General features: G+C 56.2%; 102 protein-coding genes (2 of these 102 cut by a window edge). 64 read left to right on the top strand and 38 right to left on the bottom strand.

Features of this window, described 5'->3' with window-relative positions; translation table 11 throughout:
- Positions 1–88, top strand: the 3' portion of a protein-coding gene (locus RMR16_RS21505; protein WP_320197649.1) for a hypothetical protein. 98 nt of this gene lie to the left of the window's left edge; the window shows 88 of its 186 coding nt (coding positions 99–186); the start codon falls outside the window, past its left edge; it ends in the stop codon at positions 86–88.
- A 218-nt stretch (positions 89–306) separates the two neighbouring features.
- On the opposite strand, the gene RMR16_RS21500 is transcribed toward RMR16_RS21505, so the two are convergent.
- The 3 genes from RMR16_RS21500 to RMR16_RS21490 form a co-directional block, all read right to left on the bottom strand.
- Positions 307–1,494: a Gfo/Idh/MocA family protein gene (locus RMR16_RS21500; RefSeq protein WP_320197648.1), complete on the bottom strand. Its 1,188-nt coding sequence runs from the start codon at positions 1,492–1,494 to the stop codon at positions 307–309.
- A 69-nt stretch (positions 1,495–1,563) separates the two neighbouring features.
- On the bottom strand, positions 1,564–2,616 hold the full coding sequence (locus RMR16_RS21495) for a sugar phosphate isomerase/epimerase family protein (RefSeq protein ID WP_320197647.1): 1,053 nt from the start codon (positions 2,614–2,616) through the stop codon (positions 1,564–1,566).
- A gap of 101 nt (positions 2,617–2,717) precedes the next feature.
- Positions 2,718–3,782, bottom strand: coding sequence for an NAD(P)-dependent alcohol dehydrogenase (locus tag RMR16_RS21490; protein ID WP_320197646.1), 1,065 nt, complete (start codon positions 3,780–3,782; stop codon positions 2,718–2,720).
- Positions 3,783–3,915: 133 nt separating this feature from the next.
- Here RMR16_RS21490 and RMR16_RS21485 point away from each other — a divergent pair, with 133 nt between their 5' ends.
- From RMR16_RS21485 to RMR16_RS21460, 6 genes are all read left to right on the top strand, one after another.
- Complete coding sequence (locus RMR16_RS21485) at positions 3,916–4,608, top strand: superoxide dismutase (RefSeq protein WP_320197645.1); 693 nt, start codon at positions 3,916–3,918, stop codon at positions 4,606–4,608.
- Positions 4,609–4,898: 290 nt separating this feature from the next.
- Positions 4,899–6,497, top strand: coding sequence for an ABC transporter substrate-binding protein (locus RMR16_RS21480; RefSeq protein ID WP_320197644.1), 1,599 nt, complete (start codon positions 4,899–4,901; stop codon positions 6,495–6,497).
- 149 nt (positions 6,498–6,646) lie between these two features.
- Positions 6,647–7,651, top strand: a complete 1,005-nt coding sequence (locus RMR16_RS21475; protein ID WP_320197643.1) for an ABC transporter permease subunit — start codon at positions 6,647–6,649, stop codon at positions 7,649–7,651.
- Between the two features lie 67 nt (positions 7,652–7,718).
- Positions 7,719–8,585, top strand: a complete 867-nt coding sequence (locus tag RMR16_RS21470; protein ID WP_413785940.1) for an ABC transporter permease subunit — start codon at positions 7,719–7,721, stop codon at positions 8,583–8,585.
- 1 nt (position 8,586) lies between these two features.
- A complete protein-coding gene (locus tag RMR16_RS21465) occupies positions 8,587–9,453 on the top strand; it encodes an ABC transporter ATP-binding protein (RefSeq protein WP_320197641.1) in 867 nt (288 codons plus the stop codon).
- Positions 9,450–10,295, top strand: coding sequence for a dipeptide ABC transporter ATP-binding protein (locus RMR16_RS21460; RefSeq protein ID WP_320197640.1), 846 nt, complete (start codon positions 9,450–9,452; stop codon positions 10,293–10,295). Before RMR16_RS21465 ends, RMR16_RS21460 begins: the two co-directional genes overlap by 4 nt.
- A 1,120-nt stretch (positions 10,296–11,415) precedes the next feature.
- Here the strand turns inward: RMR16_RS21460 and RMR16_RS21455 are convergent.
- The gene (locus RMR16_RS21455) at positions 11,416–12,225 is read right to left on the bottom strand and encodes a class I SAM-dependent methyltransferase (protein ID WP_320197639.1); all 810 of its coding nucleotides are present in this window, start codon (positions 12,223–12,225) and stop codon (positions 11,416–11,418) included.
- Between the two features lie 110 nt (positions 12,226–12,335).
- Here RMR16_RS21455 and RMR16_RS21450 point away from each other — a divergent pair, with 110 nt between their 5' ends.
- From RMR16_RS21450 to RMR16_RS21390, 13 genes are all read left to right on the top strand, one after another.
- A complete protein-coding gene (locus tag RMR16_RS21450) occupies positions 12,336–13,469 on the top strand; it encodes an ABC transporter substrate-binding protein (RefSeq protein WP_320197638.1) in 1,134 nt (377 codons plus the stop codon).
- Between the two features lie 96 nt (positions 13,470–13,565).
- A complete protein-coding gene (locus RMR16_RS21445; RefSeq protein ID WP_320197637.1) occupies positions 13,566–14,702 on the top strand; it encodes an ABC transporter substrate-binding protein in 1,137 nt (378 codons plus the stop codon).
- The gene (locus RMR16_RS21440) at positions 14,703–15,770 is read left to right on the top strand and encodes a FecCD family ABC transporter permease (RefSeq protein ID WP_320197636.1); all 1,068 of its coding nucleotides are present in this window, start codon (positions 14,703–14,705) and stop codon (positions 15,768–15,770) included. It begins immediately after the preceding gene.
- A complete protein-coding gene (locus tag RMR16_RS21435) occupies positions 15,764–16,516 on the top strand; it encodes an ABC transporter ATP-binding protein (RefSeq protein ID WP_320197635.1) in 753 nt (250 codons plus the stop codon). The genes RMR16_RS21440 and RMR16_RS21435 overlap by 7 nt, the downstream gene beginning before the upstream one ends.
- 303 nt (positions 16,517–16,819) lie before the next feature.
- Positions 16,820–18,301: an NAD(P)/FAD-dependent oxidoreductase gene (locus RMR16_RS21430; RefSeq protein WP_320197634.1), complete on the top strand. Its 1,482-nt coding sequence runs from the start codon at positions 16,820–16,822 to the stop codon at positions 18,299–18,301.
- Positions 18,288–18,935 carry a 2-hydroxychromene-2-carboxylate isomerase gene (locus RMR16_RS21425; RefSeq protein ID WP_320197633.1) on the top strand — a complete coding sequence of 216 codons (648 nt, stop codon included), beginning with the start codon at positions 18,288–18,290 and terminating at the stop codon, positions 18,933–18,935. Before RMR16_RS21430 ends, RMR16_RS21425 begins: the two co-directional genes overlap by 14 nt.
- Positions 18,932–19,933 carry a dipeptidase gene (locus tag RMR16_RS21420; protein ID WP_320197632.1) on the top strand — a complete coding sequence of 334 codons (1,002 nt, stop codon included), beginning with the start codon at positions 18,932–18,934 and terminating at the stop codon, positions 19,931–19,933. The genes RMR16_RS21425 and RMR16_RS21420 overlap by 4 nt, the downstream gene beginning before the upstream one ends.
- A 72-nt stretch (positions 19,934–20,005) precedes the next feature.
- Positions 20,006–21,088 (top strand): ABC transporter substrate-binding protein, encoded by a 1,083-nt coding sequence (locus RMR16_RS21415; protein WP_320197631.1) that lies wholly within the window; start codon positions 20,006–20,008, stop codon positions 21,086–21,088.
- Positions 21,089–21,111: 23 nt separating this feature from the next.
- The gene (locus RMR16_RS21410; RefSeq protein ID WP_320197630.1) at positions 21,112–22,179 is read left to right on the top strand and encodes an ABC transporter ATP-binding protein; all 1,068 of its coding nucleotides are present in this window, start codon (positions 21,112–21,114) and stop codon (positions 22,177–22,179) included.
- On the top strand, positions 22,176–23,063 hold the full coding sequence (locus RMR16_RS21405) for an ABC transporter permease (protein ID WP_320197629.1): 888 nt from the start codon (positions 22,176–22,178) through the stop codon (positions 23,061–23,063). Before RMR16_RS21410 ends, RMR16_RS21405 begins: the two co-directional genes overlap by 4 nt.
- 8 nt (positions 23,064–23,071) lie before the next feature.
- The gene (locus tag RMR16_RS21400) at positions 23,072–23,866 is read left to right on the top strand and encodes an ABC transporter permease (RefSeq protein ID WP_320197628.1); all 795 of its coding nucleotides are present in this window, start codon (positions 23,072–23,074) and stop codon (positions 23,864–23,866) included.
- 279 nt (positions 23,867–24,145) lie between these two features.
- Positions 24,146–25,282: a PLP-dependent cysteine synthase family protein gene (locus RMR16_RS21395; protein WP_320197995.1), complete on the top strand. Its 1,137-nt coding sequence runs from the start codon at positions 24,146–24,148 to the stop codon at positions 25,280–25,282.
- Complete coding sequence (locus tag RMR16_RS21390) at positions 25,263–26,201, top strand: LysR family transcriptional regulator (protein WP_320197627.1); 939 nt, start codon at positions 25,263–25,265, stop codon at positions 26,199–26,201. The genes RMR16_RS21395 and RMR16_RS21390 overlap by 20 nt, the downstream gene beginning before the upstream one ends.
- 32 nt (positions 26,202–26,233) lie before the next feature.
- Here the strand turns inward: RMR16_RS21390 and RMR16_RS21385 are convergent, their stop codons facing one another.
- From RMR16_RS21385 to RMR16_RS21360, 6 genes are all read right to left on the bottom strand, one after another.
- Positions 26,234–27,310, bottom strand: coding sequence for an ABC transporter ATP-binding protein (locus tag RMR16_RS21385; RefSeq protein ID WP_320197626.1), 1,077 nt, complete (start codon positions 27,308–27,310; stop codon positions 26,234–26,236).
- Positions 27,311–27,434: 124 nt separating this feature from the next.
- Positions 27,435–28,502, bottom strand: a complete 1,068-nt coding sequence (locus RMR16_RS21380) for a Gfo/Idh/MocA family protein (protein ID WP_320197625.1) — start codon at positions 28,500–28,502, stop codon at positions 27,435–27,437.
- Positions 28,495–29,508 carry a Gfo/Idh/MocA family protein gene (locus tag RMR16_RS21375; RefSeq protein WP_320197624.1) on the bottom strand — a complete coding sequence of 338 codons (1,014 nt, stop codon included), beginning with the start codon at positions 29,506–29,508 and terminating at the stop codon, positions 28,495–28,497. The genes RMR16_RS21380 and RMR16_RS21375 overlap by 8 nt, the downstream gene beginning before the upstream one ends.
- Before the next feature lie 18 nt (positions 29,509–29,526).
- The gene (locus tag RMR16_RS21370) at positions 29,527–30,402 is read right to left on the bottom strand and encodes a carbohydrate ABC transporter permease (protein WP_320197623.1); all 876 of its coding nucleotides are present in this window, start codon (positions 30,400–30,402) and stop codon (positions 29,527–29,529) included.
- On the bottom strand, positions 30,395–31,348 hold the full coding sequence (locus tag RMR16_RS21365) for a carbohydrate ABC transporter permease (protein WP_320197622.1): 954 nt from the start codon (positions 31,346–31,348) through the stop codon (positions 30,395–30,397). The genes RMR16_RS21370 and RMR16_RS21365 overlap by 8 nt, the downstream gene beginning before the upstream one ends.
- A gap of 6 nt (positions 31,349–31,354) precedes the next feature.
- Entirely contained in the window at positions 31,355–32,644 is a 1,290-nt protein-coding gene (locus tag RMR16_RS21360; protein ID WP_320197621.1) for an ABC transporter substrate-binding protein, read from the bottom strand.
- Between the two features lie 120 nt (positions 32,645–32,764).
- Here RMR16_RS21360 and RMR16_RS21355 point away from each other — a divergent pair, with 120 nt between their 5' ends.
- Positions 32,765–33,469 (top strand): TetR/AcrR family transcriptional regulator, encoded by a 705-nt coding sequence (locus RMR16_RS21355; protein ID WP_320197620.1) that lies wholly within the window; start codon positions 32,765–32,767, stop codon positions 33,467–33,469.
- A gap of 14 nt (positions 33,470–33,483) precedes the next feature.
- On the opposite strand, the gene RMR16_RS21350 is transcribed toward RMR16_RS21355, so the two are convergent.
- A complete protein-coding gene (locus tag RMR16_RS21350) occupies positions 33,484–33,717 on the bottom strand; it encodes a hypothetical protein (protein ID WP_432355202.1) in 234 nt (77 codons plus the stop codon).
- On the opposite strand from RMR16_RS21350, the gene RMR16_RS21345 reads away from it, so the two are divergent.
- The 4 genes from RMR16_RS21345 to RMR16_RS21330 are packed head-to-tail and all read left to right on the top strand — an operon-like array spanning position 33,716 to position 37,049.
- Positions 33,716–34,858 (top strand): Gfo/Idh/MocA family protein, encoded by a 1,143-nt coding sequence (locus RMR16_RS21345; protein ID WP_320197619.1) that lies wholly within the window; start codon positions 33,716–33,718, stop codon positions 34,856–34,858. The two genes, RMR16_RS21350 and RMR16_RS21345, sit on opposite strands and share 2 nt — an antisense overlap.
- Before the next feature lie 10 nt (positions 34,859–34,868).
- Positions 34,869–36,032, top strand: a complete 1,164-nt coding sequence (locus RMR16_RS21340; protein WP_320197618.1) for a dihydrodipicolinate synthase family protein — start codon at positions 34,869–34,871, stop codon at positions 36,030–36,032.
- Between the two features lies 1 nt (position 36,033).
- Positions 36,034–36,231 carry a hypothetical protein gene (locus RMR16_RS21335; protein ID WP_320197617.1) on the top strand — a complete coding sequence of 66 codons (198 nt, stop codon included), beginning with the start codon at positions 36,034–36,036 and terminating at the stop codon, positions 36,229–36,231.
- On the top strand, positions 36,228–37,049 hold the full coding sequence (locus RMR16_RS21330) for a sugar phosphate isomerase/epimerase family protein (RefSeq protein ID WP_320197616.1): 822 nt from the start codon (positions 36,228–36,230) through the stop codon (positions 37,047–37,049). The genes RMR16_RS21335 and RMR16_RS21330 overlap by 4 nt, the downstream gene beginning before the upstream one ends.
- Here RMR16_RS21330 and RMR16_RS21325 read toward each other — a convergent pair.
- The 4 genes from RMR16_RS21325 to araD form a co-directional block, all read right to left on the bottom strand.
- Positions 37,046–38,254: a low temperature requirement protein A gene (locus RMR16_RS21325; protein WP_320197615.1), complete on the bottom strand. Its 1,209-nt coding sequence runs from the start codon at positions 38,252–38,254 to the stop codon at positions 37,046–37,048. The two genes, RMR16_RS21330 and RMR16_RS21325, sit on opposite strands and share 4 nt — an antisense overlap.
- Before the next feature lie 39 nt (positions 38,255–38,293).
- The gene (locus RMR16_RS21320; protein ID WP_320197614.1) at positions 38,294–38,590 is read right to left on the bottom strand and encodes a hypothetical protein; all 297 of its coding nucleotides are present in this window, start codon (positions 38,588–38,590) and stop codon (positions 38,294–38,296) included.
- Positions 38,591–38,732: 142 nt separating this feature from the next.
- Positions 38,733–39,458: a ribonuclease activity regulator RraA gene (locus tag RMR16_RS21315; RefSeq protein ID WP_320197613.1), complete on the bottom strand. Its 726-nt coding sequence runs from the start codon at positions 39,456–39,458 to the stop codon at positions 38,733–38,735.
- A gap of 14 nt (positions 39,459–39,472) precedes the next feature.
- A complete protein-coding gene (gene araD, locus RMR16_RS21310) occupies positions 39,473–41,209 on the bottom strand; it encodes an L-arabinonate dehydratase (protein WP_320197612.1) in 1,737 nt (578 codons plus the stop codon).
- Between the two features lie 167 nt (positions 41,210–41,376).
- Here araD and RMR16_RS21305 point away from each other — a divergent pair, with 167 nt between their 5' ends.
- Both RMR16_RS21305 and RMR16_RS21300 read left to right on the top strand, forming a co-directional pair.
- On the top strand, positions 41,377–42,069 hold the full coding sequence (locus RMR16_RS21305; RefSeq protein ID WP_320197611.1) for a GntR family transcriptional regulator: 693 nt from the start codon (positions 41,377–41,379) through the stop codon (positions 42,067–42,069).
- A gap of 213 nt (positions 42,070–42,282) precedes the next feature.
- Positions 42,283–43,176: a helix-turn-helix domain-containing protein gene (locus RMR16_RS21300; RefSeq protein ID WP_320197994.1), complete on the top strand. Its 894-nt coding sequence runs from the start codon at positions 42,283–42,285 to the stop codon at positions 43,174–43,176.
- Positions 43,177–43,218: 42 nt separating this feature from the next.
- On the opposite strand, the gene RMR16_RS21295 is transcribed toward RMR16_RS21300, so the two are convergent.
- Complete coding sequence (locus RMR16_RS21295; RefSeq protein WP_320197610.1) at positions 43,219–45,348, bottom strand: TonB-dependent siderophore receptor; 2,130 nt, start codon at positions 45,346–45,348, stop codon at positions 43,219–43,221.
- 233 nt (positions 45,349–45,581) lie between these two features.
- Between RMR16_RS21295 and RMR16_RS21290 the strand changes: the two genes are divergently transcribed.
- The 5 genes from RMR16_RS21290 to RMR16_RS21270 all read left to right on the top strand — a co-directional run bounded on the left by RMR16_RS21290 (position 45,582) and on the right by RMR16_RS21270 (position 50,674).
- Positions 45,582–46,589 (top strand): iron-siderophore ABC transporter substrate-binding protein, encoded by a 1,008-nt coding sequence (locus RMR16_RS21290; RefSeq protein ID WP_413785922.1) that lies wholly within the window; start codon positions 45,582–45,584, stop codon positions 46,587–46,589.
- Positions 46,589–47,632 (top strand): FecCD family ABC transporter permease, encoded by a 1,044-nt coding sequence (locus tag RMR16_RS21285; RefSeq protein ID WP_320197609.1) that lies wholly within the window; start codon positions 46,589–46,591, stop codon positions 47,630–47,632. Before RMR16_RS21290 ends, RMR16_RS21285 begins: the two co-directional genes overlap by 1 nt.
- Complete coding sequence (locus RMR16_RS21280; RefSeq protein ID WP_320197608.1) at positions 47,629–48,669, top strand: FecCD family ABC transporter permease; 1,041 nt, start codon at positions 47,629–47,631, stop codon at positions 48,667–48,669. Before RMR16_RS21285 ends, RMR16_RS21280 begins: the two co-directional genes overlap by 4 nt.
- Positions 48,666–49,508 (top strand): ABC transporter ATP-binding protein, encoded by an 843-nt coding sequence (locus tag RMR16_RS21275; protein ID WP_320197607.1) that lies wholly within the window; start codon positions 48,666–48,668, stop codon positions 49,506–49,508. The genes RMR16_RS21280 and RMR16_RS21275 overlap by 4 nt, the downstream gene beginning before the upstream one ends.
- A 119-nt stretch (positions 49,509–49,627) precedes the next feature.
- Positions 49,628–50,674, top strand: coding sequence for a LacI family DNA-binding transcriptional regulator (locus RMR16_RS21270; RefSeq protein ID WP_320197606.1), 1,047 nt, complete (start codon positions 49,628–49,630; stop codon positions 50,672–50,674).
- Positions 50,675–50,686: 12 nt separating this feature from the next.
- Here RMR16_RS21270 and RMR16_RS21265 read toward each other — a convergent pair whose 3' ends face one another.
- Genes RMR16_RS21265 through RMR16_RS21240 form a run of 6 tightly spaced genes read right to left on the bottom strand, consistent with a single transcriptional unit; the run spans position 50,687 to position 58,831 of the window.
- On the bottom strand, positions 50,687–51,745 hold the full coding sequence (locus RMR16_RS21265) for a carbohydrate ABC transporter permease (RefSeq protein WP_320197605.1): 1,059 nt from the start codon (positions 51,743–51,745) through the stop codon (positions 50,687–50,689).
- A gap of 2 nt (positions 51,746–51,747) precedes the next feature.
- Positions 51,748–52,743, bottom strand: coding sequence for a carbohydrate ABC transporter permease (locus RMR16_RS21260; RefSeq protein WP_320197604.1), 996 nt, complete (start codon positions 52,741–52,743; stop codon positions 51,748–51,750).
- Between the two features lies 1 nt (position 52,744).
- Positions 52,745–53,851, bottom strand: a complete 1,107-nt coding sequence (locus RMR16_RS21255) for an ABC transporter ATP-binding protein (protein ID WP_320197603.1) — start codon at positions 53,849–53,851, stop codon at positions 52,745–52,747.
- Positions 53,851–55,203, bottom strand: a complete 1,353-nt coding sequence (locus RMR16_RS21250; protein ID WP_320197602.1) for a glycoside hydrolase family 28 protein — start codon at positions 55,201–55,203, stop codon at positions 53,851–53,853. Before RMR16_RS21250 ends, RMR16_RS21255 begins: the two co-directional genes overlap by 1 nt.
- The gene (locus tag RMR16_RS21245; protein WP_320197601.1) at positions 55,200–56,294 is read right to left on the bottom strand and encodes a glycoside hydrolase family 88/105 protein; all 1,095 of its coding nucleotides are present in this window, start codon (positions 56,292–56,294) and stop codon (positions 55,200–55,202) included. The genes RMR16_RS21250 and RMR16_RS21245 overlap by 4 nt, the downstream gene beginning before the upstream one ends.
- A 14-nt stretch (positions 56,295–56,308) precedes the next feature.
- A complete protein-coding gene (locus RMR16_RS21240) occupies positions 56,309–58,831 on the bottom strand; it encodes a hypothetical protein (protein ID WP_320197600.1) in 2,523 nt (840 codons plus the stop codon).
- Positions 58,832–59,024: 193 nt separating this feature from the next.
- Here RMR16_RS21240 and RMR16_RS21235 point away from each other — a divergent pair, with 193 nt between their 5' ends.
- From RMR16_RS21235 to queE, 5 genes are all read left to right on the top strand, one after another.
- Positions 59,025–60,305 carry an ABC transporter substrate-binding protein gene (locus tag RMR16_RS21235; RefSeq protein ID WP_320197599.1) on the top strand — a complete coding sequence of 427 codons (1,281 nt, stop codon included), beginning with the start codon at positions 59,025–59,027 and terminating at the stop codon, positions 60,303–60,305.
- 273 nt (positions 60,306–60,578) lie between these two features.
- Positions 60,579–62,555 carry an acid phosphatase gene (locus RMR16_RS21230; protein WP_320197598.1) on the top strand — a complete coding sequence of 659 codons (1,977 nt, stop codon included), beginning with the start codon at positions 60,579–60,581 and terminating at the stop codon, positions 62,553–62,555.
- A gap of 202 nt (positions 62,556–62,757) precedes the next feature.
- Entirely contained in the window at positions 62,758–63,468 is a 711-nt protein-coding gene (gene queC, locus RMR16_RS21225) for a 7-cyano-7-deazaguanine synthase QueC (RefSeq protein ID WP_320197597.1), read from the top strand.
- Positions 63,468–63,836: a 6-carboxytetrahydropterin synthase QueD gene (gene queD, locus RMR16_RS21220; protein WP_320197596.1), complete on the top strand. Its 369-nt coding sequence runs from the start codon at positions 63,468–63,470 to the stop codon at positions 63,834–63,836. The genes queC and queD overlap by 1 nt, the downstream gene beginning before the upstream one ends.
- Positions 63,833–64,570: a 7-carboxy-7-deazaguanine synthase QueE gene (gene queE / locus RMR16_RS21215; protein WP_320197595.1), complete on the top strand. Its 738-nt coding sequence runs from the start codon at positions 63,833–63,835 to the stop codon at positions 64,568–64,570. Before queD ends, queE begins: the two co-directional genes overlap by 4 nt.
- A gap of 107 nt (positions 64,571–64,677) precedes the next feature.
- On the opposite strand, the gene RMR16_RS21210 is transcribed toward queE, so the two are convergent.
- Together RMR16_RS21210 and RMR16_RS21205 are read right to left on the bottom strand one after the other, a co-directional pair.
- Positions 64,678–64,902: a sulfurtransferase TusA family protein gene (locus RMR16_RS21210; protein WP_320197992.1), complete on the bottom strand. Its 225-nt coding sequence runs from the start codon at positions 64,900–64,902 to the stop codon at positions 64,678–64,680.
- A gap of 5 nt (positions 64,903–64,907) precedes the next feature.
- The gene (locus RMR16_RS21205; RefSeq protein WP_320197594.1) at positions 64,908–66,209 is read right to left on the bottom strand and encodes a murein L,D-transpeptidase family protein; all 1,302 of its coding nucleotides are present in this window, start codon (positions 66,207–66,209) and stop codon (positions 64,908–64,910) included.
- 241 nt (positions 66,210–66,450) lie between these two features.
- Between RMR16_RS21205 and RMR16_RS21200 the strand changes: the two genes are divergently transcribed.
- Positions 66,451–67,911, top strand: coding sequence for a phospholipase D-like domain-containing protein (locus RMR16_RS21200; protein ID WP_320197593.1), 1,461 nt, complete (start codon positions 66,451–66,453; stop codon positions 67,909–67,911).
- A gap of 47 nt (positions 67,912–67,958) precedes the next feature.
- Complete coding sequence (locus RMR16_RS21195) at positions 67,959–68,768, top strand: endonuclease/exonuclease/phosphatase family protein (RefSeq protein WP_320197592.1); 810 nt, start codon at positions 67,959–67,961, stop codon at positions 68,766–68,768.
- 60 nt (positions 68,769–68,828) lie between these two features.
- Here the strand turns inward: RMR16_RS21195 and RMR16_RS21190 are convergent, their stop codons facing one another.
- From RMR16_RS21190 to RMR16_RS21165, 6 genes are all read right to left on the bottom strand, one after another.
- Positions 68,829–69,962, bottom strand: coding sequence for a Gfo/Idh/MocA family protein (locus RMR16_RS21190; protein ID WP_320197591.1), 1,134 nt, complete (start codon positions 69,960–69,962; stop codon positions 68,829–68,831).
- 25 nt (positions 69,963–69,987) lie between these two features.
- Complete coding sequence (locus tag RMR16_RS21185) at positions 69,988–70,749, bottom strand: sugar phosphate isomerase/epimerase family protein (RefSeq protein WP_320197590.1); 762 nt, start codon at positions 70,747–70,749, stop codon at positions 69,988–69,990.
- A 47-nt stretch (positions 70,750–70,796) separates the two neighbouring features.
- On the bottom strand, positions 70,797–71,885 hold the full coding sequence (locus tag RMR16_RS21180; RefSeq protein WP_320197589.1) for an ABC transporter ATP-binding protein: 1,089 nt from the start codon (positions 71,883–71,885) through the stop codon (positions 70,797–70,799).
- 5 nt (positions 71,886–71,890) lie between these two features.
- A complete protein-coding gene (locus tag RMR16_RS21175; protein ID WP_320197588.1) occupies positions 71,891–72,832 on the bottom strand; it encodes a carbohydrate ABC transporter permease in 942 nt (313 codons plus the stop codon).
- Positions 72,825–73,727, bottom strand: a complete 903-nt coding sequence (locus tag RMR16_RS21170; RefSeq protein ID WP_320197587.1) for a carbohydrate ABC transporter permease — start codon at positions 73,725–73,727, stop codon at positions 72,825–72,827. The genes RMR16_RS21175 and RMR16_RS21170 overlap by 8 nt, the downstream gene beginning before the upstream one ends.
- A gap of 165 nt (positions 73,728–73,892) precedes the next feature.
- A complete protein-coding gene (locus RMR16_RS21165) occupies positions 73,893–75,128 on the bottom strand; it encodes an ABC transporter substrate-binding protein (RefSeq protein ID WP_320197586.1) in 1,236 nt (411 codons plus the stop codon).
- A 903-nt stretch (positions 75,129–76,031) separates the two neighbouring features.
- Here RMR16_RS21165 and RMR16_RS21160 point away from each other — a divergent pair.
- The 9 genes from RMR16_RS21160 (at position 76,032) to RMR16_RS21120 (ending at position 84,326) form a co-directional block, all read left to right on the top strand.
- Complete coding sequence (locus RMR16_RS21160) at positions 76,032–76,346, top strand: STAS domain-containing protein (protein WP_320197585.1); 315 nt, start codon at positions 76,032–76,034, stop codon at positions 76,344–76,346.
- Complete coding sequence (locus RMR16_RS21155) at positions 76,343–76,711, top strand: response regulator (protein WP_320197584.1); 369 nt, start codon at positions 76,343–76,345, stop codon at positions 76,709–76,711. The genes RMR16_RS21160 and RMR16_RS21155 overlap by 4 nt, the downstream gene beginning before the upstream one ends.
- Positions 76,708–78,699, top strand: a complete 1,992-nt coding sequence (locus tag RMR16_RS21150) for a chemotaxis protein CheA (protein ID WP_320197583.1) — start codon at positions 76,708–76,710, stop codon at positions 78,697–78,699. Before RMR16_RS21155 ends, RMR16_RS21150 begins: the two co-directional genes overlap by 4 nt.
- Positions 78,696–79,241 (top strand): chemotaxis protein CheW, encoded by a 546-nt coding sequence (locus tag RMR16_RS21145; RefSeq protein ID WP_320197582.1) that lies wholly within the window; start codon positions 78,696–78,698, stop codon positions 79,239–79,241. The genes RMR16_RS21150 and RMR16_RS21145 overlap by 4 nt, the downstream gene beginning before the upstream one ends.
- Position 79,242: 1 nt before the next feature.
- Positions 79,243–81,057, top strand: a complete 1,815-nt coding sequence (locus RMR16_RS21140) for a methyl-accepting chemotaxis protein (protein WP_320197581.1) — start codon at positions 79,243–79,245, stop codon at positions 81,055–81,057.
- 3 nt (positions 81,058–81,060) lie between these two features.
- Positions 81,061–81,555 (top strand): chemotaxis protein CheW, encoded by a 495-nt coding sequence (locus tag RMR16_RS21135; RefSeq protein WP_320197580.1) that lies wholly within the window; start codon positions 81,061–81,063, stop codon positions 81,553–81,555.
- The gene (locus RMR16_RS21130) at positions 81,555–82,418 is read left to right on the top strand and encodes a CheR family methyltransferase (protein ID WP_320197579.1); all 864 of its coding nucleotides are present in this window, start codon (positions 81,555–81,557) and stop codon (positions 82,416–82,418) included. Before RMR16_RS21135 ends, RMR16_RS21130 begins: the two co-directional genes overlap by 1 nt.
- A 9-nt stretch (positions 82,419–82,427) precedes the next feature.
- Positions 82,428–83,516 (top strand): protein-glutamate methylesterase/protein-glutamine glutaminase, encoded by a 1,089-nt coding sequence (locus tag RMR16_RS21125; RefSeq protein ID WP_320197578.1) that lies wholly within the window; start codon positions 82,428–82,430, stop codon positions 83,514–83,516.
- A gap of 117 nt (positions 83,517–83,633) precedes the next feature.
- Positions 83,634–84,326: a ParA family protein gene (locus RMR16_RS21120; RefSeq protein WP_320197577.1), complete on the top strand. Its 693-nt coding sequence runs from the start codon at positions 83,634–83,636 to the stop codon at positions 84,324–84,326.
- Between the two features lie 3 nt (positions 84,327–84,329).
- Here the strand turns inward: RMR16_RS21120 and RMR16_RS21115 are convergent, their stop codons facing one another.
- On the bottom strand, positions 84,330–85,760 hold the full coding sequence (locus RMR16_RS21115) for a mannose-1-phosphate guanylyltransferase/mannose-6-phosphate isomerase (RefSeq protein WP_320197991.1): 1,431 nt from the start codon (positions 85,758–85,760) through the stop codon (positions 84,330–84,332).
- Positions 85,761–86,088: 328 nt separating this feature from the next.
- Between RMR16_RS21115 and RMR16_RS21110 the strand changes: the two genes are divergently transcribed.
- The 3 genes from RMR16_RS21110 to RMR16_RS21100 all read left to right on the top strand — a co-directional run bounded on the left by RMR16_RS21110 (position 86,089) and on the right by RMR16_RS21100 (position 91,481).
- Complete coding sequence (locus RMR16_RS21110) at positions 86,089–88,377, top strand: NADP-dependent malic enzyme (protein ID WP_320197576.1); 2,289 nt, start codon at positions 86,089–86,091, stop codon at positions 88,375–88,377.
- A gap of 180 nt (positions 88,378–88,557) precedes the next feature.
- The gene (locus RMR16_RS21105) at positions 88,558–90,129 is read left to right on the top strand and encodes a glycosyltransferase family 39 protein (RefSeq protein WP_320197575.1); all 1,572 of its coding nucleotides are present in this window, start codon (positions 88,558–88,560) and stop codon (positions 90,127–90,129) included.
- Between the two features lie 98 nt (positions 90,130–90,227).
- Entirely contained in the window at positions 90,228–91,481 is a 1,254-nt protein-coding gene (locus RMR16_RS21100; protein ID WP_320197574.1) for an NAD(P)/FAD-dependent oxidoreductase, read from the top strand.
- A gap of 56 nt (positions 91,482–91,537) precedes the next feature.
- On the opposite strand, the gene RMR16_RS21095 is transcribed toward RMR16_RS21100, so the two are convergent.
- From RMR16_RS21095 to RMR16_RS21085, 3 genes are all read right to left on the bottom strand, one after another.
- Complete coding sequence (locus RMR16_RS21095) at positions 91,538–92,485, bottom strand: substrate-binding domain-containing protein (RefSeq protein ID WP_320197573.1); 948 nt, start codon at positions 92,483–92,485, stop codon at positions 91,538–91,540.
- A gap of 67 nt (positions 92,486–92,552) precedes the next feature.
- Positions 92,553–93,560: an ABC transporter permease gene (locus RMR16_RS21090; protein ID WP_320197572.1), complete on the bottom strand. Its 1,008-nt coding sequence runs from the start codon at positions 93,558–93,560 to the stop codon at positions 92,553–92,555.
- A gap of 49 nt (positions 93,561–93,609) precedes the next feature.
- Positions 93,610–95,136: a sugar ABC transporter ATP-binding protein gene (locus RMR16_RS21085; RefSeq protein WP_320197571.1), complete on the bottom strand. Its 1,527-nt coding sequence runs from the start codon at positions 95,134–95,136 to the stop codon at positions 93,610–93,612.
- Between the two features lie 160 nt (positions 95,137–95,296).
- Between RMR16_RS21085 and RMR16_RS21080 the strand changes: the two genes are divergently transcribed.
- Positions 95,297–96,328, top strand: a complete 1,032-nt coding sequence (locus tag RMR16_RS21080) for a LacI family DNA-binding transcriptional regulator (protein WP_320197570.1) — start codon at positions 95,297–95,299, stop codon at positions 96,326–96,328.
- 12 nt (positions 96,329–96,340) lie between these two features.
- Here RMR16_RS21080 and RMR16_RS21075 read toward each other — a convergent pair whose 3' ends face one another.
- Complete coding sequence (locus tag RMR16_RS21075; RefSeq protein WP_320197569.1) at positions 96,341–96,610, bottom strand: DUF6074 family protein; 270 nt, start codon at positions 96,608–96,610, stop codon at positions 96,341–96,343.
- Between the two features lie 342 nt (positions 96,611–96,952).
- Between RMR16_RS21075 and RMR16_RS21070 the strand changes: the two genes are divergently transcribed.
- Complete coding sequence (locus RMR16_RS21070; protein WP_413785921.1) at positions 96,953–97,288, top strand: exopolysaccharide production repressor protein; 336 nt, start codon at positions 96,953–96,955, stop codon at positions 97,286–97,288.
- A gap of 119 nt (positions 97,289–97,407) precedes the next feature.
- Positions 97,408–98,403: a glycosyltransferase family 2 protein gene (locus RMR16_RS21065; RefSeq protein ID WP_320197568.1), complete on the top strand. Its 996-nt coding sequence runs from the start codon at positions 97,408–97,410 to the stop codon at positions 98,401–98,403.
- Positions 98,404–98,424: 21 nt separating this feature from the next.
- Here the strand turns inward: RMR16_RS21065 and RMR16_RS21060 are convergent, their stop codons facing one another.
- Together RMR16_RS21060 and RMR16_RS21055 are read right to left on the bottom strand one after the other, a co-directional pair.
- Positions 98,425–99,381: a polysaccharide pyruvyl transferase family protein gene (locus RMR16_RS21060; protein ID WP_320197567.1), complete on the bottom strand. Its 957-nt coding sequence runs from the start codon at positions 99,379–99,381 to the stop codon at positions 98,425–98,427.
- A 40-nt stretch (positions 99,382–99,421) separates the two neighbouring features.
- A complete protein-coding gene (locus tag RMR16_RS21055; RefSeq protein WP_320197566.1) occupies positions 99,422–100,387 on the bottom strand; it encodes a glycosyltransferase family 2 protein in 966 nt (321 codons plus the stop codon).
- A 117-nt stretch (positions 100,388–100,504) separates the two neighbouring features.
- Between RMR16_RS21055 and RMR16_RS21050 the strand changes: the two genes are divergently transcribed.
- The 10 genes from RMR16_RS21050 to RMR16_RS21005 all read left to right on the top strand — a co-directional run bounded on the left by RMR16_RS21050 (position 100,505) and on the right by RMR16_RS21005 (position 112,907).
- A complete protein-coding gene (locus RMR16_RS21050; RefSeq protein ID WP_320197565.1) occupies positions 100,505–101,989 on the top strand; it encodes a lipopolysaccharide biosynthesis protein in 1,485 nt (494 codons plus the stop codon).
- A gap of 360 nt (positions 101,990–102,349) precedes the next feature.
- Positions 102,350–103,498: an acyltransferase family protein gene (locus RMR16_RS21045; RefSeq protein ID WP_320197564.1), complete on the top strand. Its 1,149-nt coding sequence runs from the start codon at positions 102,350–102,352 to the stop codon at positions 103,496–103,498.
- Between the two features lie 4 nt (positions 103,499–103,502).
- On the top strand, positions 103,503–104,294 hold the full coding sequence (locus RMR16_RS21040; RefSeq protein ID WP_320197563.1) for a glycoside hydrolase family 16 protein: 792 nt from the start codon (positions 103,503–103,505) through the stop codon (positions 104,292–104,294).
- A gap of 31 nt (positions 104,295–104,325) precedes the next feature.
- The gene (locus tag RMR16_RS21035) at positions 104,326–105,507 is read left to right on the top strand and encodes a glycosyltransferase (RefSeq protein ID WP_320197562.1); all 1,182 of its coding nucleotides are present in this window, start codon (positions 104,326–104,328) and stop codon (positions 105,505–105,507) included.
- Positions 105,508–105,520: 13 nt separating this feature from the next.
- Positions 105,521–106,537: a glycosyltransferase family 2 protein gene (locus tag RMR16_RS21030; protein ID WP_320197561.1), complete on the top strand. Its 1,017-nt coding sequence runs from the start codon at positions 105,521–105,523 to the stop codon at positions 106,535–106,537.
- Positions 106,534–107,478 carry a glycosyltransferase gene (locus RMR16_RS21025; protein ID WP_320197560.1) on the top strand — a complete coding sequence of 315 codons (945 nt, stop codon included), beginning with the start codon at positions 106,534–106,536 and terminating at the stop codon, positions 107,476–107,478. The genes RMR16_RS21030 and RMR16_RS21025 overlap by 4 nt, the downstream gene beginning before the upstream one ends.
- Positions 107,475–108,470 carry a glycosyltransferase family 2 protein gene (locus RMR16_RS21020; protein ID WP_413785920.1) on the top strand — a complete coding sequence of 332 codons (996 nt, stop codon included), beginning with the start codon at positions 107,475–107,477 and terminating at the stop codon, positions 108,468–108,470. Before RMR16_RS21025 ends, RMR16_RS21020 begins: the two co-directional genes overlap by 4 nt.
- Positions 108,471–108,514: 44 nt before the next feature.
- Positions 108,515–109,420: a UTP--glucose-1-phosphate uridylyltransferase gene (locus RMR16_RS21015; RefSeq protein WP_320197559.1), complete on the top strand. Its 906-nt coding sequence runs from the start codon at positions 108,515–108,517 to the stop codon at positions 109,418–109,420.
- 77 nt (positions 109,421–109,497) lie between these two features.
- On the top strand, positions 109,498–111,846 hold the full coding sequence (locus RMR16_RS21010; RefSeq protein ID WP_320197558.1) for a polysaccharide biosynthesis tyrosine autokinase: 2,349 nt from the start codon (positions 109,498–109,500) through the stop codon (positions 111,844–111,846).
- A 116-nt stretch (positions 111,847–111,962) separates the two neighbouring features.
- Positions 111,963–112,907 (top strand): 2-hydroxyacid dehydrogenase, encoded by a 945-nt coding sequence (locus RMR16_RS21005; RefSeq protein ID WP_320197557.1) that lies wholly within the window; start codon positions 111,963–111,965, stop codon positions 112,905–112,907.
- Positions 112,908–112,910: 3 nt separating this feature from the next.
- On the opposite strand, the gene RMR16_RS21000 is transcribed toward RMR16_RS21005, so the two are convergent.
- Positions 112,911–115,343 carry the 3' portion of a PAS domain-containing protein gene (locus tag RMR16_RS21000; protein WP_320197556.1) on the bottom strand. Its footprint extends 504 nt past the window's final position, so only the last 2,433 of its 2,937 coding nucleotides appear in the window; its start codon lies off the right edge, out of view; it ends in the stop codon at positions 112,911–112,913.

Raw genomic sequence — 115,343 nt, 5'->3', positions numbered from 1 at the left:
ATCAAAACCAACAAAAGACGAGTCGGAACAACACGACCGTGATCAGCAACACGAACTGTTCTTCTGGTCGCTGTATCCGGTGATTTAGGGTAGATTTTTGCGAGTTTGGCAAATACCTTTCGCCAAACTCCGTCACCCCGGACCCGATCCGGGGTCCAGTGCAATCAAGTCCTTGATTGCGGAAGACTCTTTTGCCACGCCGACGCGCGGCTGCTGGATACCGGCTCAAGGCCGGTATGACGGAAAAGTAGGTCTACGGAAACAAGCTGACCGAAGCGCACACCGCGCCCCGGTCTCCGTCATACATCACAACTTCACCCAACCACCATTTTGCTTCGATGAAGCAACGCAGGCTTCCACAAAAGCCACGCCCTTCACGCCATCATCGATCGTCGGGTAAATCACCGCTTTGTCGACAGTGGTGCCTGTGCGCCGTGCATCGATGGCATTGGCGGCCTCCGTATAGATCGTCGCAAAGGCTTCGAGATAGCCCTCCGGGTGGCCGGATGGGATGCGGCTGACACGGGCCGCAGACGCTCCAGCCCCTGCACCACCACGGGTGATCAGTTGCTTCGGTTCGCCAAGCTTCGTGAACCACAGATAGTTGGGATCAGCCTGCGTCCACTCGATACCGGCCTTGGTGCCATAGACACGCACTTTGAGACCGTTCTCGTGGCCCACAGCCACCTGGCTGCACCACAGCAGGCCCTTGGCAGGCGCTGTGCCGCCTGTTGCCTTGAAGCGCAGCATCACATGGGCGTTGTCGTCCAGACGACGTCCTTCCACGAAGGTGTGAACATCCGCCGCCAGTTCATCGGCTTCAAGCCCGGAAATGAAGCAGCCGAGATTATAGGCATGTGTGCCGATATCGCCGGTCGATCCACCGGCACCGGATTGCGCCGGGTCGGTGCGCCATACGGCCTGTTTCGCGCCAGTCTGCTCCACGGGTTCTGCCAGCCAGTCCTGCGGATATTCCATCTGCACCAGCCTGATATCGCCAAGCGCACCGGTTTCCACCAATTCCCGCGCATGACGCACCATGGGATAGCCGGTGTAATTATGCGTCAGCACGAACAGCGCATCCGCCTTGTCGGCCACCGCTTTCAGCTTTTTGGCGTCCTCCAGATTGGAGGTCAGCGGCTTGTCGCAGATTACATGGATGCCGCGTTCCAAAAAGGCCTTCGCCGCCGGGTAATGCACATGGTTTGGCGTGACGATCGCAACGGCTTCGATGCCATCAGGCCGCGCAGCTTCCTTCTCTGCCATCTCCTCGAAGGAGCCGTAGCAGCGGTCTTCGTCCAGCCCAAGCTCCAGCCCGGAGGCCTTAGATTTTTCTGGTGTCGAGGACAAGGCTCCGGCCACCAGTTCAAAACGGTTGTCCAGCCGTGCCGCCATGCGGTGCACGCCGCCGATGAATGCGCCAGCACCACCGCCCACCATGCCAAGGCGAATCCGTTTGTTCGCCTTGTCGGTCGTCTTTCCTTCAATTGCCATGAAATATCCTCAACATTTTTTGCGCATTCCCGAACGGAAAACCGCTGCACACTTTTCCTGGAAATGCTTTTAAAGCCCTAACATGCGGCGGTTGGCCGCGTCGTCGGTGCCACTCGATGCAAAATCATCGAAGGCCTTTTCCGTCACGCGGATGATATGCGCCTTGACGAATTCCGAGCCTTCAGCAGCACCGTCTTCCGGGTGTTTCAGCGCGCATTCCCACTCCACCACGGCCCAGCCGTCAAAATCATTGGCCGCCATTTTGGAGAACACGGCACCGAAATCCACCTGCCCATCGCCCAGCGAGCGGAAACGGCCAGCACGGTTGACCCAGCCCTGATACCCGCCATACACGCCCTGTCGGCCAGTCGGATTGAACTCCGCATCCTTGACGTGGAACATCTTGATGCGGTCTTTGTAGATGTCGATATTGTCGAGATAATCCAGGCATTGCAGCACGTAATGCGACGGATCATAGAGCATATTGGCGCGTTTGTGGTTCTTCACGCGCTCCAGGAACATCTCGAACGTCACGCCATCGTGCAGATCTTCACCGGGGTGAATTTCGTAGCAGACGTCCACGCCATGCTCATCGGCAAAATCGAGGATTGGCGTCCAGCGCTTCGCAAGTTCGTCAAACGCCGCTTCCACCAGACCGGCGGGGCGCTGTGGCCAGGGGTAGATAAACGGCCATGCCAAGGCACCGGAAAACGTTGCATGGGCATTGATGCCGAGATTGCGCGACGCCTTCAGCGCCAGCTTCACCTGCTCCACGGCCCAAGCCTGACGTGCCTTGGGGTTGCCGCGCACTTCAGGCGCTGCGAAACCGTCAAAGGCTTCGTCATAAGCCGGGTGCACCGCCACAAGCTGGCCTTGCAGATGGGTGGAAAGCTCGGTGATCTCAACGCCGTTCTGGCGCGCCACACCGGCAAACTCGTCGCAATAATCCTTCGATTCCGCCGCTTTTTTCAGGTCGATCAACTGTCCGGCCCAGGTTGGAACCTGCACACCCAGATAACCCTTTTCCGCCGCCCACTTGGTAATGCCATCCCACGTATTGAACGGCGCAGCATCACCTGCAAACTGACCGAGAAAAAGTCCCGGTCCTTTGATCGTCTTCATGAATTTGATCCTCCTGCATCGATACAGTTGAGCGGTTACAACCTCCCCCGATCAACGGTGCCCAAGCTAACCGCTCATAATTTTCGTGCAACCCTCAATAATCAGCCCGGCAAAATAATTTGCATTTTCACCTCTCCCGCAGGCGCGGAAGCAGCCGTATCGAAGGCCTTGATACTGTCGTTGAAATCAAACGTGCGGGTAATCAGCGGCGCGACGTCGATGGCGCCGGAAGCCAGCATGTCGACGCAGCGGCCAAACACGTTGGCGTAACGGAAAACATGCTCGACACGGGCTTCGCGAATTTGCGCCGCCACCACATCATAGGCCACAAGTTTCGTTGGCATACCCACTAGAACCACCGTTCCTGCCGGTCGCAACGGCTCGAATACCTTGGTAATCGCCGCTTCCGCGCCCGAGCATTCGAAAATCACGTCGGCACCCCAGCCGGCAGTGGTTTTCAAAACCTCCTCGGCCAGATTTTGCTCCCGCACGTTCACGGTCTCAACCGGCCCCAGCTTGCGCGCCATATCCAGCTTGACGGGATCGACATCGGACACGATCACCCGTGCGCAACCGGCAGCCAGCGCCGCCAGCACCGTGACCAGACCAATCGGACCAGCCCCGATAACGACGGCAATATCGCCCGGCTGAACACGCGCCTGCGTCGCCGCCTGCACGCCCACCGCCAATGGCTCGACCATCGCACCGGCTGCAAAAGAAACATTATCCGGCAGTTTGAATGTGTAAGCAGCCGGATGAACAACCGATGCCCGCAGCACGCCATGCACCGGCGGCGTCGCCCAGAAGCGCACGGCGGGATCGAGATTGTAGTGGCCGATGCGGCTGGCGCGGCTGATCGGATCGGGAATGCCCGGCTCCATGCAAACGCGGTCACCCACCGCCAGATTTTTAACCTCGGAGCCAATTTCCGTCACGGTGCCGGATGCCTCATGACCGAGGATCATCGGTTCGCGCACCACGAAATTGCCGATGGCGCCGTGGGTGTAATAATGCACATCGCTACCGCAGATGCCGACGGTGTGGATGGCGATCCGCACATCATTCGGCCCGACCTGCTCTTCCAGCGAAAACTCGCGCAAGGACAATTTGCCCTTTTCTTCCAGAACGAGCGCACGCTCCTCACCCAATGTCTGTTGGCGTTGCATTCGGTCCTCCTCGACTTCAATACTGCATCGTTGCGATAACAAAATCGGGAAGTGGTTGAATAAGCAAGGTCGAAAAGAAACTTTTCGTCACTCAACCGGTTTGCATGTGGAACTTCATGTAGGAGACCGAACAATGTTACTGACACGACGCGCCATCATGGCGGCAACCGCAGCAACGGCAGCAGCATCAGCCCTGTCCGCGCCCTCCATTGCCAGTGCAGCAATTCCCTTCAAACAACCCGCTCTGCCCTTTGCGGAAGACGCTCTTGCCCCGCATATTTCCGCGAAAACCGTGGGCCTGCATTACGGCAAACACCACAAGGCCTATTTCGACAAGCTGAACACGCTGGCCAAAGGCACGCCTTACGCAGACATGGAGCTTGAACAGATCGTCAAAAGCTCGGCCGGCAAAACCGCCGACAAGAAGATTTTCAACAATGCTGCCCAGGCCTGGAATCACGTCGTCTATTGGGATCAGTTCGTTCCCGGCGGCCCCAAACGCCCGGAAGGCAAGGGTGCGGAAGAATTCAACGCGGCGTTCGGCGACTACAGCAAATTCATCGAAAAAGCCGTCGCTACATCGGACGAGGTGTTCGGCACCGGCTGGGTCTGGTTGACCCGTGATGACAATAACAAACTTGCCCTTGTGGGTTACGAAGACGCCAACAACCCCGTCGCCGTTGGCAGGCCGGCCTATCTTGCCATCGACATCTGGGAACACGCCTATTACGTCGACTACGAGAACCGCAAGCCGGAACACATCAAGACTGTTCTTGAAAATCTCGTGAACTGGCGTGTTGTTGGTGATAAAATCGCACAGGCCTGAACCAGTACTACACTTTATCGTTGCAGCGCCCTGATATGTCAGGGCGTTTTCGTTTATGGTGCACAAAGCGTGCCATAAGTCGATATCATCTCATTTCGCGATCTTCACAAATATAAGATTCTAACATCGACGCCTAAATTAGTATCAAAATCGAAAAAGTTGAATAATTGATCAAAAATCGTCGGGATCGTTTCAGATGCCCGCTTGAGTATGTAAAGAGTTTCTTATAACCACGTTCCATCGGTATTCGCGGAACAAGCGAGCCGGATACAAAAATTGGGAGCTCAATAATGAGATATAAACTTGGCCTAATCGCTGCCGCCCTGCTTTCGGCGACGTGCTTTGCACCGGCAGCAAGCGCAAAAACCTTCGTATATTGCTCTGAAGGTTCCCCGGAAGGTTTCGACCCCGGCCTTTACACCGCAGGCACCACATTCGATGCCTCCGCTCACACAGTTTACAGCCGCCTGCTGGAATTTGAAAAAGGCACCACCAAGCCCGTTCCTGGCCTGGCAGAAAGCTGGGAAGTTTCCGAGAACGGCACTGTCTACACGTTCAAGCTTCGCAAGGGCGTAAAGTTCCAGACCACTGAATTCTTCACACCAACACGCGAGCTGAACGCCGACGACGTCGTTTTGTCGATCGATCGCCAGATCAAGAAAGAAAATCCCTGGCACCAGTACGTTCCTGGCACGTCCTGGGAATATGCCGCTGGCATGGGCTTTCCTGAGCTGATCAAGTCTGTTGAAAAAGTCGACGATTTGACGGTCAAGTTCACGCTGAACCGCCCTGAAGCACCGTTCCTTGCCAACCTTGCAATGCCGTTCGCTTCGATCATTTCGAAGGAATACACGGACAAGCTGGCCGCTGAAGGCAAGCAGGCGCAGTTGAACCAGCAGCCGGTCGGCACAGGTCCATTCGCCTTCGTTGCTTACCAGCCGGATGCCGTCATCCGCTACAAGGCCAACAAGGACTATTGGGGCGGCGCGCCGAAGATCGACGATCTCGTCTTCGCAATCACCTCCGATGCAGCCGTTCGTTACCAGAAGCTCAAGGCTGGCGAATGCCACCTGATGCCATTCCCGAACGCTGCCGATGTTCAGTCCATGAAGTCTGATCCAAGCCTGAAGGTTCTGGAACAGGAAGGCCTGAACGTTGCCTACCTCGCCTACAACACCACACAGGCTCCTTTCGACAAGCCTGAAGTGCGCAAGGCTCTCAACAAGGCCATCAACAAGAAGGCCATCGTTGATTCCGTGTTCCAGGGCATGGCAACACCTGCCAAGAACCCACTGCCGCCAACCATGTGGTCCTACAACGACAAGGTCGAAGACGACACATACGATCTTGACACTGCCAAGAAGATGCTGACCGACGCTGGCGTAAAAGACCTTTCCATGAAGGTCTGGGCCATGCCGGTCTCGCGTCCCTACATGCTCAACGCCCGCCGTGCCGCTGAAATCCTTCAGGCCGATTTCGCAAAGATCGGCGTAAAGGTTGAAATCGTGTCTTACGAATGGGCCGAATATCTCGACCGTTCCAAGGCAAAGGACCGTGACGGCGCCGTCTTCCTCGGCTGGACCGGCGACAATGGTGATCCGGACAACTTCCTTGATACGCTTCTCGGCTGTGAAGCCGTTGGCGGCAACAACCGCGCTCAGTGGTGCAACAAGGAGTTCAACGATCTGGTGAAGAAGGCAAAGGTCACGACAGACCAGGCCGAACGCACCAAGCTCTATGAGCAGGCACAGGTTGTCTTCAAGAAAGAAGCACCTTGGGCCACCATCGACCACTCGCTTGCCGTTGTTCCAATGCGCAAGGAAGTCTCCGGCTTCGTTCAGAGCCCGCTTGGCGACTTTACGTTTGAAACCGTAGACATCTCCGAGTAAAATTATCGCATCGAAAAATGCCGCGTGTCTTGTCTCAAGGCGCGCGGCACTTGCGTTATAAGAACACTCACTAAACAACCAAGAAGCAGACCGAAAAGGTCGCTACTGCCAGCGCATAGGTTCCAGGCGGAACAGATCGAAGGTTTTTCATGATTGGCTTTCTCGTGCGGCGCATAGCCGTGCTTATCCCCACGTTCATCGGGGTTTCCATTATCGCGTTCCTGTTCATACGGCTTTTGCCGGGTGATCCGGTTGCCCTTCTGTCGGGTGAACGTGTCATGTCGCCAGAGCGGCACGCGCAGATCAGCGCGGCCCTCGGCATGGACCGGCCTATGGTCATCCAGTATCTGGATTATCTCAAAGGCGTTCTGACCGGCGATTTTGGCACATCCATCGTCTCCAAGGCGCCGATTCTCACCCAGTTCAAGGCGCTGTTCCCCGCAACGGTGGAGTTGTCCTTCTGCGCCATGCTGCTGGCCATCGCCATCGGCATTCCCGCAGGCATCATCGCCGCCATCAAGCGCGGGTCGTTCTTCGACCAGTCTTTGATGGGTGTCGCCCTTGTCGGTTACTCCATGCCGATCTTCTGGTGGGGCTTGCTGCTCATCATCCTGTTCTCCGGCATCCTGCAATGGACACCGGTGTCTGGCCGCATCTCGCTGATGTACTATTTCCCGCCTGTTACCGGCTTTATGCTGATCGACTCGTTGCTTTCAGGGCAAAAGGGCGCGTTCAGCTCGGCGCTGAGCCATCTGATCCTGCCATCCATCGTGCTGGCCACCATTCCGCTGGCCGTCATCGCCCGCCAGACACGCTCGGCAATGCTGGAAGTGCTGTCGGAAGATTACGTCCGCACCGCGCGCGCCAAGGGTCTTGCGCCGTTCCGCGTCATCGGCATTCATGCGCTGCGCAATGCGATGATCCCGGTCATCACCACCATTGGCCTCCAGATCGGCGTCATGCTGGCGGGTGCCATCCTCACCGAAACGATCTTTTCATGGCCGGGCATCGGCAAATGGATGGTCGATTCCGTCTTCCGCCGCGATTACCCTGTCATTCAGGGCGGTCTCCTGCTGATTGCGGGCATCATCATGGTCGTCAACCTCATCGTTGACCTCCTGTATGGCCTGATCAATCCGCGCATCAGGCATTAAAGAAGAGGACCGTTTCATGGCCGATACCGCCATTACCAAGACAGCCGAACCGGCGTCCTCTTTCGCCATGCGCAAGCAGATGTTGAAGGAATTCTGGTTCTATTTCTCCGAAAACAAAGGTGCCGTCATCGGCCTTTATGTTTTTGCCGCACTGGTGTTCGTTGCCGTTTTTGCATCGATCATTGCACCACACTCGCCGTTCCAGCAGTACAGTGATGCCGCTCTCCTGCCACCCGCATGGATGCAGGGCGGACGCCTGACTTACCTTCTGGGCACCGATGCCGTTGGTCGCGATATTCTGTCGCGCCTGATTTATGGCGCGCAATATTCGCTTTTTATCGGCGTGTTCGTCACTACCCTGTCGCTCTCGACCGGCATCATCATCGGCGTTATCGCCGGTTATTACCGCGGCTGGATCGACACGGTCATCATGCGCCTGATGGATATCATTCTGGCGTTTCCGTCCCTGCTTCTGGCTTTGGTTCTGGTCGCCATTCTTGGCCCCAGTCTCACCAATGGCATGATTGCAATTGCGCTGGTGCTCCAGCCGCATTTCGTGCGCCTGACACGCGCCGCCGTCATGGCCGAAAAAAGCAAGGATTATGTCACCGCCTCGCGTCTGGCCGGCGCAGGCCCATTCCGGCTGATGTTCCGCACCATTCTGCCAAACTGCACCGCACCTTTGATCGTTCAGGCCACCTTGTCGTTTTCGAACGCCATTCTGGATGCGGCGGCCCTTGGCTTCCTCGGCATGGGAGCACAGCCACCGGCACCGGAATGGGGCACGATGCTTGCCGAAGCGCGTGAGTTCATTCTGCGCGCATGGTGGGTCGTCACCTTCCCCGGCATCGCCATCCTCATCACCGTTCTCGCCATCAATCTGGTGGGCGATGGTCTGCGTGATGCACTTGACCCGAAACTGAAGAGGTCCTGATATGGCACTTCTGCAAATCGATAATCTCACCGTCGAATTCGAAACCGCAAACGGCTGGTTCCGCGCCGTGGACGGCGTTTCGGTCTCCGTCAATCCGCGTGAAGTTCTCGCCATCGTCGGCGAATCCGGCTCCGGAAAATCGGTGTCGATGCTGGCCGTCATGGGCCTTCTGCCATGGACAGCCCGCATCACCGCCGACCGCATGTTGTTTCAGGGCAAAGACATCCAGAAACTCGGCGCATCCGAGCGTCGCAAGCTCATCGGCAAGGACATTGCCATGATCTTTCAGGAGCCTGTGGCCAGCCTCAACCCGTGCTTCACCGTTGGTTTCCAGATCGAGGAAGTCCTGCGCATCCACATGGGCATGGACAAGAAGACACGCCACGCGCGCGCCATCGAATTGTTCAAGCTCGTCGGCCTGCCAGACCCGGAAGAACGCCTGAAGCACTTCCCGCACCAGATGTCGGGTGGCCAGTGCCAGCGCGTCATGATCGCCATCGCGATTGCCTGCAATCCGAAGCTTCTCATTGCCGATGAGCCAACAACCGCGCTCGACGTGACGATCCAGAAACAGATCCTCGATCTGTTGATGAAGCTTCAGGCCGAAAACGGCATGGGCCTCATCATGATCACCCACGATATGGGCGTGGTGGCAGAAACCGCCGACCGCGTGATTGTGCAGTACAAGGGCAAGAAAATGGAGGAAGCCGATGTGCTGTCCCTGTTTGAAAACCCCAAAAGCAACTACACCAAGGCTCTGCTGGCAGCCCTTCCCGAAAACGCAACGGGCGATCGCCTGACCACCGTGTCGCAGTTCTTCGATGGCACGCCAGCGCCTGCGCCCACCTCTGCGGGAGAAACAGCATGACCGACAGCAAAACCATGCTCGAAATCCGCAACATGAAGCGTGATTATTACCTTCCCGGCGGCTTTATGAAAAAGGCCAAGACCATTCATGCGGTCAAGGGCGTGTCTTTCGCGCTCGAAACCGGCAAGACCCTGGCCATCGTCGGCGAAAGCGGCTGCGGCAAGTCCACGCTGGCCCGCATGTTGACCTTCATCGATGAGCCGACCTCCGGTGATCTTCTGATCGACGGCCAGAAGGTTGATACCCGCCCCGGCCATCTGACGGCAGACATGCGCCAGAAGGTGCAGATCGTTTTCCAGAACCCCTATGGTTCGCTCAACCCGCGCCAGAAAATTGGCGACGTTCTGGGTGAATCGCTGATCATCAACACCACCATGTCCGCAGCCGAGCGCCGCGAAAAAGCCAATGACATGCTGGTGCGAGTGGGCCTGGGTCCGGAACACTATAACCGCTACCCGCACATGTTCTCCGGCGGCCAGCGCCAGCGCATCGCCATCGCGCGTGCCCTCATGCTCAACCCGAAACTGCTGGTATTGGACGAGCCGGTCTCCGCGCTCGATCTTTCCGTGCAGGCCCAGGTGCTGAACCTCCTCGCCGACCTGCAAGACGAGTTCGGCCTCACCTACGTCTTCATCAGCCACGACCTGTCCGTGGTCAAATACATCGCTGACGAAGTCATGGTGATGTATTTCGGTGAAGCCGTGGAATACGGCACCCGCGACGAGGTCTTCTCCAACCCGCAACACCCCTACACCCGCTCGCTCTTCGCCGCGACGCCGAAGTCGGACGTGGATTCCATCCGCGCCCGCGTGGCGGCAAAGGCTTTGGCGAAAGCCGGTTGAGATGTGATAAAAGCCCGGTTTCGACCGGGCTTTTTTGTTGGTGCTCATTGTTCTTGAGAACTGATCTCTGAGGAACAGACACCCACACTCCGCCACGCTGGACCCGATCCGGCATCCAGTGCCGCGCGTCTGCGCGGCAAAGACTCTTGCCTCTGCGGTTTCGGCTACTCACAGCCCGTTCCACCCGTTCCAACGTCATCCTCGGGACAAGCCGGAGGATGACGTTGGAATGCTCGGATAGGTGCGGAGTTTCGGCCAAACCTGATCCGCAAAAATATCAAAAATTTATTTTCGCAACTTTCTCCACACCCCAAAAACCTCCCGCATAATGCTCCCACTTCCGTCGCCCGGATGTTTCGCGAGACATCAAAGGCGTTGGAGGCTGCTGGCTTGCCGCAGACGTGTGGCCAGCCATCAGGACTGCCATGTCAGGGTAAGCCCGGTGGAACCTGATTTCCTCGACGCGAAAGGCCCCTGAAAGGCTTTCGGAAAGTCCGAGGCGAAACGGCTCGATCGGACACTGCCTGTCACGCTCAGACCGGTTTCCGCAAGATCCGGTCTGGGCAAGACATGGAACTGAATGAACGAAATGCCAGAGGCCACGCAAATGCGGAGCCAGTGAACTACACCATACCAGAGACATTTCCGCATTTGCGTGTGTTCTCCGGGTTGAGGTTGACGCAAAGCACGGGCGCATGGCGCCGCGTGAACGGCGAAGCGTGGGTATAAGCGGACCGGGGTTTTTGACAGGATTGGATTTAGGTGGAAGGGAGTAACCCTCATCCATCATCGTGAGCTTGTCGAAGGAGAGGTGCCCCGTAGGGGCCTCGAAGGACGGGGGTTACGGGCTGAGTGCGTGGCCGGATGCTTCGAGGGCGCTGCGCGCCGCCTCAGCATGAGGGCGGAGGGTGTGGCTAAGGGCGCAACGGCAGCATACCTCATCCTGAGGCGGGAGCAAAGCGACCCTCGAAGGACGAGGGATGCGGGACGCTTGCGCCAACCAACGGATGCTTCGTGGCGTTGGCATTTGGCCAAAGCACCGCTCCTTCGACAAGCCCAAGATGATGCATGAGGGCGGAGCAAGCGGCGAGGAGCGCAACAATAGAGGACGGAGTTCGACTTACCGCGGCTTCACCGCACAAATCGCATATCTATGCTGCACGCCCCGCGCAGCAGCCTTCACCACATTCCAGTTCTTCGCCTGCGTTTTGTGAATATCCCGAAGGTCCGTGTCGACCACGATCTGTTCGAACCCCGTCGTACGCAGCAACTCCGCCACGGCATCTGCACGCGCGCCTTGCGAAAAATAAACCCGCGAAAGAATGCTGTTGTGCACACCGGAAAGGTCGGCAGGCATATGCACCGTATCGGGCTTTAGAAACCCGCGTTTCTGCAACCAGTTCGCCAGCCCCTTCAGGAGTTTTTCCGCAAAGCTGACATTGACGAAATCGCCATCGACAATCAGCAGCCTGCCGCCGGGTTTCAGAACCCGCAGCCATTCCGCAAATGCCGCCTTGGGATCAACCAGCGTCCAGACCAGATGGCGATTGATGATCACGTCGTAGGCCGCGTTCGGCTCCATCGTGTTTTCGGCGTCGCCCATGCGAAAGGAAATCGTGCGATTGCGGCTTTTTGCTTTTGCTTTTGCGCGCTCCAGCATCGGCTCTGCCCAGTCCAGACCGGTGACGCGATATCCGAGATCATCCATCAGATGCGAGATGACGCCGGTGCCACTGGCCAGATCAAGGGCGCTTTTTCCATCACCCTTGCCGAGATGTTTGATGACGAGGCGATGCCATGCCGCGCGCTCTTCTTCCGAAAAAATCTCATGACCGGGAGACAGGTCGAACGTGGTGGCGCGTGCAGACCAATAGGCCTTGATCTCATCGCGAAGACCAAAGTTATTCCCGTAATTGTGTACGCCACTCATAATGTCCAACCTTCACGACTGCCAGTTTCGAAACGCTCTAAAAGATAAAACTTGACTTATATACTCATGAAACCTTAAAGCGCCAATAGTTTTACTGGAGAACGATGTTAATGCGAATTACAGGCAAATCCGCCATTCTTGCAATGGGTCTTCTTGTTTCCACAGTCATGCCCGCCTTCGCCGAAAAGGTGACGATCAAGGATGTGACGGGTCGAGACGTTGAGGTCAACGTGCCTGTGAAGCACGTCATTCTGGGCGAAGGCCGCCAGATTTATTTCCTGGCCGCACTCGACAAGAACAACCCGTTCGAACACGTCGTTGGCTGGCGCGATGATCTGCCCAAGGCAGACCCGGAATCCTACGAGGCCTACCTCGCAAAGTATCCAAACATTGCCAAGCTGCCGACATTCGGCGGCATGAAGGACGGCACGTTCGATATCGAACAGGCCGTTGCCTTGAAGCCAGACGTTATTCTGATGAACATCGATGCCAAGACCGCGACGGAAGAAGCCGGTTACATCGAAAAGCTCGGCAAGGTCGGCATTCCACTCGTTTACGTCGACTTCCGTGAAAAGCCGATGGAAAACACCGAACCTAGCATGCGCGTCATGGGCAAGCTGATGGGCAAGGAAGCTGTCGCCGAAGACTTCATCAAGTTCCGCTCCGACAGCATCAAACGCGTAACGGATGTTCTGGCAAAAGAAAATCCAAAGAAGCCTGTTGTTTTTGTTGAACGCGCAGGCGGGTACTCCGACGATTGCTGCATGTCTTTCGGCAACGAAAACTTCGGCAAGATGGTTGAGATCGCTGGCGGCATCAACATGGCCAAGGGCATCATTCCCGGCACATTCGGCACCGTCAATCCGGAGCAGGTTATCGCCTCAAACCCGGACCAGATCATCGTCACCGGCGGCAAGTGGGACGCCTATGTTCCCGGCGGCAACTGGGTTGGCGTTGGTTACGGTGCAGACCTGACGGAAGCCCGCCGCAAGCTGGCAAACCTCACCAAGCGCCCTGCCTTCACCGGCGTCAAGGCGGTGGAAGACGGCAATGTTCACGCCATCTGGCACCAGTTCTACAACAACCCGTACCAGTTCGTGGCCATTCAGGAAATTGCCAAGTGGCTGCACCCGGAGCTGTTCAAGGACCTCGATCCTGAAGCGACATTCAAGGAACTGCACGCACGCTTCCTGCCGCTGGATTACAAGCCCGGTTACTTCGTGTCCCTGAAGGACGCAAAGTAAAAGACAAAGACGGCGCAGGGAGGCGCTGATCGGACATCAGGCGAAGCCGAAAAACACGGCTTCGCCACTTCTGTTTCAAGACCGAAAGGACCGCCCATGCCCATCAACACGTTCGCGCGCATCGCCGCTTTCGCACTCGCGCTGATCGCGACGCCTGCACTTTCCGCCGAGATTATCGATTCCGCCGGACGCAAGGTTGAGATTGAAACTCCGGCCAAACGCGTCATCGTGGGCGAAGCCCGGCAGATTCATGTGATCGCCGCGCTGGAAGGCGAAAAGACCTTCGACACCATTGTCGGCTGGCGCGACGACCTCGTTAAAAAAGACCCGGACACCTACGCCGCTTACATCGACCGTTTTCCGCAGATCGCCAAACTGCCGCTGTTCGGCTATATTCCACAGGGCGATTTCAGCCTTGAATCGGCGATTGCGCTGTCTCCAGACGTCATCACCCTCAATCTGGAAGTGGAAAAAACCGCCAAGGAAAGCGGCTTTGAGGAAAAGGCTGCCGCAGCCGGAATCAAGGTCGTTTATCTCGATTTCCGTCTGAACCCGGACAAGAACAGCGAAAACTCCATTCGCACCCTTGGCCAGATTTTCGGTGCCGAAAAACGGGCGGAAGAGTTCATTGCCTACCGCCGCGCCCAGATTGCGTTGGTCACGGACAAGCTGGCCTCCATCAAGGACGTGAAGCGTCCCAAGGTCTTCATCGAACGGGCACCGGGTATTTCCGGTGAAAACAATTGCTGCCGCACATTCGGCCCGGTCAATTTCGGTGCGATGGTGGAACAGGCGGGCGGCCACAACATTGCCTCTGACGTTTTCAAAACCACCTTTGGTGATCTGAACCCCGAACAGCTCGTCGTGTCTGACCCGGACCATGTGATCGTGACCGGCTCCAACTGGGCTGCGGAATCGGACATCAACCAGTTCGTGCCTGTCGGTCGCGGCGCGGATATGACGCTGGCGCGTGAGCGGTTAGCGAAGCTGATGACACGCACGCCCTTCCCTGGCTTAAAAGCGGTCAAGAACGGCGATGTTCATGCCGTGTGGCACCAGTTCTATGGCGCACCTTATGAGTTCTTCCCCATCCAACAATTTGCCAAGTGGTTCCATCCAGAGCTGTTTGCGGATATGGACCCCGAAAAGAATTTTGAGGACTTCCACCAAAGGTTCCTGCCTGTGACGTACAAGCCGGGATATTTCGCCTCACTTGAAAAAGGTTCGAATTAAATGGCTTCGCTGAGTGAGACGCACATCGAAAAGACAGGGGGCGATCAATATCGCGCTCTGGCTGGTCGACGCATCCTGATCCTGATCGGCCTTGTGCTGGCGCTTTGCCTCAGCCTCGCCACCGACATGGCGCTTGGCCCGGCACGGTATACGCTGTCGGAAGTCGTCGGCGCGATCTTCGATCCGGCTGCCGTCGGCAACCAGCTTCGTGTCGTCATCTGGGATATTCGTATGCCCATCGCACTGATGGCAGTCACGGTTGGCGCGTCGCTTTCTGTCGCGGGTGCGCAGATGCAGACCATTTTGTCCAACCCGTTGGCCAGCCCGTTTACATTGGGTATTTCCGCAGCGGCAAGTTTCGGTGCAGCACTGGCGCTGGTTGGCGGTGTTGCGATTTTTCCGGGTGCCGTGGAATATATGGTGCCGATCAACGCCTTTCTGATGGCCATGGTGGCGGCCATGTTCATTCACTTTGCGTCGACCATGCGCGGTGTCTCTGTCGAAACGATCGTGCTTCTGGGCATCGCCCTTGTTTTCACCTTCAACGCCGCGCTTTCGCTGCTGGAATATCTGGCCTCGGAACAGGCGCTTGCCGCCGTGGTGTTCTGGACCATGGGCAGCCTGACCAAAGCGACGTGGATGAAGGTCTACGTCACCGCTGCAATTCTGGTTGTGACCGTGCCGATGTTCATGAAAAACGCATGGGCCTTGACCGCACTTCGTTTAGGCGATGACAAGGCTGCCAGCATGGGCGTGAATGTGCGCCGCCTGCGCCTGCACACCATGCTGACTGTCAGCCTGCTCGCCGCGATCCCCGTGTCTTTCGTCGGCACCATCGGCTTCGTCGGCCTCGTCGGCCCCCACATCGCCCGTATGGTGGTGGGTGAAGATCAGCGCTTCTTCCTGCCCGGCTCTGTCATCTGCGGTGCGTTGCTGCTGTCCGTCACGTCGGTTGTCAGCAAGATATTGATCCCCGGCGCCATTTTGCCGATTGGCGTTATTACCGCTCTTGTCGGTGTACCGTTCTTTTTCGTCCTCATATTCTCCAACAGGAGGCGCGCATGGTAGCCCTTGCTCTTGCAGAGGTTGGCGCAAAATATGGCCGCACCACCGTGTTGTCCAATGTCACCATGGAGACATTGAAGGCCGGCAGCATAACGGCAGTGATCGGCCCGAATGCGGCCGGAAAATCCACCCTGTTCAAGCGCATCGCCGGGCTGATCAAAGGCCCCGGCCTCGTGACGCTGTCGCAGACGGAACAGAGCGCCCGCACCATCTGCTACATGCCGCAGGACACCGGCGCGAACGCGGTTCTGACGGTTTACGAATCCATTCTTCTCTCTGCAAAACAGGGCGGCGGATGGAAGGTGCATGATGATGAGCTGGCAGAAATCGACGCGATTTTAAAAGCGCTCAACATCCACAGCCTCGCATTCCGCGGCCTTGGAGAGCTTTCCGGTGGACAACGGCAGCTGGTGTCGCTGGCGCAAGCGCTGGTGCGCAAGCCCGAAGTTCTGTTGATGGATGAGCCGACATCGGCGCTGGACCTTCACCGGCAGGTGGAAGTTCTGGACTTCGTTTCGGACCTTGCCCGCCGCAACGGCATGATCGTGCTGATTGCCCTGCATGACCTCAATCACGCCCTGCGATATTGCGAAAACACCCTCGTAATCGCCAACGGCGAAATGGCCGTGAGCGGCAAGACGGCAGATGTGATTACGCCGGACATGCTGCGCGATATCTACAAAGTCACTGCTCGTATCGAAAAATGTTCACGCGGACAGCCGTTCATTCTTGTGGACGGAACGGCCTAGGCTTTCAAATTGAGTGGGCTGTGGATTGAAGGCGGGTTTCCAATGAAACCCGCTTTTTTTGTGGGATTGACCCGTTAAAACACGAGAAAGTTGAGTATAGCTCTTCATATCCGGCGACATAATTGCATTTTTCTCATCACGGATGCATTCTAACAAAATGACGGATTTGAGCACGGAAGACCAATATGCCGCATATTTGCGCAATATTATTCTTTGCTAATTTTCTCATCAATCAACGTTTACATTTCGAATAAGCTATCATAGCATTGCCATAATGCATTTTCCGAATAATGAGGCTTACGGGTGAATTCCGCTCAAAACCACCGCCCGGCATCTCTTGAGGCGCTCGAACAGCGGCTTCAACTCGATCTTTTGTGGCTGAACCTGCCGCCAAAGGCGTGGGTGCCGCAGCGCAATGTCGACGGGAAGAGTGTGCTTGATGTTGCCGTGATCGGCGCCGGGCTTTGTGGACTGGTGACGTTGGCAGCGTTGAAGAAACTCGGCATTGAGAATGCCTGCGCATTCGACCGCGCACCGCAAGGCCGCGAAGGCCCATGGGTGACGTTTGCGCGCATGGAAACGCTGCGCACCCGCAAGGAGGCCGCAGGTCCGGCCCTTGGTATTCCATCATTGACCTTTCGCGCATGGTTTGAGGCACAGTTTGGTGCGCAGGCCTATCTGGATATGGATCTGATACCCCGTCCGCTGTGGATGGATTATCTCATCTGGTACAGACGTGTTCTTGCGCTTGATGTTGCCAATGACACGGCCCTTCAGCGGATTGATGTGCGTGATGACGGCTTGATTTCGCTGTCGCTGCGCAGTGGCGATAACGACGGCCAAGTTCTGGCACGGCGCGTGGTGCTGGCAACCGGACTTGATGGTCTGGGTGCACCAAACATGCCGGCCGTGGCCAGCCGCGTACCCTCGCATTTCGTGCGCCACGGCGCAGACCTCATCGATATGGCAGCGGTGAGAGGCAAGCGTGTTTCCATCGTCGGTGCCGGTGCATCCGCCATGGACAATGCTGCGGCTGCCCTGGAAGCCGGTGCAGCCCGCGTCGATATTTTCGTGCGCCGTGCGGATATTCCCCGTATCGACAAGTTCACCGGCGTCGGCAGCCAAGGCATGACGCAAGGTTATCTCGGTCTGCCGGACGCGGACAAATGGACGTATATGGTTGCAGGCGAGAGGGCGCAGATACCGCCGCCGCGCCACAGTGTGTTGCGGGTTTCGAAACACGCCAACGCGTTCTTTCATCTGGAAAGCCCGGTGGACGACCTTGTTTGCAGCGGCGACCACGTCAACGTCGTGACGCCCAAGGGACGATACGCCACCGACCTCGTCATCTTCGCCACCGGCTTTTCCGTGGATTTCGCAAAGCGCCCAGAATTTTCGGTACTCGCAGATAAAATCCTGCTGTGGCGCGACGCCTATACGCCACCGCCCGGCTGGGAGCATGAGGGCATTGGCGCCATGCCCTATCTCGGCCCGTCGTTCGAATTTACGCCAAAACTGGGCCTCGACGCAAAAACGACGGAGGCGATCTCCCGCATTGCCTGTTTCGCTTACCCCGCCGTACCGTCACACGGCAAAATCACCAGCGGCATTCCGTCGATCAGCGATGGCGCCGTGCGTCTTTCCACCGGTCTTGCCCGCTCGCTTTTCGTGGAAGACAGCGCTTACCACCTCGACCGTTTCCAGACCTTCGATACGCCTGAACTGTTTGGCGATGAATGGAACGATGCCGACCAGACTGAGGAGATGACCCATGCCAACGGATAATGCATTGCCACCGCTTCAGATTTTTTATGGCATTTCTTCGCCATGGGCTTATTTCGGCGCGAAAAGAGCTGTTGCCGTTGCGCGGGATAACGGCGTGAAAATCCGGCTTCGGCCCATTCGCATCATCGAGGCCAATGGTGGCATTCCGTTGCGGCAGCGGCCTGATCCGCGCCAGCTTTATCACGAAATCGAGCTGCGCCGCTGGCGGGACTATCTAGGTATTCCGCTTAATCTGAAGCCTAGATTTTATCCCTGCCGGACCATCGAGCCGGCGGCACAGGCGGTCATCGCGCTACAAAATGTGGGCTGTGATGCCATCGCCTTTTCCTTTGCCGTACAGCAGGCGCTGTGGGCAGAAGACCGGGACATTGCCGATATCGACACGTTGCGCGAGATTGCCAAAGTGACAGCAGGCACGGCCGCTGCAAAACTTGTTGTCGAACAGCAGCCCGACACGATCGTGGGTGAGTGGCAGGATAATCTGGCGGAAGCGGAACGGCTGGGCATGTTCGGCACGCCGAACTACGTGGTTGGCAACGAGGTCTTCTGGGGGCAGGATCGCCTCGATTTCGTTGACCGCGCTCTGAAGCTTCAAAAAAAGAACTGCGAAACCCTGAAGGAACTTGCCCAATGACCGACGCGAAACAATTGCACGACAACGCGATTATCGTGGATGGTTTGCAGACCTGCCAGTGGAGCCGCGAGATTTTCGAGGAAATGCGCGCAGGCGGGCTCACTGCCGTGAACGTGTCGTCTCTGCTGTGGGAAAATTTCCGCGAGGGCATTGCCTATGTGTCGGAATGGAAACGTTTTCTGCGAGACAATGACGACATTCTGCGCCCGGTTCGCAGCGTTGCCGATATTCATGCCGCCAAGGCCGAGGGAAAGACCGGCATCATCATTGGCTGGCAAAACACCTCGCCGCTGGAGGACAGGCTGGATTACGTCGAGATTTTCAAGGATCTCGGCGTCGGCATCATGCAACTGACCTACAACACCCAGAATTATTCCGGTGCGGGATATCTGGAAGAGGTGGACAGCGGCCTGACCGGTTTCGGCAAGGAAGTTCTGTCCGAAATGAACCGTGTGGGCGTGTTGTGCGATCTGAGCCATGTGGGGGACAAGACCTCTGCCGATGTGATCGCCCAATCGAAATCGCCGGTTTGCATTTCGCATATTCTGCCGCGTGCGCTGCGCGATGTGAAACGCAACAAGCCGGACGATCTGTTTCTGGCCTGCGCCGAAAAAGGCGGCCTGATTGGCGTCAGCCTGTTTGCCCCCGGCCTTGCCGCAGGCAATGATGCGACGGTGGACGATTATCTCGATGCCATGTCTTATATCATCGACCTCGTGGGCGAAGACCATGTCGGGATCGGCACCGACTTTTCGCTGGATCGACCGCGCCCCGGCCCCTGGCTGTTGTGGGCCAACAAGGACAAGGGCACGGCCCGCAAGCTGACCGAATTTGGCGATGTCAAAATCAACAAGCCCAAGGGCATTGAGCGCATCACCGACATGCCGAACCTGACCGCGCGCATGGTGGCGCGGGGCTGGAGCGAGGAACTGGTGGCGAAATTGCTCGGCAAGAACTGGTTGCGCGTGCTGGACAAGGCATGGACGCCAACCGCCTGAAGTTGCAGTATTGTTTTCGATAAACCATAGATATGGGCGAGATATCGTCACAAACGGAGCTGGAGAGCGGACATGACGAGAGATGGGCAGACCGGAATTTCAAGGACATTCATTCGCGCTGGCGCGCTTGTGGCCGCTTTTGCGGCATTGATGGGCACGGCATCGGCTCAGGATGCGGCGACGAAGGGAACCGTCAATATTGTCGGTTTCTCTGGCGTATTTGCCGATAACTATCAGAAATTCATCATCAATGCGTTCAAGGAAAAATATCCGGGCATCGACGTCACCTACCAGCAGAGCAAGAACTCGGCGGAAACGCTGGCCCTCTTGACGCTTCAGCGCGCAGAACCGAAGATCGATGTGGCGTTGATCGACGTGTCCGTTGCGATCAAGGCTGGCAAGGAAGGCATTTTTGCCAAGCTGGATGCGGCCAAAGTGCCGAATATTGCCGATGCACCCGCATGGGCGCACATCGAAGGTGACAAGGCCATTGCCTTCTCGCAGGACAATCTGGCGATCCTCTACAACACGGATGCGGTGAAAGAACCACCGACAAGCTGGAACGACCTGACCGACCCGAAATACAAGGGCAAGATTGCCGCAAAGCTGGGTGATACACGCGGCGTGATTCTGCTGCCGATCCTCGCAAAGCTGCAAGGCGCCGACTACAAGAACACCATCGATCCCGGCATTGAAAAGCTGAAGGAAATCGCCCCCAACGTGTCCACCTGGGAACCGGCACCGGATTGCTACGCCGTGGTGCAGAGCGGCGAAGTCGATCTTTCGATTTGCTGGAACGGTCGCGCCCAATATCTGCATGATACGCAGGGCGGCAAGATCGCCGTGGCGGCACCCAAGGAAGGCTCTATCGGCCAGACCAACACGATCGGTCTTGTGGAAGGCTCCAAGAATGCCGAGGCAGCGCAGCTTTTCGTGAATTACGCGTTGAGTGCAGAGGCGCAGGCAACTTTCGCCGAAAAGAGCTTCTACGGCCCTGTTAACACCAAGGTCACGCTGCCGGACGCCGTTGCCGCGCGTATCTATGGCTCGAAAGAAGCGCAGGCTGCGCAGTCCTCGTTAGACTGGAACTTCATCGCTGAAAAATACTCGGCATGGATTCAGCGCATCAACCGCGAAGTCATCGCACTCAACTGATCTTGATAGGAAAACTGGACGCCATGGCTGATCATCACGTCATCATCGACAATCTCGTGAAGACCTATCCGGGCGCCCAGAAGCCTTCTGTGGATCACGTCAGCTTCTCCCTGCCACGCGGTGAGATGCTGGCGCTGCTCGGCCCTTCCGGTTGCGGCAAAACGACGATCCTGCGGATGATCGCAGGGCTGATCGACATCACATCCGGTGCCATTCGTCTGGATGGAACGGATGTCTCGTCCATTCCGGTTTACAAGCGCAATCTGGGCATGGTGTTTCAGGCCTATGCGTTGTTTCCGCATATGAGCGTCGCGCAAAACATCTCCTTTGGCCTCGAAATGCGCAAGGTGGGGCGTGCGGAACGCGAAGAGCGGGTCAAAAAAGCGATCGACCTTGTTAAACTGACCGGACTTGGCGAACGCAAGGTCAGCCAGCTTTCCGGTGGGCAGCAACAGCGTGCGGCCATTGCCCGCTCACTGGTGATCGAGCCGAAGCTGTTGCTGCTGGATGAACCTCTGTCCAATCTCGATGCTAAACTCCGTGACGAGATGCGCGATGAAATTCGCGACATTCAGGCCCGCACCGGCGTGACGGCGATTTTCGTCACCCATGATCAGGACGAGGCGCTGTCGATGGCCGACCGGTTGGCCGTGATGTCTGCCGGCAGGCTGGAACAGATCGGCACGCCGCGTGAAATTTTCGACCGCCCGCAAACCGAATTCGTGGCCTCCTTTATCGGTGCCGGAACGCTGTTTGAGGGCAAGGTTGTCGAGCCGGGGCTGGCGCTGGTGGATGATTTGCAGACCTTGCGGTTTGTTGGCGACGTGCCGGTCGGCTCGCGAATAAAGCTGATGATCCGCCCTCACCGCCTGCGCCTCGCGCAAAACGAGGGCGGGCCCAACACGTTCAAAGGCACCGTCGAACACATCGTTTATCGCGGCCAGATTCTGACACTCAACGTGCGGTGCGGCGGGCGGCTTTTGCAGGCCGATTTGCCGACCCATGCGGGTTCGCTGCCGGACAAGGGCAGTGAGGTCGTGCTTGCCGTGGCGCCGCAAGACCTGACGTTGATCGGTGAGGTTTCACCATGAGCGCAGCCGCGCCAACAGCCAACGGCAGCACTCAAACCTCTGGTGCACCGAAAGGCATTTTGCTGCTGTTGCTGGTGCCGGGGTTGCTGGCTCTCATTATCACCTTCGTTCTGCCGCTGATCTGGCTGTTCCGCGCCTCCTTCGCCACCTCCACCATGAGCGCGTTGAGCGGCGGGAACTGGACATTGCAGTCTTACAGCACCGTGGTGTTTGACCCGTTTTATTGGCGTATTGCCGGCAACACACTTGTTCTGGGTTTCAACGTGGCGATCTTCGCCGTCATTCTTTCCTATCCCATTGCGCTGTTTCTGGCGCGCACCCAAAGCCGGTGGCGGGGTGTGTTGACGGCGCTGGCGGTCGCGCCGCTGCTGACCTCGTCTGTGGTGCGCACCTATGGCTGGATGGTAATTCTGGGTGATAAGGGCGTCATCAACAGCACCTTGCAATCGCTCAACATCACCGACAGCGTTATTCGCCTGACCAATAACAGCTTCGGCGCCACAGTTGCTCTGGTCGAAATCCTGATGCCTTACGCCATTCTCGCCATGCTGAGCGGTTTCGGACGATTGAACGTGCAGCTTGAAGAGGCGGCGGCCATGCTGGGAGCAAACCGGTTCAAGGTGTTCACCCGCATCGTTTTGCCGCTGAGCCTGCCCGGCGTTTTGACGGCAGCGCTGCTTGTTTTCGTGCTGGCGATTTCCGCTTTCGTCACGCCGCGGCTGATGGGCGGCGGGCGCGTTTTCGTGTTGGGAACGGAAGTCTTCAACGAGGCGACGGTAACCCTGAACTGGCCTTTGGCCGCGGCGCTTTCCGTCATGCTGCTGGCCTTGTTCAGCAGCATCATCGTGGTTTACCAGCGCGCTCTGCGCGCTCTGGAGGCATGAGGCGGACGATGCACAACAGCAATCTCCTCGGTCGCATTGCCTGGAACACGCTCATCGCGTTGCTCTATCTGTTTCTGCTGGCACCGATCATCATCGTGTTCATCATATCCTTCGATACGCGGCAATATCTGGCCTTTCCGCCGGAAAGCCTGTCTTTCGGCTCCTATGTGAAGGTGTTCGAGAATGCGAAGTTCATCTCCGCGTTTTGGCGAAGCCTGATGATAGGCCTCATTGTCGGCTCCACGGCCGTCGTCTCGGGTATGCTTTTGTCGTTTTCGCTGGTGCGGTACAAATTTCGCGGCAAAGACGCCGTCAATTTCCTGATCCTCGCACCGTTTCTCGTGCCGCACATCGTGCTTGCCGTTGGTATCATGCTGGTGATTGCGCCGATTGGCCTGCTGGATAGTTACCCCGGCATCGTGCTTGCGCATCTTGGCATTACCATTCCCTACACGGTGCGGACCATCAACATGAGCCTGATGGCGGTCGATACGCGTGTGGAAGAGGCCGCACTGGTTCACGGCGCTTCGCCTTTGATGGTGTTCTGGCGCATAACATTGCCGCTGGTGCGGCCCGGCCTGATTGCCGGTGCGGTGATCGCCTTCCTGATTTCGTTCGATGAAGCGACGATCTCACTGTTCATCGTCTCGGTAAAAGCCTCGACACTGCCGACTGAAATCTACCATTATCTGGAATATTCGACCGATCCGCAGATCGCGGCGCTGTCCGTTATTCTGATCCTGATTTCCATCGCCGTGGTGGTGGCGGTGGAGAAACTGATTGGTCTGCGCAAGGCGTTCTGAGCGGATCTTCAAACCACCGGTGGGGTGACGGATTTCGCCCTGGCCGCCCCGCTGGTGCTAGGCCAAGCGTCACCAAAGACGTTCCTATTGTCCTGCATATCGACAATGGGTTTTTCCGCTTGGCGACCGATACTTTCTAAGATAGGACAAATTTATGGAAAGATATTCCATAAAGCCATTCAGCGAGAGGCAAAACGTTATGACCGGCATCCCTCTATCCACACAGCAAACGCACAGTGCCGCAACGCTCTGTGAACGGGTGGGATGATCGCGATGAGCATGATGTCCGAATGCCTCTCCATCCCGCCAATCACCCCCCTGCCCGCTTGCGAAGACCGTGAATGGGCCCGCCGCGCCATTGGCATTCTTCAGGGCGATGGCCGCCGTTCTGCCGATACGCACCTCGTCAAACCCGTGTTCAAAGGTCTGCGCGGTATTTCGATCTATCTGAAAGACGAATCCACACACCCGACGGGCAGCCTCAAGCACCGGCTGGCGCGTTCGCTGTTTCTGTACGGCATCTGCAACGGCAAGATTGCGCAGGGCACGACGCTGGTGGAAGCCTCATCCGGCTCCACGGCTGTCAGCGAAGCCTATTTTGCGCATCTTCTCGATCTGCCCTTCATTGCCGTGATGCCGCATTCCACCAGCCGCCAGAAGGTGGAAGCCATTGAGCGGTTTGGCGGGAAATGCCATTTCGTCGACAAGCCTTCCGAAGTCTATACCGTTGCCGAAAGGCTGGCTGCCGAGGCGGACGGGCATTATCTCGACCAGTTCACCTACGCCGAAAGAGCGACGGACTGGCGCGGCAACAACAACATTGCCGAATCCATTTTCGAGCAGATGAAAAGCGAAGAACACCCGGAGCCGGAATGGGTGGTGATGAATGCAGGCACCGGTGGCACCTCTGCCACCATTGGCCGCTACATTCGCTACCGCAATCTTTCCACCCGCCTTTGTGTGGTGGATGTGGAGCATTCGGCCTTCTACGCATCCTATATGTCCGGCGACCGCAATGTGACCTGCCCGACGCCCTCCCGAATCGAAGGTGTGGGCCGCCCCCGCGTCGAGCCATCCTTCATTCCCGGCGTTATCGACCACATGATCAAGATACCGGATGCGGCCTCCATCGCGGCAATGCATGTTCTGTCCGACCGCCTGTTTCGCCGTGTTGGCGGCTCTACCGGCACCAACTTCTTCGGAACCTGCTGGATTGCAGCTGCGATGCTGAAGGAAGGCAAGCAAGGATCGCTGGTTTCGCTGATTTGCGATAGCGGCGACCGTTATGCGGCCACCTATTATAACCCCGAATGGCTGGCGAAAAACGATATCGACATAACGCCCCACCGGGAGATGCTGGAAACGTTCATCGATAGCGGCGACTTCAGGGGTTTCGATGCAACCCGATTATCTTGATACGCGACAACTGGAAGCTTTTATTGCGGTGATGTCCATCGGCAGCATGACCGGCGCTGCCAAGGCTCTGGGCAAATCGCAGCCTGTTATCACGCGATTGATCCAAGAGCTGGAGCAGGAACTTGGATTTTCAATCCTGCACAGAAACGGCCCGCGCATTGCACCAACGGAACAGGGCGTTGCCTTTTTCGCGCAGGCGGAACTGTTTCTGGGCGGGCTGAGAACCATCAGCCAAAGAGCCCGGCAAATCGAAAAGGCGCAAGCCCGCCCTATCGAAATTGCCGCCATTCCAGCCCTTGCCGCCAGCATTGTGCCGCTGGCATTGTGTGATCTTCCACAAGAACAGTTCCCGCATCACGTCCACCTGCACAGCGCCGCATCGGAAAATGTCGTGCAGGCCGTTGTTGCCAGAACCGCAGATGTGGGCGTTGCCAGCCTTCCGCTCGACAATCCCGGCATCGACGTTCACTGGATTGGCGAGGTGCCGTGTGTTGCGGTTGTTGCCGATGATGATCCGCTGGCGCACAACGACATGCTCCGCGCTTCCGATCTTCAGGGGCGCAGGCTCATCGCCTCCGCAAATCCATACCGGTTGCGGATGCGCATTGACAAGGCAATGAAAGAACATGCGATTGAACCCTGCGGCGTGATCGACAGCAATGCGACCTATGTTTCGCTGTCATTGGCCAGAAAAGGCCTGGGCGTCGCCATCGTGGAATCCACCACCATTGCTGGCCTGCCCATCGATGGGCTGAAGGTTCTTCCGCTGGAATTTCATATTCCGTTTTACTGGGGCGTCATCACGGCCATCGGTGTACCACTACCGACCACCGTGCAAATGCTGATAGCCGCGATAGAGCGGCGGGCGTTTGACCTGCCCCAATTTAGAAAGCATGTGAATCTGCCGAGTTCCTACTAACTCTTAAAGCGGATTCCACCACCAAGATCTGGTCAAACCCGGCGACCGTCCTCTCCGAAAATATGCGCATTGGCGAGATTGAACGCGAGCGGGATTTTATCGCCGATGCGCATGGGTTTCTGGCCGTCCAGGATCACCGTCACCGCCTGACCATCTGCCGTGTTGGTATAGATCACGGTCGATCCGCCCAGATGTTCGACAAGCTGGATATTGCCATCGCCCAAGCTGGCCGATTGGTCCTGCGGCTGAATATGTTCGGGGCGAATGCCGAAGGTCAGCACTTCGCCGTCCTTCGCGTCCAGGGAACGATCAAGAACGATTTGCCCGCCTGCGACTTCAATCGTGCGGCGGGAACTGTCCGACGCCGATAGTTTTGCGTCGAGAAAGTTCATTTTCGGTGAGCCGATGAAGCCCGCCACGAACTGGTTGGCAGGGTGGTTATAGAGATCCAGCGGACGCCCGACCTGCATGATGCGGCCTTCGCGCAAAACCACGATCTTGTCGGCCATGGTCATGGCTTCCACCTGATCATGCGTCACATAGATCATGGTGCTGCCAAGCGTCTGGTGCAGTTTGGCGATTTCCACGCGCATCTGCACGCGCAGTTCGGCATCGAGGTTGGACAGCGGTTCATCGAACAGGAAGATTTTCGGTTCGCGCACAATCGCACGGCCAATGGCAACGCGCTGGCGTTGGCCGCCGGAAAGCGCTTTGGGCTTGCGCTGGAGAAGCGGATTGATTTGCAGAACATCGGCGGCTTTTTTAACCCGCGCCTCGATTTCCGGCTTTTTATACCCGGCGGTTTCCAGACCGAAAGCGAGGTTTTTGTAGACGCTCATATGTGGGTAAAGCGCGTAGGACTGAAACACCATGGCGATGCCGCGTTTGGAGGCGGCGGTTTCATTGACCCGCTCTCCATCGATACGCAGGTCGCCTGACGATATTTCTTCCAGCCCGGCAATCATCCGCAAAAGCGTCGATTTTCCGCAGCCGGATGGGCCGACGAAAACGGTGAATTCACCCGGCTCGATCTCCAGATCAATGCCGTGGACAACCGGAAATGCGCCGAAACGCTTGACGATCTTTTCCAGAGTGATGCTGCTTGCCATATCGTTCCTCCCGCCTGTTATCGAGAGCATTTCCGCCTTTCTCCGAAACGCGAAAATGCTCTATCTCTTTGTTTTAACGCATTGTCCGGACGCAAAACCGCTTCGCACTTTTGCTGGAAATGCGCTAAGGCCGCCAGCTTATGTATTTTGGATGGCCCTGGCTGATGGGCAGGGCGACATCCGTATTGGTATCGTTCGAGTGATAAATCGCCGCCAGAAGCTCCAGTGAACTGCGTGCATCCGTCGTCGTAACCGGCGGTTTCTCACCCTTTTCCAACGTGTGGTAAAAGGCCTCCATCTGACCGTTGAATCGGCGGCCAACCGGGGGCATGTCCTTCAGCAGCGCATCGATCTTGCTGCCAATCTCCTCATTGGCAGGGATGATTTTCCAGGGACCGTCCCCCGGTGCATAGGGCGCATTGTTGCTCTCAAAGGTCACATTCTCAAACGCCAACCGCAAACGGCTGATTTCCTCCAGCGAACCGAGCGTTGTCGTCAACGAGACGAACGCGCCGTTTTTCATCAACAGGCTGGCTGAAACGCAATCTTCCACCTCGATGGGATTTACGCGGGTGGCCGTACGCGCAAACACGCGGTCTATCGGCCCCATGAGATAGGTGAGCATATCGTGCAGGTGGATGGCGTGGGTCATCAACACCCCGCCAAGCTCCGTGGCCCACCGGCCACGCCATGGATTATCGTAATACGTCGCGCCCCGGTTCCACAGGGTTTCAGCCGTGCCGATATAGGGTTTTCCGGCCAGACCACTTTCAATGATGCGGCGGGCCTGCTGAACGCCAGCACCATAACGGTACTGATAAATCGGCATCAACACGCCTTTGGAGACCTGTTCAGCGGCAACCACCTGGTCCAGTTCGGCAAGCGAGCCGGTCAGGGGTTTTTCGCACACCACATGTTTTCCCGTGGCCAGAGCTTGAAGCGTGAGCTTCGTGTGAATGGCAGGCGGGGTGCAGATATCGATGATGTCGATATCCGGCATGGCCATCAATTCGTCAGAGGACTGGGTGCGACCGGCGACGTTGAATTCATCCGCCACCGCGTTGAGCCTGATCTCATCCAGATCACACAGAACGGCAACCTCGTATTTATCCGGATGTGCCGCATATCCTTCCAGAATATGGTTTCTTCCAATGCCGCAGCCGATGATGCCGATCTTGTAACGCTTAGCCATGGGTGCCGCCCTCCGCGATGTGCTGAGCGCTCAATGCAAGCTCCATAGCCGCAAAACAGCGGGCCTGCGGCATGGCCGTTTCGGTTCTATTGCGAATATCGTCAAGAAGTTGCGGCCCGTAGGGCAAGGCTACATCCGAACAATCGATGTACTGAACACCGGTTTTGTCCGTCAGGAACAGGTGATTTCCACCGGCGCGTCCAGCCACATCGACGTTCTTGCGAATTTCGATTGTGCCTTGCGTGCCGGTGATGAACAGCCGCCCGTCACCCCAGCTCGGCAAGCCCTCCGGCGTAAACCAGTCAACCCGGATAAAACCGTCCGCATCCTTCGTGGACAGATGAATATCGCCACTATCCTGCAAGCCCGGCCATTGCGGATTTGCGCGGTTGGCGACGGTCGCGGAGCGGATATCCGCAGTATTCGCATTGGTGAAAAACAGAAACTGTTCGCACTGGTGCGAGGCGATATCGACTAGAATGCCGCCGTAACGCTGGCGCTCGAAAAACCACTCTGGCCGTGTGGAGGCACGCAGGCGGTGCGGCCCGAAACCGGCGGTCGACACCACCTTGCCGATGGCACCCGCCGCAATCAGTTCGCCCGCCTTGACGGTGGCGCGATTTTCGAAATGTTCGGAATACAGCACGGATAAGATGCGGCCCGTTTCCGCCTGAACTTTTTTCACCTCTTCCAGCTGGGACAGGGTGACCATGCCGGGTTTGTCCACCATCACATCCTTGCCCGCACGCATGGCATCGATTGCGATACCGGCCCGTTCATCGGGAATAGCGGCGCTGATGATGAGATCGATCGAAGGATCGTCGATCAGTGCGCGCTTGTCATCCACGCGGGCAACGCCCGGATATTTCCCGGCATAGTCACGCGCCAGATCATCCTCGATGGCATGAAAGCCAACGAGTTCAGCACCTGCATTCAAAAGGCAATTTGTCTGTCCATAGATGTGATTGTGATTGATACCGATTGTCGCAAATCGAACGGGTTTCATCATATATGCCTTGGTGTTTCAGCGTTTCATGCCCGTCGTGGCAATGCCTTCGATAAGGAGGCGCTGGAAGAAGAGGAAGAAAATGAAGACGGGGACCAGCGACAGGTTGGACATGGCAAACAGCGCCGTCCAATCCGAACTGCCGGTGCTGTCCACAAAGGAGCGCAGGCCAAGTTGCACGGTGTAGGTGTTGATATCATTGAGGTAAATCAGCGGTCCGAAGAAATCATCCCACGTCCAGATGAAGGAAAAGATGGCCGCAGTTGCCAGCACCGGCGAAGACAAGGGCAGCATGATTTTCCAGTAGATGCGGAAGGGGCTGCACCCATCCATGACCGCCGCCTCATCCAGTTCACGCGGAATACCCCGGAAGAACTGCACCATCAGGAAGATGAAGAAGGCATCTGTGGCCAGATATTTCGGCACGATCAACGGCAGTGATGTGTTGACCCAGCCCATTTCCAGAAACAGGATATATTGCGGGATCAGCACCACATGGTAGGGCAGCATCAGCGTGCCCAGCATCAGCGCGAACCAGAAATTGCGACCGCCGAAACGAAGGCGTGCGAAAGCAAAAGCTGCTAACGAACAGCCGACGACGTTGCCTATCGTCGCCAGAACCGCGATGAAAAACGAGTTCCAGAAAAACTGCCCGAAGGACACCTGAAGGCCGGTCCAGCCACGAACATACCCTCCCAGATCAATCGCTGACGGGATGAGAGAGGACGAGCCGAACAGCTCTTCCTGCGGGCGGAAAGACCCCGATATCATCCACAGGATCGGATACATCATGCCAATCGAAGCTGCGATCAGGACCGCATGAAGCAGGACCGACTTCCAGAGCGGACGCTGGACAGCCTGACCGGGACGAAGTGCACTTGCAGCATCAGTCATCGTAATGCACCCAATAACGTGCGCTGAGGAAGGAAAATGCCGTGAAGACAGAAATGATCACAACCAAGATCCAGGCCAGCGCCGAAGCATAACCCATGCGGAAGAAGCCGAATGCTTCCTGGTAAAGATAGAGCGTGTAAAACAGCGTCGAATTGATCGGCCCGCCGGACCCTTCGGAGATGATGAAGGCAGGCGTGAAGGCCTTGAAGGCTTCGATGGTCTGGATAACCGCGTTGAAGAAGATCACGGGTGTGAGCAACGGCAGGGTAATGCGCAGAAACTGCCGGGCTTTGCCCGCACCATCCATTTCGGCGGCTTCATACATATCCTGCGGAATTTGACGAAGACCGGCGAGGAAGATGATCATCGGAGAGCCGAACTGCCAGACGGACAGCAGAACCAGCGTGTAGATGGAATAGTTGGGGTTTGAAATCCAGCTTGGTCCTTCATACCCAAACGCCTGCCACAGCACCATGTTGACCAGCCCGTCAGAGGCGAAAAGCTGACGCCACAAGACGGCAATCGCAACACTGGAACCGAGCAGGGAAGGCAGATAAAAGATGGCGCGGTAAAGCGTTAGTCCCTTGATGCCGCGATTGAACGCCATCGCCACCATGAGCGCGAACATCAGCTTCAACGGCACGGACAAAAGGACGTAGGTGAAGGTCACCTTCATGGCTGCAGCAAATTTGGGGTCTGCCGTTGCGATGCGGACATAGTTGGATGCACCGACCCAATCTGGCGATTGCAGCAGATCATAATTTGTGAAGGACAGATAAAGCGAGGCAAGTGCCGGGCCGAGCGTCAGCCCGAAAAAGCCAACGAGCCAAGGCAGCAGAAAAACATAGGCGTGAAAATTGCGGTCGAAAATCTTGCGCAACCTGCCCTGTTTCGGAAGAGCCGCAGAGCGGCCCTCCCTTTGTATCGTATCGGATCGAAACGCCATGGGTCGTTACTTCCGCTTGATGACGGTTTCCGCTTCCTTCACAAGACGCTCACCGCCCTGTTCCGGTGTTACCCGGCCAAAAGCGACTTCTTCCGCGGTCTGTTTCAGAACGAATGCGAACTCGCCGGCACCTGGAGGCGGAGCGGGTGGCAGAGGACCAACGCCGGGCGTGACCTCGGCGATATATTCCACCATGGCCTTGCTGACATCGTTGAGTTTGGGGCTCAGCTGGTTGCGCATGGCTTCCGACGCCGGAACACCGCGCTCGACACCGAGGATATCCACGCCTTCAGGAACCGCAACGAGGAAGTTGATGAAATCCACCGCCGCATCAATACCGGCACTGCCCTTGGCAACACTCATCAACATGGATGGCTTCAGGTAATGACCCGATGGCGAATCCTTGGAGACTTTCGGATATGAGGTGATCGAAAGCTTGGCCTTGTTGACCGCCTGATAACCGACAAACTGGTTGGAGTGTGCAAAGGCTGTTGCCGCCTTGCCTGTTGTCAGGGCGTTGCTTTCGATGTTGAGCTGGTCGAGCGCCTGAATGTCGGCTGGAACGCAGGCACCAGCGCCGCGCATATCCGCCCACATCTTAAACCACTCGCCCGCATCCTTGGCATTATAACCAAGTCCGCCCTCTTCACTGAACAGCGATTTTTTGCTCTGGCGCAGCCAGTTTTCAAAGCTGGGTTCGACACCGCTGGCATCCGCCGTTGCGAAATAACCGGGCTTTGATTTCTTCTTGCCGAACTCGACGGCGTTTTTGGCAAACTCTTCCCATGTCTGGCCAGCAGACGGCGCCTTGACGCCCGCCTTTTCCCAGGCTGCCGCATCGTAAAAGACCGCACTGGAGTTCACACCCAGATTGATGCCGTAAAGCTTGCCATCCACACGACCAGAATCGATGTTCGGCGTGCCGAAATCGTCAATCTTCAGACCTTTTCCAAGGTAATCATCCAGCGGAGCAAGAGCGCCGCGCCGCGCATATTCGAAGATATAACGGTAATCCATCTGGATCAGGTCTGGCGCGTTGCGACCGGCAACCTGCGTTGCCAGACGGGGCCAGTAATCCGACCAACCGGCAAATTCACCGGCAATATCAAGGTTCGGCTTTACCTGCTTATAGGCTGCGATGACCTTGTTGGTGCGGTCTGCGCGCTCCTGCGAGCCCCACCACAAAAGACGCAAACGCGCCGCCTGTGCAAAAGCGGGGCCTCCACCCACTGTTGCAAGCGAAAGTGCAGCGAGACCTGCGGACAAAACCGCACGTCTTTGAAGCATCATGGACATTGGCAACTCCTCCCTAATTGACTGCCAAATTGAATGATGTGGCAAACAATGCTTGCCGTTTTATAACTATCTGGTTACATGGGAACACTGATAACGAACATTGTCAAGCGGCCATTGAAGATGGATGAGACGACCAAAACTCTTTTGGAAGAGACGGACGGTGGCACCGGCAAACCGGCCGGATCGACGCGCAAAAAACCTGCCGTCCAGTCTCGCAATCCCGAACGCACCCGCGCCGCCATTCTGGAAGCAGCCCGTCGCGAGGTGGCGGCAAAAGGTCTTGCCGGCGCGCGTATCGATGTGGTGGCAAGACGCGCCGGCACCAACAAGCGGATGATCTACCACTATTTCGGTGACAAGGACGCGCTCTATCTGGCCGTGCTGGAAGATGCCTACAGGCACATCCGCAATGCCGAGCACCGGTTGGACCTGACCCGCAAGCCACCCGTCGAGGGACTGCGGGAACTTGCCCTGTTCACCTGGCACTATTTTCTGGATCACCCGGAATTTTTAAGTATTCTGGCGACAGAAAACCTTAATCAAGCCAGATACTTGCGCCAATCCTCCAGCATACCGGAAATGCACTCCAACTTCATTTCCGAGTTGAAGGACGTGTTGCGCCGTGGCGAGGAGACCGGAGACTTTCGTGCGGGACTGGACCCAATCGACGTTTATCTGACGATTGCCTCGCTCGGCTTTTTCTATCTGTCGAACAAATTTACGCTGTCGACCATTTTCCAGCGCGATCTCGCCGCCCCCGCCGAACTGGAACGCTGGGGCCAGCACATCGTCAATACGGTTATTGCTGCACTGCGGCCATTCTGAGCAACCGTTCCAAATTACCCAACAAGAACAATTGCCAGCGCCTTCGCATATGCGAAATCCAGAATATTTATCGATCTGATAATGGCGTTGGCACAGCCGCGCATGGAAATCCCCGCGCAAATTTTCACAGCAAATTCCGCTTGACATGAAGCAGATTTCGCGACCACAAATAACCAAATGGTTACAAGTTTGACATGTGACAAGAACGCGCCTTGACGGGAGTGAGGCGCTTTTGGAGGAAGTTTCATGAAACGTATCGGCGTCATCATGCACGGCATCACGGGCCGCATGGGATATAATCAGCACCTCGTGCGTTCCGTTCTCGCCATCCGCGATCAGGGTGGCGTGACCTTGAAAAGCGGTGAGAAGGTCATGCTCGACCCGATCCTTGTTGGTCGCAACGCCGAAAAAATCGAAGAGATTGCCAAAAAGCACAATGTTGCCCGCTGGACGACGGACATAGACGCTGCACTGGCCAACCCGGACGATACGCTGTTTTTCGATGCCGGAACGACGCAAATGCGCGGCAGCCTGCTGACCAAGGCGATCAAGGCGGGCAAGAACGTCTATTGCGAAAAGCCGATTTCCGACAATACGCAAGAAGCCATCGCCGTTGCAAAGCTGGCGGAAAGCGCTGGCATCAAACACGGCGTTGTGCAGGACAAGCTGTTTCTGCCGGGCCTGCGCAAGCTGGCCATGCTGCGCGACAGCGGCTTTTTCGGGAAGATTCTTTCGGTGCGCGGCGAGTTCGGATATTGGGTCTTCGAAGGTGACTGGCAACCGGCGCAGCGCCCATCATGGAACTACCGCCAAAAAGACGGCGGCGGCATTATTCTCGATATGCTGTGCCATTGGCGTTATGTGCTGGACAATCTGTTTGGCGAAGTCAAAGCGGTCAGTTGCCTTGGTGCAACCCATATTCCGCAGCGTTTTGATGAGCAGGGCAATGCTTATGTGGCCGATGCCGACGATGCCGCTTATGCCACGTTCGAGCTTGAAGGCGGCGTGATCGCGCACATCAATTCATCCTGGGCCGTGCGTGTTCGCCGGGACGATCTGGTGACATTTCAGGTGGATGGCACCCATGGTTCTGCGGTGGCGGGCCTGACCAAATGCTGGACACAGCACCGCACCAACACACCAAAGCCGGTCTGGAACCCCGACCAGCCACAGACCATCGATTTCTACAGGACATGGCAGGAAGTGCCGGACAACGTTGTTTACGACAACGGGTTCAAGGCGCAGTGGGAAATGTTCGTGCGCCATTTGGTGGACAACGACCCGTGGCCTTATGGCCTGATGGAAGGCGTCAAGGGCGTACAGCTTGCCGAACTCGGCCTGCAATCCTGGAAGGAGCGCCGCTGGCTCGACGTTCCGGCGATTGTCTGAGGAGACGGCAATGACCGCACTGAAATTGCCGAAAGACGACCGCTCCATCGAGCTTTACCTCCTGAGCGGCACGCCCATTGCGCTGGAAAAACGCAGCGCAGCGGATTTCAATCGCGTGGCCTATGCGGCAGCGCATGTGGTGGCTGATCCGTTTGCGGACAATGATCCGTGGCTGACACCCGCCATCGACTGGGACGCCACGCTTCGTTTCCGCCACCGCCTGTGGGATCTGGGCCTTGGCGTGGCAGAAGCCATGGACACCGCCCAGCGTGGTATGGGACTTGGCTGGCCACAGGCGCAGGAGCTGATTTCCCGCGCATTAAAAGAAGCCGCAACCCGCAAGGACGCGCTGATTGCCTGCGGTGTCGGCACGGACCGCCTGATCGGCAGCAATTACAGCCTCGACCAGATCGTCGATGCCTATCACGAGCAGCTTGATTTCGTGCAGGGCGAAGGCGGGCAAGTAATTTTGATGGCGAGCCGCGCGCTTGCCGCGAGTGCCAAGTCACCAGATGATTATCTGGAGACCTATGCAAAGGTACTGTCCCACGCCAACGAGAAAGTCGTCATTCACTGGCTGGGTGAGATGTTCGATCCCGCGCTGGAAGGCTATTGGGGTTCCAGCGACCACATGGCTGCGATGGACACCTGCCTTGAGATGATCGCGGCCAATGCCAACAAGATCGACGGCATCAAGATTTCGCTTCTGTCCAAGGAAAAAGAAATCGCCATGCGTCGCCGCCTGCCACCGGGGGTGCGGATGTATACGGGCGATGATTTCAATTATGCGGAATTGATTGCCGGTGATGAGCATGGGCATTCCGACGCGCTGCTCGGCATTTTCGATGCCATCGCGCCTGCCGCCTCCAAGGCGCTAGCCAGCCTGAAAAGCGGTGCAAACAACGAGTTTTTCGACATTCTTGAGCCGACCGTTGCTCTGTCACGCCACATCTTCAAAGCGCCGACCCGATTTTATAAAACCGGCGTGGTGTTCCTTGCCTATCTGAACGGATTGCAGGACCATTTCACGATGATCGGCGGGCAGGAAAGCACCCGCTCGACGCTGCATTTTGCCGAGCTTTTCCGGCTGGCGGACAAGGCCAACGTGCTGGCTGACCCCGATGATGCAACGCACCGGATGAAGGCGCTTCTCAGCGTTCGGGGTGTGCATTGAGATGTCTGGCGCTCCCCTATTAAGGGTCAAGGACGTCGCAATTTTCGAGCGCCGTCTGACCATGCGGATGCCGTTTCGCTTCGGCGCGGCGACCGTGACGGAGGCCGGGCAGGTTTTCGTCTCGCTGGTGGCGGAAGACGGCCAGGGTGCTGCGCAAGCAATATTCCAAGCATTTCAAAACGGGGAGGTTTCCGCATGAGCGTTGAGGGTCTTTCGGTCAATTTCGCCACGATCAAACAGGGTGGATCATTCGGCACACTGGTGGATGCCTGCCTTGCCCATGGCATCACCACCATTTCTCCATGGCGGGAACAGGTACACGGCGTTGGCCTGGAGGAAGCGGCGCGCATCGTTTCCCAAAACGGAATTCGCCTCAGCGGGCATTGCCGGGGCGGCTTTTTTCCGGCCGCGGATGCACAAGGACGGCAGGCCGCGATTGAGGACAATAAACGCGCTGTCGATGAAGCCGCAGCCATGAATGCCGATTGCCTTGTGCTGGTCGTGGGTGGATTGCCAGCCGGTTCGAAAGACATCGTAGGTGCGCGGCAGATGGTGGAAGATGGCATGGCGGCGCTTTTGCCCTATGCCAGACAGGCGGGAATTCCACTCGCCATCGAACCGCTTCATCCGTTTTATGCCGCCGACCGCGCCTGCTTCAACACGCTGAAACAATCCCTCGACCTGTGCGACACACTCGGCGCAGGAACGGGTGTGGCGATTGATGTGTACCATGTGTGGTGGGATCCGGACCTGAAAGAACAGGTCGCCCGCGCTGGTCGAAACGGCCAGATATTGGCGCATCACATCTGCGACTGGCTGGTGCCCACCACCGATCCGCTGAACGATCGCGGCATGATGGGTGATGGCGTGATCGATCTGAAAGGCTTTCGCCGCATGATCGAAAAGGCCGGTTTTTCAGGCCCGCAGGAAGTGGAGATATTCTCGCACAACTGGAATTCACGCCCCATCGATGAGGTGCTGTCCACTGTGGTCGAGCGGTTCAAAACCGTCTGCTAAGACACAGACGGCGAATGTTTTCTGAGCGCGACGTACTCCCACACGGCAACGAGAAGGAGGATGCTGGCGCTGGCAATCTGGAGAATATAGAGCGGCATTCCCGGTAAAAACAGCAGCACGGCAAGCACAGCAATGCCGACGAAATGGGAAATGGGCCGGACAAAAGAAGAGGCGATCTTTACTCCGATATTGCCCGCTAGAAACAGCATCGGCCCGCCGACGATTGCCAGCGCTTCTCGCAATGTCGAGTCTTCATGGCTGTGTGAGAGGCTGAAATCCTCTCCCACAGCCGTCAATATGATGCCCGCGACGATGGGCAAATGGCCATAGTTGAAAAGGTTCTGGGCGATCTTTTCCGGCTCGGCCGTCCCTTCCGCTTTCTCGGATACTTTTTCCTGTCCGTGATGAAAATAGATCCACCACATCAAAACCGTGCTGGCGAAGGCCGAGCAGAACACCACGAAAGTCAGGCTGGAATTCATATGGTCTGTCGCGGTGCGGCCCGTGGTGAGGATGGTCTCACCAAGGCAGATGATGACGAACAGGGCGCACCGTTCTGCCAGATGTTCTCCCGACAAATGCAGCCGTTCGTTCTTTCCGGTTTTGAAGCCGGGGAAATAATATTTTACCAGCGGCCCGGCATATTCGATACCGATTGCGACAGCCCAAAAACCGAGCTGCCATTCCAGCGTGGACGACATGCCGCCAGCCAGCCAGAAGATGCTGGAGAAGGCCAGCCATAGGCCCATGCGTGAAAATGTCAGCGAATTTTCGTGGTCTACGCCTTTAAAAACGTAGAGCGCAAATAGCGAACGCACCAACTGCATCCCGCTGTAAATCAACGCAAAAACAAGCCCATGCCCTTCGAAAGCTTTCGGCAGCGCAATGGCCAGAAGCACACCGGTAAACATCATGAAAAACAGGAACAGCCGGACGGGACCAGCCTCGGTGTTCAAAAGATTGGTAAGCCAGGTGATGTGAACCCACAGCCACCAGAGGGCCAAAATAAGAATGGCCGCTTCCACCAGCGCCGTGGAACCGAAGTTTTCCGCCAGGGTGTGGGACAGTTGAATGAGCGCAAAAACAAAAACGAGGTCGAAAAAGAGCTCGGGGAATGTGGCCTTACCCGCTTCGGCATCATCCTGCCGGATGAGACGCCATTTCGGGTCGCTTTTTGCACCCGACGTCGCCGTGGTTTTCTTCATAGTTGTTATGTCCCCTCGCAACAGGTCAAGTGTAACACACTATCGGGCTGCGATTTGGGAACGGGCTGCTTCTCTTTCCAAAGCCTGTCGGCGACCGAAAATTTCGATGCCGTTTGACGTATCAGACAGAAAACGGGCGCCGACGACGCGAACGCGCTTTCCGCTCACATCGACGATGTATCCATCATCCGGCTGTGCGGATTTGAGTGGAAGGCTTTCGGTTTCAACCGTATTGTGGCTGATATCGAGACTGCTGACCTCGATATCCTGACCGATGGCGGGTGTGACCAGGCATAAAACAGCGCTTAACGCGGCACCAACGGCAACCCGTCCCATCGACAATCTCCTGAATGCATTGAGCTTTTGTGGCGCTTCAACACCAGAAGATGGGGTTTGGTTCCGCAGGATTTATGAATGCGATAAACCGCGACCGAAAAGTCGCGGTTTATCCGTTGTCAAAGAGGGATCGGTGAGAGGATTAGCGTCCCTTTGCCTTCCGCCATTCGGCAAATTCCTGCCGGGGTGCATCTGACGTGGCGGGGTAAAGACCGATGATGGTTGCGCCGCCGAGCACTTTTTCTGTCACGAAATCCTCGTAGGCTGTCATCTCAACGACCTCGTCGGCGATCTCATCGGCAATGCTGGCCGGTATGACGATGACGCCTTCATCATCCCCCACAACAACATCGCCCGGCCAGACGGCAACATCACCGCAGCCGATTGGCACATTGATATCGATGGCTTGATTGAGCGTCAGATTGGTGGGGGCGGATGGGCGGTTGTGGTAGGCGCGAATATCGAGATCGGCAATTTCGGGGCTATCGCGAAAACCGCCATCCGTGACAACGCCCAGAACGCCGCGCACCATCAACCGGGTGATGAGAATGGAGCCCGCCGAGGCGGCGCGGGCGTCCTTGCGGCTGTCCATAACCAGTACGTGGCCCGCAGGGCAGCGCTCCACGGCGGCGCGTTGCGGGTGCTCCGGATTCTGGAAAACGCTGAGCGGGTTCAAATCCTCACGGGCGGGAATGTAACGCAGCGTGAAGGCCTGCCCGACCATGTTTTTCTTTTTCGCCGACAATGGGCGGACATCCTGAATGAACTGGCTGCGTAGCCCGCGTTTATAAAGTGCAGTCGCAATCGTCGGTGTGGCGACGCCCATCAGTTTCTGGCGGGTTTCATCGCTCAATACGTAATCGGTCATTGGTCTTCCTCTTGTCAGTAAATATCGGGCTCGGCGGCGGTTGGACCAAAGCCGGTTTCCAGAAAATCGAAATCTGCGCCTGTATCGGCCTGCGCCACATGGCGGGCGAACATCCAGCCATAACCACGGCCGATTTTGTCGGCAGGTCTGACCCATTCGGCGCGACGACGTTCAAGCTCTTCTTCATCCACCAGCATATCGATGGTGCGGGCTTGAAGATCGAGCTTGATGATATCGCCATTGCGCAACAGCGCTAAAGGGCCGCCGACATGGGACTCCGGCGAAACGTGCAGAATGCACGCGCCGTAACTCGTGCCGCTCATGCGCGCATCGGAAAGCCGCAGCATATCGCGATGGCCTTGTTTCAATAGCGCTTTGGGGATGGGCAACATGCCCCATTCCGGCATACCCGGCCCACCCTGCGGCCCTGCCCCTCGCAGAACCATGACGTGATCCGCGGTGATATCGAGGTTCTCGTCATCCACCGCCGCTTTCATATCCGGGTAATTGTCGAACACGAGTGCCGGGCCCTGATGTTTGTGAAACCGTGGCTCACAGGCTGCAGGTTTGATGACGGCACCATTGGGTGCGAGATTGCCTTTCAAAACGGCAAGCGACCCCTCAGGATAAACGGGGTTATCCAAAGAGCGGATAACGTCATCGTTGAAACATTCAGCGCCTTTCAGAGTTTCGCCCAGCGGTAGGCCAGAAACAGTCAGGGCTGATAGATCAAGGATGTTTCCGAGCTTCGCCATCAGCGCACGCAGGCCACCGGCGTAATAAAAATCCTCCATCAGATAGGTCTTGCCGGTGGGGCGAATGTTGGCGAGGACGGGCGTGCTGCGACCGGCGCGATCCAGATGGTCCAACGTCAGATCGACACCGGCGCGGCGCGCCATGGCCAGCAGATGCACGACCGCGTTGGTGGAACAGCCCGTTGCCATGGCAACCGCCACCGCATTGTTGACGGACGCTTCGGTGACAATCTGGTTCGGTGTCAGGTCTTCCCAGACCATCTCCACGATGCGCCGCCCACAGGCAGACGACATGCGGATGTGATTGGCATCCGGTGCCGGGATGGAGCTTGCACCGGGCAACGTCAAACCCAATGCCTCGGCAATGGCCGTCATGGTGCTGGCCGTTCCCATGGTCATACAGTGGCCGTAAGAGCGGGCAATGCCTGCCTCCACCTCCACCCACTCTTGTTCCGTCAACTGACCGGCGCGGCGCTCATCCCAGAACTTCCATGCATCAGAGCCGGAGCCAAGGGGTTTGCCCTGATAATTGCCGCGCAGCATCGGCCCCGCCGGCAGATAGATCATTGGTAGACCCATGCTGATCGCGCCCATCACCAGACCCGGCGTGGTCTTGTCGCAGCCGCCCATCAGCACGGCGCCATCGACGGGATGAGAACGCAAAAGCTCTTCGGCTTCCATGGCCAGCATGTTGCGATAGAGCATGGTGGTTGGCTTCACATAGCTTTCCGAGAGGGAAAGCGCGGGCAATTCCAAGGGAAAACCGCCAGCCTGCAAGATGCCGCGTTTCACATCCTCGACCCGGTGTTTGAAATGGGCGTGGCAGGGATTTGCGTCCGACCATGTGTTGAGAATGGCGATGATGGGTTTGCCCATCCACTCCTCCAGCGCATAGCCCATCTGCATGGTGCGGGATCGATGGCCTGAACTTCTCAGATCATCCGGCGCGAACCAGCGTGCGCTTCGCAGCATATCCGCAGTCTTCTTTTTTTCCATGATTTTGCTCTGACAATTGATGCGGGGAAGTGCCTTCCGACGAGATCCGGCACAGTCCCCTGTCCTCCTCAAGACGATAATGCATTGAAGCACTAAAACATCAGTGCATCAATGCCAAAAGTGTGATCTAGTGAACTTCGATAACAAGAGCTTCGTGGAACCGTGTCATGGCAGCCATCATCAGAGATACGCAGTTGGACCGCTCAAGGCAGGTCGCGCTTCAGATTTACGAGATTTTGCACCGACGCATTTTGAACGTCGAACTCGTGCCGGGCACGATATTGTCCCGCGCCTCACTGCAACTGGAATTCGGCGTCAGCCAGACGCCGGTGCGAGATGCTCTTATGCGTTTGCAGGAAGAAGGCGTTGTGGATGTCTATCCGCAATACGCAACGGTTGTTGCCAAGATCGATATCCGCCACGCGCAGCAGGCGCAGTTTCTGCGGCTGTCTCTGGAGCTGGAAGCCGTGAGCAAGCTGACGAAAGAAAGCCCTTCCCAAACGGCGTCGGAGCTTTCTGACATCCTCGCAAAGCAGACGTCTTTCGCGTCACCGGAATCCTACGACCTTTTCGATGCGACGGACCGGGACTTTCACCGCAAACTTTATGAGCGCGCCGGTATTCTCGACCTCTGGACCAATGTGCGCAGGCAAAGCGTCCACCTCGACCGTTTGCGCCGTTTGAACCTGCCGATGCCGGGGAAAATGCAGACCGTGCTTGATGACCATCAGGCAATCATCGACGGTATCGCCTCCAAAAATCCCGCGCAGGCCACGCAAGCTTTGCGAAAACACCTGTCTGGAACGCTCTCGATCACCGACCTGATCAGCGAAAAATTTCCTGATTACGTCAGGGGATAACAGGCATTTCGCATTCCAATCTTGCAAAAGCGGCTCGATCATTCGATTACGCTCAAATGCCCGGCTTGCCATAAGATATAAACATGATAATTATCATCATAATATAATATCGCGCATGATGGTTGCTGTAATAGAAACTATCCGACCAGCGCGATACCGCAGACGCCTGGCGCCTGTATGCAATCTTCAACCCAATGGGACTGTTTGACGACTTTGGCCTACCTCCACGAGATGACATGTTTTACGGACGGTATTCGAGCCATTGCGCCCGCCAAATGGCGTTGCCTGGACGGGCTGATCAGCGTGTATTGGGATGCGGAGGGGCACGCGGGCGCAACAGGATATTATCTCTCGCCCGATCCGCGCATCGTCATATTCTTCAACGACGTATCGTCACATATTCGCATGTCGAACCGCGACAGCGGCTTTATACATCATTATCGCCCTATGAAACGGGCGATTTATGTGCCTGCCGGCGTTCCGCTCTGGACCAGCTTTGCATCGTTTCACCGCTTCTCTCACCTCGATATTCATTTGCACAAAGATCGGCTGCTGAAATATCTGTCGCCGTCCGTCGGAACATCGGTCGCTCTTTCAGCGCTGCGCCGCCCGGTGGAAATTCAGGATGCGGGCGCGATCGAAGCGTTGGCCGGCTTGCTGGTCGATGAGGTTTCAAACCCGTCCAAACACGCCATCTATGCCGAAAGCCTCGTTGGCAGCATCGTCACCGGTCTGCTGGATATCGACGGCGAAGCGGTTGAACAGACCAATGCCCGCCTGACGCAAGCGCAGATGAACAGGCTGATCTCCGTGGTAAAGGCCCGGGCCGATTACCGGATGACAGTTGGTGAGATGGCCGATACGGTTGGTCTATCCGAGAGCTGGTTTGCCAATGTGTTCAAGCAGACCACGGGCAAAACCCCGTTGCAATGGCAACTTGGCAAACGCATTGACCTTGCGCAGAACATGTTGACGGACAGCGATCTCAGCGTCGCCGCCATTGCCGCACAGCTCGGTTTTTCAGATCAGGCCCACCTTACCAAGACCTTTCGGCAAGTCGCGGGTGAAACACCTGCCGCATGGCGTCGTATTCAGCGAACGAAGTGACGAAAACGCTCCACCCGTATGAATGCAGGTGGAGCGTTTGTATTACCAGGTCTGGCGTAGCGTCGCGTAGACCGCACGGCCCGGATTATAATATTGCCCGCCAGAATCTTGGCTGGCGATATGCTTCTCGTCGAACAGATTGCTGGCGTTGAGTTGCAGCGTCGTGTTTTCTTTGATTTTGTATGTGAATGCCGCATCGAACACGATCGCGCTTTGCGAGGCGATCGTATTCTGGATGTTCGTGAAGTAGCTGTCGGTGTAGCGAGCACCAACGCCGAAGGTCATGTCGCCGCGCGCGCCTTCACCGTCCAGTGTATAAGTCGCCCACACCGAAGCCAGATGTTTCGGAACACGCATGAGACGGTTGCCATCATTTGCGCCGCCCGGCTCTTCAATTTTGGAATCGATGTAGCTGTAGGCTGCGATCAGGTTGATGTTGTCAGTGACCTCCGCCTTGGCTTCGAGTTCCAGGCCACGATGGCGAACCTTCTCGACCGAAGCGGGTAAGTAGGTAACGCTATCATATACGGTAATATTTCCCTTCGTCAGATCGTAGACAGACGCAGTGAACAAGGCAGGGAAAGCCTCTGGCCGATACTTTACGCCAACCTCATACTGCTTACCCGTGGTCGGCTCGGTTCCAACGCCGGGAGGGGCTGCGGACTCAGCGTAGCTGGCATAAGCCGCGAGTTCCTCGGTAAGCTTATAGCTCACACCAAGCTTCTTGGTGAATTCGCTATGATCGCCTGTGCTTGTGGCGTTCGTCGTTGCGAAAAGGTCAGTCTCGCTGAGATCAAGCCAGTCATTGCGCAGGCCGAGGCTAACCGTCAACCTGTCGGAAAAGGTTAGGTCCTGCTGCAAATAAACTGACTTCGTCTTCTGATCGTTTTTCGATCCATAGGTCGGCGCTGTCGAGGCAGGGCCACCCGAATAAACCGGGTTCACCCAATTTATGGGGGGAGCGCTGGGATCATACAATCCGTAATTCTTAGATTCGAAATTGCTGTATTCGATACCGGCAAGCGTGCGGCTTTCCACGTTATCGAAATTCGTTTCGTAAATCAGGTTGGCATCGATGATGAACTGTTCGGTCGCCTTGTCGCTACCGAAGAAGTATCGATCCGCCAGATTTGATCCATCTGTGCGCGTATTGGAAAGATAAGCGCTACCGAACGCGTCGTTCGACTTATTATAGCGGGCATTGGAACCGAAACTCAGCCCATTGCCAAAATCATGATCGAACATCAGGCTATAGGTATTGCGGTTCGTGTTGCTAAAATAATAGCCCGGTTCGCCGAAGAATTTGTCTCTATCGAAGTCCGTACCGAGCGGTTGGCCACCGCTGCCTGGCACACCATCCTTGTTGAGATGGTCAAAGACGAATGAGAGACTTGTCGCATCCGTCGGGCGCCATGTCAGTCCGCCCATGATGAACTTCTCATTATCCTTGGAATAATCGTACTCGGCGTCCGCACCTTGCAGCTTCCCAGTCAAGCGATAGGAAAGAGTATCGTCTTCGGTGATGTTGTCACCGAAATCGAGGCCGACTTCCTTGTGATTGAATGATCCGCCGGTGACATAGGCTTCACCAAAGCGCTCGCTCTTTGGCAACTTCGTCACGTAATTCACCGAGCCGCCGGGTTCGGCTGCACCAAAGCCGGCAGAACCGGCGCCCTTCAGCACCTCGATGCGCTCGAAAGCGTAGGGTTCTTCTCGAATCCCAGCAAAGGTTCTGCCGATGCCCAATCCATCGCGATACGTATAAGGCGTGAAGCCGCGGATATCGAAGAAGTCGTAACGGTCATCCGAACCGTAGAAATCAGTGACGACGCCAGCCGTATATTGCACCACCTGTTCGACGCTGCTGGCTCCGCGCTCCTCGATTTCCTTTGAAGTGATGACGGAAACCGATGCCGGTGCCGTCAGGATTTCACTCGGCATCTTTCCGGCGCCCGTCGTCTGCCGCGCAACAATCGATTTTGCGTCATCATCGCCACCCGCACCCTGAACCGTAATCGTCTCAAGAACCGTGCTTGCGCCCTGATTTCCTGCATCTTGCGCCAGCAGCCGGATTGGCGTCAAAGCGACGAGCGCTGTGCATCCCAGTAATATTGCGTTCCGGTAACGGCGTCGCGATTGCCCATGGGTGCTGCTTGTCGTCTTGATTGTCATGATCAAATTCCAGAAGTCACGTTGCGGTCGGTGGCAATTTCGGTAGAAACACCGATGCCCTATGTTTTGCCTGATAACTTGAGTAAGCTTATCCGGTATTGTAAAATCCCACGGTTTTGTACGAAACCACGGAAACTTCGCCGCTCTTCGTGACGAGCGATCACATCAGTCTTGACCTTGAGTGGTGAAGCTGAGACGTGAAGTCAACTTTTAACGTCGAGAGAGTGTCGCCAATGCTGCGCTTCGTCCGCGCTTTTGCGCCAATGATGACTACGGTTCTATCGCTTTTTGCATTCAGCTGCGCATGGGCTGGCCAAACCACCACCTACCCCATCGTCATCAAGCACGCCTTGGGAACGACAACGATTGCGAAGAAGCCCGAGCGGGTTGCGACCGTGGCATGGGCCAACCACGAAGTTCCATTGGCGCTTGGCATCGTACCGGTTGGTTTTGCCGCTGCCAATTTTGGCGATGACGATGGTGATGGCCTATTGCCATGGGTGGCGGAAAAGCTGAAGGCGCTTGGCGCTGAAAAGCCGGTGCTTTTCGATGAGGGCGATGGCATCGATTTCGAGGCCGTTGCAGCCACGCAACCGGATGTGATCCTTGCCGCCTATTCGGGGCTGAGCCAAGCCGACTATGACACGTTAAGCCAGATTGCCCCTGTCATCGCTTACCCGCAGTCCTCCTGGGCAACCGATTGGCGCGAGATGATCCGTTTCAACAGCGCGGGACTTGGCATGAGCGAGGAAGGCGAGGCTCTGATCAAGCGCATCGACGGTGAGATTGCCGAGGTGGTGGCCGGATATCCTCAGCTGAAAAACAAGTCGGCCATGTTCGTCACGCATCTGGACGCGACCAATCTCAGCACCGTGAATTTTTACACCGCCAATGACACGCGCGTAAAATTCTTCGCGGATCTGGGTTTGACGTCCCCCAAAAGCGTGCGCGAGGCAACCAAGCCGGGCCAGTTTGCGGTCGGTGTCAGTGCCGAACGGGTGGACGCCTTTGACGACGTCGATATCGTTGTAACCTATGGTGGCCAGCCACTGTTGGATGCCGTGAAGGCCGACCCATTGCTGTCCAAAATGCCCGCAGTTGAACATAATTCCATTGTCATGCTGGGTCGAAACCCGCTTGGTACGGCTGCGAACCCGACGCCGCTTTCGATTTCGTGGGTGTTGAAGGACTATGCCGAACTGCTGGCCAAAGCGGTAGAAAAGTCGACTGGAAAACAATAATGACGTTCAGGCCTCCCAGACAGGGCGCGCCGGTCGCGCTCCCGCGGCGGTCCAACAGCGTCAGGTCGCTCTGGCTTTTCGCTCTGCTGGCCGCCCTTGTTCTTCTCTGTATGCTGTCCGTGGCAATCGGCACGCGGGACGTTGCCTGGGGCGACATTTTGGCCGCATTGAGCGGCAGTGTGGATAATATCGGCCAAGCGGCTGTTACGGTGCGTATTCCGCGCACGGTGCTGGCTGTGGTTGCGGGTGCCGCACTTGGTCTTTCCGGAGCCATCATGCAGGGTGTGACGCGCAATCCGCTGGCAGATCCGGGTATTCTGGGCGTCAACATGGGTGCGTCGCTTGCCGTTGTGCTGGGTGTTGCATGGTTCAACATCGCGTCGGCCAACGCCTATATCTGGACCGCCATTATCGGTGCGGGGTGTTCGGCTGTTTTCGTTTACACCATTGGCTCTCTTGGACGCGGCGGGGCAACGCCACTCAAACTGGCGCTGGCCGGTGCCGCAACCTCCGTCGCTTTTTCCTCCCTGGTCATCGCCGTGGTGCTGCCACGAAACGATATTGCTGGCGGGATTCGCTCATGGCAGATCGGCGGCGTGGGCGGCGCCACCTTCGACCGCATTTCCCATGTTTTGCCGTTTCTCGCCGTTGGTTTCATCATCAGCCTGTTGTCCGCACGAAAGCTGAACTCACTGGCTTTGGGCGATGAACTGGCCGCAGGACTTGGTGAACGTGTTGCGATTGCCCGCGCCTTTGCAGCACTCGGTGCCATTACGCTCTGCGGCGCGACGACGGCAGTGTGTGGACCCATCGGCTTTTTGGGGCTGGTCGTGCCGCATCTGTGCCGCTTGCTGGTGGGGGTCGATCATCGCTGGCTGTTGCCGTTTTCAGCACTAAGCGGGGCGGGATTGTTGCTTGCCGCCGACATCGTCGGGCGCATCGTCTCTCGCCCCGCCGAGCTGGATGTGGGCATCGTCACCGCGCTGATCGGCGCACCGTTTTTCATCTGGGTGGTCAGACGTCAGCGGGTGCGTGAGTTATGACAGCACAGTCCCTTATCATCGCGTCCATCGTTGAAAACCGTGGCATCCATGTGCGCCGTCGCAGGGTGGTTATCGCCAGTCTCGTGGTTGTTCTGGTCGCGATTTTTTCGCTGACGCTGGTGCTGGGGCAGTCTTTCACCCCGCCTGGCGATGTTGTGCGTGTCCTGCTGGGTGAAGATGTTGCGGGGGCGAGTTTCACCGTCGGGCAATTGCGGTTGCCGCGCGCGCTTCTTTCGGTTCTGGCGGGATTAAGCTTTGGTCTTGGTGGCGTTGCCTTCCAGATCATGCTGCGCAATCCCCTCGCCAGCCCCGATATTATCGGCATCAGTTCCGGTGCCAGCGCCGCAGCGGTTTTTGCAATCGTCGTTTTGTCGCTCAAAGGACCCATCGTTTCGGTCTTTGCCGTGGTTGCGGGGCTGGGTGTCGCGCTTTCGGTTTATGCGCTGTCTTCCCGCAACGGCGTTGCCGGAACACGGCTTATTCTCGTCGGCATCGGCGTATCCGCCATGCTGGAAAGCTTGATCGCCTACATTTTATCGACCGCGCCCGCATGGAGCCTGCAAGAAGCCATGCGCTGGCTGACGGGCAGTGTGAACGGCGCGCAGATTTCCCAAGTTCTGCCGCTGCTGCTGGGCCTGCTTGTTTTCGGCGCGCTGCTGCTCAGCCGCGCCCGTGATCTTGAAGCGTTGAGGCTCGGAGATGACACGGCATCAGCCCTTGGCGTGCGGGTTGGCGTGACCCGTGTGGTGGTGATTGTTGCAGCGGTCGGCATGATCGCCTTCGCAACGGCCGTAACCGGGCCAATCGCCTTCGTTGCGTTTCTGTCAGGCCCGATTGCGGCCCGCATTGTTCGCAACAACGGCTCGCTGCTCATTCCCGCAGCCTTGGTCGGGGCGACACTTGTGCTGGCGGGCGACTATATCGGCCAGTTTCTGTTGCCAAGCCGCTACCCGGTCGGCGTGGTCACGGGCGCGCTGGGTGCGCCCTATCTGATTTATCTGATTGTCCGCGTCAACCGGACCGGAGGTTCGCTTTGACCGCTCACTCTCTTATCGCCAGCCAGCTTTCCGCCGGTTACGGCGACCGTGTTATTCTCGAAAATCTCGACCTGGCGGTTCCGACGCGCAAGATAACGGTGATTGTTGGTGCCAATGCCTGCGGCAAATCCACGTTGCTGCGGACCATGTCGCGGCTTCTGGCACCTCGGCATGGGCATGTTCTTCTCGATGGCAAATCCATTCACAGCACGGCACCGCGCAAACTGGCGCGAACGTTGGGTTTGCTTCCGCAATCCCCCATCGCGCCGGAGGGAATAACAGTCGCTGATCTCGTCAGCAGGGGAAGGCATCCGCATCAGGGCATGTTATCCCGTTGGACGAAAAAGGATGATGAGGCCGTTGCGACCGCACTGGAAGCAACCAAAACCTTCGAGCTCGCGGAACGCCCGGTGGACGAGCTTTCCGGCGGGCAACGCCAGCGGGTCTGGATTGCCATGGCGCTGGCGCAGCAAACAGAAATTCTGCTGCTGGATGAGCCAACGACCTTTCTGGATATCAGCCATCAGATCGAGGTTCTGGACCTGTTGACCGACCTCAACCATGGTCGCGGCACCACCATCGTCATGGTGCTGCACGATCTCAATCTTGCGGCGCGTTATGCAGACCATCTGGTTGCGATGGCGGCGGGCCGGTTGCATGTCACTGGCACACCGCAGGAGGTGTTGACCGAACAGAATGTGCGCGATGTTTTTGGCCTTGAAAGCCGCATTATCGCAGACCCCACATCTGGCCGACCGATCATGCTGCCCATTGGTCGACACCGCATGACATCAGAAGCCGAGGACACGACAGAAGTGACTTTCGCGGCGCAGAAATAGATTCCGTTTCTGCAACCGATGCTGTAGCTTGGAACGATAAATCACACAGCATTCTGGAAGTTCACCGCAGTGAATACAACACCATGCCGCCCGCGATACCTTCTACAAGTACGGGCCTTATGACTGTGGACAAAAAACACACACTGAAAGATGTGGCGCAGGCGGCGAACGTGTCCCTCAGCACCGCCTCTCACGCACTGAATGGCACAGCCAAACTGACGGTGGATGTTCGCGAGCGGGTGCTGGAAGCGGCACGCACCCTTGGTTATCTGGAAAATCGCAGGCAGAAAGCAACGATCAGCACCTTGCGCGTCGTGCTGCTGGCCATGACCCAGGATGCCGCGCCGCAGAGCGATCTCAACATGGTCAGTTGGACGATGTTGAACGGGTTCAGGCGCGAATGCGAAAAACGCGGTGTTCGCATCGTTCCTTTCGTCAGCGGCAGCAACAGGATCGATCCCGATGAGGTGCGCGAAGCGGCGGACGCGGGCAGTGTGGATGGCATTGTCGTTTTGAACGATGACAGGCCACAACTGGTTCAGGCACTGGCGGCACAACAACGGCCGGTGGTGCTGATCAACGGCGAAGACCCCGCGATGATTGTCGATACGGTGACAGCGGAAAACCGTTTTGGTGCGCGTCTGGGCATCGAGCAATTGCTCAATCTTGGCCACCGGAAAATATTGCACATTACGTGGAAAGGCCGCACCACGATCCAGCGCCGTTATGATGGGTATCGCGATGCGTTTCTCGGCGCTGGTCTTGCCGCGCCGGTGGATATGATTTTCGAGGCCGAAGGTTACGAGCCCGACAGGGGCGAAGCGGCAATCCACCATTTGCTTCAGGAAAACCCGCCACTGCGCGGTGCAACGGCGATTTTCTGCGCTGCCGATAATCTGGCGCTTGGTTGTCTGAAAGCGCTGTCAGATGCCGGGATCAGCGTGCCGCAGGATATTTCCGTGCTGGGTTTCGATGATATTATGCCAGCGGCCTTCAGCGCGCCGCCGCTGAGCACCATACAATTGCCAGCCGACCGGTTGGGCGGAGCGGCACTTTCGCTTTTGGAGCAACGGCTGATCGCCAATGATCCATCACGGCCAGCCCATCGGCTGGAGCTGGGGTGCCGTCTGGTTCTCAGGGATAGCATCGCGCCACCCCCGAGATAGGATCGCTGAGCTTTACTTCATGCCCGTTCCGGCAATGCCGGTGGTGATGTAGCGCTGAAGGAACAGGAACACCAAGGTAACAGGTGCCAAGCTGAGGAAGGTCATGGCCAGAATATAGTGCCACTGCACCGAGAACTCGCCCTGGAAAGCATTCAGCCCAACCTGAAGGGTGAAGTTTTCACGGCTGCTGAGAACGATCAACGGCCATAGGAAGTCGTTCCACCGCCACAGCACCGAGAAGATTGCCAGAACCGCAAGTGCCGGTGCCGTCAGCGGCAGGATAATACGCCAGAAAATACGGAATTCACTGGCGGCATCCACACGGGCTGCTTCGATCAGCTCATCGGGGATGGTCAGCATGTATTGTCGCAGCAGGAACACACCGGTTGGCGTGGCAACGGTGGGAATGATGACGCCCCAGAGATTATCGACCAGCCCCACCCCGACGATGACCAGATAGGCCGGCACCATGACCACGGTGAGCGGGATCATCAGCGTCGAGATAATCAGCACGAAGATCGCCTTGTCGCCTCGGAACTTGTATTTCGAGAGCGCGAACGCCGCCATGGCGTTGACGATCAGCGTCAGGATGGTTGCCACGACGGTGACGAAAACCGAGTTTTTCAGGAAGGTGAAAAAGCTGAACTTCGTCAGGGGATCGGTGAAGTTCTGCGTTGCCACCGTCAGCCGTTGAACGGGCGTGATTTCTCGGGTGTCGACGTTGATGGGCGGTCCCGGATTGGCCGGATCGACCATCTGCGCGCGCAGGCCAACGCGCCGCACCATCGCCATTTCTTTGGTTTGGCCATCCACCGGCGCATTCCACAGGCTGAGCGGCTTATCGTAGCCCTGCACCTCCACCTGAATGGCAGCCCTTGGCAAAAGGGTCGGCGGGAAACGGGTAATTTCCGCTTCGGGTTTGAGTGAGGACATGGCCGCCCATAAAACCGGGACCAGCACCGCCAGCGTCCCGCCAATCAGCCAGACCCAGGAGAGAATATCGGTGAGGCCGATACGGCCTGGACGGCGCGTTCGCGTCAAAAAACCAACTGCGTTGAGATTGCCGGACATGATCAGGACTCCATCTTTCGAGCAAGGCGCAGTTGCACGAGGGTCAGCACCAGCAGAACTAGCCCCATGAGAACCGATGCGGCAGAGGCCAGACCAAACAGCCGCAGATCGCTGCCGAAGGCCATCTGGTAGATATATTGAACGACGAATGTGTTGGCCGTGCCGGGGCCACCACCATTTGTCAGCACCCATGCCTCATCGAAAATCTGCACGGACCGGATCATCAGCAGGATGAGGACCACGAGCAGATTGGGAGCAAGCAACGGCAAGGTGATGCGAAGCAGCGTGCGCCGGGGTGATGCGGCATCGATGGCAGCGGCTTCATAAAGGTCCTTCGGAATAGCCTGAAGGCCGGCCAGAAGGATGAGCGTGTAAAAGCCCATATGGAACCAGACCGAGACGACCACCACGAAGAACCGTGACCAGCCCACATCCAGCAGGAAGATTTCCGGTGGCACGCCGAGCATTTGCAAAAAGGCATTCAGCAGGCCGTTGCGATCCAGAAACCACTTCCAGATCAGGCCAATGACAACGGGCGACAGCAGAACCGGGTAAAAGAACATGGCACGGAAGAATCCACGCGCAGCCATGGCCCGATTGAGGATCAGCGCTGTGATGAGCGCGACCAGCAGCGTGGCCACCACGTTGAAACTCACGAACCACAGCGTGTTCCAGATGGCCGTCCAGAACAGGGATTCCCGGCAGCTTCCCGGCTCCATGTAACTGGTGCAATCCAGCAGCTTGCCGAAGTTTTCGAACCCGACATAGGGACGGTTCGTAATCAGAAGTTCCGTACCGCCGGTGAAGGCATAACCCACAGCAATGGCGATGGGCAGAAAGGTGAAGATGCCAAACAAAATCATATTCGGCATCAAAAACAGATAGGGCATACGCTTTTTGCCGATCAACCGTTCCACGACATTGATCGGACGTTCAACAAGTGCCATGCCGCCTTCTAGGGCGCGGTCTGCCAGATTGGCAATTTTTTCATTCGCCATATCAGCTCCTCTCTTGCGTTGCCAAACGGGGCAATGCGAGTTCGCTGACCGGATCGAAAGCGTGAATACGTTCGCGTGCAGGCGTGATCTTCAGTATCGCGCCTTGTACGGGTGCGAAGTGACCGGCCTGATGCACGATGATCGGCTCTTTCTGGCCCTGCATATTGCCGTAAATGTAGGTCTCCGTGCCCAGGCTCTCGTGGTACTGCACCTCGAAAGGAAGCCCCTGACCTTGGGTTACTGTGAAGTGCGATGGCCGCACGCCGACCAGAACGTCTTGGCCCTGCTTGACGGAGGCCGGATCAATCAACGTCGGCAAATGCACGCCGTATCCAGCATCGACAACGACGCCTTCTACACTCACGCTCGACACGGTGCCCTTGATGATGTTCATGCGCGGGGAGCCGAGGAACCCAGCGACGAAGAGATTACGGGGACGGTCGAAAAGCTCCAGCGGACTGCCCACCTGCTCTACACGTCCGGCACGCAACACCACGATCTTGTCCGCCATGGTCATGGCTTCCACCTGATCATGCGTGACATAGATCATCGTGGTTTTGATGTCGCGGTGCAGGCGGGTGATTTCGGCGCGGGTCTGCACACGCAAGGCGGCATCCAGATTGGAGAGCGGCTCATCGAACAGGAAGAGATCTGGTTCGCGCACGATTGCACGGCCGATCGCAACACGCTGGCGCTGTCCACCGGAAAGCTGTTTGGGTTTGCGATCCAGATAAGGCTCGATGGCCAGCATTCGTGCCGCTTCGTTGATGCGACTTTCGATTTCCGCCCGCTTGAACCGCAGATTTTCCAGACCGAAGGCAAGATTTTTCCGCACGCTCATATGCGGGTAAAGCGCGTAGGATTGAAACACCATGGCAATCTTGCGCTCTGCTGGCGAAAGCGCGCTGACATCGCGATCCCCAATGGCAATACCGCCGGAGGTCACATCCTCCAGACCGGCGATAATACGCAACAGCGTCGATTTTCCGCATCCGGATGGCCCCACGAAAACGACGAATTCGCCTTCTTCCACGGTCAGGTCAATGTCGTGCAGAATGTGGACGGCACCAAATGCCTTGTTGAGCTTTGTAAGCCTCAGACTTCCCATTACTCGCTCCCTTTAGGCATGCTATTCATTGTAACGATTTCGCTTTCATTCCACCCGGCTGGCAAGGGAATTGTTCTTTTCACTGCGACATCGCTTGTCGTCAGTCTGTCAACGTTGCCAAGATAAATCGCGGGCATTCCACCCGGATAATCTTCCAGCCCCACAACACGACCGTCGGTGCCAAGCGTCCATGCATTGGCGCGGCCTGCTGCCTGTGCACTTGGCGCGATATCCGCATGGGTGGGACGAAGATCATATCTCAGACCCGTGCCGAGAGCGCCGGGGGTCTGGCGCAGAGAAATGCGGTGAAGGTTCACATCATGGATACCGGCTTGCGAGGTGGAGACCAGATTGATGGCGCCTTCCATGCGGCCCGTCAAATCTTCCACAACCAGTTTTTCCACGCGGCCAGCCTGTCGATCGGGCCTGCGGTCCACCACCGTTACCGTCAGCGCCTCGCCCGATCCCCAGAAGCCATCCGGCGTTTCGCGGCAATCGACATCGATCCTTGAAAAGCGGATATTGCGCATGTGGCCACCGTCGCGCGAGAACAGGCCAAGACCGCGATTGGAATCGATGACTTTGCAGTCTTCAAAGGTGACGTCGGTAAAGTCACCGAAGGATTCGGTGCCGAGTTTCAAAGCGCAACTGAGGCTGGAAACGCTGCAACGGCGAACGGTGATATCTTCGCACACACCTACGGCACGGCCATCGACACCGGCACTGGTTTTGAGGCAGATTCCATCGTCCGCCGTCGAGATTTCACAATCCTCGATCACGGCGCGGCGGCAAGCATCCAGCACGATACCGTCCGTATTGGGCAAACGGCGATCATTGAGAATACGAACGTGGCTGATGGTGAGATATTCGCAATTGACCAGATGCAGCGTCCACATGGGTGAACCCGTGACGGTGAAGTTTTGCAGCCGAACATTGCGGCAGGATTCCAGCACCAGAACACGCGGACGCAGGGCGGCTGGAATATACGTTCCCATCGCCTCATCATTGCCGACGATGAAACTTTTGTCGCCCGCTTCGATGCTTCCCGGCCCGGTGATGCTGATGTTCTGCGCACCCCTGGCAATGATCATGCCTCGGTTGGATTTTTCGGCGATGACGGAGACGGATGTTTCGACATATGCCTCGTAATCAGGAACAGGAGCGAGAATCGCGCCACTTGCGAGGTGCAATTCCACATCGCTGGCCAGACGCAATCCACGGCTGATGTGGCGACCGGCCAGAAGAGCAACGCGACCACCGCCCTTTGCCGACACCGCATCGATCGCCTGCTGAATGTCTGCCGTCGCATCATCGCTTTTCGCCTCGATGGCGATTTCCAATTGTGTGCTCATGCCGGCACTTGTTCTTCAAGCAAAACGTCGGTCAGCAGCAGCATCGTCAGTGCCTGACCATAAGGGGTGGGCAGGTTGGGAATGCGCCGGTAAAATTCCAGATCATGCCCCATCGGCGTGCCATCGGACACACCATGAACGACGCCTTCCGCATCGATATTTGCAAGCACGGCCTTTAACGCGCGATCGGCAGGTTCCCGACTGTCGGCGCTCAGAATACCAGCCTTGATGCCGCGCAAAATGCCGTAGGCGATACCTGATGTAGCAGAAGTCTCGACAGGCGAGGTCGGATCATCCACCAGCGTGTGGAACATGCCGTCTTCCCGCTGGTAATGCAGCAAAGAGCGCACCTGGCTGCTCAGAACATTGGAGAGGAAACGCTTGTCTTTTCCGTCCAGCGTCGGCACGAGTTCGAAAAGTTCAGGAATGGCAACGGTGATCCACGAATTGCCCCGCGCCCAGAAGGCATGTGCAAAATTGTGGCGTCCGTTGAACGTCCAGCCGTGATACCACAGCCCGGTGACGGGATCGGACAGATAACGCGTGTGGATCATAAATTGATAGACGGCTTCATCAATCCAGTCCTGACGCTTGCAGACGACACCGGCGCGGGCCAGAAACAAACAGGCCATGAACAGCGTATCATCCCACAGCTCACCATCATTCAGGCGCTCCTTGACCACATGCTGAAAACCACCGTCTTCAGTCTTCGGCAATTCATGAACGAGCCACTCTGCCCAGTCCTCGACCAATGCCCGGAAATCCGGGCGGTCCACATGTTCCGTCAAGATGACCAGCGGCAGCATGGGGGCTGAGCTGTTGATCTGGCGCGGTGGCAGACCGCGTTCGATCTGCCAGCCATACCATTCCACCAGATTGTCAATTGCCTTGCGATCATTGGCGGCGAGCGCGCGGCGCAGGAAGCCGTAAAGACCAACGCCGACTTCCCAATCCCACTCATCGAACTGGATTTTTCCGTCGGCACCGCCGCTGGAAAGACCTTCCTGAATGCCCTTCAGGCGGCTGAAAGCAGCGGCGACCTTATCAATGGTCGTCCGAAGGTCGTTTTTTTGAATAGGGATATGGTTCATTGTTTGAATTCCGCTCATGAATAGAAAGACTGCACAGGATCGCTGCCCGCGATCCTGGCACTGTCGAAGGTGATTTCGGGGTGGGGCTGAACATGGTCGAATGCCACGGCTTTGCCGCCCACGGTGAAGGTGCCATCCCATGACAGGGAAACGTCGCCCCCTTGCGGCGGCGTGACTGACAACAGGCGACGCTCCGCATCGAAACGAACATCGGTGGCGAGAATTTTCTGGCGGAAGGTCGCAAATTCTTCCACGCTGCCGCACCCGATAACGCCGATCCAGCCGCAGCGCTGACCGTGGGATCGCACTTCTCGTCCGGCTGTTGCTCCGGTGGTGATCAATTCAAGGCCGTTTGTGGCGTAAAGCGCTGCAAAACCGCGTCCAGCGCGAACAATCAGCCAGTTGCCTTCAATGGAAACGTCATCCAGCCCGTCTTTTCCGAGATAAGCGTGCGTCCAGTCATTGCGGTGACTGTCCGTGTCGAAAACCATCAATGCGAGGTCACGGTGCTGTGCGACGCGCGGTAGAATTCCGTTGCCCGCCCAATAGGATGGGCGTTGCGATCCCCAAGGATCGTCCTCACCGGGATGGTTCACCCACAGCCGCGCCATGGGGTGGCCAATCAGCTTGATGTCGAGAACATGCTGCTGGTGTCCCTTTTTGCCGGTCTTGTGGTCCACAACGGTGGAAAGCTGTGCGGCTTCGTTTTTGAACAGCACGAGTTTTCCCGGCTCCAGCCCCTGAGCGTACCGCGCCTCAACGACGCGACCTGCCTCCAGCTGCGCAAGTGCGGCCAGATGGGCGGGCGGCACATAGTCACCGCAACACAACATCGGCAGCGAGGCCACGCCACCATTAAGCCAGCCTGTGCCAAATGCCACCTGTGCAAAGGGCGCAAGTTCGGTCAGAGGTCCAGCGCGCAACTCCTTGTCGTAGGATCTCCCCTGCGACCCCGATGGAACGCCGCCCAATGTATGGAGGGCGATCATCTCGAAAATCAGATCGAGCTGATGACGGGCGCGTGCAGCAAGGCCCGGCTCGGCCCAATGTTCAATGGCAAGAAGACCGATGAAATCGACCGGATAATAGGCAGCGGAATTCCATTCCGCCAATCCATGTGCCTCAACGCTGTCGAACCAGCGATCGAGACGTTCTTGCGCCAATTCCGCCTGCTGCGCGCCGGTGCGACCGGAGGCGGAAAATACGGCGTCCGGCAGATAACGCCCTGCCAGCAACTGGCTGGTGTGGAAGCAGAGAACATGGTTCTCGCTCCAGAACCACATGACGTCATTGCCGGGTTCATCGACCCAATACCGGTAATTTATGATGGAGGTCTTGATCCGTTCCAGCATGTCCGCAGGCAGGCGGTCTCCATAGGCACGGACCAGCCAGAGCAATGGCACGAGAATGAAATCGGAGCAATCTTCCCGGCGGTCGATGGAGTTCAGCGTGGAATCGACAATGCCAGAGATCGTTTCGATATCGTCATCACCGACGGCGATCATCGCCAATGCGCGGCCGATACGCCATGCACCGAAACGCGCGCTGAACGCCAGTGCCGCGTTCTTTCTCTGCGCAATGTCCGCTGGTCCGGCAGTCGCGGACACGTCGGTCATGAACGCAGCGTCGATAGACCGCTCCACGGTTCCAGAACCGGAACCGATGGTCAGTTTGACGCCGTGATATCCCTCTGCGATGCCCAGCGTTTCCGGTATCGTTAGCGACGTTTGGCCCGCAGCCAAGCCCCTGTCGACATTCACCAGCACGGCGTGTTCGTGGCCATGGCTTTTGACCATGACATTGACCGGCAAATCCTTGGTCGGGGCAACATCGAATATAAGTTGCAACGGCTCGCCTGCGAAAACGTCCTGTGTGGGTCTGATATCGCGAACCAGATCGGCAAGACGTTTCGTTTCCTGTTGGTCCAGCGCAACCGGCAATGCGACCGCCAGAGGTGTCTCATCGGTCACTTCAAGCTCGAAGAACCAGATAATATCCCGTTCGGCCAGATCTTCGCAGTGCAGCAGAATTTCGTTGTCGCCTGCGGCAAGCTCAAGCACGATATCGCTCTTGCTTTCGACATTGCGAATGAACGGCTCGAAACGGACCTGCTCCACGCCATTGACCCAAATTCTGACGCCGCCACAGGTGAAAAGTCGAAAACTGGCTTTGCGCGCAGCGTCGGTGTGGAATGTCCCCTTCAGCCAGCGACGGACATGGGTTGGAACATGCCAGAATCCGGTAAACTCCACGCGGCGGTTGGAGCCGGGTAAATTCAAATGGGAAACATGCCAGTCGGCCTCGGCGGCAATGCCGCGCCCGATCATATGCTGCTGAAACGCCTTGCGGCATGGCAAATCGCCGACATCCACAAATCCGTTGATAAAGCGGTAATTGACGCGATCTTCTGCTGGCGCAGCAATACCGGGATAGCTGGTTTCCAGTAAATCCGATACCATCCACGCCGTTACCGTCTCGCCTTTGCGGACGATATAAGACGGCTCAGACTTTGCCTTGGCCACATGCACATTCGTCATAATGGATCGCCTCCCGTCGATCTTTATGAAATTATTTTCATAACTGAAACTCTTGACCGACACATCAAAATGTCGCGTTGAGGCAAAACAAATAGCTTGACGTTCGCTGTGTCAAGTCGCAAAACAAAAGAAATCGAGAACAGCAGAGGAGCTACGCCTCGATTTATGAAATTGTTTTCATTGGGAGGATTGAATGCTGAAATATTTTTCAGGCGTAAGCGCCGTAGTCATCGCGTCGGTCGCTGGTCTTGCGACTGCACATGCAGAAACCAGAACAATCACGTTTCTCTTTACGGATGACGACCAAGGCTACGTGCAGAGAATGTCCGAGCTGAGCAAGGAGTTCGAGACAGCCAATCCCGGCGTGAAGGTGAATTTCATCTCCTCCGGTTACGACGCCGTTTCCAAACAATTGCCAGTGCAATTGGCTGTTGGCGAAGGCCCGGATGTTGCCAAAATTACCGACTGGCAGCTCGCACCCTACTATCTCGACATGCGCCCTTACATGAAGGACGCCGAAGCCTACGCAAAGCTCCATGGCGTCAGCCTTGAGCAGCTTCGCCTGCCCAACATCAACGATCCAAAATCCATCAATGGTTATGTGGCATCGCAGACCCTGAACCTGCCTTTCGTCAACAAGACGCTGTTTGAGCAGGCGGGCGAACCCCTGCCCGGCCCCACGGCAAAACTCAGCGAGATTGTTGAAGCATCCGCACGCGTTGCCAAGGCGACGGGCGTGCAGATTCCCTTCACCATGGACCGTTCCGGCCACCGCTTTTCCGGCGGCGCTTTTGCCTATGGCTCCAAATATGTGAAGGACGGAAAGTTCACATTCCCGGATGATGCGGCGAAGAAATACATCTCCGACGTTTATTCCTGGACGCAGAACGGCAGCTTCCCCAAGGAAATGTGGGGCGCCGCAGGTGGCTCCCAGTACAAGGGCATGGGTGACGAGTTCGTCAACGGCAATGTCGTGACCTATCTTGCAGGCAACTGGATGGTTAATCCGTTCCAGACCAAGATTGGCGATGCCTTTGAATGGACCGCCATCAACGCGCCGTGCGGCGAAGCGGCCTGCTCCGCAATGCCGGGCGCAACGGCCATCGTTGGCTTCAAGCGCACCAAATATCCTGAAGACGTGGCTCACTTCATCGAGTTTCTGGGCTCTGAAAAGGTTCAGCGTGAAATCGCTGAGAACTACGTGATCCTGACCGGCGCGGAGATCGTCAACCCGAACTACAAGCTGAAAAGCGAAAGCGCAAAAGCATCCATGAAGGTGTTTTTGGACAACAAGAAAAACGTGCCGTCCGCTGCGCGTGATTTCGAAAAGACCAAGGGCGGATCGGCGCTTTACCAGCAGATCGTTCAGCGCATGAGCCAGCTCATCGTCGGTGAACTGACGTTGGACCAGACCTATAAGGTTCTGGAAGATGATGTTGCAAAGATCAACGACGCCGTGGCGGTGAAGAAATAATCGCGGCTGATGACAGAGGCGAAACGGCGCGATAGACGCTACGAAGTTTCGCCCCCAACCTATGATTTGCCCGCAGGACACGTCGGGCAAATCATTGTTTTATTCAGAAACCTGCACCGGCTGGGCGGCCTTTCCCGCCCCGTGCGTTTCATTCGTCAGCGCTTGTAAAAAAACTGTCACCGACCCGAGGCATTTTGCCGGGCGTCGACTCACTGTCTGGCGACAACCCTGTTTTGCAAACCCACTTCGCAAAAAATGAATAAGGAAGCTGTCATGGCCAATCTGTGCGCCTATTTCCCATTGCTGCGCTCCACTCTGCTTGCATCCGTCGCTGTGTTCGGCATCGCTTCACATGCGCAAGCATTTGACACCAACGCGCCTTCAGGCCTTGGCTACACCATTGCCGTGCCGGAGCCCGCCGTCAAATATCCGCTGCCCATGGTGGACAACTACCGCAACCAGACTGGCAAGAATGCCAGGGGCGAAGACGTCCGCGCTTATGACGACAAAGACAATCCCATCATCGAAATCCTGTCCGGCTTCAACCGCATCTGGACGCTTGGTGATGAACAATGGGCTGATGGTGGTGCCAATGGCGATGGCCCGACAGATTTCAGCAAGGTAAAAATACTGAATGCCGACGTTTGGGCCGAAAACATGCGTTACGTCCTTTCGGTCACGGGCAAAAACCGCACGGAAGCGGCCGCGCTGGACGCCTATCTGAACGATCGCCGTTCGCAGGGCTATAGCGTGATTGAAGGCATGGGGCCGCTGGCGGCTTGGTATCGCGAAGGGGCCGGAGCAACGACGACCATCAACCACACTTTGAAAGACTTCAACGTCAATGAAGTCATCACAAAAAAGGAAGACGACAAAGGCACGGAAGCCGGTTCGCCAGACTCCGAACTGAAGAACTTCGTGACCTTCATGAAGGTGATCCGTGGTCCTGAAGGCACGACATCGCCCGCGAAATATTTCTACTCGACGCCGCGCCCATGGCGCATGAACGCCAAGGGCGAAGTGATCGAAACCGGCACTGAAACAATCGGCGACCGGACATTCGAGCGTTATGAAACGGAAGCGGACGTTACCGTACCAGCCTTGCGATACGCGCGTGAAAACCGTGGCCGTCTGAAAGATGGTGGTTTTCCAAGTGGTCACACCAATGCCGCTTATCTCTCAGCCATCGCCTACGCCTATGCCGTGCCGGAGCGCTTTGCCGAATTGCTGACGAATGCGTCTGAACTCGGTGAAAGCCGCGTCGTCGCGGGTATGCATTCACCGCTTGACGTGATCGGCGGACGGATTACCGCAACAGCCATGGCCGCTGCCATGTTGCAGGACGCAAAGAACGCGGAGGTCAAAAAGGCGGCTTATGACGACGTGCAGGCCTATTTCAAAAAGCGCCTGCCGCAAGGACAATCGCTGGAGAGCTTTGCGCACAGCGCAGCACTTTCCGAAGATCGCTTTGCAGACGAGGCCGTCAACAAGACCGATTTCCGCAAACGCATGACATTCTCGTTCAGCCGTGATCCCGCCGCACCGGACGCTGCGATGATCGTGCCGCAGGGCGCGGAAGTGTTGCTGGAAACACGTCTACCCTATCTGAATGCCGAGCAGCGTCGTGCGGTTCTTTTCTCCACCGGCATCGAATCCGGTTATCCCTTGCTGGATGACAGCAATGGCTGGGGCCGCATCAACCTCGTTGCCGCCGCCGCCGGTTATGGCGCGTTCCATGGCGATGTGACTGTGACACTGGATGCAGCCGCTGACGGTTTCAGCGCTGCGGACCGGTGGACGAACGATATTTCCGGCGCGGGCCGTCTTGTGAAATCGGGAAGCGGAGCGCTTGGTCTTAATGGCAACAACAGCTATTCCGGCGGCACGGTTCTGACGGATGGAACGCTGACGGCCTCTTCCAAAACGGCACTTGGAACCGGCAATGTTCTGGTCTCTGGCGGAACATTGAAACTGGACGCGTCTGAAGGTCTGAATATCGGTGGAGACTATACCCAGACCGGTGGAACCTTGGCCTTGGACGCGAAAGCGCCCCTGCGGATCACCGGTAAAGCGACGATCAGCAACACAGTCCTCCATCTCAGCTTCAATGGCGATGTACCAGCTGCAGGCTCCAGGTTCGAAGTTCTTGCAGCAGACGGGCTGAGCGGCTCCTTCACCTCGATAGAGTCTGATGCCGTCAAAATCCGGCCTGTTTACACCGGCGCCAGCCTTTTCGTCGTGGTTGAATAACCAACAAGAACCTCTTTGCGGGGCGCGGTCTCAAGCGGACTGCGCCCCGCTTTTTAAAAAATTGATATCCCTTAAAACAATGCTTTAGACCGGCTGGACCATTGAAGACGCCGCGCCTCTTCACAAATGTTCCGCTTTGCTTTAGAAGCCGCATCCGTAATCCGGTCGCAGCCCACCCGGTCAAAACAAGGGATATCAAACTATGAAAACCATCGTCATCTGCTCCGGCGGATTGGACTCTGTTTCGCTTGCTCACAAGATAGCAGCGGAAAACGACCTTCTTGCTCTCGTTTCTTTCGATTATGGCCAGCGCCACAAGAAGGAACTTGAGTTTGCAGCGCTCTGCGCAGAACGCCTTGGCGTTCCGCATCACATCATCGACATTCGCACCATTGGCGCACATCTCACCGGCTCCGCACTGACGGATGATGTCGAGGTGCCGGATGGGCATTATGCCGAAGAAACCATGCGGTCCACCGTGGTGCCGAACCGCAATGCCATCATGCTGACAATCGCTTTCGGGCTGGCGGCGGCACAGCAGGCGGATGCTGTGGCAATTGCCGTGCATGGCGGCGACCACTTCATCTACCCCGACTGTCGCCCCGGCTTTATCGACAGTTTCAACGACATGCAGCGCCATGCCTTGGATGGCTACGCCAATGTGAAATTGCTGGCGCCTTATGTCACAGGCTCAAAAGCGGATATCGTTACCGACGGCGCAAAACACGCTACGCCTTTTGCCGAAACATGGTCCTGCTACAAGGGCGGCCTGCGCCATTGCGGACGGTGCGGCACCTGTGTGGAACGACGTGAGGCGTTTCATCTGGCCGGCGTGACCGATCCGACCGACTACGAAGACCCGGATTTCTGGGTCGTGGCCACCAGTGCCTATGCGGCGCAGGAGGTGACGTGATGTTTCGGATTACCAAGGAATTTCATTTTTCCGCCTCGCACCAGCTGAAAGACCTGCCCGCAGATCACCAATGTGCGCGGCTGCACGGCCACAACTACATTGTCGAAGTCGAGCTTTCGGGCGAAGAGCTGAATGCCTACGGCTTCGTGCGGGATTATCACGAGCTTGCGCCGTTGAAGCGTTATATCGACGACCAGTTCGATCACCGCCATCTGAATGACGTGCTGGGGCATGACATGGTGACGGCTGAACGGCTGGCGCAACATTTCTATGACTGGTGCAAAGAGCGATTGCCGGAAACCAGCGCCGTGCGGGTCAGCGAAACAGCAAAGACATGGGCGGAATACCGCCCTTCGCGCACATCATGAGCGGTGCCAAAGACACACCCGTCCGTATCAGCGAAATCTTCGGTCCAACCATTCAGGGCGAAGGACTGTTGATTGGTTTGCCGACTGTTTTCGTGCGGACCGGCGGCTGCGATTATCGCTGCTCTTGGTGCGATACGCTGCACGCGGTCGATAGCGAATACCGCGATGACTGGAAGCCCATGTCAGCAGATGCGATCTGGCAGCAGGTCACGACGCTTTCCGGCGGCAAGCCGCTGACCGTTTCGCTTTCCGGCGGCAATCCGGCGATTCAGCCGCTCGGTCCACTGCTCGAAAGAGGGCATGGCGAGGGCTATCGTTTTGCGCTGGAAACACAGGGCAGTATTTCCAAAAGCTGGTTTGCCGATCTCGATTATCTGGTTCTTAGCCCAAAACCACCGTCCAGCGGCATGGACACCGATTGGGCAGCATTTGAAAAATGTCTCTCCACCGCAGGTCAAGGCCCGCAAACAGCGCTGAAATTCGTTGTGTTTGACGACACGGATTACGCTTACGCCAAAGACGCGGCTGCGCGTTATCCGCATCTGCCGGTCTATCTCCAACCCGGCAACCACACGCCCCCGCCACCGGATGACGAGGACGCGGTGGTCGATATCGATGGCATCATGGATCGCATGTTGTGGCTGGTGGACAAGGTCAGTGAAGACCGCTGGTTCGATGTGCGGGTGTTGCCGCAGCTGCATGTTCTGCTTTGGGGCAACAAACGCGGCGTTTGAAGGCACTTAAAGCGTGTTGGGTGAAAAAGGATTCACAACGCACGCTTTAAGTCTTTGTTTTGCGCATGTCTTATCGCAAAACCGCTGCACACTTTTGCGCGACATGCTTAGCCTCTGCGAATATGAAACCTGTGGCCTGCACCGGTGGAAACGGTGTCCAGCAACGCGTGCCCATCTTCATGGCACATATGCGGAATGTCGATGACGGCCAGGGGGTCGCTGGTTTCAACCCAGAGCTCGGCGCCCGCTTTCATGTGGGAAAGCTTCTTGCGGCTTTTCAAAACAGGAAGGGGGCATTTCAGCCCCCTTAAATCGTAAATTTCGGCAATGATATCCGTCACTGCTTGGCCCAGAACTTCCAGAACGGTTTCTTCTGGGCGTCGTCAGGCGGCGTCGTCCCGGCAAAGGCCAGCGGGTTGACGGTTGGGACCGGTACGCTTTGGCCGGCATTCACGGGCTGGATTGAAGGGGCGGGTGCAGGTGCCGCAGACGCCATGATCGTAGGCGCCACCACCGGACGTGCCGCTGTCGGCTGCGTCATGACAGTTTGCGGCGTTGTTATGCGCGGGTTGGCAGCAGATGCGATGGCCGTTGTGGCTGGAGCAGACAGACCCTTCGCCGCCTTCTTTTCCATCAACGCGGCAAATTCCGTTTCCTTCATCAACTTGCCTGCCTTGAGAGCAGACCCAGTTGGTGCGTAAGCAGGGTCACGGCCTTTGCGCTTTTCAGCGACAATTGCCTTGCGCTCACCTTCGCTTGGATCATACCACACCATGCCGTCGAGCTTTTTCGTCTCCTTGGCATAGGCAAGTTCATAGGTCTTTTCGTAGCTGGAAAGAGCGCTGACAAGCGCCGGCGGTGTGCTCATCTGCGGGCAAGCACCGGCAGCATTGAACTGGCCACCCGCGACCTGCTGGTTGAAGACGTACTTCTTCTCGCAAACATTGACCTCAGGCGGCCGTTTGGTGACTTCGAAATTATCGTAGCCGACCTTGAGCATTTTCCAGAATTCGGAATGTTCGCTTTTGCTATGACGTGCCATGTTTTCCGCTGTCATGCGGAACGGCAGTGCCTGAAGCTGAACGGACTTCTGGCCACCCTTGAAGGCATCGCGCGCGAAGCCGTAAATCTCCAGTACCTGCGCATCGGTCATCGAATAACAACCCGATGACGAGCAGGCGCCATGGATCATCAGGTTCGTGCCGTTGCGGCCATTCGCCTGATCGTAGCGATTGGGAAAGCCGGTGTTGATGGCGAGGTAATATTTAGAGTTGGGGTTCAAGTGCGCAGGCGTGAGGTTATAGAACCCTTCAGGCGCCTGCCTGTCACCCTCTTTAACCTTGGGTCCGAGCTTACCGGACCACGCACAAATATCGTATGAGGCGATGACGTCGAACCGGTTGTCGCGCTTGGCTTTCCAGATTTCGAGCTTACCCTCTTCCTTGAAAATACGGATCATGATCGGCGCATTGCGATCCATATTTTTCTTGTCCATCTCTGCGAGAATGGACGGAGCCAGGGGGTATTCGACCTTATTCTTGACATGCGAAACGTCCCGCTCGACTGTTTCGAGCGTCTCGTTGCAGCCTGCAAGCATGAGAGCGGTGCAGGCAAGAAGCGCAATATGTCTCAAACGCATGGCGTTTCACCGGTTTTCACGAAGTGGTATGGTGGTAAAATAATTCGGATTTGAATACAAGTCTGTCGATTGAACATCGATAGCCCATTTCCGGCAGAGTTTTCCTGATCGGTTCTCATCACGTCGTCAGCTTCGTTAAAATTCTTCTCCGCAATATAGCTGATAAAGCCTTAACACATCGCTACCCGCCAGCGTCAGCAAACGTCTTGCAGCGAAGTCGATCTCGACTATATTTCCCTTTATGATTGATCTTATCAGTGCCTATTGGCCGCATATTCTGGCGACATTGTCTGTCATTATGGGCGCCGCGGCGGCCATCCACGCAACGATGACGAAGGAGGAAGTTCGCACGGCGCTGGGCTGGGTGGGCGTCATTCTCCTGTCGCCGATCGTCGGGGCGCTCATCTACGCGATTGCCGGAATAAACCGCATTCGCCGCAGTACGCTCGGTCAGCAGCGCTCGTTGATGCATGGAACGATCATGGATCGTGTCGCGCTTTTCGATGCCGAAAACTCTCTGGTGATAGAGCGGTATGGCCGCCGTTTCGTGGCGATGAAAACGGTGGGCGACAGGGTCACGCACAACGCGCTGACGACCGGCAACTCCATCGAGCCGTTAGCCTCCGGCGATATTGCATATGCTGCCATGCTGGAAGGTATAGAAAGCGCCAGACGATCCATCATTCTGGAAACCTACATCTTCGATCAGGACAGGATCGGGCTTCGGTTTGTGCAGGCCTTGTCGGATGCAGTGGCGCGTGGCGTTGAAGTGCGGGTGCTGATCGATGCCGTCGGAGCGCGCTATTCCGTTCCGAGCATTCTGCCTGGCCTCAAAAGAGCAGGCATCAAAGCCAGTGTCTTTAACGGCAATGTTATCATGGGCTTGCGCCTGCCCTATGCGAATTTGCGAACGCACCGCAAGATTTTGGTTGTTGACGGACGGTTGGCATTTACCGGCGGAATGAACATTCGCGAAGGCTTCACGGCAGAATTTGCCGGGGAACGGCAGTCCAGCGATACGCATTTTCAGGTCAAAGGCCCGCTGGTTGCGGACCTGTTTACGGTTGCCGCCGAAGACTGGCGGTTTACCACGCGTGAACTGCTGGATGGCCCGATGTGGGACATTACCGTGCCCGAGGGCGAACCGGGTTTGCCGGTGCTGGCGCGTGTGGTGCCCTCCGGGCCTGACTACAGCATAGAAACCAGCCACAAAATGCTGATGGGCGCATTTTCCGTGGCGCGGTCTTCGATCCGTATCATGTCACCCTATTTCCTGCCGGATCGGGAACTGATTTCCGCTTTGACGACCGCCGCACGACGCGGGGTGAAGGTCGATATCATCGTTCCGGCCAACAACAACCTCACTCTTGTCGACCACGCCATGACGGCGCAGTTCGACCAGATGCTGGAAAGTTATTGCCGCATATGGCGCGCCACCGGCCCCTTCAACCACTCCAAACTTCTCGTCATCGATGATCGCTGGTCCTATGTCGGCTCGTCCAATCTCGACCCTCGATCATTAAGATTGAACTTTGAGGTGGACATCGAAGTTATTGATGAGGGTTTCGCCAATGCAATTTCCGAGCGTGTCTCCGACGCCATGGAAAATGCGACCCCGGTGAAACTGGATGAGTTGCGCGCACGGCCTTTTGCCTTAAGACTTTTTGAGCGGGTATTATGGCTGGCGTCGCCTTATCTTTGACAAGAGACTTGGATGAAGTGGGATTGTTGATGCGAGATAAGAGATAGATGAGAACGAAATCCGAGAGCCTCTCTGCCGTTCTGATGACATCCATCCGCAATCGCAAGAAACGCCAGAGCCAGAGTGACACGTCCGGGGATACCGACTTTCCCATCATCGCATCCTACAATGTTCACAAATGCGTCGGGCGAGATCGCAAATTCGATCCGGATCGCATCAGCCATGTGATTCAGGAAATCGGCGCAGATATCATTGCCTTGCAGGAAGCGGACAGCCGGTTTGGAGAACGCACCGGCTTGCTGGACCTCATCAGGCTGGAACGGGAGTGCGGTCTGGCACCGGTTCCGATTGCCAGTGGCGCAAAGGCTCACGGCTGGCACGGCAATGTTGTTCTGTTCAAAGAGGGTGCGGTTCGCGACGTCCACCCGCTGAAACTTCCGGGATTGGAACCACGCGGTGCGCTGGTGGTGGAACTTGAGTTGAAACGAGGCGGACGCCTGCGCATCATCGCCGCCCATTTTGGTCTTCTGCGCCACTCGCGGGCGCAACAGGCAAAGGCCTTGGTGGAGTTGCTGAACACCGGCGAGGAGCAGCCGACAATCCTGCTGGGCGATCTCAACGAATGGCGGCTGGGCAATGGGTCATCACTCAACACGTTCCGTCAGGCATTTGGCACCCTGCCGCCCGCCGTCCCGAGTTTTCCGTCGGGCCTGCCCGTGCTGGCGCTGGATCGGATCATTTCCAATCGTGAAGGGCTGATCGACGGCGTTAAGGCCCATGACAGCGCCCTCTCCCGCGTCGCATCCGACCATCTGCCGCTGAAAGCTGCAATCAGAACCGACATTCTCGCCGGTTAATCGGATGGAAAAAAGCGGATGCCATGGTGGCACCCGCTTTCGTAAAGTCGGCTTTTCAAATCAACGCAGCAGGGACTGCGCTTCTTCGATACCCAGCGCCGCAGGCTGTGTGCAGGTCGTTGTCAATTCTATGAAGCGGCCTTCTTCACCGGATTTCAGAATAGACGTCATCACATCGATGCCGTGCAGTGAGCGATCCAGCGAGCAACGCGCGTCGCGGCCTTCGATAATCGCCGTGACCATGTCCGCAAGCCCCGCTGTACGGTAATTGGCGCGTGGACCTTGCGGGCTTTCCTGATTGGCGATGCCAAAGGGGTGATCCCAATCTTCCAGCGGCTTGATATCCTTGTCGCGACCGCTGGCCTCGACCACACCACCGAAGAAGTTGGGGTCCGGCACGAAAATCGAGCCTTCCGTGCCGTAAAGCTCGGTATTGGCGTGGCGGTGAGACCAGACATCCCAGCTGGCGGACAGCGTGATCGTCGCGCCGTTGACGAATTCCAGCAGGGCGTGGATGTTCGTTGGCGTCTCGACGGGGATGATCTGGCCGTTCAGCGGCTGGCTGGTGACGGTCCGGGTCGGGTTTGCCATGGAGGTCAAAGCGCCAACACGTTTCACCGGGCCGATGAGATTGATGAGGTTGGCAACGTAATACGGACCAAGATCAAGGATCGGGCCGCCGCCGGCGAGGAAGAAAAAGCCGGGATTGGGGTGCCACATTTCCATTCCGGGGCTCATGACATGGCATGTGCCTGATGTAATGCGCCCTACTCCGCCTTCATCGATGTATTTGCGCGCCAATTGGTGCGCGCCACCAAGGAATGTATCCGGTGCGCAACCGACGGCAAGGTTCTTTTCCGTCGCGATGCGCCGCAGCTCCTCACCTTCCTCAAGTGTGAGGACGAGGGGCTTTTCCGAATAGACGTGCTTTCCGGCTTCGAGAATCGATTTGGAAACGGCGAAGTGAGCCGCGGGAATGGTGAGGTTCACCACCACATCGATTTCGTCGTTCTGAAGCAGCTCTTCGATGGACTGTGCTTTGACACCATATTCCTCGGCCCGAAGTTCGGCCGCACTCCGATTAAGGTCGGCGCAGGCCAACACTTTCAAGCCCTTGAAAAGCGGTGAAAGTGAAAAATAGGTGGTTGAGATATTGCCGCATCCAATGATGCCGACGCCAAGTTCCTTGGCCATGTCTGTCACTCCGTGCTTATCGGTATTAGTAGGTTTTGAAGGACGCGATGGACCGCGTAATCAGCCGGTCTGCATCGTTGGGGTTATCATGCTCCACGACGTAATATTTGACCGCCGTTTTTCTGAGTGCTTCTACCAGCGCTTTCCAATCCACGTTGCCGTGGCCGACGTCCGACCAGCCGTCTTCATCCGTGTTCTCACCGGCAGGTGCAATATCTTTCACATGAACCGCAGTGATGCGCTTGCCGTAACTTTCGATCCACGCGAGGGGATCGGCACCGCCACGGATGATCCATGCAATATCGGCTTCCCATTCCAGATCAGGTCCGCCCGAAAGGATCTGTTCCTGCGGGGTAGAACCGTCGTCCAGCGTTTTGAACTCGAAATCATGGTTGTGCCATCCGAAGGAAATACCGGCATCCTTAAACGGCTTGCCTGCTTCCTGAAGACGCTTGCCAAACGCGAACCATCCGGCGGCATCGCTTGGGCGTTGATCCGGCAGAAGGTAAGGGCAATAGATCGCCTTGATACCCAGGATATTGGCGATATTCAGCGCCTTTTGCGGCTCACCTTCAAGCATATCCAGACCGAAGTGTCCGGTGGGCATGGTCAGATTGTTGGCGTCGAGATCGCTGCGCAGAGCGTTCAAACCAGCATCATCCAACGTGCCGTAAATGCCGCCAAAACCTTCGACATGCGAATACCCTGCCGCTGCAAGTTTCTTCAGTACCTCGGAAAGCGGCGGAAAATTACGCGCGCTATAAAGCTGGAAGCCAAGTTTCGTCATCTGTCTCTCCTGACATTGGGACTGTGTCCGGGTGGGATTGTGGTGTGTTAAATGCGGTCTTCCGTTGCCGCATCGAAAAGTGAGGCCATGCTCAAATCAAGGCCGAGTTTGACTTTGGTTCCGGGCGCAAACCTTCGGTGCCCGCCAACGCGAACCGACAGGGTGTGACCGGCGTGTTTAAGCCAGATGAGGTTATCGGCACCCATCGGCTCTTCAATATCGACCACGGCTTCGTGCACTTCACCGCCAGTGATATCGGCATCGACCCGCACATGTTCTGGACGAACGCCCAGCACCACCGGCGTTCCCGGGATGAGGGGGGCTGACGTGTCATAACCATCAAGGCTGAAGCTGACGCCGTTGGTGGCGAACACCACCTTGCCATCTCGTTCTGCAAGTTCGCCCCGCAGAAAATTCATGGATGGCGAACCGATGAAGCCTGCCACGAACAGGTTTTTTGGCCTGTTGTAGATCGAAACCGGATTATCCAGTTGCTGGATCACGCCGCTTTTCATGATGGCGATGCGATCTGCCAGTGTCAGCGCTTCGATCTGATCATGCGTGACGTAGATCATCGTGTTTTTGAGCGACTGGTGAAGACGCTTGATTTCAACGCGCAGCTCCGAGCGCAGCTTGGCATCGAGGTTGGACAGCGGCTCATCGAACAGGAACACATCCACATCACGCACCAGCGCACGACCAATCGCCACACGCTGACGCTGACCGCCGGACAGTTCGGCGGGTTTTCTTTTCAGCAGTGGCTCGATCTGGAGAATGGTCGATGCGCGTTTGACGCGCCGGTCTATCTCATCCTTGGGTATTTTCGCCACTTGCAGCCCGAAGGACAAGTTCTTCTCGACCGTCATCTGCGGGTAAAGCGCGTAGGACTGGAACACCATGCCGATGCCGCGGTCTTTCGGCTCTTCCCAGGTCACGTTACGATCCTTGATGAAGATTTGCCCTTCGGTTGGCTCCAGAAGTCCGGCAATGCAATTCAGCAGGGTCGATTTTCCGCAGCCGGATGAGCCGAGAAGAACCAGAAACTCACCTTCGTAAATATCGAGGTTGAGATCGGAAAGCACTGTGACCGCGCCAAATGACAATGACAGATCGCGAATGGAAACGCTTTTATTCATGAGGCTTAACCTTTCACTGCGCCTGCGGCGATGCCGCGGACAAAGAGCCTGCCTGAAACGAAATAGACGAACAGCGGAACGGCGCCGGTCAGAAGGGTTGCCGCCATATTGACGTTGTATTCCTTCACGCCCTGCACCGAGTTGACGATGTTGTTGAGCTGAACCGTCATCGGGTAATATTCCGGTCGGGTGAAGACGACGCCGAACAGGAAGTCGTTCCAGATACCCGTCACCTGCAAGATCATGGCGACCACGAAAATCGGCAGCGACATGGGCAGCATGATGCGGAAATAGATTTGCCAGAAATTCGCCCCGTCGATGCGTGCCGCCTTGAACAATTCTTCCGGCAGGCCCGCGAAGTAATTGCGAAACAGCAGCGTCAGGATCGGCATACCGAAAATGGTGTGCACGATGATAAGACCCGTCAGGGTGCCGTACACGCCCAATTCGCGCAGCACGATCACGATGGGATAGATCATCACCTGATAGGGAATGAACGCGCCGATGATGAGAATAGAAAAGAAGAATTCCGAACCTTTGAACTTCCAGTTTGCCAGCGCATAACCGCTGATGGATGCAATCAGGATCGACACGATGGTGGACGGCACCATGATACGCACCGAATTCCAGAACCCGCGTGAAAGCCCATCGCAGTTCAGGCCGGTGCAGGCATTTGCCCATGCCTTGACCCAAGGCTCAAAGGTGATTTCCACCGGTGGGGCAAAAATGTTGCCCATGCGAATTTCCGGCATACCTTTCAGCGATGTCACGATCATCACGTAAAGCGGCAGCAGGTAATAAACAGCCGCGACAAAAAGCGAGCCGTAAAGAATGATGTTTCTTCGCGACAAGGTCTTTTTGGGCTTGCGACCGCGCGGGCCAGACAGCTTGTCGGAGACAGCGCCGGCACCGGCTGCAACAGTATTGAGCGTAGAAATATTAGCCACGTTTGCGCCCTCCGAATTCAAGGTAGGCCCAGGGGATGACGATGATGGCGACGGTCAGCAGCATCATGGTGGAGGCTGCGAAGCCTTGGCCAAGGTTCTGCGCCTGAAACATGTAGTCATAGACATATTTCGCAGGCACTTCGGATGCGATACCCGGCCCGCCGCTGGTCTGCGCCACCACGAGATCGTAAACCTTGACGATGCCGCTGGCGATGATGACGAGCGTGGTGATGAAGACGGGGCGCATCATTGGAATGACGATAAGAATATAGGTCTTCCACATGGGAATGCCGTCAACGCGGGAGGCTTTCCAAATGTCCTCATCAATGCCGCGCAAACCGGCGAGCATGAGGCACATCACAAGGCCGGTCCCCTGCCACAGCGCTGCGATCAAAATGCCGTAGATCACAAGATCCGAATTATAGAGCGGATCGAAGGTGAAGCTTTCCCACCCCATCGACCGCACGACAGACTGGATGCCGAATTCCGGGTTCAACAGCCACTGCCACACAAGGCCGGTGACGATGAAGGAAAGAGCAAATGGATACAGAAAGATGGTTCTGAATGTGTTTTCGAAACGAATTTTCTGATCCATCAACGCCGCCAGTAAAAAGCCGATCAGCAGGCTGAAAATCAGAGACAAAATGCCGTAGATCGCAAGGTTCTGGATTGAAATAATCCAGCGGGGTGCGGCCCACAGGCGCTCATATTGCTCAATCCCGATAAAGTTCGCCCTCGGCAAAAGCTTCGAGTTGGTAAAGGAATAAACGACTGTCCAGATCGTTCCGCCCAGGAAGATGACCATGGCGGTCAATATCATGGGTATCGATGCAATCTTTGAATTCAGATTGCGGAATAGCTGGTTGGGACGACCAGAATGGCTTTTAACCGCCATACTCCACTCCTTATCAATCGTAATCGTAATCGTTGATCGTACAGCGGGCAGCTTGACGCTCATCCTGCGGTACGTCGGACTGGATGGGCAATCACCTCGCACCATCCGGCAATGAATTGCCGTAACCGGCAGGCATCACACCTGCCGGTTACAAACGATTGACGATCAATCGGCAGCAGAAATCATGTCAGCGAAGCGCTTTTGTGCAGCTTCGACCGTCAAGGATTGGTTGGCGAAGAACTCCGACATCAAATCCTCTTTCTGCTTCTGGGTATCGGCAGAAATCAGCTGGTCCGTACTGGTCAGGGCATTGCCCTTTGCCAGAATGGCCAAGCCTTTTTTCATGCAATCATTGGCCGCAGCAAGATCAACGTCGCCTCTGATGGGAAGCGAACCTTTTTTCAGGTTGAACGCAACCTGCGTCTTGGGGTCAACGATCACCTCGGCAAGAACGTCCTGCGCCTTCGACTTCGCCTCATCTTTGAGAAGAGGGAAATAGAACGCATCGCCGCCCGTGGTGAGATATTCGTTCAGACCAAGACCCGGCAAGCAGGTGTAATCTGTTCCTGCCTTCTGGTTTGCCAGCTGGAATTCACCCTGCGCCCAGTCCCCCATGACCTGACCACCCGCTTTACCGGTGATGACCATGTTGGTTGCCTGGTTCCAATCCTGAACATTCGACCCTTTTGCAAGCTTGCGGGCCGCGTCAGCTGCAACAAAGATCTTCTGCATCTCTGGCCCGGCAGCGACTGCGGCGTCCTTGTCCTTGTAGACCTTTTCATAAAGGTCCTTGCCGCCCAAAGAAATAACCAGGGTGTCGAACAGACCGTTGGCCTGCCAAGCCTGTCCACCAAGGGCGAGAGGTTGAATACCGGCTTTTTGAAGTGCAGGTCCGGCAGCTATGAATTCAGTCCAGTTCTTGGGAACGTCCACGCCAGCCTTTTTAAAAGCCGCATTGGAAAGCCACAGCCACTGCCAGGAGTGGATGTTAACCGGTGCGCAATAGATTTTTCCATCAATAGTGCAGCTATCAAGTAGACTTGCAGGTTTGATGACGTCTTTCCATTTGCCTTTTTCGGCAACAGCAGAAAGATCACGCATCAAACCAGACTGAACAAGCTCTTCTGCTTGCCGCCCATGATTGAATTGTGTTGCACCCATGGGATCGCCACCGGTGATACGGCTGATCATAATAGGTCTTGCCGTGCCACCGGAACCGGCAATCGCACCATCCACCCACTTATTTCCGGTTGCATCAAAAGCCTTGGCCAGTTCCCCCACCGCAGCGGCTTCTCCGCCCGATGTCCACCAATGCGTGACTTCAAGGTCCGTCGCCCCGGCCGTAGTTACCGGCAGCACAAAACCCGCTGCCAAAGCAGCTAGAATAGAACGAATGCGCATGAGTCTCCTCCCTCACTGAAACGTTGCCGTAAAAACCTATGCGAATCATATTGGTTCTGCAACAGCACCAGCGATAAATAATTTATAACTAAAATTAACTATTTATAACAATAACTTATGCTATTTTTTGAAACCGCGCGATTGTCGAATACCAAGAAAATCCCGGTTTTTTGAGAGCGGGAACGAAAACTTTCAGGAAAAATGCTTGTCGTTGAATTTTTGCCCGATGAACGCCGGTTGATAGCCAGACATCTGAGACATAGCGTCGTTTTGACGAAACTCCGGCACCATCTCAGTTTTCGAATGCCGACGTGAAAATTTCTCTGAACTTGAATCGACATGAACAACTTACATTCGAACAACGTATATTTAGGGTAGCAGAAAAACGTAATAGGGTCACTCTTGCGTGATTAAGGCAGAATTGCCACAACTCTTAAAATATCAACGATTAATCGCAACCTCAGTTAACTCTGGATTAACCAATCCCGCATACCAATTAGCTAATATGATAGGCAGGCAAAGCATATAGCGACGTTTTTGTCGGATATGCGCCTTCTGTTGTGACGGGCTGCATGACGCCAGCCCGTATTTCCAAAATGCATTGATTTGGACGCTTGCCCGGTTCGCGGAGACAGCGAAGCTATGTCTATTTGTGACTATAACTGGAGTATGTTGTGAGACTTGTACTGGTAGACACTGGCACGTCTGCAATTTTTGCCCACGAAACTGCATTTCGTTTCGGTCGTGGCACAACGATCCAACACCGAGTTTCCAAGTATTGGCAAGTATCCAGCGCATCCGTTTGCGATGGGTGGGCGGTCGAGCTTCAGAAGCCAATTCGATCAAATATCCGTCACTGAGGGCGACAACTTCAACGGCAGTCCAGGCAATTTAGGAAAACTGATGACACCAGAGACACTCACTCTCCCTTCCTCGCTTTTCATACGTGGCATAACCTCTGTCCACGAAAGCCTGCTTGCCGCCCTTAAAGACAACAAGGCGATCACTCTCGATATCCCGGACGATGCCCAGGCTGATTTGAGTTTCATTCAGCTGATAGAGGCATCGCGGCTCTATGCCCGCACCGAGGGCAAATACATCACACTCACGAAACCGGCTTCACCGGGCGTCCTTGAGACGCTGCGGCGCGGCGGTTTTCTCACGACCATGGATGAGGCGTCTCGCCTCTTCTGGCTGCACGGAAAGGAAATTCAATGAGCGCCAACATTCTCACCGTCGACGATTCTGCAAGCATCCGAATGACGACAAAAATCGCCCTGACGAATGCAGGCTATCAGGTGACGGAGGCGGTCGATGGCGCTGATGGTCTGACCAAGGCAAAAGGCGGTCCCTTCGACCTGATCGTTACCGATCTGAACATGCCCAACATGAACGGGCTGGAAATGATCGAGGCGCTGCGCCAATCGCCTGCCCATACCGGCATTCCGATCATCTTCCTGACCACGGAATCCGATGCAGACATGAAGGCGCGGGCGAAATCCGCTGGTGCCACGGGCTGGATCACCAAACCGTTCGATCCAGAACATCTGGTCAAAATCGTCAAGAAGGTTCTTGGTAGATGACATTAATGGACCCCGTTCAGGTTTTCAGAACAGAAGCAGGGGAGCTTTTCGAGCAGATCGAAAGCGGCCTGCTGGATCTGTTGCATGATCTGTCCAATCAAGGGCAGATCGACGCCGTTTTTCGCGGCCTGCATACCCTCAAGGGGTCCGGTGCCATGTTTGGTTTCGAAGCACTGGCAGCTTTCACGCACCATTGCGAAACCGCATTCGACCGCGTGCGCAAAGGTGAAGTCCCTGCCAGCAGCGAGCTGATCGCAGCCGTGCTTGAAGCGCAGGACCACATGCGACGCCTCGTTGATAATCCCGCAACGGCGTTTCCTGAAACGGGAGACCGTCTACTGGCCAAGTTGCAGGCCGCAGTTGGAACCGGCGCAAGCGCGCCGCAACACCATACGCAGCCGACAGCGACCGTAAAGCTCGACGAACCCGCGACAGCAACATGGCAGATCAACTTCAGCCTGCCAGCAAATGCCATGGCCAATGGCACCAACCCGTTGGGCCTTCTGGATGAACTGGACGAGTTGGGTGAGTGCACGATTGCCGCGAATACGACAGCAATCCCACCCCTCGACACCATCGATCCAACCAATCTTTATCTCTCATGGTCGATTACGCTGACAACCGATCAGCCGCGCTCGGCCATTGATGACGTTTTCATCTTCGTCATGGACGATATGGAAATCGACGTCAAAAAACTTTCAGACCAGCAAGCCGCCTCTGTCGACATCGTACCGCCTCCCTCACCGATAGAGGAAGCAGCGAAAGCAAATCCTGCGGCAACACAGGCCGCAAACGATGGTGTGCAGAACAAAAGTGCGGAAAATGTCCGTGTCCCGGCCGAACGCCTTGATGAATTGATGGACCGGGTCGGCGAACTCGTCATCGCGCAATCGCGCCTTTCTCAGCTTGCCAATACCAGTGTCGATATTCAGCTTCGCTCGGTTTCCGAAGATGTAGAGCGCCTGTCCGGGGAACTGCGCGATACCATGATGGTGCTTCGCATGGTGCCGATTGCCCAGCTTTTCAGCCGCTTCCGTCGCCTGACCCATGACCTTGCGCGGGAAACCGGCAAGCAGATCGAACTGATGACAGAGGGTGAAAGCACCGAGGTTGATAAGGCCGTTATCGAGCGACTGGCCGATCCTTTGGTCCACCTTGTTCGAAATTCCTGCGACCACGGCCTTGAAACCCCGGCAGAACGTATTGCCGCAGGCAAAGACCCGGCGGGTCATGTCACCCTGATTGCGCGCCAGACTGGCGGCGATGTCACCATCACTATTCGTGATGACGGTCGCGGCATTGACCGTGAACGGGTTCGTGCCAAGGCAGAGTCCTCCGGTCTTGTTGCACCGGGTGCAGTGCTGTCCGATCAGGATCTGTTGCAGATGATTTTCGAGCCGGGTTTCTCCACGGCGGCCCAAGTCACCAACCTGTCTGGCCGTGGTGTTGGCATGGACGTGGTGAAGAAGACAATCGAAGCGCTTCGCGGCACCATCAACGTGACCAGCAAACCCGGCCTAGGGTCCGAAATCACCCTTGCCATTCCGCTGACGCTTGCGATCATCGATGGATTGTTGGTGCGTGTCGGCACAGGTTGCTACGTCATTCCGCTGGCTGCCGTCGAAGAATGCCTTGAGCTTTCGCCCGAAGACGATGTCAAATCACGCGGCCGCTCATTCATCTCGCTGCGCGAAAGCCTCGTTCCATTCATCCGTCTGCGCGAGCTCTTCCACACCGGAACCAAGCCCGATCAGTATCAGAAAGTGGTGGTCATCTCCACCGGCACGGAACGGGTCGGCCTCGTCGTCGATCAGATCATCGGCGACCACCAGACCGTCATCAAGGCCATGTCGAAACTGCACCATGATGTTGCGACGTTCTCCGGTGCCACAATCCTCGGCGATGGCAGTGTCGCTCTCATCCTCGATGTCGGGCACCTGGTGACGGCGGGACAGCAGCAGGAGGCGCAGATGCGTATTGCCGGATGAACCAGCCGCTTTTGAAACAAACAGACGACTTGTGGGGCGACCACAATGATCTCGAAGTTCTGACCTTCAGCATCGAGGGTGAAACCTTCGCAATCGAGGCCATCCGTGTTCAGGAAATCGTCGATCTTCTGCCGGAAACCGCCGTTCCTGGCGCCAAGCCATTCGTTGCCAGCGTCATCAATTTTCGCGGCAAGGTCATTCCGCTGGCAGACATTCGCCTCGCCTTCGGCATGGGTGCTGCGGAAAAAACCATCGACAGCCGGATCATCGTCATCGAGCTTCCGCTCGAAGGGGAGCGAACGCTGATCGGCTTGCGCACGGACAAGGTTTACGAGGTTACGAACTTCTCCAAGTCGGCCAGTGAACCACCACCCAGCATCGGTATGCGGTGGAGACCGGATTACATTCACTGCCTCATAAAGCGTGGCGCGCAATTCGTCATCATGCCGAATCTCATCGCTATTTTTACTGCTCAGCGGGACACGCCGTCCTCCAAAAACCTGTCTCGAAACAACGTCATCGAACTCTCCAAGGAATTTTGACATGCGATTTACAATAAAGATGAAACTGGCCGTCGCGTTCGGATTTCTGATCGTGATGCTGGCCGGAACCGCGGGTTACGGTATTTACAGCCTCGGTCTTGCGAAAGACGCAATGGATGAAGTCGTGGAAGGAACGGTGGTCCGCCTCGACAAAGTTCACCAGATGAATGCGTTGTCGCTCGTGACCGTGCGTGCGCAGAAAAACTTCATTCTGGCGACAACGCCAGCGGAACGCGACACCATCAAAAAAACCGGCGATGAAAGCCGCGCGCAACTGAATGTGATGGTGCAGGACATGAACGCGACTGCCAGCGCGCAGACCCGCGGCTTCTGGACCGAACTGCTGACCATTGCCAAGACCTTCGAAGACAGCGACGACCGCGTACGGCAATATGTGAATGACGGCAATACACCTGCCGCCGCAGCCTATTCGTCCGGCGAAGGACGCGCAGCGGCAAACGCTCTGACACAGAAGCTCAATGAAGGTGTCCAGATGAACCGGGCACGTCTGGAAGAGGCCAAACAGGCGGCAAGCCACGACTACGAGCAGACCCGCTTGCTGCTGATTTCCGCCTCCATCATCGCGGTACTCATTGCTGTTGCCACGGCACTCTGGATTGCGATCGGCATCAGCAGCGGCCTGCGCAAGATCATGACGGTCGCCGAGGCTGTGTCTGTGGGCGATCTGGATCAGGACGTCGACATCAAGAGCAATGACGAAATCAAAGATCTGGTCAATCGTATCAACGTCATGACCGGCAATCTGCGCACGACCGCCAGCGTCGCCAACGAAATCGCCGATGGCAATCTGACCATCACACCAAGACCGCTTTCAGACAAGGATACGCTGGGCATCTCTCTCCAGCGCATGGTGGAGCGTCTTCGTGGCGTGGTTGCCGATGCGCTTGCCGCAGCCGACAACGTCTCTTCCGGCAGCCAGGAACTGTCCGCAAGCTCCGAACAGCTTTCGCAAGGTGCGACGGAACAGGCTTCGTCTGCCGAAGAAGCATCCGCTTCGATGGAGCAGATGGCAGCCAACATCAAGCAGAACGCCGACAACGCCGCCCAGACAGAAAAGATCGCCCGCCAGTCTTCGACGGATGCAGAAGCCAGTGGTGCTGCCGTGGGTCGTGCCGTAGTTGCCATGCGGACCATTGCACAGAAAATTTCGATCGTTCAGGAAATCGCTCGTCAGACCGATCTCCTGGCCCTGAACGCCGCTGTGGAAGCAGCGCGTGCCGGTGAACATGGCAAGGGCTTTGCGGTTGTTGCGTCTGAAGTGCGCAAGCTTGCAGAACGCAGCCAGGCTGCTGCTGCCGAAATCTCGTCGCTCTCTGGCGAAACAGTTCAGGTTGCCACCGAAGCCGGCGAAATGCTGAACCGTCTGGTTCCCGATATCCGCAAGACGGCCGAACTGGTGTCGGAAATCTCCGCCGCTTGCCGCGAGCAGGACATCGGCGCAAGCCAGATCAATGAAGCAATTCAGCAACTGGACAAGGTTACGCAGCAGAACTCCGGCGCGTCGGAAGAAATGTCTGCAACATCTGAAGAACTGGCCGCACAGGCCGAAGAGCTTCAGGCAAGCATTGCTTTCTTCAAGGTGGACCGCGCTGGTACAAGCCATGCTCCGGCCAATGTTCGTGCACCCGTGCGACAGGCACCTGTCGCCCATGCAGCCCATAAAGCCGCACCAGCCCGCCGTCCGACAACAGACAATTCCATTGCCAGCCAGCAGGCACGCGCCAAGGGCTTTGCACTGGACATGTCCATGGGCGGACCTGACGCAAGCGACGCGGATTTCCGGGAAAGCGCGTAAACCATGGCGAGCACATCTTCTGATACCCAGTTTGTCACATTCAGTCTTGGAGAGGAGGTCTTCGCCGTTCCCGTCGATGTCGTGCGCGAAATTCTCGACCACGAAGAGGCGTTCAAAATTCCTCACGGGCCGGATTACCTGCTGGGTCTCAGGGATGTGCGCGGCCAAGGCGTTCCGGTCATCGATCTGCGCTTGCGCTTGGGCATGAGCAGAACGGTGAAGACACCGCACACTCGTATCTTGGTTCTGGACATTCCCATTGGCGAAAAGCTTCTGGCACTGGGCCTCGTTGCTGACAAGGTGTTCGAAGTCACACCTTTCAGCCGCGAGAACATCGAAACGGCGCCGGATATCGGTGTTCGCTGGAATTCCAGCTACATCGCTGGCGTCGTGCGCCGAGAGGGTGATTTTGTCGTCATCATCGACCTCGCGGAGCTCTTTTCCCATGAAGCGGGGAGCCTGATCCAAGTCAAAAATGACCCGGTTCGCGCCGCGTAATGGAGTTGAGACCGTTGAATGCACCCGCTTATACGACCTTCGATGATAGTTTGAGCACGCGCGATTTCCGTCAGCTGTCGGAATTCATCTATAATTATTGCGGCATCAAGATGCCGGATTCGAAGCGCTCCATGCTCGAGGGAAGGTTGCGCAAACGCTTGCGCGCCACGGGTCATCCAACGTTCAGCTCCTATTGCGATTTTCTTTTTCGACACGGCGGCATGGACACCGAAACGATTTTCCTGATCGACGTCGTCACGACCAACAAGACAGACTTCTTTCGGGAACCCAACCATTTCGAATTCATGGAAAAGGTGGCATTGCCCACTTTGGCGGCAAAGGGGCACAAACGTGTTCGAACCTGGAGTTCTGCGTGCTCTACAGGTGCGGAACCCTACACCATGGCCATGGTTATGGCCGAAGCCGTCGAGAAAAAAGTGATCTCGGACTTCAGCATTCTTGCCACGGACCTTTCCACGGACGTTCTGAAAAAGGCCCATAGCGGAATCTATTCAAGGGATCTGGTTGAGCCTGTCCCCGCTGATCTGGCACGAAAATACGTCATGCAGGCGAAAGACAAACGACGCGACGAGGTCCGTATAACACCGAAGCTGCGCGCGAAAGTCGGTTATGCAAGGCTCAATCTGATGGACCCCACCTATAGTGTCGGCGACCTCTACCAGATTATTTTCTGCCGCAACGTGCTGATCTATTTCGACAAGAAAACGCAGGCGCATGTGTTGACGCAACTCTGCAAATGTCTGATGCCCGGTGGATATCTTCTGATCGGCCACTCGGAAACGGTGACGGGTATCAATCTGCCCGTCAAACAGGTTGCCAACACGGTATTCATGAAACAGTAACGGTTCCTTATGGTGAAGAAGACACGCGTTCTGATTGTCGATGACTCCGCCAGCGTCCGCCAAACGCTGACCGCAGTGCTGCAGTCTGATCCGGCCATTGAGGTGATCGGCGTTGCGTCCGATCCCTTCATGGCTGCGAAAAAGATTCAGGAAGAAATGCCGGATGTCATAACGCTGGACGTGGAAATGCCGCGTATGGACGGCATCACGTTTCTGCGCAAAATCATGTCGCAACATCCCATACCCGTGGTGATGTGCTCATCATTGACGGAAGCGGGTTCAGAGACTTTGCTTCAGGCGCTGGAAGCAGGTGCAGTCGATATTATTCTCAAACCCCGCATTGGCGCTGCCGATCATCTGGCAGATTCGGCGTTGCGCATCTGCGAGGTCGTCAAAAGCGCCGCACACGCGCGGGTAAAAGGCATCAGACCAGGTGCACGCTCTGCATCCGCAAGCGGGCCACAGGCGCGATTGACGGCAGACGCCGTTCTGCCACCGCCATCCGGCAAGGCAATGGCGCGCACAACGGAGATGGTGGTCTGCGTCGGAGCGTCGACAGGCGGCACCGAAGCATTGCGCGAAATGCTGGAGAAATTGCCAGCAAACTCCCCCGGCATCGTCATCGTTCAGCATATGCCGGAGAAGTTTACCGCAGCATTTGCCAGACGGTTGAATACACTTTGCGAGGTCGAGATCAAGGAGGCGGAGGATGGCGATCCTGTGCTGCGCGGACACGTCCTGATTGCGCCGGGTGACAAACATACGCTTCTGGAACGCCAAGGCGCGCGCTATCAGGTTTCCGTCCGCACTGGTCCGCTGGTGTCCCGCCACCGCCCATCCGTTGATGTCTTGTTTCGCTCCGCAGCCCGTTCGGCAGGCTCGAACGCCATGGGCGTTATCATGACAGGAATGGGTGATGATGGTGCACGCGGAATGCTGGAAATGCACCAGGCTGGCGCATTTACCGTGGCTCAGGATGAAGCGTCATCCATTGTCTTCGGTATGCCCAAGGAAGCAATTGCCCACGGGGGTGTCGATAAAGTCCTGTCGCTGGACCATATCGCCCGCGAAATTCTGGCAGAAGACCGTCGCCGATAAAAAGCGAATCGTCATTTATTAAGCAACTGTTAACCATAATGTTTAATGATTGGGACGCGCCATGATTGCGGTGCGTCACCGAAGCGATGATCGCCTCCAACTCTTGTCGGGTCCATTATGGCGGTCATTACCTTTGCAAATACAAAAGGCGGAGCAGGCAAGACGACGGCGGTTCTGTTGCTGGCATCCGAGCTTTCGCGGCGTGGACTGAAGATTTGCGTCATCGATACCGACCCGCAGCGCTGGCTTTCCAAATGGCGTGAGGCAGCGGATCACCGTGTTGATCTGTCCGTCATTACCTACGTCTCCGCATCCAGCCTTCAGCACCATGTGCTGGATAACCGCAAAAAATTCGACCACGTCATCATCGATCTTCCCGGCGCCCAATCGCCGCTTCTGGCTACGGCGGTCGGTCTGTCCAACCATGTATTGATACCGGTTCAGGGCAGCACGATGGATGCGCAAGGCGGTGCACAGGTTCTGGAACTGCTTCGTTATCTGGACGATCGCGCCTCGATCAAAATTCCGCACTCGGTCGTGCTGTCGCGCGTCAATTCCATGGTGACGACACGCGCGCTTATCTCGGCAAAAGCGCTTCTCGCGAAACGCAATGTCCATGTGCTGGACACGCCAATCATCGAACGCGCCGCTTTTCGCGACATGTTCGATTTCAGCGGTTATCTCAACATGATGAGCCCATCACAGGTCAGCAATCTCGACAAGGCGCTGCACAATGCAAACGCCTTTGCCGAGGAAGTTTTAAGATTGCTGCCCGTGCAATCCGCAGCACGCTATTCAACCGCGGCATAAACCTCACGAACGCTTATAGTCGTCCTGCAAGCGAATGATATCGTCGTCTCCAAAATACGACCCCGTCTGGATTTCGATCAGTTCCAGAGGAATTTGTCCTTCATTGGCAAGCCGATGTGGTTTGCCAAGCGGGATGTAGATGGATTCGTTTTCCGTCAGCAGGCGCGTTTGATCGTCAATCGTTACCGTGGCTGTTCCACGCACCACAATCCAGTGCTCGGAGCGGTGGTAGTGTTGTTGCAGGGATATTCTGTGGCCCGGCTCGACCTTGAGATGACTAACACGATATCGCTGGCCTGAATCCGTCTGCTCTATATGGCCCCAGGGACGATAAGCGCGTCGGTGTATCTCGGTCTTGTGAATATGGTCGCTATCCTTCAAGGCCTCGACCAGTCCTTTGACGCTCTGGACGCGATCTCTTGGGGTGACCAGAACGGCGTCTTTCGTTGCCACCACGACCAGATCTTTCGCGCCGACAACCGTGGTCAAGATACTGTTGGAATGGATCAGGCACCCTTCTGAATCGACAAATATGCCCTGCCCCTCAACGGCGTTGCCGTTTTCCTGCTTGTCAGCAATTTCCCAGATCGCGTCCCAGCTGCCAATGTCCGACCAACGGAAATGGCCACGAACCACCGCCATGCGCTTGGTATTTTCAATCACCGCATAATCAATCGAATTTTTTGGAGAAGCTTCGAAGCTCTCTTTATGCAGACGCACGAAACCCAGATCGCTTTCCTGCTCATCGACAGAACGGGTCACGGCTTCCAGAATCTCCGGCGCATGTGCCGCCAGCTCCGCGATCATCACATCGGAGCGGAACAGAAAATTACCGGAGTTCCAGAGATAACCCTTCTCGACATAAGAAATGGCCGTTTCTTCATCCGGCTTTTCAACGAATGCCTCAACGACACAGAGGTCTTCGTTGCCGTTAATCGGTTCACCAGGATTGATGTAGCCATAGGAGGTGCGCGGCTCTGTGGGTGTGAGGCCGAAAACCACGATATTGCCCTGCTCCGCAGCCTCCGCACCCAGCTTTACGGCATCGGAAAAACGATCATTGTCCAGAACGACGTGGTCTGCGGCGAGCGCGAGAACGAGCGAACCCGCTTCACGACGTTCTGCCAGCACGGCGGCAGCGGCCATCGCAGCGGCGCTGTCGCGGCGGGCGGGTTCCAGCACCACGGTCGCGATTATGTCGACTTCTTCTGCCTGTCTGCGCGCAAAGAAACGAAAGTCTTCGTTGGTAATGACAAGCGGCTCAGCATAGAGCGCTGCGTCACTCACACGCTGCAATGTTTGCTGATAGGTGGAAAGGCTTCCGACGAGCGGCTGAAACTGCTTTGGCAATTGATCGCGTGATACCGGCCATAGTCTCGACCCTGCCCCGCCTGCGAGAAGTACGGGGATAATCTTTCTAACCTGCTCGATCACGTATTTCACCCTTCCAATTCCAATTTCATATCATTCTGACGGCTATCAACAAACCATGTGTGAACACATCTGCCAAGGTCGTATCATCGTCAGATCACAACCGTTTATGGCTTGAAACTTTGCAAGCAAAACGACCAGACACAGTCCCCAACGGCGCAAAGGGCGCAGGGTTCCGAAGTTTTCCGAACGCCTAATCGATTGAAGCGTTCGCAAGACCCATGTATCTTTCGATTTATCGATATGATTGGCACTCAACGCTTGGCAGTCTCATAAAAAATACCATAACAACGACCACCATTTTGCAATCAACGAGAAAAGGGTGGGGGACATGTCCGAGACCGTTAAATCCGCAACCGGCAAGACTTCGGTGACAGACCAGGAGGCTCTGGACTTTCACTCCCAAGGTCGTCCGGGCAAGCTGGAAATCACGCCGACCAAACCCATGGCCACCCAGCGCGATCTTTCACTCGCCTATTCTCCAGGCGTTGCCGTTCCGGTAAAGGCCATTGCTGAAAACCCGGATGCCGCCTACGACTACACCACCCGTGGCAACATGGTCGCGGTTATTTCCAACGGCACGGCCATCCTTGGCCTTGGCAATCTCGGCGCTTTGGCGTCGAAGCCGGTCATGGAGGGCAAATCCGTTCTGTTCAAACGTTTTGCCGATGTGGATTCCATCGATCTGGAAGTCGATACGGAAGATGCAGACGAGTTCATCAACTGCGTGCGCTATCTCGGCCCCTCTTTCGGCGGCATTAATCTGGAAGATATCAAGGCGCCGGAATGTTTCATCATTGAAAGCCGCTTGCGTGAGCTTATGGATATTCCGGTTTTCCATGACGACCAGCACGGCACCGCGATCATCGCGGCGGCGGGTCTGATCAACGCCATCGCCCTGACGGGCCGTGATTTCAAAACGACCAAGCTTGTCTGTAACGGCGCAGGTGCTGCCGCAATTGCGTGCATGGACCTGATCAAAGCCATGGGTTTCAATCCTGCCAATATCACGCTCTGTGATACCAAGGGCGTCATCTATCAGGGCCGCACCGAGGGCATGAACCAGTGGAAGTCGGCGCACGCGGTGAAAACCGACAATCGGACACTGGTGGAAGCCATGAAGGGTGCGGACGTTGTATTCGGCCTTTCGCAGAAGGGTGCGTTCAGCGAAGAGATGATCCGCTCCATGGCGCCACGCCCGATCATTTTCGCGATGGCAAACCCTGATCCGGAAATCACGCCGGAAGAAGTGGCCCGTATTCGCGACGACGCCATCATGGCAACCGGCCGGTCCGATTATCCAAACCAGGTCAACAACGTTCTCGGCTTCCCCTACATCTTCCGCGGCGCGCTGGATGTCCGTGCCAGCCAGATCAACGATGCGATGAAGATCGCTGCGGCACAGGCGCTAGCCGACCTTGCCCGCGAAGACGTGCCAGACGATGTTGCCGCTGCCTATCAAGGCGTGCGCCCGCGCTTTGGGCCGCAATACATCATTCCCGTCCCGTTCGATCCGCGCCTGATTTCCGCAATTCCGGTTGCGGTTGCCAAAGCCGCCATCGAAACGGGTGTCGCGCGCCGCGTGCTGGACGATCTGGAAGCCTATGGCCGCGAGCTTTCGGCTCGACGCGATCCCATGGCATCGACAACGCAGCGCCTTTATGAACGCGTACGTCGCTCTCCCAAGCGCGTCGTCTTCGCAGAGGCCGAAGAAGAACAGGTCATGCGCGCGGCCATTTCCTTCACCTCGCAGGGTCTTGGCACGGCCATTCTGCTGGGCCGTGACGATATCATCAAGGCCAATGCCGAGCGCGCCGGTATCGATCTTGACCGCCCGAACATCAAGATCACCAATGCCCGCCTGTCCGAGCGTGTGGATACCTATATCGATTATCTCTATGCGCGCCTTCAACGCAAAGGCTTCCTGTTGCGTGATGTGCAGCGCCTTGTTCACAATGACCGCAACCACTTCGCAGCCTGCATGGTAGCGATGGGCGATGCGGACGCGATGGTGACAGGCACGACGCGTAATTACTCGACAGCACTTGAAGACGTGCGCCGTTGCATCAACACCAAGCCCGGCCATCGCGTCATCGGCGTCTCGCTGGTGGTTTCGCGCAACCGCACGGTCTTTGTTGCCGACACGGCGGTTCACGACATGCCATCGGCTGAAGATCTGGCGGATATCGCCGAAGAAGCAGCCGGTCTGGCACGTCGTTTCGGTTACGAACCGCGTGTTGCCATGCTTGCCTATTCCACCTTCGGCCATCCAGTTGGTGAACGTTCCGACAAGGTGCGCGAAGCCGTTCGCATTCTGGACAAGCGTAACGTGAACTTCGAGGTCGACGGGGAGATGGCAGCAGATGTCGCCCTCAACCATCACAAGATGCAGAGCCAGTATCCGTTTACGCGTTTGTCCGGTGCGGCCAATGTGCTGGTTATGCCAGCCATCCATTCCGCTTCGATTTCCACCAAGATGTTGCAGGAACTGGGTGGCGCGACAGTGATCGGTCCGCTTCTCGTCGGCCTCGACAAGTCCGTGCAGATTACGGCGATGGGTGCGAAGGACAGCGACATCGTCAACATGGCGGCGATTGCGGCCTATAACGCCGGTTATTGATTGGAAGGCGCCCCTTTTCAAAAGGGGCGTCCGTCCCGATGACAGGTGCAATCCTGTGAACTTCGAAAGATAATTCGCACGGCATCTTAAAATCCATGGTTCGGCCACATAGTTTGGTTTGGTCAGCGCGATCAGACCAGTGACGGTCGATTCTGCCGCTTTGAGCGATATGGACGGGGCATGGATATTTCGGGAAACACAGCAGCGAGGCCGCTGGACGCGACGAATGCGGGATTTTTCAAGAGGCTTTCATTGTGCCTGTCGGGAAATCCAAATGCAGTGATTGCGCTGTTTGGTGTGTATTTTCTGGTCCAAGCCATTGTTCGCCAACTTGTACCGCCTGCATTGCGCATCGATGAGGCACAGCAAGTGCTTTTCGCACAATGGCTTGCTTTGGGTTATGATGCCCAGCCACCACTCTACAACTGGTATCAGCACGTAATTTTTAGCGTTTTCGGCACCTCAATGGCGACATTGGCTTTTGCCAAAAACTTCATATTGTTTCTGACATTCGCTGTTTATACCAAAACAGCCGAGCTGGTGCTGAGAGACAAGCGTTTGGTTGTCGTCGCTGCTCTGTCGCTTTACGTCATTCCGCAGGTCTTCTGGCAGGCACAGCGCGATCTCACGCACACCGCAATGCTGATGCTGACATTTGCTTCGATGCTTTATGTCAGCATCAGGCTCATCCAGCGCCCGACGACCATCGGTTATCTGCTGGTGGGCTTGGCCGCAGGCCTTGGAATGTTGTCGAAATACAATTTTGCGCTCATTCTGCCTGCGCTGTTATTCGCAGTCTGGATGCACCCGCAGGGTAGAACGCGGATATTGGACCGTCGCTTTCTTCTGACCATTCTTACGGCTTTCATCGTGTTTCTGCCGCATGTTTTCTGGCTGTTCAACAATCTCGGTTTTGCATCCGATGTGACCTTGAAGCGAATGGCTGAAGATGCGCCAGACAATAGGCTTCTCCAAATCGGGCGTGGACTTGGTCGCTTCATTGCAGGATCGACAATCATAATTACGGCGCCGACCCTGTTGCTTTGGCTGACGGCGCGGCGCGAAAAGTCCCACTCGCCAGCATCGGAAAGCAGCTGGTTTCGTTTCTTTTTCCATTACTTTATGGCTATCGCCGTGCTGATGATCCTCGTCATTCTCATCACGACGATGACAGAACTCCGCGACAGGTGGTTGCTGCCCTTGCTGATGCCTTTTCCCATTCTGGCGACATTGTTGCTGGAAGGGCGAGGGTTCGACACGGATCAGTTTGTCGGCAGGTTTTTGGCTATCCCTTTCGTGATGATGGTGCTTGTTCCGATTGCCTTGCTGGCGTCTCAACCCTTTATTTCCCTCACTGGAAGGGCATCAAGCTCCAACTACGATTGGCAAGCGTTTCATAACCACATCGTCGAGAACGAGAAGATTTCGCCGTCGGTGATCATCACACCGAATTGGCCGTCCGGTGGAAACTTGCGTTTTGTATTTAAGGATGTGCCTGTCGCAACGGTTACGTATGACGACTATGATCCCATCTTTAACGTGTCCAATGAGCGCCCGATCGTCATGGCCTGGACGGGCGACAGCGGTGGCGATCAGGTCGCATCAATGACCGCTTGGCTTAAGGACCAGATCAAGGCGGATGTTCAAAACGTGCAGGTCTCCACATTCGACGTCCCCCTGTACTATCCCATTGAAAATAAGAAGCTCCGCTTCAATTACGCAATCGTAAGGCCCGCAAATATCAAAAAATAAACAGCCAGCTGAAACTTGACCGGGCACCACCATCGTTCTTGTCGACAGTTTGCATTTAGCTATGATACCAGTAGCCATCAATCTTCGGGATGCTTGTGATGAACCCTTCAGAAAAATGCGATGTCCTGGTTATCGGCACCGGCATTATTGGCGTCATGTCTGCTCTTTATCTCATGAATGCTGGCAAGTCAGTGACCCTGCTTGAGCGCAGCGAGATTGCGGGTGGCACAAGCACGGGCAATGCTGGCATTCTGGCGTTTCCGGAAATCATCCCCATCCCCGCTCCGGGCATCATGAAAAAAGCGCCGAAATGGCTGATCGATCCGCTCGGCCCACTCAGCGTGCCGCCAGCCTATGCTCTGAAAATCGCACCTTGGCTTTGGCGGTTCTGGACGGCGAGTTCCCCTCGTCAGTTCCAGCATGGCCTGAAAGTGCTGACGGCGATGAATCAGCTTGCCGCCAGCGAGATGCAGCATGTTGCCGCTATACCCGAACTTACGCACTACATTTCCAATACCGGAACACTCGATCTTTACGACACCAAAACCAGCTTCGACGCCGCGAGCAAAGACTGGGAAGAAAAAGGGCGGGCAGGTTTTACGTTCGAGCGCATTGGCCGCGAAGAAGTAGAGCGCTTGCAACCGGGTCTCGCACCTAAGTTCCAGCACGCCATGTTTACGCCGGGCGGTTTGCAGGTTGGTGATCCTTACGAGTTCACCAAGGCAATTGCCAATCTCGTCATCTCGCGCGGTGCAACTTTGCGCAAGGGCGAGGCCAGCCAAATCCAGACAGTGGGTGAAACCACAATCGTAACTTTGACAAGCGGTGAGAAACTCAACGCTGACAAGGTGGTTGTTGCAACAGGTGCGTGGTCTAAGCCGCTGGCAACGTCGCTGGGCAATACTGTGCCGCTGGAAACCGAACGCGGCTACAATACGACTTTACCCGTCGGCTCCTTCGATCTGACACGACAGCTTTATTTCAACGACCACGCTTTCGTCGTGACACCCCTGTCGTCCGGCATTCGCGTTGGTGGTGCAGTCGAATTGGGTGGTCTTGATCTGCCGCCGAACTTCCGTCGCTCTGACGCGCTGTTGAAAAAAGCCAGTCAGTTCCTGCCCGGATTGAAAACCGAAGGCGGCAAACAATGGATGGGCTTCCGGCCATCCATGCCGGATTGCCTGCCCGTTATCGGTCCATCCCGCGCCAGCAACTCGGTGATCTACGCCTTCGGCCACGGCCATTTAGGGCTGACGCAGTCTGCGGCAACCGCAAGGCTGGTCACTGATCTTGTGAGCGGCACCGAAACGACGATCTCCGTCGATCCCTTCCGCGCCAGCCGTTTTTCCTGAGTACTAAACGGAAAAGGCCCGCCTTTTGAGCGGGCCTTAAACACAATATTCCAATATCAGAACGGGGAATCCGGGAAGTAGAAGTCCTTCGCGTTATCCTTGGTGACCAGCGTTGCATCCAGAATATAGGTGCCACGCACGGGAACCTGATCGTAGAAGCTGGCAGCAGTTAGCTGCATAGCTGTTGCCACCATCGACGGTGGGTAAAGCACGTCAACGGGAATAAGCTTGTCGCCGTCCATGACCTTCTTGATCATGTCCTTCGACCCAGCACCGGCAACGACATATTTAATGTCGTTGCGCTTGGCTTGCTCGATGGCTTGCAGAACGCCGACAGCCATGTCGTCATCCTGACACCAGACGACATCGATCTTCGGATATTTCGTCAGATAATCCTGCATGACCTTAAAGGCATCGTCGCGGTTCCAGTTGCCGAACTGGCGATCCAGAACCTTTACCTTGGAACCGGCGATACCTTTATCAAAGCCATCCTGACGCTGCTGATCGATAGGGATCGGCAGACCGCGAATGATAACGACCTGCGCATCCGGTGTTTTGTCCGCGATGTATTTGCCAGCAACTTCACCCAATGCAGGATTGTTACCTGCAACGTAAAGATCGCGAACGGAATCGTCATTCACACTCGGCGCACGGTCCACGAGCGCCACGAATTTGCCTTTGCCCTTCACTTCCTTGATGGCGTTGACCAAGGGATCGGGGTCGGATGGCAGGATGACGAGGGCATCGATACCCTGTGTTTCCAGATCCTGTACCGCGTTGGCCTGCGTCGCAGCATCCGGCGATGTCTTGACGATGACGTTGAGGCCCGGATGTTCTTTCATCAGAAGCTTTGCCACGCGCTCGGCGTGAAACACCACACCAGCCGTCCAGCCATGATCGGCGGCTGGAATGGAGACGCCAATCGTCACCTTTTTATCCTGTGCCTGCACCGCCCCCGCCAGCGCCACCAGCGCCACAGCCACTCCCAACAGTCTCTTTCGCATGTGTTTTCCTCCCACACAGATTAAGGTCTCGGTTTATCCAGCCGGGCGACCTGTTTACCCGGTAACTTTATGATCTCCGCATCAAGGACCGCTGCACCAGCATGGCGATGATGATGATTGCGCCCTGTATCGCGCCGATCAGATATTCGCTGATGAAGTTCGACAGCAGCATGATGTTGCCGACGAGTTCCAGAATGAACGCACCGCAGATCGTGCCCCAGACGCGTCCAGCCCCGCCCTTCAGCGCCGTGCCGCCCACCACCACCGCCGTGATGGCCTGCAACTCCCACATCGTGCCGGTTGTCGCGGACGTGGAACCAAGGCGCGGCACATAGAGAAGAACGGCGATTGCAACGCAGATGCCCTGAATGACGAAGGCGATGGTGCGAACGCGGTTGACAGCAACGCCGGAATATTTGGCAACGTCCCGGTTTGATCCAACAGCGGTGACATGGCGCCCGTAGCGTGTTCGGTACAGAATGAACGCTGCAATAGCGGTTACAGCCAGAATGACGACGATCGGGATCGGCACACCGAGGAACGATCCGAAATAGACCGGGCGATACATGGTTTGCAGTTGCGGTTCGCGAAGCGTGATCGCCCCACCTTGAGACAGCCAAGTCGTCAAACCGCGATAAACACCCATCGTTCCCAGCGTGGCGATAAACGGCTCGATCTTGCCGACCGTCGTAATCAAACCATTGGCAAGCCCGCAGAGGGAACCGGCGACAATGGTGAAAACAACGGCAAGAACCAGCATCAGCGCCGGATCGGCAACGGCACCGGAGTTCATCAGCAGGATCATGAGACTGGCGACGAAGGCCACCATCGAACCAACCGATAAGTCCAGATCGCCAGCCGAAATCACGAAGGTCGCGCCCACGGCGATGATCGCGATAAAGGCGCTGCGCGTGGCAACATTGGCGAGATTATTGACGCTGATGAAGTTGGGATTGACCAGTGCCCCGACGATCAGCAACAGAAACAGGGCGACGAAAGGTGCCACGGCGCGCAGATCTATATCGCGCAGCGACCGCCCTACCCTTTTTTCCTTGCTGTCTTCACTTACGCTCATACCCAAAACAGACCTCCCGTCCTGCCATTTCGATCAGGTTTATCCGCGCTTATGCTGCCGACTTCGTTTTAAGCCCGGCCGCATAGCGCATGATTTCCCGTTCATTGATTTCGTCGCCTTCCAAAATGCCGACAATGCGCCCCTCGCGCATCACCGCCACACGGGTGCAAAGCCCGATAACTTCCTGCATTTCCGATGACACCACGATGACGGAGTGACCGTCTCGTGCGAGCGCCGAAATGAAATGATAAATCTGCTGTTTGGTGCCGACATCGATGCCGCGTGTCGGCTCATCAATGATGATGATTTTTGGCTCGGTCTCCATGACCTTGGCCAGCAACAGCTTTTGCTGATTGCCGCCGGACATGCGCCCGACAACCACGCTGCCATCCCGAACACGGATATCGAAACGGCGACGCGCTGTTTCCAGCGATTTCGCCTCGCTGGAAGAGCTGAGATAACCGAACTTGCCGTGACGTTCCAATGATTGCAACGTGAGATTAAGCCCCATGCCAGCGTTCAAAAGCAGGCCCTTGGATTTGCGATCCTTCGTCATATAGGCAAGACCGGCATCGATAGCGGCATGTAAATCATGCGGCGGCAAAACTTGCCCATTGACCTGGACTTCACCCGAAGTGCGGTCACGCAGCCCAACAATTGCTTCTGCAAGTTCCGTACGACCGGAGCCGATGAGGCCGGAGAAACCAATGATCTCGCCCTTGCGAAGCTCGAAACTGGCATCCTTCACGTAGCGCGTGTAAACACTGCTGACGCTCAGAACGATTTTTTCATCCACATCAGGCTCGTGTTTGGAAGGATAAAGGCTGGAGAGCTCCCGCCCAACCATGAGCTGGGCAATGGCTTCGCCATCAAGGATCGAGGTCGGTGCAGTTTTGACCCAGTGACCATCACGAAGGACAGTCACGCGGTCTGTCAGTTCCATCACTTCATCCAGCTTGTGCGACACGAAAACGAAGCTGGTGCCCTGATCACGCAACTTGCGCACCTGCTGGAAAAGCGCGTTGGTTTCTTCACGCGACAAAACCGCCGTCGGCTCATCCATAAAGACAATACGGGCGTTGCGGCTAATGGCTTTGGCAATCTCCACCATCTGCTTTTCAGCCACGGACAACGTGCCGATCATGGCATTTTCATCGACATGGCAGCCGAGCAGATCAAGCACGCGTCGCGTTTCCGCACGCATCGCCTTGCGATCCAGCATCCCGAAACGCGTGATTTCTCGCCCGAGAAACAGGCTTTCCGTCACTGTCAAATGTTCGGCGAGATTGAATTCCTGATGAATGATAACGATTCCCAGCGCCTCGGCAGCGCCATTGGGTGGAAGCACGACGGGTTTACCGTCCAGCAAAATTTCACCGGAGCTTGGCTGCTCAAAACCGGACAGCACTTTGACAAGCGTGGATTTACCTGCACCATTCTCCCCCATCAACGCGTGAATTTCACCCGCCTTCAGGTCAAAATTGACACTGAAAAGCACCTGCACGCCGTTAAACGACTTCGAAATACGCCGCGCAGAAAGCAAAGCACCGCTGCCTTCAGCCGTCTCAATATCCATGATTTCCTCCAGGCGACTCCCACCACCTGCCAAAAATGTAAACCTTTACATCGCCTATGTAAAGGTTTACATTTTGTACAATGACGCAGATTTGATTGATCGCATTTGACGGGCAGCAAACTCTGTGTAGTGTCCGGTCGCGCACATATCGAGGCCCGCATTGTCCATTCCTTCACCCGCCACAATCGAAGACGTCGCCCGAATTGCGGAAGTGTCCATCGCAACGGTATCGAGAGCCATTCACACGCCGGAAAAGGTCGCAACCTCGACACGGTTGAAGGTCAATCAGGCCATTGCGGTAACAGGCTACACCACAAACGCCATGGCGCGCAGCCTGCGGCTGGGTCGTTCCAACATGATTCTTGTGGTCGCACCGGATATTGGCGATCCGAATTTTTCCAACATTCTCGTGGGCCTTGAAAACGAAGCGCGTGCACATGGATATGGCATTCTGATCGGCCATACGCAGAACGATGCGCAGCGCGGGTTGGAATATCTGAAGTTTCTCAACTCCAACCAGGCCGCCGGTCTTATCCTGTTCACCGGCATTCTGCCATTCGGCCATCAGGCAATGACCGCGCGCCTTCCGCCAAGCGTCGGCGTGTTCGAGCCGATCTACAATGGCGGCATACCCTATGTGGGCGTGGACGATGTTGCAGGCGCGCGGAAAATTGCCGATATGCTGATTGCCGAAGGCCATGAGCGCATCGCCTTCATCGGCGATTCCCGTGTCCGCCTTGCCTATAGTCGCCGTCGGTCGGGTTACGACGACGGCTTAAAAGCGGCGGGTTTGCGTGCCGCGCAGGGCATGATTTTGGAGGGTGATGGCACGGTTGAAAGCGGGCGTCTGGCCGTGGAGCAACTCTTCATGCGCGACACTTTGCCAACTGCGTTCATGTGTGTAAACGACCAGACAGCCATCGGCGTCATGATCGGCCTTGCCGCACGTGGTTACGACATACCGCGAGATTTTTCCGTTACCGGTTTTGATGACATTCCGCAGGCCGTCTTCATGTCACCGGCCTTGACCACCATCCGCCAGCCCCGCACGTCTATTGGCAAACATGCCATGGCTTTGTTGCTGGAGCTTTTGGATGGCCAGCAATCCGGCCAGCCGGAAATATTGCTGACTCCTGAATTGATCGTCAGAAACTCAGTTGGTCCACCCGCACGTCGGGCGTTCCATCCATAGGCGACAGAAAGATCAATAGGTCTCGCGCCTTGCGGTTTCTTCGTATTGCGACGCGGCCCATAGCTCTGTCTGAACAGCGTTTTGAAACTCCATAACTTCATGTCGCATCGCGGAATCATCGTAACCGAGATTGAGCAGATGAGCGGCGAGGGCCCGGCACTCGTCTCGCCAGAAGCGGCTTGCCTCATCTCCATGAAGCATATCGAGCATTTTGACACACCGCTTGATATCAGCGACGCGGTTTTTGGCGGGAAACGCAATTACTTCTGAACGCTCTGTCACACGCACACCTTACTGCTTTGGGAATCAACATCTTATGTTTACCGGTGACATGGTTAACGAAGTCTACAGACGCGCGATTATGGTGTTTTGTTCTTCCCAAAATCGTTGGGAACGCCGCCAATGTAACGATATGAGCAAGCCAGTATTCATGATTTATCAACCCTGATGTCTGCGCCGTTTCAGTTACAAAGAAACGTGGACAGCAAAAAATACCGCAAATTTGCGTAAATTTTACCATTAAAGATTACAGAAATTTCATTCGGCGCGTTCTAATGGAAGTATAACTGTGTTGAAACAGCATCCGTTTCGTAATATATTCCAATTAAAACAAGGCCAAGAAAAATGCAGCTCTCCATCGGGGGAAATTGCTTAGAGGAGGAGAGAAATATGTACGCCCCGCGCGTCTTCATCAGCATGATGTGTGCTTTGCTGGTGTTTGCGGTTGCAACATATTTTATCCATGGCTCTTTCTACACGGCCTTCATCCAAACCATCATCTGTCTTGTCATTATTCAGGTTGGTTACTTCATCGGCGTCGTTGTGCTTGTGGCACGCGAAAAGCGCCAGATGCGGGAAACACTTGGTTTTCAAAAAGAAACACCACCCGCCGCAGAACAGTCGGTCACTGAAAATATAACAGTGGTACCGCACCATCATGCCAAGCTGACAGATTTTTGACGCAGCTTAATCGCCACCCCACCAAACTTTTCGCAGGTGCGAAATAGTCTTGGTTTTTCCTTATCCCTGACATTTTCTACGTCGAGAAAACAGCGACGTAACGAAGCAAGGGAGACGGTATGACTTGGGGTTCGCAATCCATTTGCGTGATTATCGCTGCGAAGAACGCGTCCGACACCATTTCGACAGCCATCCTTTCCGCTCTCATTGAGCCAGAGGTCGGTGAAGTCGTGGTGATCGATGATGGATCGACGGACGCAACGGCGGCAATTGCGCAGGCTTGTGACGATGGAACGGGTCGTCTGAAAGTCGAACGTTTCGACGTCAATCGTGGTCCGTCTGCGGCCCGCAACCATGCGATTTCCATTTCCTCGGCTCCCCTTATCAGCATTCTCGATGCGGACGATTTCTTTTTCAAAGGGCGCTTTGCCGCGATGCTGGAGAATGATGACTGGGATCTGGTGGCAGATAACATCGCTTTTATCCAGCAATCGGTATCCGGATCGTCATCCCTCGTACCGGCGCGGTTTGCGCCGGAAGAGCATTTTCTGGCGCTGTCCGAATTCGTGGAAGGCAACATTTCAAAACGCGGTGTTGAGCGCGGCGAAACCGGCTTTTTGAAACCCGTTATCCGACGTGCTTTTCTTGAAAACCACGGGCTGCGTTATGATGAGGCGTTGCGGCTGGGCGAGGATTACGAGCTTTACGTGCGGGCATTGGCCTGCGGTGCGCGCTACAAGGTCATTCGCAATTGCGGTTATGGTGCGATTGTTCGCGGCGATTCCCTCAGCGGACGGCATCGGACCGAAGATTTGCGCCAGCTGTATGAGGCCGACCGCAGAATCATGGAGGTCTACTCGCTGACCGAACAGGAAAAATCGCTTCTTCAGGAACACGAGCGGCATATTCGCGAAAAGTTCGAGTTGCGGGATTTTCTGGATGCGAAGGCAAAGGGTGGACTGGGTGGCGCTATGAGCCATGCGCTGGCGCGTTTGCCCGCAGTTCCCGCTATTACACATGGACTATGGCTGGATAAAACGGAGCGTTTTCGCCCGAAGCCGCAACAGGTGTCTGATATTCGCTATCTGCTGAAATCAACGCCGCTCAATCCTTGAGGATGAGCGGCGTTACTATTTTCAGAAATAGTCGCGCTTGATTGTCTCCAGCACGGCCTGAAAACGCTCCTTGCGCTCTTCAAGCCGACCATCGGCGCTAAGACGCGGCTCCGCACGGCTGGCCTGCCACAACGCCAGCGTCGATGGGGCCGCCAAAACCTGCTTGGCCAGTTTGCGCAATGAGCGTGGCTCAGGATGCGTGCGCACGAGCAACTCACCGTCATGCGACGCTTCAGTCACACCATGCTCAACAATTGCCGCGGGCGGTGGTGGTGGGAAGCTCATGCCCCAGAATTTCGAGCCCTTCTTTGCAGCTTCCGCACGGGTGGAAACCGGCACATAACGCGGCTCGTATTTCACGCCCATGGTGCCTGCCCAATCGCTCCATTTGAAGCTGTTGATGGAGGTGGAGGTGCTGACAGCCACCCAGGGCACGCGGAAAGCATCGGCGAGAATCGCGCCATGCATGGATTCAGCGACAATGAATTCTGACTGGGCAATATGTTTGATGACCGATTTCGCTTCACCGCGCGGGTCAAGATAGGTCAATCCGGCGGGTTCACAAACGGTTTCCCACATGCCGAATTCGGCAGATTCCCAATGGGGAACGAAGGTCTTCTTGTGGATTTTGGGAAGGTTCTGAAACTCCGGCATGTCCGTCAGCATCACGGCTGGGTCTACGATGCCCTTTTCGGCGGGCAGACCAAGCTTGGCCGCAGTCATCTCGCCGCGAACGCAGCGAATATCCCACAGTTCTTTGTTGGAAATATCCGGCACCGCACCGTAGCCATAACCGCTGCCGATGATCAGTTTTCGCTGACCGGGCGGAAAAAGAACGTCGTTGAGAACCGTGCCGACACCGACAAGCAAAACATCCGGGTGGACATCACGCAGGCCCGGCAGCAGGAAATCCCAGAGCCAGAGATTAAGGTCATCGCCGAAATTACCGTGGTGCGATTCCCAGTGATATGGTTTCATGGATTACTCCTGAATAAGACAATACGAATGATGGCGTGGCTCACTTCGGACGTGCGAATTTGCCCGCACCCAACTCGAATGCGGCGCGCACGATCGCCGGATCACGCATCATCCACTTGAACAAAAGACCAAGTTCCGGTGCCTTGCGTTGTTTCAGCTTGCCCGCCTGGCTCCAGAGCGCCTGTTTGCGCGCCGTGTCCTTGTAGGATGCAATCGATGCCACATCGGCCGGACGTTTTGCAAAACGGCTCTGCAATGTATCGAGCGCCACCCAGGTGTTGAACTGCTGGCGCAGGAACTCTGGCGAGGTGTTGTCGATGCTGTGAAAGATGTTTACGCCCATGCCGCGCATGGCACCGGCATCGTCGCACAGCAGCGAACGTTTCGACGCCATAATGCAATCGCAGAAAAACAGAACGTCTTCCGCAGCCAGTCGCAACACAGGATCGAAGCGGATTTTTTCAAACAACGGCCTGCCGATGACCATGCAGGACAGATGCAGGAAGCTCCAGTTGCGCAGCATGACGGTCGCTAGATCCGGCAGTTCGATAACCTTGGGTGATTCTGAAAGGCGGGTCGCGCCCTCATTGTTTTCCAGTTCCGAAATGGCGAAGTGATAATAGAATTCGTCGCTCGCCTGCATCGATGCCCAATAGCACTCCCCACCAAAAGCTTCGAGGCTGTAAGCGGCGTTCTTGAGATGGTCTGGCGTCCAGATATCGTCCGAATCAAGAAACGCAACATAGGACGTTTCAGCCGGAACATTGTCCAAACCAGTGTTGCGCGCCCCACCCGGCCCACCATTGGCTTGCTTTATGACTTTGATGCGGTCACGCTGAGCTTCGTTCAGCTCTGCAATTTCATTTTCAATAGGATAGGGCGATTCATCGTCTACGATGACGAGATCGAAATCCTGAAGCGTCTGCGAAAAAACCGATGTCAGTGCGCGGCCAAGAACGCCATGCTGTTTTTGATAATAAGGAATAACGACTGTAAATTTCGCCATTGTTTCGCCCCTTGTGTTGATCAAGAAGTGTCGGGCCCGATAAAAAGAGCGGCCCCGATGAGTGGCAAACCTCCCGCCAGCCCACCACTTGCTGGCCTCCAAATATAGGATGCACGTATGCCCCCAGCTCCGAGCGTCAAGACGATTACCGCAAATGTCGGTTGGAGCGTTCTCTCAAAGACAGGCACATTCGGGCTTAAATTTGTCACGGTCCCAATTCTGGCAAGATTGCTGACACCGGAAGAATTTGGTGTGGTCGCTGTCGGGCTGACGGTCGTGCAGTTTTTGACGATGATCGCCGGGGCAGGCCTCACATCTGCGCTTATCGTGGAAAAGGAAGAGGATATGGACACGATCCATACCGTCTTCTGGGCCAATCTGGCGATTTCTTGCACCATGGCCGCAATTCTCTATTTTGGCGCGGAATTCTTCGGTGGCCTGCTTGGCGCGGTTGAAAGCGCCTATCTGCTACGAATCATGGCCTTTCTGATCCCGCTGCAATTGGCAGGTGATGTTGCCTATTCGCTGCTGGCGCGGCGCATGAATTTCAGCAAGGACGCCATCTGGAGCATGACGTCGGAAAGTGCCGCCGCCGTGCTTGCCGTTATCCTCGCGCTGGCGGGCTACGGCGTTTGGGCTCTCATTATCCAGCTTTTTGCCGCAGCCCTGATTCGCCTCGTCGGCCTTTATGCCGTCTCGCGTTACAAGCCTGCCTTTGTCATGAAGCCAAAGCGCCTCGTGCCTCTTCTCGGCTTCAGCTCGGGTTTGATGGGGTCCGAGATTGCCAATTTCGTGACCTTTCAGTCCCCGATGGTCATCATCGCCCGGTATCTCGGCCTTGCCGATGCCGGTGCCTATTCGGCATCCAACCGCTTTGCCAGCATCCCGAATCAGGTCGTTCTTTCCGCCGTTATGGGCGTTCTGTTTCCCGCGTTCAGCCGTATGATGGATGACAAACAGCGCCGCCGGGATGCGCTGATGTTCAGCACGCAGGTTCTGACCGTGCTTCTGGCGCCCATGATGTTCGGGCTGTGGGCCATTGCGGAACCGGGTATGCTGGTCATCTTCGGACCAAACTGGGCCTATGCCTGGCCTGTGCTTGGTCTGCTTGCCCTTTCCAAAGCCATTTTGACACCATGCAGTACCTTCATTCCCTATTTGAAAGGCGCTGGATATGGCCGTGTCCTGTTTTGGTCCGCCACCATTCGCGCCGTCGTCACCACAGCTGCCGTCTGGCTTGCGGCGATTTATGGCACGCTCATCGACGCCATGGTGTGGCTCTGCATCGTCAACGCGGTCACGCTGATTGCCTATTCATGGGCAGTCTTCAAGGCCAGCGAAACGCCGTTTTTCAAAGGTCTCTATGTCAGCAGCCGCCCAATGATTTCAGCCTTCATCATGGCGCTGTCGGTACGCTACATATTGCATGTTTTCGAAAGCAGCCTGCCGCACGCTTACATGCAGGTGCTGGTCGGCGCAGCCGCGGGCGGTGTCATTTATGGCGTCCTTATTTTGCTGACGGAACGAGCTCTGTTACGCAAGATTATCGGCCTCGTAAAAAACCGGAAAGCGCAGCAGGCAACGACGGAGACAGCCGTTTAAGGCACGGCGACACATTATCGCCACAAATCCGCCAGCTTTTCGTCGGCCTTTTCACGATGACGTTATGAAACGTGTGATCTATTTTTGCAGTGCAACAAAATACGGGTCTCTTTGTCATCCATAATATGTTGGCATCGAGACTCCGGCCCTTGAATAAAACTATTTATAATCAATGATATAATCCGAAATTTCAGGTCGTCGAAATCAACCTCCAGAGATTTACCCCTTACATTTTGAGGGGCGTTTTTCCCGCGCTGCCACATTTTACCCTCATGTAAAAACGACACTTCAGGCCGGGCTTACGTTCGCTCTGATTGCAACGCGGTGTGGGGGAGACACCGCCCAATAAGGGGAACTGATGTGACTTTTGATCAGAACCTATCTTCCCGTATCAATTTGATGCGCATACTTTTGATATCCGGCATCGTGTTTGTTCATGTGCCGCACAATCCTGAAACCAGCCCCTTTCTGGGCCTCTATGGTTTCTTTGACTGGATCCGCGTGTTTTTAGGCGACACCCTGTTTCGTATCGGTGTGCCGTGCCTGAGCGCGATTTCCGGCTACCTGTTGTTTCGTCGTGGCATGAAGGGGTTTGATTATCCAGCCACGATTAAATCGAAAACCAGAACGGTGCTGCTTCCATTCCTGCTGTGGAATGGTGCGCTGTTTCTTGCCGTTCTGCTCTTTCAGCGGTTTGAAGTCGGCATCGGCTATTTCCCGGATTTGTGGAATGCAAGCCCGCGTGAAATGATGAGCCATGGCGCTGCCATCGAAGAACTGCCGGTCAACGTGCCGCTCTATTTTCTGCGCGATTTGTTCGTTTGCATCCTGCTATCGCCGATTCTCGCATTCTTCGTGCGCCGTTTTGCGCTGCCGACCCTTGCCTTGTTGCTGATTGTTGCCGCCCTGCCCGACCTGACGCTGTTGATCGTGCAGAAAAAATCGATCCTTTTCAGCTTCGCTCTCGGCATTGCTCTTGCACTTCATAAGATCGATCTGAAAACGCTGGATCCCTATGCAGGCAAATTGACCATCTTGGTTTTGATTGCAGCAGCGCTTTTGGCAACCGGCCTTTACTTCACCGGACCTGAGTTCACATTTGAACTGAACCTGCTGCGAAACCTGCTGGCAATTTTCGGTGCCATGGGTCTGTGGGCTTCCTCTTCGCTGTTAATCAAAAGCCGCACCGGCAGACGTCTTTCAGAAACGGGAAGCCTCAGCTTCTGGATTTTCTGCGCCCATTACCCGTTGCTGGTCATCATGTGGATGGTCTGGAACAAGGGTGGCCCGGACTTTTATCCCGCATTCTACGTCGGGGCGATTGTGATAGCTTTCGTCATCCTCATTGTCAGCAATGCGCAGGTCCGCTCGAAGCTTCCGTCCGTCTATGCCCTGTTAACTGGCAGCCGCAGCGGAAAGCCGAAGTCCATCCATCAAAACGCATCGTCTGCGAAGGCTGCACCCACGCCGCCACCCGCAGAGACGATCATCCCGCAACGACAGAGGTGACCCCATGACGACCTTTATCACCCGCGTTCAGTCGCGCATGTTTGCATCCACCCTTCTGGCCCTCGGCCTCGGCGCACCTGCTGCCTTGGCACAGGAAGATAATGGCAAATCCTTTGTCGAAAACTTCGACAACTTGGACCGCTCTTTCTGGTACGTGTCGGACGGCTGGAACAACGGCCCTCACCAGAACTGCACCTGGTCCAAGAAGCTGGCGAAGGTCGAAGATGGACAGTTGCAGCTGGGCTTTCAGGAAGGCAAGGCGGGCGACCGCAACTACTCCTGTGGTGAAATCCAGACCAAAGGCCGTTACCGTTACGGCACCTATGAGGCGCGCATCAAATCCGCGCCCGGTTCCGGCCTGAACTCGGCTTTCTTCACTTACATTGGCCCGACAGACAAAAAGCCGCATGATGAAATCGATATGGAAGTGCTGGGCAAGAATAGCTCTCAGGTCCAGCTCAACCAATATATTTCCGCAAAAGGCGGCAATGAAAAACTGGTCGATGTCGCAGGCGGCGCAGATACTGAATTCAACGACTATGCCTTCACCTGGGAGCCTGAACGCCTGCGTTATTACGTGAACGGAAAGCTGGTTCACGAGGTGACCGACCCATCCAAAATTCCGCAGAACGCCCAGAAAATTTTCTTCAGCCTGTGGGGCACCGACACGTTGAAAAGCTGGATGGGCAAGTTTGCCTATAGCGGACCCATCACGATGACGGTGGACAAGATGGCATTTACCGCACTCGGCGATGCCTGCCAGTTCCCGGAATCCGTCGCCTGCCTCTCAAACTAAGCCGCCATCAACTTCGCTTCAGGACGTTTTTATGACGCATGTTCTTTATCTCGCTCATGACCTAGCCGACCCGGCCATCCGCCGGCGTGTGATGACGTTGCAGGCGGGTGGAGCGACGGTTAGCCTTGCGGGATTTACCCGCGGGGAAAACACGCTTGCGACGATTGATGGCGTGCCCCCCATCGTGCTTGGCGAAACGGCAGATGGCCGTTTTGCTCAAAGGATAATGTCCATTGTAAAGTCCAGCATCTCGTTGGCAGGTGCACTGAACTCGGTTGCAAAACCAGATGTCATCATCGCCCGCAATCTGGAAATGCTGGCGCTCGCTCGCCGCGCTTGCGCACTTTATGGCCGCGATGTTCCTGTGGTTTATGAGTGCCTCGATATTCACCGGCTGTTGCTGAACGATGGCATGGTGGGCAAGCTTGTGAACTCGGCACAGCGATATTTTGCGAAAAACGCGAAGCTGCTGATCACCAGTTCACCGGCATTCGTGGCGCATTACTTCGCTCCGCGCTCCGGGCTGGAACTGCCTGTACTGTTGCAGGAAAACAAGGTTCTGGCGCTGGATGCAACGGCGCAAGCGGCGCCTGCTCCGCGGGCACCAAAGGCGGGCGAACCATGGAAAATCGGCTGGTTCGGCGCGTTGCGGTGCCGCAAATCTCTTGAGATTCTTGCTGATTTCGCACGTCGCATGGAAGGCAAGGTCGAAATCATCCTGCGCGGGCGTCCAGCCTATTCGGAGTTTGCTGACTTTGACGGTTTCGTTGCCAATGCGCGGCATCTCAGCTTCCATGGTCCCTATAAAAATCCCGAGGATCTGGCCGCGATCTACAACGAGGTTCAGTTTACATGGGCCATCGATTTCTTCGAGGAAGGCCAAAACTCGAGCTGGCTCTTGCCCAACCGGCTTTATGAGGGATGCCTTTATGGCACTATCCCCATTGCCGTTGCAGGCACGGAAACCGCCCGTTTTCTGGACACGCGAAATATCGGCCATGTCCTACCGTCCGCAAATCCCGACACGCTTGAGGCGCTTTTCAGAGGTATGAGCGAACAGTCATATCTAGACGCCTTCGAAAACCTTGCAGCCGTCGACCGGAACCAGTGGGTAACGGATCGCCACGACTGCGTTCAACTCGTTCATAAACTTGCTTCACTGGCAGCGCCGCACAACGGCCGCGCAGTGCAAGCGACACTCTCAACCGTTTGATGGGGGTCAAACCATGAAGTTGCAGATCATTCCGAATGTAAAAACATTGATCGTCATTCCCTGTCTCAACGAGGCGAGGACGATAGACGATCTTCTGCTGAAGTTTTCCAGCACGCTGAACAATCCGGCAGACCGCATCATCGTTGCAGATGGTGGCAGCACGGATGGCACGCGGGACATCGTAGCCGATTTCTCCCGGCAAGACCCACGCGTGATTTTGCTCGCCAACCCCAAGCGCATCCAGAGTGCGGGCATCAACCTTGCCGTCGAAATGTTCGGCAAGGATTACGACTACCTCATCCGCATCGATGCGCATGGCGATTATCCTGACGATTATTGCCATCGCCTTCTGGAAGATGCGGTGAAGACGGGTGCCGATTCCGTGGTTGTCGCCATGGATACGGTCGGCCACGGCACATTTCAAAAGGCCACGGCCGTCGCCCAGAACTCCAAACTCGGCAATGGCGGCTCCAAACATCGCGAAGGTGCGAAAGGTCATTGGATCGATCACGGCCATCACGCGTTGATGCGCATATCTGCGTTTACGGCTGTGGGTGGTTACGATGAAAGCTTCAGTCATAACGAAGATGCCGAACTGGATTACCGGCTGCGCAAAGCCGGTTTCCGCATATGGATGACCGATAAAACCCGCATGACCTATTACCCGCGTGCCAACGTTACTCCGCTGTTCAAGCAATATCTTGCCTATGGGCGCGGACGGGCAAAAAACCTGTTGAAGCACCGTTCCCTGCCGAAAATCCGCCAGATGATTCCGCTTTCGGTCATGCCAATCGCGCTCTTCGCCTTGCTCGGCGTCTTTCATTGGGTAGCGCTCATTCCGCTCTGCCTTTGGATTGCCGCATGCCTGGGCTACGGGCTGTGGATGGCTATTGCCCAGAAAAATTCCTACGGCCCGCTTGCCGCCCTTTCCGCTATGGTCATGCACTTTGCATGGTCGACAGGTTTCTGGCTTGAACTTCTCACTGCGCGTGGTGCGCCAAGTCTCGTCACGAGAAAGGCTGTGTCATGACCGATAGGCAGAACCCTCTGGCCTCACAGCCGATCAAGGTGGATATCGGCATCTGCACCTATCGCCGCCCCGCCGTGGTCGCGACGTTGCAGTCCCTGTTCAAGCTGGACATTCCAGACGGCGTGAACGTTCGCCTGATCGTCGCAGACAATGATGCAGAGCCGAGTGCGCAAGCATCCATCGATCATTTGCGCGAACACGCGCCCTTCGAAATCACCTACATCCATTGCCCGAAATCCAACATTTCGATTGCGCGCAACGCCTGCCTGTCCGCGTGTGAGGCCGACTATCTGGCCTTTATCGACGATGATGAAACGGCACCACGCGAATGGCTGTCCGAGCTTTTGAAAACCGCGCAGGCAACCGGTGCGGAAGCGGTCCTCGGGCCAGTGACCGCGATCTACAAAAGCAACGTACCCGGCTGGATACGAACGGGCGATTTTCACTCCACCTTTCCCGTTTTCGTGAATGGCGACATCATCACCGGCTACACCTGCAACACGCTGCTGCGCATGAACGCGCCATCCGTCTCAGGTCGTCGTTTTGCATTGTCGCTTGGTCAGAGCGGCGGTGAGGACACGCATTTCTTCTCGCACATGCACGCCGCCGGAGGGCGCATTGCCTATGCAGAAAAAGCCGTGCTGTCCGAACCTGTTCCTGACACCCGTGCCAGCTTCATGTGGCTTGCCAAACGCCGCTTCCGCTCCGGCCAGACGCACGGACGATTGCTGGCGGAACGCAGGCCCGGCCTTCGTCGCGTTGCGCAAATTGCAATAGCCACAGCCAAAGTTGGCTATTGCGTTTCCCTTTCGGCCCTCACCTTTTTCGATCCGGTGCGCCGCAACCGCCAACTGCTGCGCGCCGCCTTGCACATGGGGTCTGTCAGCGGCGCTGTCGGCGTAAAGGAAATCCGCCAATACGGCACAGCGGAGGCGACATGATGGAACACGCAACGCAGCCCGACGTCACGTTTGTTATCGCCGCCTATAATTCCGCCGACACCATCGTTCCGGCGATTGAAAGCGCGCTGGCGCAAAATTCCGTCACGCTGGACGTCATCGTCGTGGATGACCGCTCATCCGATGCGACCCGCGAGATCGTCAGTTCGTTAAGCGAACGCGATGCGCGAGTGAGGCTGATTGCGCTTGAGCAGAACCTCGGACCCGGCGGCGCACGCAATGCCGGAATCGATGCGGCGTCTGGGCGTTGGATCGCCGTGCTGGATTCCGACGACGTCATTTATCCTGACCGAACCGCCAACATGATTGCCCGCGCCGAGCAGGCAGGCGCAGACATCACGGTCGACAATCTGGATGTGGTCTACACCGATGGCCGTTCGACGGAGACGATGTTCACCCGAGAATTTCTGGAAAAGCGTGGCCGCCTGACCCTTGAAGACTTCATCGCCTCGAACATCCTTTTCCGCTCCACTTTCAACTTCGGCTACATGAAGCCGATGTTCCGGCGCGATTTTCTCAATGCGCAGGAATTGCGCTTCCGCCAGGACTTGCGGATTGGAGAGGATTATCTCCTTCTCGCATCCGCGCTTGCAGTTGGCGGATTGTGCGCCATCGAGCCATCACCCGGCTATGTTTATAATATTCGAGAGGGGTCGATTTCCCGCGTGCTGGAGCTTCGCCATGTCGATGCGATGATTGCCGCCGATCAGGATTTCCTGGCCAAGTACACACTTTTACCTGCCGCCATGGATGCACAAAAACAGCGAAACCGCAGCCTGATTGAAGCGCGGCATTTTCTGATGCTGGTCGACAGCATCAAGCGCCGTTCGCTTTCAGGCGTTCTAAAAATCGCAGTGCGTGATCCGGTGGCGCTGCGGCATTTAAAAATGCCGATCGAAGTGCGGCTCAAAAAGCTGCGTGACGCGTTCTTCACATCAGCAATACCAACAAGAGCAAAAAGGCAGACCTCGTAATTTTGTGTGGCCTGCCAATAAGACATTCAAACAAGGAGAATTCTATGGACCTTAAAAGGACTGTCAGAAAAGCTGTTATTCCCGTTGCAGGAAATGGAACACGGTTTCTGCCTGCCACGAAGGCAATGCCGAAAGAAATGCTGACGATCGTTGATCGGCCCGTTGTGCAATACGCCGTCGATGAGGCGATGCAGGCCGGTATCGAGCACATTATTTTCGTGACCAGCCGCAACAAGACAGCCATTGAGGACTACTTTGACAGCGCGCCAGAACTCGTCAATACGCTGACGAAATCCGGCAAGACGATGCAGGTGCTTCAGCTTGAGAAGATGCTGCCGGTGGCAGGCACGGTCAGCTATACGCGCCAGCAGGTGCCTTTGGGTCTCGGTCATGCCGTATGGTGTGCGCGCGAACTGGTGGGCAAGGAGCCTTTCGCGCTTCTTCTGCCCGACATGGTCTCTTACGGCGCGCGCGGCTGCATTGCCGGATTGATGGAGCTTTATGATGAAGTGGGCGGAAACATCCTTGGTGTCGAGGAATGCTTGCCCGAAGAAACCTCGTCTTACGGCATTGTTGGCACGGGCAACACAGTGGGCCACGGCTTCCGCGTGACCGAAATGGTGGAGAAGCCGGAACCTTCCAAGGCCCCGTCCAATTATTACCTGAATGGCCGTTATATCTTGCAGCCGGAAATCTTCGATATTCTCGCGGGGCAAGAGCGCGGTGCGGGGAATGAAATTCAGTTGACGGATGGCATGAAACGCCTTGCCGAGACCCAGCCGTTTCATGGGCAGAAATTTCGTGGACGCACCTTCGATTGCGGCAGCAAGCAGGGTTTCATCGCTGCAAATGTCGCCTTTTCATTGATGCGGTCCGACATGGAGGCTCAGGTTCTGGCCTCCATCAAGGAACTGGTTTTGAACCACGAAGGCCATGTCAAAGCGGCTTGAAACGTAAAATAACAGGCGGCGGGGAGGCATGAAGAACGTGCCTTCCCGCTCACCATTTTTAAACACAAGGTGGGTCCATGCACCACAAGACCTTTAGATCGAACATAAATTTCCCGGAGTCTTCCAAGGACTCCGACACATTTATCGACCTCGACCGCCTCTGGGCCGCCGTGCTGCGCCGCGCCAATATCATTGCCGCTTGCGTCATCGCGACAATGGTTCTGGCGGGGCTTTACCTCGTTCTCGCGACACCCGTTTACACGGCGCTGACGCAGGTGCTGCTAGACGACAGCCTTTCGCGCTACGCCGAAGAGGAAACGCCGGTTCCCGCCGCTCAGGTCGTCGACAACCGCATTGCCAGCGCTGTTGAAATCCTCAAGTCCAAGGAAATGGCGCTGACGGTGGTTGATAAGGCGCGGCTTGACGACAACGAAACCATCGTCAATCCACCCATGTCGCCTGCCGATCTGGTGAAATCCTCGGTCAAGGGCGTGGTTGATCTTCTGACACCAAACTCTCCGCCCGCATCCGATGAAGCCATGCGCAATGGACGTCGCGAAAAGGCGGCTGCTGTCATTCAGCAGGCACTGACGGTGGAGCGCGTCGGGCGAAGCTCGGTAATCGCAATTTCCATCCGCTCGACGGACAGGCAGTTGGCGACACAGATCGCCAAGACCTATGCCAATTCCTATCTGACCGAGCAGTTGAATGCGAATTTCGATGCCACGGAACGGGCGTCCGTATGGCTGCAAGAGCGGTTGAACGATCTGAACCAGCGCTCGCAGGCATCCCTGCTCGCTGTTGAAAAATTCAAGGCAACAAACAACATCGTCTCGTCACGCGGTGAGCTGATTTCTGAAAGCCAGCTTGCAGATTTGAACGGACAGTTGATTGCCGCGCAAGCCGACGCCGCCACGGCGTCCGCACGTTACAACCAGTATAAATTCATCACGGATCAGGGGCCGGACGGGGCGATCAATAACGCCATTGTTTCCGCCCGCGATACCGACAACACCGTGATCCAAGACCTTCGCAAACGCTATATCGCGATTTCAGATCGTGAACGCGGCGTGGTGCAACAGTTCGGCAAAGATCACCCACAGGCAGTCGCGCTTGAAAGTGAAAAGGGCGACCTTGCCCGCCAGATTTTCCAAGAGCTTCAGCAACTGACTGGCAGCTTCAAAAATGACTTCGAGGTCACGCAATCCCGCGTGCAGTCGCTGCGTGAAAATATCGACCGCGTTGCCGGGCGCAATTCCGAAGCCAATATGACGATGGTGAAGCTGCGTGAGCTGGAACAGCAGGCTGCGGCGCTGAAGACGCTTTACGAATCCTATCTCGGTCGTTTTGAAGAAGCATCGCAAAAGCAGTCCTTCCCGATTGCCAAGGCGCGTGTGATTTCGGAAGCCGGTCTACCAACCGCGCCGTCCAGCCCGAAAAAGACGATGACGATGGCACTGTCCATTGTGCTTGGTCTTATGCTCGGCGGCGGTGTTGCCGCTGTTCTGGAATTCCGCGACAGGTATTTCCACACCGGAAATGATGTGCGGGACAACCTGCGTATGCGCTTCCTCGGCTACCTGCCATTCATCGGTGAAAAGGGCGTGGAAACCGCAAAGTCCGAAACGGGGGCCGCGACACCGGAGATTCCCGACAGCAATATCGAGGATAACGGGCATGTCTCGTTCCAGAAAATGCTGCGGCTGGCCGTCGACAGTCCGCGCTCCAGCTTCACCGAGACGTTGCGCAACGTGAAACTGACAGCGGATGTGGTGATACAGGAACGTCAGTGCCGCGTGATCGGCGTCATCTCCTGCCTGCCCAATGAAGGCAAGTCCGTGGTTGCGCTGAACCTTGCGGGGCTGATTGCAACGACCGGCAAACGCACATTGGTCGTGGATGCCGATATTCGTAACCCTGGCCTCAGCCGCATGTTGACGACCCGCCAGTCCGCAGGTCTTGTCGAGGTGGTTCTGGATGAGGTGCCGTGGACGAAGGCCGTGAAGGTCGATAGCCGCACCAAAATGGGCATCTTGCCGGTTTCCACCAGCAACCAGTTTGCCCATTCCAGCGAATTGCTGGCCTCATCCGGCATGCGCAAATTCATGGATTCAGCGCGTGAGGCGTGCGATTACATCATCGTCGACCTTGCGCCGGTGGTGCCGGTTATCGATGCCAAGGCGTTCGCCTCTCAGGTGGATGGCTTCGTGTTCGTGACCGAATGGGGCAAGACCCCAATCCAGATGGTGCAGAATCTGATGAGTCACGAGCCGCAGATCGCCAACAAGACGCTCGGTATCGTGCTGAACAAAACCGACATGACCGAATTGCAGCGTTATGCCGGTCCGGGCGGCTCGGAACATTATCACGAGCAGTTCTCGGCCTATTATGGCGATGTCAAAAAGCCGGTTTCCGAACCGGCATAAGTTGATCACTGAGATGCCCGCCATGTGCGGGCATTTCTTTTTGATATCGGGGTAGATTTAAAGCGCATTTTTCCGCACTGATGTCGGCTATCGATATCAACACGGAAAGCCTCATCATGCCGTCGCCCATTGCTTTCGTTTCCCGTACAACCGAAACCAATGAGGCAGAATGGATCGATATTCTTTCCTCCGCCCTACCCAACGAAACGATACTGCCCATCAAGGCTATGACGGAAGAGCAGCGCGCAGCGTGTGAAATCGCCATCGTTGCCAATCCCGATCCTACCGATATCGCCAGGCTGACCGGCCTGAAATGGATCCACAGCCTCTGGGCCGGTGTGGAGCGTCTGGTTGCCGAACTGGGCCCAACAGCGCCGCCCATCGTTCGCCTGACAGACCCTGAACTCACACGCGTCATGGCAGAAGCGGTGCTGGCATGGACCTATTATCTCCAGCGCGACATGCCCGCCTATCGTGATCAGCAGGAAAAAGCGCTGTGGCAGGAGCTGCAATATCGGCATCCGCACGACGTGACCGTTGGTCTACTGGGTTTAGGCGCGCTCGGATCGGCTTCTGCGGAACGGCTTCGCCACGCCGGTTTCAACGTCATCGGCTGGAGCCGCTCTCCCAAGATTCTGGAGGGTGTTGAAACTCTGTCTGGCGAGGATGGCCTCACCGCCCTGTTGGAAAGAAGCGATATTCTCGTTTGCCTCGTTCCCCTCACCGCCGATACCAAAGGCCTGCTGAATGCGGACCGTCTTGAGCAGGTGAAGAAGGGAGCATCCATCATCAATTTCGCACGCGGTGCGGTCATCGTTGCGGATGACTTGCTCAAGGCACTGGATGCCGGACATGTCGCTCACGCCGTGCTGGATGTTTTCGAACAGGAACCGCTGGATGGAAAATCGCCGTTCTGGCAGCATCCGAACGTCACGGTACTTCCCCACATTTCCGCCCCGACAAATCGCAAAACATCTGTCGCTATTGTCGCGGGAAATATCGTCAAATGGCGGGAGACCGGAGAGCTGCCAGCAACCGTGGACATGGCCCGCGGTTACTGACAATCAACCACTCATGGCCTGCGCAATAGCGAAGCGAACGTCGCTTTCATTGTAAGGTTTGCAGAGAAGAACAGAGCCTGCCGGTGCATTGCTCGGCAGGAAATTATCTCCTGTGGCAAACACGATGCCGATGGCTGGTTTGCGCTGTTTGATCAGCACGGAAAGATCGGCACCGCTCATATCCGGCAGCCCAACGTCCGTCACCAGCACATCAATGTCTTCGCGCTCGATGAGATCAATGGCTTGGGTTGCATTGGCGGCTTCAATAACGATGTGGCCACCTTCCAGCAGAATATCGCTGGTATTCATGCGGATCAGTTCGTCATCTTCAACCAGCATAACCCGCATCGCGACTTTGTTCCGCAGTTTTGCGATAGCATCCTCATTCGCAGACCGGTCCTTGCTCGCCTCTACCCGTTGTTTCTGGTTGGCGATGACATGCCGCAGCCGCCTTGCAAGCGCTTCGCGCGTATAGGGCTTGGAAAGCAGTTCCACGCCGGCATCCAGCTTGCCGCCGTGTACGATGGAGTTTTCCGTGTAGCCCGATGTGAAAAGGATGGCGAGATGAGGCAAGCGCTCCTTGGCACGCCGCGCCATTTCACTGCTTTTCAATGGTCCGGGCATGACGACATCGGTGAAAATAACGTCGATAGGAATGCCACTTTCTGCAACGGTCAGGCCAGCTTGGGCATCACGCGCCGTAAGGACCCGATAGCCAAGATCGGACAGGGTTTCGACAACGATGGTTCTGACCTCATCATCATCCTCAACCACAAGAATGGTTTCACTGCCGCCGACGATCGCCCCGGCGTGCACGACAATTTCCCGGTCCTCGTCCGAAAGCGAACGCGGAAGATAGACCTTGACCGTCGTTCCCTGCCCCATCTCGCTGTAAATCTTGACGTGTCCGCCAGATTGTTTGACGAAACCATAGACCATGGAAAGGCCAAGCCCGGTGCCCTTGCCCTCTGCTTTCGTGGAGAAGAATGGTTCAAACACCTTGTCGAGAATTTCGGCGGGCATACCGGAGCCGGTATCCGTGACCGCCAGCATGACGTATTGGCCAGGCTCGACTTCCGCGTGGGTGCGCGCATAATCTTGATCGAGTGCGGCATTGCCGACTTCGATGGTCAGCTTTCCAGAACCTGCCATCGCATCACGGGCATTGATAGCAAGATTGAGCAACGCATTTTCAACCTGCGTCGGGTCGGCATAGGTGTTCCAAAGACCACCCGCCGTGATGACTTCGACTTCCACCGCCTCACCGATAGACCGGCGTAGAAGGTCATCCATACCCACAACAAATTTACCGACATTGATAACGCGTGGCTCGAGTGCCTGACGGCGACCGAAGGCCAGCAACTGGCTGGCAAGCTTGGCACCACGGCTGACCCCTGCCAGAGCATTGCCAACCCGCCGCTCGGCACGCTCATTGCCCGCCACATCTTTTGCCAGAAGCTGGAGGTTGCCCGCAACAACCTGCAAAAGATTGTTGAAGTCATGAGCCACGCCGCCGGTCAGTTGACCGATGGATTCCATTTTCTGGGCCTGTTGCAGCGCTTTTTCCGTATGACGGCGCTCTGCGATTTCGGCAGCCACACGGGTTTCAAGCCCCTCATTCAGCTGCCGAAGCTGTTCTTCTGCGCGAATGCGGTGGCGAATTTCCCGCTCCAGATTGGCCGTATGCTCTTTAAGGGCGGTTTCGGCCTCTCTTTGCTCGGTAATATCGGTGTGAACCCCGACCCATTCGATAATAGCGCCGTCCGGATTGAAAATCGGTACGCCGCGAATGGCGAAGGTGCGGTAGATACCAGTGTGGTGACGAACACGGTGTTCCCAGACATAGGTGGACTTTGTCGCGACGGCCTTGTTCCAGCTGTCGATAGAACCTTCGCGATCCGCCGGATGTACGGCGTCTGCCCAACCATACCCCTGATAATCTTCAAATCTCTGGCCTGTCAGTTCAGACCATGCCGGCTGCTCGCCCAGCATTTTTCCATCCGGGCTGTTGGTCCAAAGCACACCGTGAACCGCATCGACCGCCGCACGAAAACGATTATTGCTGACCAGCAAGTCCAGTTCTGCGCGCTTGCGTGTTTCGATATCGATGATCAGCACATAGCAACCATCGATATCGCCCTTGGATGTATAGCGCGGCACATAGCGGATTTCGGCTGCGCGGACGCTGCCGTCCGGACGTCTGATGACCGAATCGTTGATCAGCGTTTCGCCAGCCAGGGCACGGCGGATGAAGGGCAAACGTTTATGGTAGAACTCCTCACCAATGACCTCTGCGACCTTTCGGCCCAAAACATCCTCAGGACGCTGGTTGAACCACTCCAGATAACCTTGGTTTGCAAAGCGATATATGTGATCGTGATCGATGAAGCCGACAAGGATAGGCAGCGCCGCAGTCAGGCGGCTCAGCTCTTCCCG

This window comes from Agrobacterium sp. rho-13.3 (genome assembly GCF_033957765.2).
Lineage (GTDB): Bacteria > Pseudomonadota > Alphaproteobacteria > Rhizobiales > Rhizobiaceae > Agrobacterium.
Note: the sequence above shows the minus strand (reverse complement) of the source record. Positions and strands in the feature narration are given on the sequence as shown.

What these genes read in the sequence shown, in the direction of transcription:
- RMR16_RS21400 (WP_320197628.1), top strand. Translation starts at nt 23,072, where the DNA reads ATGCACAACAGCAATCTCCTCGGTCGCATTGCCTGGAACACGCTCATC.
- RMR16_RS21270 (WP_320197606.1), top strand. Translation starts at nt 49,628, where the DNA reads ATGACTGTGGACAAAAAACACACACTGAAAGATGTGGCGCAGGCGGCG.
- RMR16_RS21360 (WP_320197621.1), bottom strand. Translation starts at nt 32,644, where the DNA reads ATGTCCATGATGCTTCAAAGACGTGCGGTTTTGTCCGCAGGTCTCGCT.
- RMR16_RS21025 (WP_320197560.1), top strand. Translation starts at nt 106,534, where the DNA reads ATGACCGATAGGCAGAACCCTCTGGCCTCACAGCCGATCAAGGTGGAT.
- RMR16_RS21265 (WP_320197605.1), bottom strand. Translation starts at nt 51,745, where the DNA reads ATGTCCGGCAATCTCAACGCAGTTGGTTTTTTGACGCGAACGCGCCGT.
- RMR16_RS21455 (WP_320197639.1), bottom strand. Translation starts at nt 12,225, where the DNA reads ATGAGTGGCGTACACAATTACGGGAATAACTTTGGTCTTCGCGATGAG.
- RMR16_RS21190 (WP_320197591.1), bottom strand. Translation starts at nt 69,962, where the DNA reads ATGGCCAAGGAACTTGGCGTCGGCATCATTGGATGCGGCAATATCTCA.
- RMR16_RS21125 (WP_320197578.1), top strand. Translation starts at nt 82,428, where the DNA reads ATGGTGAAGAAGACACGCGTTCTGATTGTCGATGACTCCGCCAGCGTC.
- RMR16_RS21500 (WP_320197648.1), bottom strand. Translation starts at nt 1,494, where the DNA reads ATGGCAATTGAAGGAAAGACGACCGACAAGGCGAACAAACGGATTCGC.
- RMR16_RS21375 (WP_320197624.1), bottom strand. Translation starts at nt 29,508, where the DNA reads ATGAAACCCGTTCGATTTGCGACAATCGGTATCAATCACAATCACATC.
- RMR16_RS21325 (WP_320197615.1), bottom strand. Translation starts at nt 38,254, where the DNA reads ATGAAGAAAACCACGGCGACGTCGGGTGCAAAAAGCGACCCGAAATGG.
- RMR16_RS21460 (WP_320197640.1), top strand. Translation starts at nt 9,450, where the DNA reads ATGACCGACAGCAAAACCATGCTCGAAATCCGCAACATGAAGCGTGAT.
- RMR16_RS21315 (WP_320197613.1), bottom strand. Translation starts at nt 39,458, where the DNA reads ATGACCGATTACGTATTGAGCGATGAAACCCGCCAGAAACTGATGGGC.
- RMR16_RS21385 (WP_320197626.1), bottom strand. Translation starts at nt 27,310, where the DNA reads ATGGCAAGCAGCATCACTCTGGAAAAGATCGTCAAGCGTTTCGGCGCA.
- RMR16_RS21435 (WP_320197635.1), top strand. Translation starts at nt 15,764, where the DNA reads ATGGTAGCCCTTGCTCTTGCAGAGGTTGGCGCAAAATATGGCCGCACC.
- araD (WP_320197612.1), bottom strand. Translation starts at nt 41,209, where the DNA reads ATGGAAAAAAAGAAGACTGCGGATATGCTGCGAAGCGCACGCTGGTTC.
- RMR16_RS21280 (WP_320197608.1), top strand. Translation starts at nt 47,629, where the DNA reads ATGACAGCACAGTCCCTTATCATCGCGTCCATCGTTGAAAACCGTGGC.
- RMR16_RS21495 (WP_320197647.1), bottom strand. Translation starts at nt 2,616, where the DNA reads ATGAAGACGATCAAAGGACCGGGACTTTTTCTCGGTCAGTTTGCAGGT.
- RMR16_RS21100 (WP_320197574.1), top strand. Translation starts at nt 90,228, where the DNA reads ATGAACCCTTCAGAAAAATGCGATGTCCTGGTTATCGGCACCGGCATT.
- RMR16_RS21020 (WP_413785920.1), top strand. Translation starts at nt 107,475, where the DNA reads ATGATGGAACACGCAACGCAGCCCGACGTCACGTTTGTTATCGCCGCC.
- RMR16_RS21250 (WP_320197602.1), bottom strand. Translation starts at nt 55,203, where the DNA reads ATGAGCACACAATTGGAAATCGCCATCGAGGCGAAAAGCGATGATGCG.
- RMR16_RS21420 (WP_320197632.1), top strand. Translation starts at nt 18,932, where the DNA reads ATGACCGACGCGAAACAATTGCACGACAACGCGATTATCGTGGATGGT.
- RMR16_RS21295 (WP_320197610.1), bottom strand. Translation starts at nt 45,348, where the DNA reads ATGACAATCAAGACGACAAGCAGCACCCATGGGCAATCGCGACGCCGT.
- RMR16_RS21095 (WP_320197573.1), bottom strand. Translation starts at nt 92,485, where the DNA reads ATGCGAAAGAGACTGTTGGGAGTGGCTGTGGCGCTGGTGGCGCTGGCG.
- RMR16_RS21085 (WP_320197571.1), bottom strand. Translation starts at nt 95,136, where the DNA reads ATGGATATTGAGACGGCTGAAGGCAGCGGTGCTTTGCTTTCTGCGCGG.
- RMR16_RS21450 (WP_320197638.1), top strand. Translation starts at nt 12,336, where the DNA reads ATGCGAATTACAGGCAAATCCGCCATTCTTGCAATGGGTCTTCTTGTT.
- RMR16_RS21445 (WP_320197637.1), top strand. Translation starts at nt 13,566, where the DNA reads ATGCCCATCAACACGTTCGCGCGCATCGCCGCTTTCGCACTCGCGCTG.
- RMR16_RS21090 (WP_320197572.1), bottom strand. Translation starts at nt 93,560, where the DNA reads ATGAGCGTAAGTGAAGACAGCAAGGAAAAAAGGGTAGGGCGGTCGCTG.
- RMR16_RS21240 (WP_320197600.1), bottom strand. Translation starts at nt 58,831, where the DNA reads ATGACGAATGTGCATGTGGCCAAGGCAAAGTCTGAGCCGTCTTATATC.
- RMR16_RS21195 (WP_320197592.1), top strand. Translation starts at nt 67,959, where the DNA reads ATGAGAACGAAATCCGAGAGCCTCTCTGCCGTTCTGATGACATCCATC.
- RMR16_RS21480 (WP_320197644.1), top strand. Translation starts at nt 4,899, where the DNA reads ATGAGATATAAACTTGGCCTAATCGCTGCCGCCCTGCTTTCGGCGACG.
- RMR16_RS21005 (WP_320197557.1), top strand. Translation starts at nt 111,963, where the DNA reads ATGCCGTCGCCCATTGCTTTCGTTTCCCGTACAACCGAAACCAATGAG.
- RMR16_RS21170 (WP_320197587.1), bottom strand. Translation starts at nt 73,727, where the DNA reads ATGGCGGTTAAAAGCCATTCTGGTCGTCCCAACCAGCTATTCCGCAAT.
- RMR16_RS21255 (WP_320197603.1), bottom strand. Translation starts at nt 53,851, where the DNA reads ATGGGAAGTCTGAGGCTTACAAAGCTCAACAAGGCATTTGGTGCCGTC.
- RMR16_RS21160 (WP_320197585.1), top strand. Translation starts at nt 76,032, where the DNA reads ATGACACCAGAGACACTCACTCTCCCTTCCTCGCTTTTCATACGTGGC.
- RMR16_RS21425 (WP_320197633.1), top strand. Translation starts at nt 18,288, where the DNA reads ATGCCAACGGATAATGCATTGCCACCGCTTCAGATTTTTTATGGCATT.
- RMR16_RS21140 (WP_320197581.1), top strand. Translation starts at nt 79,243, where the DNA reads ATGCGATTTACAATAAAGATGAAACTGGCCGTCGCGTTCGGATTTCTG.
- RMR16_RS21285 (WP_320197609.1), top strand. Translation starts at nt 46,589, where the DNA reads ATGACGTTCAGGCCTCCCAGACAGGGCGCGCCGGTCGCGCTCCCGCGG.
- RMR16_RS21440 (WP_320197636.1), top strand. Translation starts at nt 14,703, where the DNA reads ATGGCTTCGCTGAGTGAGACGCACATCGAAAAGACAGGGGGCGATCAA.
- RMR16_RS21355 (WP_320197620.1), top strand. Translation starts at nt 32,765, where the DNA reads ATGGATGAGACGACCAAAACTCTTTTGGAAGAGACGGACGGTGGCACC.
- RMR16_RS21120 (WP_320197577.1), top strand. Translation starts at nt 83,634, where the DNA reads ATGGCGGTCATTACCTTTGCAAATACAAAAGGCGGAGCAGGCAAGACG.
- RMR16_RS21330 (WP_320197616.1), top strand. Translation starts at nt 36,228, where the DNA reads ATGAGCGTTGAGGGTCTTTCGGTCAATTTCGCCACGATCAAACAGGGT.
- RMR16_RS21050 (WP_320197565.1), top strand. Translation starts at nt 100,505, where the DNA reads ATGCCCCCAGCTCCGAGCGTCAAGACGATTACCGCAAATGTCGGTTGG.
- RMR16_RS21415 (WP_320197631.1), top strand. Translation starts at nt 20,006, where the DNA reads ATGACGAGAGATGGGCAGACCGGAATTTCAAGGACATTCATTCGCGCT.
- RMR16_RS21030 (WP_320197561.1), top strand. Translation starts at nt 105,521, where the DNA reads ATGAAGTTGCAGATCATTCCGAATGTAAAAACATTGATCGTCATTCCC.
- RMR16_RS21380 (WP_320197625.1), bottom strand. Translation starts at nt 28,502, where the DNA reads ATGGCTAAGCGTTACAAGATCGGCATCATCGGCTGCGGCATTGGAAGA.
- RMR16_RS21470 (WP_413785940.1), top strand. Translation starts at nt 7,719, where the DNA reads ATGCGCAAGCAGATGTTGAAGGAATTCTGGTTCTATTTCTCCGAAAAC.
- RMR16_RS21135 (WP_320197580.1), top strand. Translation starts at nt 81,061, where the DNA reads ATGGCGAGCACATCTTCTGATACCCAGTTTGTCACATTCAGTCTTGGA.
- RMR16_RS21015 (WP_320197559.1), top strand. Translation starts at nt 108,515, where the DNA reads ATGGACCTTAAAAGGACTGTCAGAAAAGCTGTTATTCCCGTTGCAGGA.
- RMR16_RS21110 (WP_320197576.1), top strand. Translation starts at nt 86,089, where the DNA reads ATGTCCGAGACCGTTAAATCCGCAACCGGCAAGACTTCGGTGACAGAC.
- RMR16_RS21390 (WP_320197627.1), top strand. Translation starts at nt 25,263, where the DNA reads ATGCAACCCGATTATCTTGATACGCGACAACTGGAAGCTTTTATTGCG.
- RMR16_RS21335 (WP_320197617.1), top strand. Translation starts at nt 36,034, where the DNA reads ATGTCTGGCGCTCCCCTATTAAGGGTCAAGGACGTCGCAATTTTCGAG.
- RMR16_RS21130 (WP_320197579.1), top strand. Translation starts at nt 81,555, where the DNA reads ATGGAGTTGAGACCGTTGAATGCACCCGCTTATACGACCTTCGATGAT.
- RMR16_RS21345 (WP_320197619.1), top strand. Translation starts at nt 33,716, where the DNA reads ATGAAACGTATCGGCGTCATCATGCACGGCATCACGGGCCGCATGGGA.
- queD (WP_320197596.1), top strand. Translation starts at nt 63,468, where the DNA reads ATGTTTCGGATTACCAAGGAATTTCATTTTTCCGCCTCGCACCAGCTG.
- RMR16_RS21235 (WP_320197599.1), top strand. Translation starts at nt 59,025, where the DNA reads ATGCTGAAATATTTTTCAGGCGTAAGCGCCGTAGTCATCGCGTCGGTC.
- RMR16_RS21245 (WP_320197601.1), bottom strand. Translation starts at nt 56,294, where the DNA reads ATGAACCATATCCCTATTCAAAAAAACGACCTTCGGACGACCATTGAT.
- RMR16_RS21260 (WP_320197604.1), bottom strand. Translation starts at nt 52,743, where the DNA reads ATGGCGAATGAAAAAATTGCCAATCTGGCAGACCGCGCCCTAGAAGGC.
- queE (WP_320197595.1), top strand. Translation starts at nt 63,833, where the DNA reads ATGAGCGGTGCCAAAGACACACCCGTCCGTATCAGCGAAATCTTCGGT.
- RMR16_RS21410 (WP_320197630.1), top strand. Translation starts at nt 21,112, where the DNA reads ATGGCTGATCATCACGTCATCATCGACAATCTCGTGAAGACCTATCCG.
- RMR16_RS21010 (WP_320197558.1), top strand. Translation starts at nt 109,498, where the DNA reads ATGCACCACAAGACCTTTAGATCGAACATAAATTTCCCGGAGTCTTCC.
- RMR16_RS21230 (WP_320197598.1), top strand. Translation starts at nt 60,579, where the DNA reads ATGGCCAATCTGTGCGCCTATTTCCCATTGCTGCGCTCCACTCTGCTT.
- RMR16_RS21150 (WP_320197583.1), top strand. Translation starts at nt 76,708, where the DNA reads ATGACATTAATGGACCCCGTTCAGGTTTTCAGAACAGAAGCAGGGGAG.
- RMR16_RS21145 (WP_320197582.1), top strand. Translation starts at nt 78,696, where the DNA reads ATGAACCAGCCGCTTTTGAAACAAACAGACGACTTGTGGGGCGACCAC.
- RMR16_RS21185 (WP_320197590.1), bottom strand. Translation starts at nt 70,749, where the DNA reads ATGACGAAACTTGGCTTCCAGCTTTATAGCGCGCGTAATTTTCCGCCG.
- RMR16_RS21105 (WP_320197575.1), top strand. Translation starts at nt 88,558, where the DNA reads ATGGATATTTCGGGAAACACAGCAGCGAGGCCGCTGGACGCGACGAAT.
- RMR16_RS21485 (WP_320197645.1), top strand. Translation starts at nt 3,916, where the DNA reads ATGTTACTGACACGACGCGCCATCATGGCGGCAACCGCAGCAACGGCA.
- RMR16_RS21040 (WP_320197563.1), top strand. Translation starts at nt 103,503, where the DNA reads ATGACGACCTTTATCACCCGCGTTCAGTCGCGCATGTTTGCATCCACC.
- RMR16_RS21365 (WP_320197622.1), bottom strand. Translation starts at nt 31,348, where the DNA reads ATGGCGTTTCGATCCGATACGATACAAAGGGAGGGCCGCTCTGCGGCT.
- RMR16_RS21165 (WP_320197586.1), bottom strand. Translation starts at nt 75,128, where the DNA reads ATGCGCATTCGTTCTATTCTAGCTGCTTTGGCAGCGGGTTTTGTGCTG.
- RMR16_RS21065 (WP_320197568.1), top strand. Translation starts at nt 97,408, where the DNA reads ATGACTTGGGGTTCGCAATCCATTTGCGTGATTATCGCTGCGAAGAAC.
- RMR16_RS21180 (WP_320197589.1), bottom strand. Translation starts at nt 71,885, where the DNA reads ATGAATAAAAGCGTTTCCATTCGCGATCTGTCATTGTCATTTGGCGCG.
- RMR16_RS21350 (WP_432355202.1), bottom strand. Translation starts at nt 33,717, where the DNA reads ATGAAACTTCCTCCAAAAGCGCCTCACTCCCGTCAAGGCGCGTTCTTG.
- RMR16_RS21370 (WP_320197623.1), bottom strand. Translation starts at nt 30,402, where the DNA reads ATGACTGATGCTGCAAGTGCACTTCGTCCCGGTCAGGCTGTCCAGCGT.
- queC (WP_320197597.1), top strand. Translation starts at nt 62,758, where the DNA reads ATGAAAACCATCGTCATCTGCTCCGGCGGATTGGACTCTGTTTCGCTT.
- RMR16_RS21305 (WP_320197611.1), top strand. Translation starts at nt 41,377, where the DNA reads ATGGCAGCCATCATCAGAGATACGCAGTTGGACCGCTCAAGGCAGGTC.
- RMR16_RS21395 (WP_320197995.1), top strand. Translation starts at nt 24,146, where the DNA reads ATGATGTCCGAATGCCTCTCCATCCCGCCAATCACCCCCCTGCCCGCT.
- RMR16_RS21340 (WP_320197618.1), top strand. Translation starts at nt 34,869, where the DNA reads ATGACCGCACTGAAATTGCCGAAAGACGACCGCTCCATCGAGCTTTAC.
- RMR16_RS21490 (WP_320197646.1), bottom strand. Translation starts at nt 3,782, where the DNA reads ATGCAACGCCAACAGACATTGGGTGAGGAGCGTGCGCTCGTTCTGGAA.
- RMR16_RS21060 (WP_320197567.1), bottom strand. Translation starts at nt 99,381, where the DNA reads ATGAAACCATATCACTGGGAATCGCACCACGGTAATTTCGGCGATGAC.
- RMR16_RS21055 (WP_320197566.1), bottom strand. Translation starts at nt 100,387, where the DNA reads ATGGCGAAATTTACAGTCGTTATTCCTTATTATCAAAAACAGCATGGC.
- RMR16_RS21465 (WP_320197641.1), top strand. Translation starts at nt 8,587, where the DNA reads ATGGCACTTCTGCAAATCGATAATCTCACCGTCGAATTCGAAACCGCA.
- RMR16_RS21070 (WP_413785921.1), top strand. Translation starts at nt 96,953, where the DNA reads ATGCAGCTCTCCATCGGGGGAAATTGCTTAGAGGAGGAGAGAAATATG.
- RMR16_RS21035 (WP_320197562.1), top strand. Translation starts at nt 104,326, where the DNA reads ATGACGCATGTTCTTTATCTCGCTCATGACCTAGCCGACCCGGCCATC.
- RMR16_RS21475 (WP_320197643.1), top strand. Translation starts at nt 6,647, where the DNA reads ATGATTGGCTTTCTCGTGCGGCGCATAGCCGTGCTTATCCCCACGTTC.
- RMR16_RS21205 (WP_320197594.1), bottom strand. Translation starts at nt 66,209, where the DNA reads ATGCGTTTGAGACATATTGCGCTTCTTGCCTGCACCGCTCTCATGCTT.
- RMR16_RS21155 (WP_320197584.1), top strand. Translation starts at nt 76,343, where the DNA reads ATGAGCGCCAACATTCTCACCGTCGACGATTCTGCAAGCATCCGAATG.
- RMR16_RS21405 (WP_320197629.1), top strand. Translation starts at nt 22,176, where the DNA reads ATGAGCGCAGCCGCGCCAACAGCCAACGGCAGCACTCAAACCTCTGGT.
- RMR16_RS21320 (WP_320197614.1), bottom strand. Translation starts at nt 38,590, where the DNA reads ATGGGACGGGTTGCCGTTGGTGCCGCGTTAAGCGCTGTTTTATGCCTG.
- RMR16_RS21290 (WP_413785922.1), top strand. Translation starts at nt 45,582, where the DNA reads ATGCTGCGCTTCGTCCGCGCTTTTGCGCCAATGATGACTACGGTTCTA.
- RMR16_RS21200 (WP_320197593.1), top strand. Translation starts at nt 66,451, where the DNA reads ATGATTGATCTTATCAGTGCCTATTGGCCGCATATTCTGGCGACATTG.